Below are 115,343 nucleotides of genomic sequence, written 5' to 3'. Positions count from 1 at the left end.
GTCATATTGTGGGACTGCGGGGTGATGGTGGCCGCGCATTTGCCGAGGCGCTGGATGTGGATCCGGTCCGCCACGTCGAACACGTGGGGCATGTTGTGGCTGATCAGGATGACGGGCAGGCCGCGGTCCCGGAGGTCCCGGACCAGCTGCAGGACCTGGTTGGATTCGCGCACGCCCAGCGCCGCCGTCGGCTCATCCAGCACAACAACCTTGGAACCGAACGCCGCGGCACGGGCCACGGCAACGGCCTGGCGCTGGCCGCCGGAGAGGTTCTCGACCGGGACGGTGACGTCCTGGAGGGTGGAGATGCCGAGCCGGGTGAGCTCATCCTTGGCTTTGCGGCGCATTCCCTTTGTGTCCAGGACGCGGAAGAGCTTGCCCAGCGGGCCGGGGACCCGCTCTTCCCGCCCGAGGAACAGGTTCGATGCGACATCGAGTGCCGGCGACACTGCAAGATTCTGGTACACGGTTTCGATTCCGTGGGCCCGGGCGTCCTGGGGCCGCTTGAAATGTACCGGCTGTCCTGAGACGAAGAGTTCGCCGGAATCCGGGACTTCTGCTCCGGTGAGGCATTTGATCAGGGTTGATTTGCCGGCGCCGTTGTCGCCGATGACTGCCAGGACTTCGCCCGGGTAGAGGTCGAGGCTGACGCCGTCCAGGCCAACAACGCGGCCGAAGGTCTTGACGAGGTTCCTGGCTGACAGGATGGGCTCGCGGGTGGCGGTGTGGGATGCTGCTGCTTCTGTCATGGTCATGACTTGACCTTTCGGATCCACTGGTCGATGGACACAGCGAGGATGATCAGGACGCCGACCGCGAGGGTCTGGTACAGAACGTCCAGGCCTGCGAGGGAGAGTCCGTTGCGGAAGACGCCGACGATCAGGGCGCCGAGGAGTGTTCCCCAGACGGAGCCGCGGCCGCCGAAGAGGCTGGTTCCGCCGATGACGACGGCGGTGATGGAGTCGAGGTTCAAGTCCACGCCGGCGTTGGGGCTGGCTGCGTTGGTGCGGCCGATCTGGATCCAGGCACCGATGGCCAGGACGGCGCCGGCGGCCAGGTAGACGCTCATGAGGACTTTGTTCACGGCGATGCCGGCCAGGCGGGCGGCTTCCTTGTCATCGCCCACGGCGTAGACGTGCCGGCCCCAGGCTGTCTTGCCGAGGATGAAGGCGATGGCGATGTAGAGCAGGAGCATCACGACGACGCCTGTGGAGATCCTGACGGCGCCCACCGGGAAGGTGGTTCCGGTCCAGGTCAGCAGGCCCGGCATTGCCGAGCCACGCACTGTTGCTCCGTTGGAGTAAAGCAGCGTCAGGGCGATGAAGATGTTCAGGGTGCCGAGGGTGACGATGAACGGAGGGAGCCGGAACCTGGTGACCAGGAATCCGTTCACGGCTCCGGCGGCGAGTCCCACGACCAGGCCTGCGAGCAGGGCAACGGGCGCGGGTAGTCCGTTGTTGACGGCGAGCTGGGCCACCACCATGGAGGACAGGATCATCACGGCTCCGACGGAGAGGTCAATCCCGGCCGTGAGGATGATGAGTGTCTGGGCGATGGCCAGGGTGCCGACGACGGAAACCTGCTGGGTAATCAGCGAAAGGTTTTCAACCCGCAGGAACCTGTCATTGAGCAGGCCGAACACAACCACCGCGATGAGGAGTACGAGGGCCGGACTGAGGGCTGGGTAGCGGTGGAGGATGTTGCGTATCCGGCTGAGCGGGGTTTGGCGGTCAAGGAATTCCTCCGCCAGGTCTGCATGCCCGGCGCTGGGCGGGCCGGCGGTCTGTTGCTGGGTCACGATAGGTCCTGATCTTCGATGATGGTTTGCTGGCGCGTAGCGAACGCGGAAGTGGTGCTCCGGGGAGGCCGCGCGGTGCGAGGCCTCCCCGGGCGCATGGCTGTGGGGTTCTACTTACCCCAGCAGATCTCGGAAGCTTCGGTGGTGGTGATGCTCTTGATGCCGTCGGCCGGCTTGTCAGTGACGAGTTCGACGCCGGTGTTGTAGAAGTCCAGGCCCGGCGAGTTGGCAGGCTTGTTACCGGTCTTGGCCAGATCCACGATGGCCTTCACGCCAAGTTCGGCCATCTTGACCGGGTACTGCTGGGCGGTGGCGCCGATAACGCCGGACTTGACGTTGTTCACGCCGGTGCAGCCGCCGTCGACCGAAACCACGAGTACGTCCTTCTCCTTGCCCGCGGACTTCAGTGCCTCGAAGGCGCCGGCAGCGGCGGGTTCGTTGATGGTGTAGACGACGTTGACGTTCGGGTTCTTGGCGAGGAGGGTTTCCATCGCCGTGCGTCCGCCGTCCTCGGCGCCCTGGGAGGCCTGGCTGCCGACGATTTCGTACTCCCCGCCCTTGCCGCCGGTGTACTTGCCGGTCTTGGCCTCATCACCGTTCTTCTTCTTGTCAGCCGTGTCGATGCCCATCCCGGTAAGGAAGCCCTGGTCACGGTTGTAGTCCACCGAGACCACCTTGTCGTCGAAGAGGTCCAGCAGGGCGATGGTGGCCTTCTTGCCGTCCAGCTGCGCGGCGGTCCACTTACCGATCAGCTCGCCGGCGGCGAAGTTGTCGGTCGCGAACGTGATGTCGGCGGCATCGGCGGGGTCCGGCGGAGTGTCCAGGGCGATGACGAACAGGCCTGCGTCCTTCGCCTTCTTCAGGGCGTCAACCACGGAGGGGCCGTTGGGCGTAATCAGGATTCCCTTGTCCCCCTTGGAGATGGCGTTTTCGATCGCCTGGATCTGCGTTTCCTCATCGCCGTCGGCCTTGCCGGCAGCCAGCTTCAGGTCAACCCCGTCAGTTTCGGCGGCCTTCTTTGCACCCTCCTGCATGGAAACAAAGAACGGGTTGGTGGTGGTCTTCACGATCAGGGAGACGCCCACCTTCTCGTCAGCGGAGCCTCCGCTGGCTGAGGGACCACTGGAACTGCCGCCGCAGGCAGAAAGACTGACCGCTCCCAACGTCAGGACCGCTCCTGCCGCGAACAGGCGGGTGGCCACTGAACGGGATGCTTTGGAACTCAACATTGAATCTCCTGGTGTTTGAGGCCTTTACTGGCCTCGACAACGATGTCATAGACGAGGTAAGCAGGATCACACGCTAGAGTCAATAGGAAGAGAACGAGAAGGAGCGACTTTCTTGACAACGATGTCTGATCGTTACCAGCCACCCCTGTCCCCCACCCGGCCCACCATGCGCCACGTGGCGGCGCTTGCGGGTGTCGGAATCAAAACCGTTTCACGAGTGATCAACGACGAGGCCGGGGTATCCGAGGCCACCCGGCAAAAGGTGCTCGATGCCATCGCGCAGCTCAACTACCAGCTGGACGTCACTGCCGGCAGCCTCCGCCGGGCGGGCAGGAGGACCCTCTCGGTCGGCCTCCTGCTGCCCAGCGTCTCCAACCCGTTCAGCGGTGAAATACACCGGGCCATGGAGGATGCGCTCGGCGCACGGGGAATAGCCGTTTTCGCCGCCAGCCTCGACGACGACCCCAAACGGGAGCAGGCCATCATCGCCGCTTTCCTGGGCAGGCGGGTGGACGGCCTTGTCCTGACGCCGATCGCAAAAAACCAGGCCTACATGATCCCGGAGCACTCCAGGAACCTGCCAATGGTCTTTATTGACCGGGAGCCGGTAGGGGTGGAGGCCGATGCCGTGGTCACTGACAACGCAGTGGGCGCAGGTAAAGCGGCCGCACATCTGCTGATGCACGGACACACCAAACTGGCCTACCTCGGCGACCGCACAGACATCCAAACCGCGCGGGAGCGCCGGCGGGGCTTCCTCGAGGAGGTCGCCCGGGCAGGACTTCCCACCTCCGCACTGCCCGTCGTCGACGAGCTTCATGATGAGGAAGCAGCGAGGCGGGCGGCCCTTGAACTGTTGAATTCCGAGGATCCTCCGACGGCAATCTTCTCCAGCCAGAACCTCGTCACCTTCGGAACGATGCGCGCGCTGAAGGAGCTCGGCGCACACAAGCGGGTGGCACTCGTCGGCTTTGACGACTTCACGCTCGCCGACATGATGGACCCCGGGGTTACTGTCATCGCTCAACATCCGGAGCGGATTGGCGTCAAGTCAGCCGAACGGCTTCTGGCCCGAATCGACGGCGACGATCAAACTCCGCGGACCTACGTTGTCCCCTCCGAGCTCATTCCAAGAGGCTCCGGCGAAATCCGCCCGCCGGCATAACCCCTTCCCCAAACGGACTACACCTCTGCCAAACAACCCGAAGAGAGAGATCATGACCAAAACCCTGTATGCCGAATTCACCGTCAAAGCCGGCAGTGAGGCCCGCGTTGCCGAAATGATGGTCGAATTGACCCGGCACGTCCGGAACGAACCAGGCAACGAACTGTTTCTTCCCTATACCCGCGAAGAGAATCCCCGCGAATACTTCGTCTTCGAGGTCTACCGGGATGAAGCCGCGTTCCAGGAGCACATCACCGCCGACTACGGAGCCAGGTTCAACGAGGAGCTGGCCCGCCACATCGAAGGTGACGCCTCGGAGCTGACCTGGCTGAACCCGGTCCTCTAGCCCCGCTGCACACAGCGGCCAGAGGGTAGGAGTCCCCCAGGACTTTGCCCTCAAGGGCCGCCCCTTCGCACAGCTCAGCCCCCCTCCTGCGGACGCGGGGCCCGTCGTCGTGCCCTCGCCCGGCAACGTACTTCAGGTGCAAAAATCGGCCACAAAATGACCGTTGACTTGTCCGATAGACATCTTTTAGAGTCCATCGCACCGACTGACAACGTTGTCTACTGGCTAGACACGCGCAATGAAGGGCGACACAAGCAACATGAAACAATCCACACTGCGGGGCGCGCGCTGCGTCTCCGCACTGACACTGGCCAGCCTTTCGCTCGCCACTGCACTGGCTGGTGCCATGCCCGCGTCCGCCGTCGAACTCGGGGATGAGCTGCACCGGCCGGCCATCCATTACACGCCGGAAAAGAACTGGATGAACGATCCCAACGGGCTCGTATTCCACAAGGGCGTCTACCACCTGTACTACCAGCACAACCCCTCCGGGAACACCTGGGGGAACATGTCCTGGGGCCACGCCACGTCCAAGGACCTCGTCCACTGGGAAGAGCAGCCGCTGGCCATCTCCACCGACGCCCAGGAGGATGTCTTCTCCGGCAGCATCGTCGTCGACAAAAACAACACGTCCGGACTGGGCACCGCGGAAGACCCGCCCCTGATCGCGATCTACACCAGTGCCTACAAGGAAGCGTCCCCGCACCGCGGCCTGCAGGCACAGTCCCTGGCTTACAGCCTGGACGACGGCCAGACGTGGACCAAGTACGACGGCAATCCCGTCCTGAACCGGAACTCAGCCAACTTCCGCGACCCAAAGGTGTTCTGGTACGACAACCCGGCCGGCGGCGGCTACTGGGTCATGACCGCCGTGGAATCGCAGGAGCACAAGGTTGTCCTCTACAAGTCCGACAACCTTAAGGACTGGACCGCCCTGAGCGACTTCGGGCCCGCCAACGCCACCGGCGGGCAGTGGGAGTGCCCCGACCTGTTTCCATTGGCTGTTGACGGCGACCCGAACAACGTCAAATGGGTCATGATCGTCAGCATCAACCCCGGCGGCGTCGCCGGAGGCTCTGCCGTGCAGTACTTCGTGGGCAACTTCGACGGCACCACGTTCACCTCCGAAACCACCAAACCAGCCGCTGCCGCCCCGGCCGGAACAGTGCTGGCCGGGTTCAACGACGGAACCTACAGCGGCTGGACGGTGAACAACGAACCGGGCAACTGGAAGAATGGTCCCTTCGCTGACGCCCCGGCCACCGGTTCCCTGCCCGGTCAGAGCCCGGTAACCGGATTCGGCGGCAGCGGACTGATCAACTCCTTCAACGACGGCGACTGGCCCCTCGGTTCCATGCAGTCACCCACCTTCACCGTCACCGACGACTACTTGAACTTCCTCATAGGCGGAGGCAAGCACCCCCACGTCTCGGACAAGCTGGACAATAACCCGCCTGAGGGCGAGCTCAAGTTTGACGGCTTCGAAGTCCCCGACGGGAAGACGCTGGCCGATTCCGGCTGGACCGGCACAGGAGACCTGACCCCCAATTTCCAGCCGGCCACGAGCGGCGGGGACTATTACATTGGCGCCAAACGGATCAACACGTTCGAAACCGGCACCGTTCCCGGTGATGACCGCCAAGGCACCCTGACATCACCCGAGTTCCCCATCACGAAGGGTTTCATGAGCATGTTGGTGGGAGGCGGCAACCGCTCCGCCGACTCCGGACAGACCCTCGCCGTCCAGCTGCTCATCAATGGCAACGTGGTCCGCTCCCTGGCCGGCGAGAACGGCGGGTTGCTGAACTGGAAAGGCTGGGACGTCTCCGAATTCGCCGGGCAAACCGCCCAGCTGCGGATCGTTGACCAGGCCACCGGCGGGTGGGGGCACCTGACCCTTGACCACGTCATGCTTACTGACACTGCTGCTGTTCCCAGGTCGGATGAAGAAACGGTGAACCTGGTGGTCAACGGCAAGGTGGTCCGTACGGCCACCGGCAACGACAGTGAAAGCCTGGACTGGGCGTCCTGGGATGTCAAGGAATTTGTTGGCCAGCAGGCACAGATTAAGGTTGTCGACAACAACCGGTTCGGCTGGGGGCACATACTCGCGGACGAATTTACCGCAAGCCCCGCGCCGGCGGCGTCCCGGCTGGAGTCCTATGACTGGCTGGATTACGGGCGGGACTACTACGCCGCTGTATCCTTCGGCAACATGCCCGAGGACAAGCGGATCATGTTGGGCTGGATGAGTAACTGGGATTACGCCAACAACATCCCAACCAACCCCTGGCGCAGTGCCATGGCCCTCCCCCGCGAAGTGAAACTCACCCAAACCCCTGACGGCCCCCGCCTTACCCAAAGCGCCGTGCAGCAAGTGGACGCACTGGGAGGGAAAGTCTCCTACCAAAACAAGAAGGGCGGCCCGATTTTCGAAGGCACACACCCGTTGCCTTCACAGTCTTCGGGCCAGGTAGAGCGGGTGGACCTCAGCTTCGCCCCCGGTACCGCAACAAAATCCGGTATCACTGTCCTTGGCGACGGAGAGTCGTCCACCGTCATCGGCTACGATGCCACGACCGGCAAGATGTTCGTTGACCGCACCAAATCCGGCAACACCACATTCCACCCGGCCTTTGCATCCATCGAGGACGCCGCCGTCACGCTGGACAAGAACGGCAACGTGACCATGCGGATCTACGTGGACCGCTCCTCAGTGGAGGTGTTCGCCCAGAACGGCCTGAAGACCATCACCGACCAGGTATTCCCGAACCCGGGAGCCGACAAGATGGCCCTCTTCGCCGAAGGCGGTACCGCCCAGCTCAAATCACTCACCGTGACACCGCTGGAACAGGCAATGTTCCTTCCCGAAAAGAAATAACACCTACGCTTCGACCAGCTCACCTGCGAGCTGGAGCTGAAGGGACTGGGTTCGGTAATACACGGGCCCGGTCCCTTCAGCTTTAACGTTCAAAATGAGAAGTGAGGTTTGGCCGGCCGCAGCCCGGATATTTAGGCGTCGATCGGCCGGATTTGCATCATCAGCCCGAAGAGGTCTGGGAGTCCGTGCTCTTCACTGATTTGACCGTTTGTGAACCGATAGATGTTCATTGCCTGCGTTTGGATCTGTTTGCCTGTTGCAGGGACGCCGAGGAAGTCCCCTTGGTGTGTGCCGCGAAGGATGAATCGAGCGGCTACTGTGTTTCCTTCAATAACGGTTTCTTCCAGCGACCACTGGACGTCTGGAAACGCCTGCCGCATGATCCCGATGATTTTGAGGTAGCCGCCTGGACCCTGCACCGGCTCTGGCAGGAAGGGCACATGGAACGTTGCCGACGGTGAGATGATCTCATCACCAATCCTTCCGTCGGCCGAATTGATGAATTCGACGAAACGGTCCATGCGTTCCCGCAGTTCTTCAGTCATTTGCTTGCTTCCTTCACGTTTTGGTGGGCGATACACCGCTGGCTAGCGGCGGGTAGACGATGACCTCGGGTTCCTGCAAGCGTGTCAGTCCGGTCTCCCTGCCGCCGCCAAGCGACTGGCATTTCGCAGCACGCCCAGCAGTTCCATGAGGTCATCTGTTTGCTGCCGGCTAAGTACCGGATTCAGCCGGAGGTCCAGCTCGGCGTCAACGGTCTTCCTGGCCCGTTCCAGCAGCATTCGACCGTCGGCCGTTAGCTCGATGAGGGAGGACCTGCGATCGAGCGGGTTATTTCTGCGGCGGCAGTGTCCGGCTTTTTCAATCCGGTCAATGAGCTTGCTTGTGCCTCCGACGGTAATCGCAAGAGCCGTGGCCACATCGAAAACCCGGCACGCACCCAGGCGATCTACGACGGCCATCGGTTCAAACCTGCTCATCGGGAGGCCATGCTCCTTGCGCAGACGGTTATCGACTGCGTCCCACAGCTCAGTTTCCAATCGAGTGAGTTCGCTGAAAAGAGGGTAGAGGGACGAGGTTTCGAGGCCCTTGCTCATACAAGAGAGCCTAGCGGATTGTTTCCATGGAATCTAATTCTAAGGAATGTAAAGGGTGGGCCAATTGCGAAAAGGACTGTTAGGAGCCCCGGATACACCATCCATTCATTCCGCATGGTTATCTTCAAAATCTTGCGCTTTTATTGCAGCTCCTGTGACCCTAGTCTCATCAATACAAGCTCTTTGACCATCAGAGTCATGCTTGTCCGATCCAGCGCCGGGCAGGCAGCGTTGGGATGCTGTTCCACTGGGCACGGCATCCCACTGACGGCCTTCGCCCTGCGAAGGAAGAGCTGTCCCGTGCCTGTGAAGGGTGCTTCGGTGGCCTGAAACCTGGGGAGGTATCCTCATCGAAGCATCCTTCACGGGCCCTGGGGCAACGCCTGCAACTTTGCCGGACCAGTGCCAGGCCATCCGAAAGGAAGGCCTGGCACCAAATACTTACACAAAGGAGTGTCCATGTCAGGAAACAAAGCCGTCGCATACAAAGAACCCGGTGTCGTCGAAATCATCAACACCGACTACCCGACGTTCGAACTCAAGGATGGGCCCGGCGTCAATCCAGCCAACGTGGGCCGGAAAGTACCGCACGGCGCGATCCTGCGCACGGTAACCACCAATATCTGCGGCTCGGACCAGCATATGGTCAGGGGCCGGACCACGGCCCCTAAGGACCTCGTCCTTGGCCATGAAATCACCGGCGAGGTGGTGGAGGTCGGTCCGGACGTGGAGTTCATCAAGGTGGGAGACATTGTCTCTGTACCTTTCAACATCTCCTGCGGCCGTTGCCGGAACTGCAAGGAGCGCAAGACGGGCATCTGCCTGAACGTCAACCCTGACCGCCCGGGCAGCGCCTATGGTTACGTCGATATGGGCGGCTGGGTGGGCGGCCAGGCCGAATACGTGCTGGTCCCCTATGCTGACTGGAACCTGCTCAGGTTCCCGGACCGCGACCAGGCCCTGGAAAAGATCATGGACCTGACCATGCTTTCCGACATCTTCCCCACAGGCTTTCACGGCGCCGTCACGGCCGGAGTGGGCGTCGGATCCACCGTCTACATTGCCGGCGCCGGCCCGGTGGGCCTCGCAGCCGCCGTCGGCGCACAGCTGCTCGGTGCCGCCGTCGTGATTGTCGGTGACATGAACGAAGACCGCCTGGCCCAGGCCCGCTCCTTCGGCTGCGAAACGGTGAACGTCACCAAGGGCGATCCGAAGGACCAGATCGAGCAAATCCTGGGCGTCCCCGAGGTGGATTGCGGCGTCGACGCGGTAGGGTTCGAAGCCCGCGGTCACGGCAAGGACGCCTCCCACGAGGCTCCCGCCACCGTGCTGAACTCGCTCATGGACATCACCGCTGCAGGCGGGGCCCTTGGCATTCCCGGCCTGTACGTCACCGGCGACCCTGGTGGAATTGACGAGGCGGCAAAGCACGGCTCCCTGTCGCTGTCCTTGGGAACCGGATGGGCAAAGTCCTTGTCGTTTACCACCGGACAGTGCCCCGTCATGTCGTACAACCGCCAGCTGATGATGGCGATCCTGCACGACAAGGTCCAGATTGCCAAGGCAGTAAACGCCACGGCAATCCCGCTTGAGGATGCACCGCGCGGTTACGCCGAATTCGACGCCGGTTCGGCAACGAAATTCGTGCTGAATCCGAACGGATACGTCAAGGCGTAGAACCGCAGCTCGTGGGGTCACACCCGGGCATGTAGATCCGGCACTAGCTAGCCGCTCACCGCATCTAGCAATCCGCCCCGGCGGCACGGGCCTTCCTGGCCCATGCCGCCGGGGCGCTCCACTCTCCCTGCAACAGCAAAAGGTAATTCCATGACCCATCTCACCGACCAAGAATCAATTCTCCGCCTTAGCAGCAACGGGAAGGAGCATATTGACATCCGGCTCGAAGCATCGAGTCCGGTGATCGTTCGGCTGCAGCTGGATGGAGGCTGCAATTGCCAGCATGGCAAGGAAAACCGCCCGGGTTCGTATATTGACAGCGACCTCGGCGTCCGCTGACAGTGGCTGCACCGGCCATCCGGCATCAGCTCTAAGGCCGGGACAGCCCCGGAGCGGGTCGCCGCTTACGCACGCATTGGGCTCGAAATGATTACGTGGTTTAGGCCCGGGTTCTGCCTTGAATGAAGTGGAAGACCAGGACCACGACGGCAATAACCAGAAGTATGTGTATGAGGCCGCCGCCGATATTGGTGAGCAGGCCTAGAAGCCAGAGAACTGCGATAATGATGGCTATCCAAAGCAACACGAGAATCTCCTTCTTTTGATTTGTAAAGAATGCTTGGTTGAATTCCCGCCCCTGATGCATAGGAAGAAACCCTCCAGGAATGACGGGTCTTCAGAGTGCTAGGTCCGTTGGTGTCCGGATATTGGCATGCCTCCCGCTCTCGTGGCCTCTGCAGTAGCAGTGATGTGGCCGACCCAGACATACACATGCCGGATCGATGCCGAAGCTCACTCCATTTCCGTGTGGTGCCTCTCAACCTACTCCGCGATCCGAGTTGGGGAAATGCCAAAAAGCATTCCAGCCAACACTGGCGGGATGTGCCGGGAGCGGTTCGGGAACTGGAATACGGTCTACAAGAACTTCAACCGGTGGTCCCAGGCTGGTGTCTGGGCGCGGGTGCTTGAGAGGGTTCAGTCTCTCTCAGAGAGCAAACGGGTGATGGCGGACAAAGGTTACCCGTCCAGAGCGAACCGGGCGTGGCTGCGTGAGCGCGGAATCGCCTCAACGATTCCCGAGCGAGATGACCAAGATCGCCCACCGTAGGAAGAAACGGGGCCGACCGATCGACTTCGGTGAGCAGCAGCGCCAGCGTTATCGAGGCCGGAACGTCGTCGAACGGTGCTCCAACAAGCTCAAGCAATCGCGAGGCGTCGCGATGGGATCAGACAAAACCGCACGGAACTACCACGCAGGACTCTGCCTCGCCGCCACCCTTCACTGCTCACCAGCAGGTTTAGCAACACGGCCTAGTCGTCATCTGCTGTACCGATGTAAGCAGCGATCACTGCGGGATCCGAACGGACCTCGGTCGGCGGCCCGTTCGCGATCACTCGGCCAAACTCAAGCACAGTGACTTCGTCAGCAAGGCGCATGACGAAGTCGAGGTGGTGGGCGATGACCACGACCGAGATTTCACCCTTAACCCGCGCTAGAGCCGACTCAATCTCGCCGATCTCACTTTCATCGAGTCCCGCGGTCGGCTCGTCGAGCAGCAACAACTTGGGTTTCGCCACCCAAGCCCGCGCAATGTCGACGGCCTTCCGCAGCCCGAGAGGGAGCGCTCCAACGGGTGTAGACCCTTCCACGGGTATCCGCAGTTCCTCGAGCACCGCGTCGGCCCGCGCTCGAGCCTCCCGTTCGCGGCGAAGCGCGCGCGGAAGCCCGAGCGCCTCTTCGAAGCTGCTGGACTTCGTCTGCGTGTAAAGCCCGACCTGAATGTTCTCTCGCACGGTGAGGGCGTCTATCAGGGCGGGGTTTTGGAAGGTTCGAACCACACCGAGCCGCGCCCGCTGACGTGCGCGGAGCTTATTCAGTGGAGCGCCATCGAACAGAACCTCCCCGCCGGAGAGCGGCACCAGTCCGCTTATCGCGTTCAGCAACGTTGTCTTGCCCGCCCCATTCGGGCCGATGATCGCGTGCGTGCTCCCGGCTCCAACCGCAAGATTGACTTCGTCAACAGCCACCACGCCGCCGAAATGTACACTCGCCTGGCGAACATCCAGGATGGATCCAGTCACGACGCCACCTTGCTTGAGTTGTCAGAGGATAGGGAAGGCGTCTGCGTTCCAAAGCCGCCCGGACCGTCTCCCTTTCGCGCGAGTATTCGACGGACCCACGAGGGAAAGGATGTGACTAATCCGACTACACCGTTGGGCGCGAGGATCAGCGTCACGACAAAGACAGCGGCAAAAACTAGGGCTGAGTAGTCTTGCAAGCCCTGAAAAATCTCGGGGAGAAGAACAAAGATCGTGATCCCGACGAGGGGGCCCAGTGAGCGACCCAAGCCCCCTACCGTCACTGCCGCCACGAGAATAGTGGATTGTTCCAAGCTGAATGTTGGAGCACTGATGGCCCCCAATGCTTGCGAGAGGACGACGCCACCGACACCGGCAATACCCGCCGAGAGCGCGAACACGCCAATCTTCATCCCCGCGACGTTCACCCCCAGTGCAACGGCAACCGCCTCACTCTCTTTCATCGTGCGGAAGGCGCGTCCCGTGCGCGAGTAGATCAGCGTTGTGCACACGAGCATTGTCGCAAGCAATAAGACAAGAGCCACGTAGAAGAGGGTGTGCGGATTGAACAGATTGAGGCCGAACAACTTGCCGGGAGGCACGGACAGACCGCTCTCGCCGCCTGCAATGCTGATGAGCTGCGAACCGGCAGCCAGCCCTGTGACAACTGCACTGAAGGCAAACGTCACGAGGGCGAAACTGAAGCCGGAGAGCCTGCTCGCCGGGATCGCCAACAGGAAACCTGCGATAGCCGCGCTCGCGATACCAACGAGTGCCGCGAAAATAAACTCCCAACCGTTCCGCATCAAAATGACGGAAACGTACGCGCCTATCGCCATGAAGGCCGCGTGACTGAAGGACAGCATGTTAGCCCTGGAAATGATGAGGTCGAGCCCCACCGCGGCGATTGCCAGAGCAACCAAATGAACGAGTACCCCCACTGCATACCCCGAGAAAAAAGGCGCAATGATGGCGAGCACCAGGCACGCCACGGTGGCAGGAATTTGACGACGTAGCATCACAGCGGTTACACCCTAACCGTATTGGCCTGTCCGAAGATTCCGGACGGACGGATAAGAAGGACTCCGAGCAGGAGGATGAAGCTTGCGACATCGCGCCACTCAGGACCGAGGAACACGGCAACCTCCGCATCCATCACCCCGACAATGAGCCCGGCAACGATCGCGCCCCGGAAGCTCGAGAGCCCACCCAGAAGCGCCGCAGCGAATCCCTTGAGAAGGAAAGGCTCCATCAAGTCCGAGGAGAGCGAATACAGCGGAGTAAACAACAGCGCGATGGCAGCGCCGATAGCCCCCACGATGAGCCACGCAATCATGATCACAAAGCGGACTCGGACACCCAGGATGGTGGAGACCTCTCGGTCTGATGCGACGGCACGCATCGTCAATCCGATTCGCGGTGTTCGCAGGAACGCCGCGAAGGCGAAGGTCAGAACGAGCGCAATCACCAGGGTGAGCAACTGAAGCCACTGCACCCGGAATCCCAGCACGTCAACGCTTCCCGATCCGATCAAGCTGGGGAACGGGTACGGTTCGCCGGATCCCCAAGAGCGCTGGACGAAGGCGACGATAAATAGCGAAAGTCCCATCGTTCTGAACAGTTCGTTGTAGTGATCGCCGGTCGAGCGAGGAAGCAAAACGACGGTGTAGATAACTGCACCAAGAACCGCCCCAATGAGCAACGACAAGAGGAACATGACCCACAGCGGTAAACCCAGCGGTATGAGCAAGAAATAGGCGATGAACGCGCTCAGCGTCGCCATGCTTCCCTGCGCGAAGTTCACTAAACCAGCCGTGCGCCACAGCACAACGACTGTGAGTGCGAACAAGCCGTAAAGCGCACCCAGTGTGAGGCCTGAAACAGCAGCCTGGACAGCCACGTTCATTCAGTGGTTCCTTCCGCGATGTAGGAATCGAGTGAGGTGATACCGGCGGTCCGGTCCACGGGAACCAACTGGCCGTGGCTTAGCGCCCAGAGGTCATCGACATATTTGTTGAGCAGACGTACGCTCTGGTCAACCAGGAGCAGCGTAAGGCCAGTGGTGCGTGCAAGGGTCCTCAACGCTTCGAAGAGTTCGACGGTTATCTTTGGCGCCAGTCCGAGAGAGAGTTCATCGATGAGCAAGAGCTCCGGTTTCGACATCAGGCCGCGGCCCACCGCCACCATTTGCTGCTCACCGCCGCTCAGCTGTCCGGCCTTGCGATTCAGCAACCGCTCCACGGCTGGGAACATCTCGATGACCTTGTCAACCCCGTGCTTCGGTGACAGGCCCGCAGCGACAGCACCCAGGTGAAGGTTATCGATCACCTCGAGTTCGGCGATCAGACGGCGACCTTCCGGCACGTGGGCGATTCCTTTCCTCACAGCTGAATGCGGAGAGAACCGTCCCAGATCTTCGCCCTTCCAGAGGATCCGCCCTTGCGAGGGGCGCAACAGTCCGGACATCACCCGCAAAAGCGTAGTTTTGCCCACACCATTCGGCCCGACAACCCCGACAATGCTGCCAGGCGCTATCGACAGGTTGATCTCCCTCAGCGCCAAGGCCGAGCCGTAACGGACCCCGATATGATCGAGCTGGATAAGAGGCACTGCTGTAGGGGTTTTCGACTCGGAGTTCACCATTCCTACTTATCTCGCATGTCGGTCGGTCGACGCGGAAAGTTGAACGCGAATTCCGTGGCTGCAACTTCTTTCATGTCATGTTCTCCTCGTTCATTGGTACGCGGCTCGTCCACCTGGGCCGTCAGCCATCGGTCGCGAAGTTACGGGTTTACCAGCCGACTACGGCTCAAATGCACCTACCCACGGCGGGCGAGTTGATCATTCTTTCGATCGAACCGCGAATCCTCCCCGGCATAGACCTTGGCAAGATCTTGATGAACGCCACTCTCGGCGGTTCCCTTCTCCCTGGAGGTTCGGGAAACAACTCTTATCGTTAGGGCCCGCGCGAGTGTGGATTCCATCGCGAGCGAGGCCTCCGGGAGACTTACGGGTACAAAACCCGAGTCGGTACCCGGAAGCCCTCGCTCCTCTAGCTCACGCGACGCCCTCAGTGGATTCCGCGGGCATCACCACTACTTGACTCCCCAGTTGCTGTCATCAGGAATTTCTACTGGTTTGTCGGAATCGAGGGCCAGAGTCCCGTCGGGAAGCACCTTGAGCATCCACATGGCATTGGCCAACTGGCGGCTGCCTCCTTCGTTGCCGACTCCGGGCAGCTCAGGCAAGCCAGCGCCATCGAAACCCTTCACAGCCTCGAGAATCGATTCAGAACTCAGACCTTTGTCGGAGGCCTCAGCCTTCTTCAGAATTTCGAGCGCCGCCTTCATAAAGGCACAACCCAGAACTGTAAACCCACCCTGCTCCACGTCGGCGGGGAGCGTCTCGTTGCACTCTTTCGCCTTTGGATCTGTGTTCATCACTGTAGCGAAAGTGGTGATGGTACCCGTGGCGGCCGCACCTGCGTTCTTACTGTAGATCGTGTCGGCACCCTGATACGCGGCGATAATACCCTTAGGAGGCTTGAGACCCTGGCGGTCCATCTCCGCCACGAGATAGCCGGTGGCAGGTGTCGCGTGTGCAATCGCCACGTAATCGGGATTGGCTTCCTTGAGCTTGATGACCGTCGGACCCCAGTCGGTGGTCGCACCCGGCACGCCGAGTTCTGCGACCATAGTTCCACCGGATTTTTTGACTGCCCATTCTGCGGCAGGCACGATGTTCGGGCTTAAACCGTCTATATAGACGAGCGCAACCTTGCCGGGGCCATTCTTGTCCATCGCGTACGGAAGGACCGTTGCCAATTGCTGGTCAAACGGTGGGAGCAGGGTGAACAATGTCGGCGCACCTGGGTGCACGATCGCGTCACTCGCACTGTTGGGAAACAGGTTGGGGATGCCGGCTGCATCGATCACAGGGATAGCCGCGACCGTGCCGGGACTCCCGCAGTTGTCAACGAACGCGGCAACGCCATCGCCAATCAAGCGGCGAGCATTGCTGACGCCACGCTGTGGGTCGCCCTCATCATCCAGAACAGTGAACTCGATTTGACGTCCATTGATCCCACCTTCCGCGTTGACCTTGTCGATCCATCCCCGGGCCCCCCCGATCGTTTTGAGACATCCTGGGCTGAGGGCTCCGCTCAGAGGTGCGGTCGCCCCAATCTTGATGGGTTCTTTACCGCCCGAAGAGCCACCGCTATTGCTGCCTCCAGCACAGCCCGCTAGCAGCAGAGCCACCGTTGCTGCAAGTGCAATGCCTGGCATCACGCGGCCGCTCCGAAGCCCGAACCTTGGCTGATCGGATCTGATTTTCATACTTCTCCTCTTTGAGAATGCGCTAAGACGCGAGAAGCGCCTCTTAGATAGCGCGCGATGGGTTTCGCAAGCGGACAGCGTCAACACAGGGTCAACGCAACGACCTACGCCGCCAGTAGTGGGAAGGCTTCTACCATTCGGGGAGCCCGGCCTCGAATCGTCATGCTTTCTTTCCCCCTTGCCGCGTCCAATCCGTGAACGCATTCCGCGCCACCGGGGCTTCGCTCCGTGGCGAAAGAATGGCCGCATCCACAGGCTTGAGCGTCAGCTCCGACTTCATCAGACCTACTCTGCTTCTCATCAGTTCTTCCATCCCCATTGACTAGAACATGCATCCGGCCTTGTGAATCCGAATGGCTCGAAGCGGTCCACAGTGAGCCGGCTCAACGCTATCGAGCGTTGAATTCGATGTCAATACATTCCTAGATAGGTATTCAAGATGACAGAAGCTCTGTACTGCATTGAACAGCGCAGGTTAGGCAGAGGTCTTTCCGTCGGCTGCCTTATTGTGTGTGCCACGGGGTTGTGAGAGCCGATGGCCACGTCGAGGGACGTTGAAGCGTTGTTGGCTCGCGCGTACGGGCCGGGACAGCAAGGTCTGAGTGCGGACGATGAAGAACGTCTGGCATCGCTGAACGCACCCTCACAACATGGTGTTAGCCATCCGCGTGAACCCGTCGACTTATGACGCTCCTTCAGCCGAATGTCCTGTGCGTGGTCGCTTTCTGACTGCTGTCTTTGCGATTGATATGTGTCGCGTGATGTGATTTCCCGCCGGTTGGCCGACGGGTTGTGGTCGGGGCGACGGCCTGGCGTTTTCGCACGGGTGCCCCGTGGCGGGAGATGCCCGAACGGTTCGAAAACTTGAACACCATCTATAAGAACTTCAACCGATGGTCAAAAACTGGCGTCTGGGCGCGGGTGCTCGAGAAAATTCAATCCCTCAGCCAGTAGGCTGGTGACCTGGATTGCGTCGGGTCGATCGATTCAACGATCGTGCACGTGCATCAGCACGGCGCGACCCTTCCCCGCACCACAGGGGGCTCAACAGTATTACAAGAAATTCGGGGTAGAGCCGCCTGATCACGCGATCGGCCGTTCGCGCGGCGGGTTGGCGACAAAGAATCACTTGGTCTGCGATGGGAAAGGTCGTGCGCTGGCCTTCGTCCTCACCCCCGGGCAGACGTCCGACACGATCATGCTCCAAGCCACGCTTGCACAAATCCGTGTACCCGAGGCTGTTGGCCGCCCATGCACCAAACCCGAGCGGGTAATGGCAGACAAAGGCTACCCGTCGAGGGCGAACCGGACCTGGCTACGTGAGCGCGGGACTGCCTCAACTATTCCCGAGCGTGATGACCAGATCGCCCACCGCCGTAAGAAGCGCGGCCGACCGATCGACTTCGGTGAGCAGCAGCGCCAACGTTAACGGGGCCGGAACGTCGTCGAACGGCCTTCAAGCTCAAGCAATGGCGAGGCATCGTGATGCGATCACACAAAACCGCACGGAACTACGACGCGGACTCTGCCTCGCCGCCACCCTCCACTGGCTCACCAGCGGGTTTAGCAACACGGCCTAAGGGGTCGAACTTGGGCTTATTTGCATCAGCGTTGTAGCCGCGTCGTGTTCCAGCACGCCGGACGCAAGCCGATCGGCGGTCTTGCCGCCAACAGGGTGTGCGCAGGTTTTTGAGTTTTGCATGCGAAGACAACAGGGGCCGAAGCGGATGGCCCCGGCCCCTGTTGCATTCTTGTCGCCAGGAAGTCTGGCGACAGGTTTACGGTGTCAGGGTGTGTTCTCGACGCAATCGAAGCTGGCGGCATCATTCGTGTCGCCTACGCCTGAGTACCGCGGGTATGTGGGGTACTCGCACAGCGGCCGGGTGAAGAGGGCGCCGCCAGTCGCCGGATCGAGCTTGCTCGCGATAACCGTTCCAGGCGCGAGGTCCCCTTCAACCCAATCGATCATCGCGGGCAGGAGATCGAAGTTGTCCGCCCCTTCGCCTCCACGGCAGTGGGCGACGCCAGGTGCCAGGTAGAGGCGTGAGTTGTCGTCAGCGACGGAGTCTCCGGCGGCCTCTCGAACTTCGTACCACTCGCGCACGGTGTCGTTCTCCGAGAGTAGAGGGTCCGCGGTCCCGTGCCAGACCATCACCTTCTTTCCCTCATCCATGAAATCGGCAAGTCCCTGCGCTGACGCGTTGGATCCCAGAGTCCCGATGGCCTCCTGGATCGTTGGCAAGTATGTCTGGATATCGAACGTCGACGGATCCCATGTTGGATCGTTGAGGACGAGATTCCGCATGTGGCCGACACCAAGCCCGTAGCGGTCACCTGCACCGGGGACGCTGTAGCGCGAATAGATGGTTTCCCCGAATGCGACGACATCGCTCATCACGGCTGCCACGGCTTCCGTCTCGGCGGCCGTGAGGCCGATCTCGCCGGGGATATCGGTGGACGGGTCGAAATCGACAGCCTCCATGTTTGACACGATGCCGTCCTTCAGGCCATCGAGCGCGTCGTACTTGGCCACGATCACGGCCTCGATCGCAGCGACCTCCTCGGCCGAAGGAAGCGCAAGTTTTGCCATCCGGGTCCACGCGGCGATCTGACCGTCGAGATTCTGCGTGGGTGCGCCGGCGATAACTCCGTCGAACTCGTCAGAGTACTTTGCCGCAGCGTTCAGTGCTCCGCGGCCGCCGTTGGAGCATCCCACGTAGTAGGAGTATGACGGCTCGGCGGTCCGGGCATTGAAGGGTGCTGCGCCGCGCCCCTGGTTGACGGTGCCGTTCGCGTGCCCGAACGCGTGCCCGTAGGCGCGCGCTTTGACCGGCACGGCCCCGTAGTACCGTGCGGCGAGTTCCTTGCTGAAGCGCGCAGTCGTCTCGATCGCGGTGTGGGCGTACCGGGCTTGCGCTTCGGGATTGCCGAGGAGGGCAGCCCCTGACGGGTCGCGGTGGCCGCCATTATTCGCAGCGGCCACGGCGCCCAGACTCAGCTGTGAATCCGGGATACTCGGGATTCTGCCGTCGAATCCGCCGCCCCCGTTCTGAACATATCGATTCAGCCACTCGTCCGGAAGCCTGACCTCAAGGTCGTGCTCGGTTCCCACTTCGGTGCCAAGGATCCGGCAGTAGCCCGGCACGCTGGCGGTCGCCGCAACCTCTGTGGCTGCAGTAACCTGAACGTCGGCGAGAGTGAGTGCACCAAGTGCGGCACAGTCTGCGGCCGGAGTGAGTGCTGCGCCTGCCGCGCGGACGCCGGACTCGGCCGCCGTTGCCAAGGCGGCTCCACCCGCCACCATTACCGTGGCGAGTGAGACAGCGGTGACTGTCCTCGTTAGCGCCCTCGGCCGGCGCGTTTTTCTGGTTGATATTTTCATTGCCTGATCCTCTCTGATCTCTGCAACTTGCAAGGCTAGGTGTCTGACGAAATGCCGCCAGCGAGCCGACCCGTAGGAGCTCCGCTTCCGTTGAACACCCAGCGTTATTAGTGGGTCCGCAGGGCCTCATTAGCGGTGGCGGGGGTACGTTTGTCAAAGACTAACGCACCGATTTCCTGTTCGGCCTGGTTGTGGATGGAAAGGTCGATGCCGGAGCGGTCCTTCACGAGTGAGACGGCCACAAGCGAGACGAGCGTCATCCCTACGAGATACCAGGAAACGGCGTCGGTTCCACCGGTTGCCTGTACCAGGGCCGTGGCGATGGTGGGGGCAAAGGCGCCGCCGAGGATCGCACCCAGGGCGTAGGAGATGGAGACGCCGGAGAAGCGTACGGAGGCTGGGAACATTTCTGAGTACAGGGCTGCCTGCTGGCCGTATGACAGTCCCAGACCTACCGTGAAGATGGTCATGGCCAGGTAGAGCATCGGCAGTGACCCTGTGTTGATCAGCCAGAAGAGCGGGAAGCAGGCCAGGAGCTGGGCGCCGAAGCCTATGAGGTAGGTGTTTTTGCGGCCGATCTTGTCCGCGAGGTACCCGGCGAGGTAGGTGAAGACAAGCCAGATGACGGCCCCGTAGGTGACGGCGAGGAGCACGTCGGTGCGTTCGTGGCCGACAGCGGGGCCGGAGGCGTAGCTGGGGATGAAGCCGCCGGTTGCCATGTAGCCTGCGGCGTTGTTGCCCGCGAAGATCAAAGCGGCGACGATCACGAGCAATCCGTGACGGCGGAACAGTTCCACGATCGGTGTTTTGGGCTGCTTTTTTGCTGCGGCGATCTCCTGGAAGACGGGGGATTCGTCCACCGCGCGGCGTACGAAGTAGCCGACGACGATGAGGACGATGCTCAGCAGGAAGGGTACGCGCCATCCCCATTCGAGGAAGGCTGCGCCCGGGGAGATGACACCGGTCATGAGCGCTGTGACGCCGGTGGCCAGCAGCAGTCCCAGCGGGACGCCGATTTGGGGGAAGGCCCCTGCCCGTCCGCGGCGGTCATTGGGGGCGTGCTCAACTGCCATCAGGACTGCCCCTCCCCACTCACCGCCGGCAGAGATGCCCTGCAGAATCCTCAGGAGCAGGAGCATGACTGGGGCAATAACACCTGCGGTCGCGTACGTTGGAAGGAATCCGATCAGCGTGGTTGCGGCGCCCATGAGCACCAGGGTCAGTACGAGCATGGCGCGGCGGCCGATTTTATCGCCGTAGTGACCGGCGAGGAAGGCACCGAGAGGGCGGAAGAGGAAGCTGATGCCGACGGAGGCGAACGACAGCAGCAGGCCGATGGATTCGCCGGCTGGTTGGAAGAACAGCTGGGCGAACACCAGGCCGGCGGCTGTGGCATAGATGAAGAAGTCGTACCATTCAACGGTCGTGCCGATGACGGTAGCGAAGGCGACACGACGTTGGTTCGCCTTCGAACTGTGGGTGGACATGCTCATGATTCTCCAGTGATGTAAGCGATATAGCCCCAAGGGGAACCTTGGGGATCGAGTCTTGAGTTCGTAAGGCCTTGTGAGGCTGCGACCGGGATGATGAGTCCGTAGGCCTTGTGAGCCTGGGACGGGATGATGGGCTGGTAGCGGTGTGCCGGTGTTCGCCGGCACACCCGCGTTTCGGGGCTCAGTTCAAAGTCAGTTGTGTGCGATCTCTACCGGGACTGATGATGCGGCGGCTGAATGCGCGGTGGCTGGGTCCGACAGCGCCGGGGTGGGCTCCGGCCGCAGCGGCTGCAGGAGGGGTGCGAAGAACCCGCCCAGCTCGGCCGTCGCGGTGAGCGGCAGGACGTTTGCCACGTATTGGTCCGGGCGGACCACCACCACCACGCCGCCGCGGTCCAGGCCGCGCTGGTCAAAAATGTCCGCGGTGGGATCGGTGGCGTAGACCTTCTCGTAGTCGGTCAGCTTGAACGGGCCCACCTGCGGCTTGAAGACGGCGGGAACCTTCCCGATGTCCACGGCCGTGTGCGGCTGCTGGTAAATCACCTTCACGTCGAACCAGGCGTCAGGATCAGCGCCCGACGGCGTAGCGGTTAGCGGCGAGTCCGGCGAGTTCGCGATCCACTCGGCGAAGTCCGCCACCCCTGAGTGCGCTCCTGCGGTCGCGGCGTCGGCGAAGACGTAGATGCGCCAGCGCCCGTCGGCCGTGGCGTGGTGGCCGAGGTGGATCGGGTTGGTGTCGCCCACACGCACCACGGGTGCCGATTTGAAGCGCTTGCCCACCGGGAAGCCCGTGGCCAGGGCCTGGTGCTTGGCGGGGGCCACCAGCATGGATGGCGCGTATTCGGTCATGAATCCGGCCGGGAACTCGGCGGTGCGCACGTAGAAATCCTCAAGGTCCGAGGGGTTTTCGAACTCCTCGGGCTTCTTGGCCATCATGGTGGACCATTCCTTGTCGAAGTCGATGAGGTTCTTCGCCACCACCTGCCGCTCGGCGGAGTAGGTGGACAGCAGGCTCTCCGGGCTGCGGCCCTCAAGGACATGCCCGAGTTTCCAGGCGATGTTGAACCCGTCCTGCATGGAGACGTTCATGCCTTGGCCGGCTTTGGCGCTGTGCGTGTGGCAGGCGTCGCCGGTGATGAACACCCGCGGAGTGCGCGTGCCGCGCTCATCCGGCAGGACGTCGTCGAACCGGTCCGTGAGCCGGTGCCCCACCTCGTAAACGCTGTGCCACGCCACGTTCCGCACGTCCAGAGTGTAGGGGTGGAGGATCTCGTTGGCCTTCTCAATGATCTGCTCGATGCTGGTGTTCCGCACCGCTCCCTTGTCATCGGGATCCACTTCACCCAGATCGACGTACATGCGGAACAGGTGGCCGCCTTCACGCGGAATCAGCAGGATGCTGCCGCCAGAACCTGACTGGATGGCGCACTTGGTGCGGATGTCGGGGAAGTCGGTAACAGCGAGAGCATCCATGACGCCCCACGCATGGTTGGCGGCATCGCCGGAGAGTTTGCAGCCAATTGCCTGGCGCACCTTGCTGCGTGCACCGTCAGCACCCACCACATACTTGGCCCGGACAATCTTCTCCTGTCCGTCATTAGGGCCCGACGTATGGATCAACGTCACGGTGACGGGGTACTCCTCGCCCTGGACAACCTCCAACCCCTGGAACTCGTAGCCGTAGTCCGGAGCCATGCGTGCCGGTGAGTTGGCCATAAATTCAGCAAAGTAGTCCAGCACCCGGGCCTGATTGACGATCAGGTGCGGGAACTCGCTGATACCGGCGGGATCATCCGGAGTCCGGGCAGTGCGGACGATGCGCGTCGAATCGTTGATATCGGGCTTCCAGAACGCCATTTCGGTGATCGCGTAAGCCTCGGCAACGATCCGGTCGGCGAAGCCGAAGGCCTGGAAAGTTTCGACGCTGCGCGCCTGGATACCGTCGGCCTGGCCGATCGCGAGCCGTCCGGGGCGGCGTTCGACGATCCGGGTGGTGACGCCAGGGAACTGGGACAGTTGCGCCGCTGCGAGCATGCCGGCGGGGCCGGTGCCGACGATCAGGACGTCAACCTCGTCCGGAAGTTCATCGGGCCGGTTCATGCCGACGCCGGCGGCAGGCTGGAGCCGGGGATCCCCGGATACGTAACCGTGGTGGTGAAACTGCACGGGCTTTCCTCACTTCACTGTGGGCCTTGGCAAAGCGTGTTCGATAATCGAATTCATGCTTCTATATGCGAAACCTTGGATTTAGGTGGAAACTGTACGCGACGGTGATGTCGATAACAAGGGGTCAATTTGTGGCGCCAAGGGTGGGTTGACGAAATCAGCCAACATCCCCCATGATTTCATATACGATTTCGTACCTGATGAGGAGATTGGTTTTGGAGCAGGTCAACGGGGACACCCTCGCCGCGGCACGCAAGGTGGTCGCGGTGCACATCAACTACCCCAGCCGTGCTGCCCAGCGGGGACGCACGCCAGCGCAGCCTTCCTACTTCCTCAAGCCGTCGTCGTCGCTTTCCCTGTCCGGGAACGCGGTGGAGCGTCCCGCGGGCTGTGAACTGCTGGGCTACGAGGGCGAGATCGCGCTCATCATCGGCAAGGCCGCCCGCCGTATCGGGATCGATGACGCGTGGAGCCATGTCGCCGCAGTTACGGCCAGCAACGACCTGGGCGTATACGACCTGCGCTGGGCGGACAAGGGCTCCAACCTCCGCTCCAAGGGCGGCGACGGCTTCACCCCGGTGGGGCCGGCACTGATCCCGGCAGACGCCGTCGACCCCGCCCGCCTGCGCATCCGCACCTGGCACAACGGCCAACTGGTCCAGGACGACACCACCGAAGACCTGCTCTTCCCGTTCGCCCGCCTGGTGGCCGACCTGTCCCAGCTGCTGACGCTCGAAGAGGGGGACATCATCCTCACCGGCACCCCCGCCGGCGCCTCCGTCGCCAAACCCGGCGACGTCCTCGAGGTGGAGGTCTCCGCCGGCGGGCTCACCACCGGCCGGCTGGTCACCCGGGTGGAGGAAGGCACAACGCCGTTCGCGGACTTTGGTGCCGGACCGAAGGTTGATGACCTGCAACGGGAGGAAGCGTACGGTTCACGCGAAGCCGCCGGGCTGCCCGCCCTCCAAGAGACTGAGTCAGGCGCCGCCGTCGCGCCTTCCCTCTCCCCCGGGCTGAAGACCAAGCTGGAGTCCGTGGCCACGGCAACCCTCTCCTCCCAGCTGCGCAAGCGCGGCCTGAATAACGTCAGCATCGACGGGCTGCAGTCCACCCGCCCGGACCGCCGCGTGGTGGGCCTGGCCCGGACCCTGCGCTATGTTCCCAACCGCGAAGACCTGTTCAAGACCCACGGCGGCGGGTTCAACGCCCAAAAACGCGCCATCGACTCCGTGAACGAGGGCGAAATCCTGGTCATGGAAGCCCGCGGCGAAAAGGGCACCGGCACCGTGGGCGACATCCTGGCCCTGCGCGCCCAGGTCCGCGGCGCCGCGGCCATCATCACCGACGGCGGCGTCCGCGACTACACCGCCGTCGCCGGCCTGGACATGCCCACCTACTTCGCCAACCCCCACCCCGCGGTGCTGGGCCGCCGCCACATCCCCTGGGACACGGACATCACCATCGCCTGCGGCGGCGCCACCGTCCAGCCCGGCGACATCATCGTGGCCGACTCCGACGGCATCCTGGTGATCCCGCCGGCCATCGCCGAAGAACTCGTGGAGGACTGCATCACCCAGGAGCAGGAAGAAACCTTCATCTTCGAAATGGTCAAGCAGGGCAACAGCGTGGACGGCCTCTACCCCATGAACGCTGAATGGCAGGCCCGGTACAAGGCATGGGAAGCAGGCCAGGCCAATGATTGAAACAGCGGTTACCGACCTGCCAGGTTCAACCGTCACCGGCAGCAAGTCAGAGCAGGCCTACCAGGCCGTGAAAGCGCGGATCATCGAGGGCACCTACACTCCCGGGTACCGGCTGGTCCTGGGCAGCATCGCCAAGGACCTCGGCTTCAGCGTGGTCCCGGTCCGGGAAGCCATCCGCAGGCTTGAGGCCGAAGGCCTGGTGACGTTCGAACGCAACGTCGGCGCCACCGTGGCCGGGATCGACCCCACCGAATACCTCTACACCATGCAGACCCTCAGCATCGTCGAAGGCGCCGCCACCGCGCTGTCCGCTCCGCTGATTGATGCGGTGGCCATTGCCCGCGCGCGCGCCGTGAACGAGGAGATGCGCGAATGCCTGCAGCACTTTGACCCGGTCCGCTTCACGCAGCTCAACCAGGACTTCCACAGCGTCCTCTTCGAGCACTGCCCCAACCCCCACATCCTGGACCTCGTGCACCGCGGCTGGAACCGGCTGGCAGCACTGCGGTCCTCCACCTTCCGCTTCGTCCCCGGACGCGCCCGCGATTCCGTGGACGAACACGAAGCACTGCTCCAGCTCATCGAAACGGGAGCAGACGCCGACTCGATCGAAAAAGCAGCCCGCCTGCACCGTTCCGCCACCCTCGACGCGTACCTCGCCCAAAGCAACTAGCACCAAATCACAGTTAGGACCTCAACGATGACGACCTCAGTCGAAACCACGAAGCACCACATCCCGGAAAATCTGCCCACACATCTCCAGCACTTTATCGATGGCAAGTTTGTTGACTCCGTAGGTGGCAAGACCTTTGACGTGCAGGAGCCGGTCTTCAACGAGAACTACGCCACTGTCGCCTCAGCCCAGCCGGAAGACGTCGACCTCGCCGTCGCCGCCGCTAAGCGCGCCTTTAAGGAAGGCCCGTGGCCGAAGATGCTGCCCCGCGAACGCTCGCGTGTGCTGCACAAGATCGCCGACATCGTCGAATCGCGCGACGACGAACTCGCCCTTCTGGAGAGTTACGACTCCGGCCTTCCCATCACCCAGGCCAAGGGCCAGGCGCGCCGAGCCGCGGAGAACTTCCGGTTCTTCGCCGACCTCATCGTCGGGCAGGAGGACAACGCATTCAAGGTCCCCGGCCGCCAGATCAACTACGTGAACCGCAAACCGATCGGCGTTGCCGCGCTCATCACGCCGTGGAACGTCCCCTTTATGCAGGAATCGTGGAAGCTCGCCCCGGCCATCGCAACGGGCAACACCGTGGTTATGAAGCCGGCCAGCTACACCCCTCTCTCCGCCGTGCTGTGGCCTGAAATCTTCCGCGAGGCCGGCCTGCCGGACGGTGTCTTCAACCTGATCTTCGGCTCCGGCGGCGTGGCCGGCGACTACCTCGTGAAGCACCCCGACGTGCCGATCGTCTCCTTCACCGGCGACAGCTCCACCGGTGCCACCATTTCAACCGCAGCCGCCCCCCAGTTCAAGAGCCTCTCGCTCGAGCTCGGCGGCAAGAGCCCCGCCGTCGTTTTCGCCGACGCCGACATCGAGGCCGCCCTCGACGCCACAGTCTTCGGCGTCTTCAGCCTCAACGGCGAACGTTGCACCGCCGGGTCCCGGGTGCTCGTGCAGCGCGACATCTACGACGACTTCGTAGCCCGGTTCGCCGAGCGTGCGAAGAACATCAAGGTGGGCCTGCCGAGCGATCCCGCCACCGAGGTCGGCTCGCTCGTGCACCCGAACCACTTCGACAAGGTCATGAGCTACATCGAAATCGGCAAGACCGAGGGCCGGCTCCTGGCCGGCGGCGGCCGCGCCGAAGGCTTCCCCACGGGCAACTACGTTGCACCCACGGTGTTCGCCGACGTCGCCCCCGATGCCCGGATCTTCCAGGAGGAAATCTTCGGACCCGTCGTGGCCATCACCCCGTTCGATACCGACGAAGAGGCCCTCGAGCTCGCGAACAACACCAAGTACGGCCTCGCCGCCTACGTCTGGACCACTAATCTGAAGCGCGCGCACAACTTCGCACACGCCATCGAATCCGGCATGGTGTGGCTGAACTCAAACAACGTCCGCGACCTGCGCACCCCGTTCGGCGGCGTGAAGGCCTCCGGCCTCGGACGCGAGGGCGGCTACCGCTCAGTCGACTTCTACACCACCCAGCAGTCGGTGCAGATCACCCTCAACGAGGCCCACTCACCCAAGTTCGGCAACGTCGAAGACGCTGCCGCAACCAGCGACAGCTAACCCTCCCCCTTACCTGCTCAAAGAAGAGAGACCATCATGACCAACTTCGTCCCCACCCCCACCGTCCCGGCACCGGACATCGTCCGCTGCGCCTACATGGACATCGTGGTCACCGACCTCGCCAAATCCCGCGCGTTCTACGTGGACGTCCTGGGCCTGCACGTCACCGAGGAAGACGAAAACGCGATCTACCTGCGTTCGCTGGAGGAGTTCATCCACCACAACCTGGTGCTCCGCAAGGGACCCATCGCCGCCGTCGCAGCGTTCGCCTACCGGGTGAAGTCCCCCGCCGAGGTGGACGCCGCCGAGGCCTACTACCGCGAGCTCGGCTGCCGGGTGGAGCGCCGCAAGGACGGCTTCACCAAGGGCATCGGCGACTCCGTCCGCGTCGAGGACCCGCTGGGCTTCCCGTACGAGTTCTTCTACGACGTGGAGCACGTGGAGCGCCTCACCCAGCGCTACGACCTCTACTCCGCCGGGGAACTGGTCCGGCTGGACCACTTCAACCAGGTCACCCCCGACGTCCCCCGCGGCCGCGCCTACCTCGAAGACCTCGGCTTCCGCGTCTCCGAAGACATCAAGGACTCCGACGGCGTCACCTACGCCGCCTGGATGCACCGCAAACAGACCGTCCACGACACCGCCCTGACCGGCGGCAACGGACCGCGCATGCACCACGTCGCGTTCGCCACCCACGAGAAGCACAACATCATCCAGATCTGCGACAAAATGGGCGCCCTGCGCATCAGCGACCGGATCGAACGCGGCCCCGGCCGGCACGGCGTATCCAACGCGTTCTACCTCTACATCCTGGACCCGGACGGCCACCGCATCGAGATCTACACCCAGGACTACTACACCGGCGACCCCGACAACCCCACCATCACCTGGGACGTCCACGACAACCAGCGCCGCGACTGGTGGGGCAACCCCGTGGTCCCGTCCTGGTACACCGAAGCCTCCCTCGTCCTGGACCTCGACGGCAACCCCCAGCCCGTCATCGAACGCGAGGAAAAGTCCGAAATGGCCGTCACCGTCGGCGCCGACGGCTTCTCCTACACCCGCAAGGAAGGCTCCCCCGAAGGTGACCGGACCGGTTTCAAACTCGGCGTCCAGGTCTAACAAGACCGGGCGGCCGGTTCCGTAGCGCAACGCCGGGGCCGGCCGCCCTTCCAAAAACTGACGTATCCCACCATTGAGGAGCCCATGCATGCTGGATGCCAAGACGATCGAAGCCATCGCGGACGAACTTCTGGAGGCGGGGCGTTCCAGAACGCCGGTGCCGCGGCTGACTGCGCGCTACCCGCACATGACGGTGGAGGATTCCTACGCGGTGCAGCAGTTGTGGCGGCGCCGGAATGAGGAATCCGGGCGGACCCTGGTGGGGCGCAAGATCGGCCTCACGTCCAAGGCCATGCAGGACGCCACCGGCATCACCGAACCGGACTACGGCGCCATCTTTGATGACATGGTCCTCGAGACCGGCTGCTCGGTCGAGTGGGACCGCTACACCCATCCGCGGGTGGAAGTGGAACTGGCGTTTGTCTTGAAGGACGGGCTCAAGGGACCCGGCGTCACCATCTTCGACGTCCTCAAAGCCACCGACTACGTGGTCCCGGCCCTCGAAATCCTCGATTCCAGGATCGAGATGGAGGGCCGGACCATCGTGGACACCATCTCCGACAACGCCGCCATGGGCGCCATGGTGATCGGCGGCCGCCCCGTGAAGCCCGACGCCGTGGACCTCCGCTGGGTTTCGGCGATCCTGTACAAGAACCAGACCGTGGAGGAAACCGGCGTGGCCGCCGGCGTCCTGGACCACCCCGCCAACGGCGTCCACTGGCTGGCCAACAAAATCGCCGCCCACGGCGACTCGCTCAAGGCCGGCGACATCATCCTCGCCGGATCCTTCACCCGCCCGCTCTGGGTCTACAAGGGCGATACCGTCCACGCCGACTACGGACCCCTCGGGAGTGTCACATGCCGATTCCACTAGAAAACACCTTCCGGTCCGCCCTCGCTTCGGCGAACCAGCCGCTGGCCGGGATGTGGGTCTGCTCCGGCAGCCCGCTGATCGCCGAGCTCTGCGCCGGATCCGGCCTTGACTGGCTCCTGATCGACGCCGAACACAGCCCCAACGGCCTCGAATCCATCCTCGCCCAACTCCAGGCCACCCACGGCTACCCCGTCCAGGTGATGGTCAGGCCGCCGGTCAACGACACCGTGCTCATCAAGCAATACCTGGACCTGGGCGTGCAGAACCTGCTCATCCCCATGGTCAACTCCGTATCCGAAGCCGAAGCCGCCGTGGCGGCCACCCGCTACCCGCCCCAAGGTGTCCGCGGTGTCGGGTCGGCCCTGGCCCGTGCCGCCCGGTGGAACCGGGTCCCGGACTACCTCGCCGGGGCATCGGAGACGATCAGCGTCACCGTCCAGATTGAGTCGACGGCGGCCGTGGACTCCGCGGCGGACATCCTGAAGGTCGACGGCGTGGACGCCATCTTCATCGGCCCCTCCGACCTCGCCGCATCCATGGGCCTGCTCGGACAGCAGGAACACCCCGAGGTGCGCACCGCCGTCGAACACTGCCTCGCAGCCGCCAAAGCAGCCGCAAAACCAGCCGGCGTCAACGCCTTCAACCCTGACACGGCTAAGCATTACCTGGCCAACGGCGCCAGCTTCATCCTCGTCGGCGCCGACGTCGCCCTCCTCGCCAGAGGCTCCGAAGCCCTCGCCAACCAGTACATCCATCCCGCTGACGGCGACTCGCCCGCCAGCTACTGATTTCGCCTTAGTTAGGACTTTTTATGACTGCTACATCTGCGGCGATGACTGCTGCCGTCTCCCCTAAGCGCGAGGCGTCCCTGCTCGCTTCCGTGCCGACCGGCCTGCTCATCAACGGTGAGTGGCGGGAGGCATCCGACGGTGGCACGTTCGACGTCCACGACCCCGCCACCGGGGAGGTCCTCGCTACCCTCGCCTCCGCGACCAGCGAGGACGCTGTTGCCGCCCTGGATGCGGCCGACGGCGCGCAGGCGTCCTGGGCGCGGACAGCGCCCCGCGTTCGCGCCGAGATCCTTCGCCGGGCCTTTGACCTGGTCACCGAACGCGCCGAGGACTTCGCCCTGTTGATGACCCTGGAAATGGGCAAGCCGCTGGCCGAGGCCCGCGGTGAGGTCGCCTACGGGGCCGAGTTCCTGCGCTGGTTCTCCGAAGAAACAGTCCGCGACTACGGCCGCTACCTGACTTCTCCGGAAGGCAAAAACAAGATCCTGGTCCAGCACAAACCTGTGGGACCCTGCCTGCTGATCACGCCGTGGAACTTTCCCCTGGCGATGGCCACCCGCAAAGTAGCCCCCGCTGTGGCCGCAGGGTGCACCATGGTCCTCAAACCCGCCAAACTCACCCCCCTCACGGCCCAGTACTTCGCCCAGACCATGCTCGACGCCGGCCTGCCCGCAGGCGTCCTGAACGTCGTCGCCTCCTCCTCCGCCTCCGGGATTTCCGGCCCGCTCCTGAAGGACTCCCGGCTCCGGAAGGTTAGCTTCACCGGCTCCACCCCGGTCGGCAAGCGCCTGATGGCCGACGCCGCCCAGAACGTCCTCCGGACCTCCATGGAGCTCGGCGGCAACGCCCCGTTCATCGTCTTTGAGGACGCAGACCTGGACAAAGCTGTCGAAGGGGCCATGGCGGCGAAGATGCGGAACATGGGCGAAGCCTGCACGGCCGCCAACCGCTTCCTCGTCCACGAATCCGTAGCCGAGGAGTTCACCCGGAAGTTCGCCGCCGCCATGTCCGCCCTAACCACCGGCCGCGGCACCGACCCCGCCACCCAGGTAGGCCCGCTCATCGACGCTGGAGCCCGTGACGACGTCCACGCCCTGGTCAGCGCCGCCGTCGACGCCGGCGCAGTGGCCGTCACCGGCGGCGCACCCGTGGACGGGCCCGGCTACTTCTACCAGCCCACAGTCCTCGGCAACGTCCCCAACAACGCGGCAATCCTGGGCCAGGAAATCTTCGGACCCGTCGCCCCCGTCACCACCTTCAGCACCGAAGAGGACGCCATCAAACTGGCCAACGCCTCCGAATACGGGCTCGCCTCCTACCTCTACAGCCGCGACTTCAACCGCCTCCTGCGCGTGGCGGAACAGATCGAGTTCGGCATGGTCGGGTTCAACGCCGGCGTCATCTCCAACGCAGCCGCACCCTTCGGCGGAGTCAAGCAATCAGGCCTCGGCCGCGAAGGCGGTACCGAAGGCATCGCCGAATACACCACCACCCAATACATCGGCATCAGCGACCCCTACACGAGCTAGACCGAGACCTGCCTGCCCAACCCGAGATCGAGACGAAAGCTCGGTAGTCGCCGGAATGCCTTATAAGACACCACATGGAGGAAACATGGCGCGAGGCCGGCCCCTGCTGCGCGCAGGCCGCAAACCAGAGAGTCATGGTGGAACGTTCTTGCCCCCCAGTAATGCTGAGTACATTCGGGACTGGACAATACTGGCCCCAGGAGAACAGGTTCTACTCGTTAAGGACAACGCGACTGAACTAACTGGCCGAGTTGATACCGTGACCGAAGACGGTTCAATCCTCTGGCTTCACCTTGATGGGGTGGGACGCCGACTATTTATCCATACGGACTCTGTACCAATCTGGCGGGTTTAGCAGGCCGATTGGACTACGAGCAGGATGCCCGTTTACTGGTCCGCGCCCGGCTTCTGTAATTGCCATCGTTCTTCTCAGTTGCCTAGGGCATCGGAGGCGGGAATGACTCCAGCTTGACATTGCCATTAGTGTTAATGTTCCAGAATGGATGCATGACGCACATGTCTTCGCAGACCCTTACACCGGTGACGATGAGGCGCACCCTCGCAGGATTTGCGACGGGCCTTTCTGTCGTCGCCGCCGAAGTCGACGGCCGTATCGTCGGGATGCCAGCCAATTCGCTCAGCTCGCTCTCCCTGGATCCGCCGCTTGTGTCCCTTGCGTTCGCGCGGACATCGACGACGTGGCCCGCGCTCCGCAACGCCCCGCGCTGGGGCATCAGCGTCCTCACTGAGAAGCAGGCAGCGCTCCTTAGCGCCCTTCGTCGCCCTGCCGGTGAACGCTTTCAGGGGATTGATGTGAGCATCGATGACGGCGCGGTGCACGTCCGGGATGCTCTCGCGACGCTGACCGTCAGGCCTCATACCGTTCTTGAAGCGGGAGACCACGACCTCGCGCTCCTGGAGGTGACCGATCTGTTCAGACACGCGGCCCGACGGCCGCTCGTCTTCTTCGACAGCACGACACACCAGCTGTCCCATTGAAAGGAAACGCCCACGTGGCAGACAAGAAAATGATCCTCGGAATGACGCTGAACTCCGGTTATGGAAATATCTCGGGTGCGTGGCGGGCGCCCCAAGTCGACGAAGACAATTACACGAACATCGAATCGAATATCCGCTACGCGCAGGCCGCCGAGCGAGGAGGATTCGCGTTCCTGTTCACCCCGGACTTCGCCGCGGTCGGCGGGGGCGTCGAGTTCTCGGGCATCCAGAACATCATGGAACCGATGCTGGCCCTGGCCGCCATCTCACAGGCCACCAGCCGCATCGGCCTCATCGCGACAGGGTCGACGACCTTCCAGGAGCCGTTCAACACTGCGCGCCAGTTCAAAGCTCTCGACGTGATGAGTCATGGTCGCGCCGGTTGGAACGCAGTCACCACCAGCGACCCGATGGTCTCTGCCAACTACGGCCGGCCTGTTGCCGACCGCAGCGAACGTTACCAGCGTGCCGACGAGGCGATTCAGATCGTGCAGGCACTGTGGGGCAGTTGGGAGAAGGACGCCTGGATCAAAGACCAGACATCCGGCCGCTTCCTGGACGCATCGAAAGTTCGACCAATCAATCTCCAAGGCGAACACGTCGCCTCGCGCGGACCTCTACCCATCCCACCGTCAGAGCAAGGCCAGCCCGTCATCTTCGCCTCCGGAGGCCCGAGCCCGCACCTTCTCGCACTCGCCGGCCGCTACGCCAGCGGGTTCATCGCTGAAGTGTGGACGATCGAGGAAGCCCGTGCCCAGCGTCAGATGGTGCGGGATGCCGCCGAACGAGCAGGGCGCAACCCGGACGAAATCAAGTACATCGCGGGACTCATGACCACGGTCGCCCCCACGATACGCGCGGGCCTTGACCGCCGGCTCGCGCTCTCAGGCGACGTCATCGAAGCCCGTCTGCCCCATGTCGGCGCGCTGCTGGGACTGCAGATCGACCCGAGTCGTTACGATGAGCCCCTCACACAAACCCAGCTGGCGGCAGCACACGCTTCCCCAATGGACCCGCGGTCCGGGATTGTTCTAAAAGTTGCGCGCGAAGGTTGGTCTCCGCGAGACATCCTCGCCCATGGCGTGATCGACTTTCATCCGACCACGGTCGGCCCTGCAGAAGTACACGCAGATCACTTGCAGGAATGGCTCGAAGCGGGAGCCGCCGACGGGTTCTGGGTTTCCCCGGACATCTACGAGGACGGTGTTGACGCGTTCGTCGATGAGGTCGTTCCAGAACTGCGCAGACGCGGGATCTTCCCCGAAGAGTACGCAGGCTCGACCCTGCGAGAGAATCTCGGTGTGCCCGCACAGTACGGCCTCGACACCCGTGTCGCAGGCGGCACGTCCTGATCAGGCTCAGCTCCGATGCGAGGACGCCTCAACAGGCGCCCTCTGCGCAACCCGGACCTCAAACGCGGGCCTTTCCTCAACGGTGCTTCCAACACTCAGTCGGCATTCCCTTGCACGGGCGTCGACAGTGCACTGGACAACGTCATCGCAAGTCCCCCTCGTCATCGCAACTCCCCCCTCCATTACACAAATGCGCTCTCACGAAAGGTCTTCCATGCACATCGGAATCATCGGAGCAGGACCGTTCGGCCTGACCTTGGCCCAGCGACTGAGTCGAGCTGGCAACCAAGTCAAGATCGCCAATTCGAGGGCCCCCGAGACCATCAATCCGCGCACCCTCCACACGGGCACCAGGCCGGTGTGGGCAGCCGAGGTCGCAACAGATACCGATGTCATCATCGTGGCAGTCAACTTCGGAAGAATTCCCTCAGTGGTCGATTTCGTTCGTCAAGCTCCAGCAGAAGCTGTGCTCATCGATGTAACGAACTACTTCCCGACAATCGATGGCGTCATCAACGGGCTGGGCAGCGGTCAGACCGAGAGCCTCTGGGCGCAGACTCAATACCGGCGCCCGCTCGTCAAGGCATGGAGCACCATCATGGCAGAGTCGCTTGCAGACAAGGCCAGTGAAGCGGGGACCATCGGACGCATCGCGCTCCCGGTGGCCGCCGACGATGACGGACACCGGATGATCGCCATGACCCTGGTCGAGCAGACAGGGTTTGACGCGATCGATGCAGGGAAGTTGGCCGACTCCTGGCGTCTGCAAGCAGGCACTCCGGCGTATTCGACCGACCTCACCGCGAACCAACTGCCAGCCGCTCTCCGCAACGCCGACGCACGTCGCGCGTCCTTGCGCCGAGACCTCATGCTCGCCGTCATCGACGAACGAACTGAAGCAACTGGAAATCGGCCCGACGCCGATTTCATAGTCGCACTCACTCGTCTGCTCTTCCAATAACCCGAGCTCAAACCGACGTATCCTCAAAGAAGACCCCACTCGGCCGGACATGTCACCAAGTCATATCTGAGATAGAGAAGTTCCTTCCTTCTACGAGGGTCACGGCACCACCAACGGACACAGCTGCTGTCTCAGTGTTCGACCCAACCATCGCTAGTTTCTTTCCCGAGTACCGGGTCGCCGCTCAGCCGAGCTGGGACGCCAAGATCACGAAGTCCTAGGTTGGGCGGCCAGATTCGTCAACGGCCGCGGAGGCCACTTCGATATCTGCTATCCCGCCCCACTTGTTCGGCTCGCGCTGATGATTGAAGTGGGCCTCCGCACGTGGTCACTGTTATGGGTGCTCGTCAGTCGCGGAGTCCGGCTCTGCGCATCAACGGGAAGATCCGTTCGTTCATGCGGTCAAGGCCCTCATCGTAGTCAACGAGTCCGACGCAGGTTCCGCTGATTCCCGTGTCTTGCAGTTTCTGAAGCCCATCGACGATCGTCTCGGTCGTGCCCACCAGGGGAACGAGGCTGGCGCGGAAGAAGGTCTTGATGGATTTGTCCTGCTTGTAGTCGTCGGACTGATTGTAATCATCCCAGTCGAAGCTGCGGCTACCTCCGTCCCGGATAATGTGCTGGTATCGAAGGGCGCTCTCCCAGTCGCCCTTCGCCTCGATGTACTTGACGTAGTCGTTTGCTACTTTTCGGTGTCCTTGCAGATGATGTGTACACCCGACCAGAGGGCGAGATCGCGCCTGCCTGCCCCGTCGGCGTTTCTGCGCAATTTCGACACTGCCTCTGCGCTGCGCTCAACATTGATCGCAGCGAAGAGAATATTTGCGTGGTCGAAAGCAAACTTCTGGCCAGCGGGGCTTGCATCCACACTCATAACCATCGGGCCAGGCGACTGCACGGGATTGGGATATGACTGAACGCCCTCGAGGTGGAAGAACTCACCCACGAAGTCAAACGCGTAGTTCTCGCCTTCGTCAGCCCAGAGCCGCGCGACGCTAGTCATCCACTCATGGGCGAGATCGAACGCCGACCGTGTTCAGCGATCTCCATGCCAAACATATTGAATTCTGGTTTGAAATAGCCTGCTGTAGCGTTGAGCTCCATCCGGCCTCCGCTGATGTGGTCGACCGTTGCAACCATCTTCGCTGCCATCACGGGGTGGATAAATGGGATGAGGCACGTCGCGAAAATCTGGATACTCTGTGTTGCTGCTGCCAAGCCCGGGTGAAGGTCTCGTACTGCCGCCCCCAAGGGCGATCCGGGCCCGAAAGGCTCTGCCAGCGGGCATTTGGGATAACCCCTCAACGCCATACCGATCTGCCTCGTCGCCGATCACACGGTGGAACGCGATCAACTCGGCCTATGATCGCCAACCCCACCAATTTCAAGGTGGCGCTCTTCGGGGCGAACGTGACAAGAGGACAGGGACCTGAGGGAAGGGGACGAACCGTAGAGGCATCCCTAAGGTTGAGAGTGTTCACAATTTCTCCTTTGAAATCTTCGTGTCAGCTTGTCCTGCCGGCTCTCGTACAGAATTGAGTTATGAGTGGGCCACGGTCGACCGGCAGGGGAATACACGGAAGTACGTCTTAGTAGACCCCCTAGCCTTTGGCTGACAGTATCTGCTGGCCGTTTGGCGTACTTTGCTACTGACGACCCGACGAGGACTTTGAACCGAATCCAGCTTCTTCGATGAAGGAGAGGAAGAGAGAGGCCATTAAGGAATGTTGCGCCAAGATGCCGAGCTCATTTGGATCGGTCATCTGCCACTCCCAACTGGTGTGCGGGCAATTTCCCAGGGTTCCTATAGGCGAGTGAAAGATTCGCAATGATTGATGGCGAAAGTAGGCTGCGGTGAAATTAACGTCGTACCAAAACTTGCGGGTACCGAACTTCAGCGTTCACGCATTGCGCGGGCTGCTCGAGGACGCAGGCCTCGACTGGCGCGGTGCACTCGCGGAAGCGGACATTGACATCGATGCTGTGAACCGTCCCGGAGGGACCATTCCTGCAAGGAAGGAACTTGCCTTCCAACTCCAATTCGTTGCCCGCACGAGAGACCGGGTAGATCTCTGGATCCAAGCCGCACGAGCTTACACGCTGTCTTCAATGGGTGATCGCGGAATGGCCCTACTAACGGCACCGACCGTTGAGGCATGGGTAATGCTCGTGTGCACAACAGACGTAGGCTATGGCCTTCACGACATTGAGCCTCTCCGGACGCCGGAGGGCACGCTAACGGGGATTGAGCTCAGCTACCGCAGTGTGCCGGCGGAATTGGTGCCGTGGGCCGTCTACCGCGACTTCTGTTGGATCGTCCGAACCCTTTCGTGGCAGTACGGCGAGCCTTTTCCGTGCACGCGGGCAGAATTCCCTCTGGCAGAAATCTCTGCTGAAATTTCGACATACCTGCCCTCCAGCGTCAGCTGCGGCTCCGAGAATTTGCGTATTTGGTGGGACCCTGCAGCATCAACACGCGAGCTTCCCTTCGGAAACGCCTTTCAGCATGAAACATGGATCAAATCGGAGAGCCGGATTATTGACGCTCTCAGAGCAAGCGGGGATTGGTCCGCCACCGTCGCGAAGGCTATAAGGGACGCGCCCCAGTACAACCGCAATCTGGAAAATGTCGCGGCAGCGCTACACACCTCCCCTAGAACTCTCCAACGCAAGCTCGCACTCATAGGCAGTAACTTCGCCCAGATAAGGGACCAGAGCCTGACCGACCTCGCCTCGGAGATGCTCTCGAAGACAGGGCACTCTGTAGGTCAAATATCCCGCGAGCTGGGATACACAGACCCAGCTAGTTTCACCATCGCCTTCAAGCGGTGGAAGGGGGTGCCGCCGAAGGCGTACAGAGAGGCTGCCCAGTACAAAAAAGCCCACACTCCAGATGAATACTTCCCCAAGCGTCCAGCTTGATCCTGTTGCCGGGTTGCTTACCTCGACTGGTGAGCGTCTGGGTCTGGAAGGCCTTCCGCAGCGCCGGTGCCAGCTCCTCATGGTTAGGTTCGATGACTATGCGGTAAAAGACCCAAGGCCGTGAGTTTTTTCCGAGGGATCTGCCGTCCCAGCTGATTCTCACGGTTCTACTCGACGACGTCGATAAACCGGTGGGTGTCCTCCGTGGGACGGAGCAGTGGACCAGTCCTTTCCGGAGGTATGGTCCCGAGGAGCCCGGTGCCAAGGGGCAGTGGAGCTGGTGGAAGTGCAGCATGTCCCCGCAGGGAGAAGGTCCCCGGGCCAGGGCGCCAGAAGCCCGCCTCCGGCGTGAAACCCGGCACGGCAGGACGGACTTTTCCAAGAACTGCTTGGTGCGCTCCACCACGCCTTGCCCTCCTGATCCCAAGGTTGGCCTTGTACGATTTGGTTTGCAAGTACTCTGGCAGCCAGCGCTGCGGTGGGCAGTTGTTCCGTCGGCCTATGCCGGTAGTCGCCGAAGCCTGCGCCGACGGTCCATGGCACCCTGGGTTCGTTCGGCGATGACCGCCCATGCGCAGTGGTGGCCGGTTCCTTCTGCGCTGATCCGACTGCAGCGAGCATCTCTGCTCGGATGAGGTCCGTGCAGCACACAGGCGTCCTCGGTTTCAGCCGCCAGGACTCGGCAAGGAGACCCGCGGCGAATGCGTCGAACCCGGTGGATGGAACCAGCTTCATAACCACAGCGCAAAGATGGTACTTATCGGCCGCTACAGGGGTGGCATAAGGTCCATGGTGCCTGGCGCCGTCATCAGTTCGTCAGCACCTGAGGCTGCGTCACCGGAAGATGGGGAGAAGCAGTGGTCGGCGTCTCATGGCAGGTTGTTTGCGCTCATGAGCGGCCAGCGGGGAATCGGAATGCTCATGTGCGTCACCGACGATGTGGCGTACTTAGTTCACAGGGAGTACGCACGTCTCGCCGACGCCGCTGGAGGGCCAGCGGCGTCGGCGCGAAAGCAGATGTCACTGTTTGAGATGTTGTGGTCTCATGTCTGTGGCGGAGCAAGACTCCCATCTCGGGAGAAACTGGCTCGAGCCCCGGACAGCGACCCCTGCCCGATTAGTAATTTCTGGGATCAAGCTGTGAACCCGCCGTCCACTGGGAGGGTCACGCCCGTAATCATCCGCGCCTGGTCAGAGCAAAGCCATACGGCGGCGTTGGCCTGGTCCTCGGGCTCCAGTAAATCGCGCATCGGGAGAGACGCATACATGGCCTCCTTCACCTCCGGCGGTTGGTGTTCAAGTGCGCCTGTGAGCATGGTGGTCGCCGTGGGACCCGGGGCAAGGGCATTCACACGGACACCCTTTTGCCCGTAGTCGATCGCGCCGTTCCTGGTTAGGCCTATGACGCCGAACTTCGAAGCGTTGTACGGGGGGTTGCGGGGGATGCCGATCAGACCGTTACTCGAGGATGTGTTGACGATCGCGCCGCCACCGTTGGCCTCCATCGCGAGGACCTCATACTTCATGCAATAGAAGACGCCGTACAGGTTGATCTTCATAACGCGATCGAAGACTGCGCTATCCATCTCACCGACAGGGGCGAAGCAACCCCCGTCAATGCCTGCGTTATTAAAGGCGAAGTCCAGCGTGCCGTATGCACCTACTGCGAAATCGACTAGCGCCTTTACCTGCTCCTCTTCGCTCACGTCGCACCTGAAGAATTCGGCTTGCCCACCGGCCTCCTTAATGAGGGCAACAGTCTCCTTGCCAGAATCTTCGTTGTAGTCCGAAACAATCACCTTGCCACCGTGATTCGCGAAGGCGATCGCACCTGCGCGCCCAATACCAGAACCCGCGCCGGTCACGAGACCGGCCTTTTTCTCCATCAATTGCATGTTGTAGCCCTGCTCTCATTCGTCTTTTGGGTTGAGCACGCGGACCGACCACGCGTGAGTGTGCACGTTGGTTACAAGCCCGGTTCCACTGCTGGGATGTCGGTTCCCGGTCAGCCACCGCGGCGTACTCCGCGAGTGACCTCTTCCGGCATTACGGCGCCCGGATCCATAGAGATCGTGCGGCTCTGGAGGTACTCATCCACACTCGGAGATGTTCGGCGCCAGTTCGTGCGAACGCTTCTCGCTTCCTGTCGCGATGCGACTGAGTATTCCGCCCGTTCGGCAGGGCTCAGCCGGGGCCAAGGGCCCTCGTCGAAAGCCTTGCGGGCAGCGGCGACCGGGCCGTCGATGTCTTCCCGCGATGCGACGGGGAAACATCCAGCCCGCTCTTCCGACCGTGGGGAGATCACGTCATAGGATCGGTCGGACTCGGCGGCTCGCCAGGTACCGTCGATGAAGAAGGAGTCGCGCTCAATCGTCTGCATCAGTAGCCCTTCTTGACGGTGTTGCCGGCATCGACCGGCAGGGAGATGCCTGTGATGAACTTGGCGTGATCGGAAGACAGCCAAAGGACCGCCTCGGAGACGTCGCTCGATTCGATCCAGGGCAGGTCCGGCAGCGCGTTAAGGGAGGCGAACGCACCCCGTACGTCGTCGACCCCGGGATTCTCGATGTGCGGAGCGAACATGTCAAACAGGGCTTGGTTCCTGATCATGCGTGTGTTGACGTTGGTCGGGCACACGGCGTTCACCCGGATGTTGTGCGGGCCAAGGTCCTGCGCGAGCACCTTCATGAGCCCGATCACGCCGTGCTTCGACGCCGAATAAGCGGCGGTGTTCGGGTAGGCGATGATACCGGCCGTGGAGCTGGTCATGATGATAGATCCGCCTTGACCCCGCTCAATCATCGACGGCAACGTCGCCCGCGTGGTGTTGAAGACGCCCGTGAGGTTGATATCAATTACCTCGCGCCAGTTCTCCTCGGTCACCTCCCAGGAGACCGCCCCAGAGCCGACTCCAGCGTTCGCACACACGATGTCGATGTGACCGAATGCCTCGAGGCCCTCGTCCACGACCTTCTGCACCTGGGCGAGCTCGCGCACGTCGCCTACTCCGGCCACGATCCGGCCGCCGAGGCCTTCGACGAGCCGCACCGTCTCGTCGAGGTCGGCCCGGGTCGCCAGGTCGTACTTGATTGTTGTGACATCTTGTGAACAGATGTCAAGGGCAATGATGTCGGCCCCCTCTTTAGCCAGGCGGATGGCGTGCGAGCGGCCCTGGCCGCGAGCAGCCCCCGTTATGAAGGCAACCTTGTTCTCGAGCAATCCCATGTCTCTCCTTTGTGAACTTCCTAGGACCATCGATCTACTGCCACTACAGGACAACGTCATCGGCGGTAATCCGCTGAGGATCGGTCTCGGTGTCGATCGCGTGCAGGTCCGTGATGCGTCGCGGTGCGAAGACCAGCCACAGCACGATGAAGACAAGGATGGAGGCGCCCATTCCCAGATATACCGCCACGAACGTCTCCTGCGGAATGAATCCCTGGGGTCCAGCATTTAGCACGTTCAGGATGACCGCCAAAACGATCATCGAGCTCACGAACTGCACGATGGTCTGCATCCCAACGGTGACGGCCATGTTGTCCTGGCGACCGGACGCGGCGACGAGCGTGTAGCCGACAGTCAGGAAGCTCAGCACGGTGAGCCCATAGAAGAACACCCACATGTAAAAGATCCATGACGGGGTCTGCACAAAGGCGAATCCGAGGTAGAGGACGAAACCTGCGATGCCGGAGATGACCAGCACCCACTTCGGGCCAAGACGATGGAGGCCCCAACGGGTCCAAACATAACCTAGGCATGACCCGGGGAGCATTGCGAGCAGGACATAGGCGGACTCGAGGGCGGACATGCCGTGCCCGAAGCCAGACTCGGGCGGCGTCTGCAGCAGCAGCGGAAGCACGACGAAAAGCCCTTGGGCCGGGATGGTAGCCGCGAGGAGGGTCATATACCCGACTACTGCTTGGCGCACATCCATGTCGCGGAACGACATGATTGGCGCCTTCGCATTCCGCTGTTGGAAGACCCAGGCGACGAGTACCAAACCGCCTACGATGAATCCACCCAGAACGATCGGCGATGACCATCCGCGGGTTGGACCCTCGCTGATGCCGATCAACAGCGCGGTGACCCAGAGACCGAGCCCGATTGCCCCGAACCAGTCGACGGCCGAGCCCGCCAGCGCGGCTTCGGACGTCTCGGGTGCAGCGAGTGCGAGGAGCAACAGCGTGGCGTAAGCCGCGAAGATCACCCAAAAGACGCTCTGCCAAGGCAGCCCGAGGCTGTGAAAGAACCCGCCGATGACGATTGCGAGAGGCGTGAAGATCGCCATGACGAGTGATAAAGCTAGCGCGGAGAGTCTAATCCGGTCGGCAGTAGCCCGCGGGCGCAGCAACCCCCAACTCAGGGGTATGGACGCCGCTGTACCTCCCAAGAAGCGACCGATGACCAGCGGCCAGAAGCCTACGACGGTAGCTGCCAGGAGTGACCCCAGCATCGCCAGGATAGTGACAGCAATGAGTACTTTGCGGTGCCCATACGTGTCCCCGAGACGGGTTGTCAGGCCGATGGAGACGGCGGTGCCTAGCATCATGCCGTTCAGGACCCAGCCGATCTCAGATGCGGTCAACTGCGATTCTGCCGCGATAGTGCCCACCAGCGGGTAGAGGATTCCGTACTGGACGTCAAGGGCGATACCGCTCAGCATAAGCAGCGCGACAACGGTGGGAACCCCCCGTGAACGGGCCTTGGCCGGTGAGACCGATGTATTGGTTGAAGTGGGGGACATGTGATCGCTTTCTCGTTGCTTTCCAGGGCCGTCAACGGCGACGGCAAAACACTTGTCAGCGGTGTCACACTTCAACGGCATCGTTGAGTGTGATGGGCTTCACCTTTTTGTATCAACGAATCCCAGTAAGCATTCATAGGAAGAGGCGCCAACGCTCTTAGATAAGGCGCCAATGCGGCACGGGCTGTCCTCGCCGCCGCCCGGGTCTTCGGCGGCAGGCTGACGGGTGGGTTCTGAACAACAACTTGCCATAGCTGCTGCCGACGCGCGTGTCTGACGGATTGGTTTGCACTTCAAACCCTGAGCGTGAAGCGCCGGGAATGGGCCACCGACGGCAGGTTCCCCGGACGGTGGGACGACTTGCACGGAAACTTCGGACTGTGTACGCCGGCAGCATGAGGGCGGGCCTACTCGAGGTACTGGCCGATTTCCGCCTCGATGTCAGGATCGCGGTGATGGACAATATCGTCGAGGACAACGAAGATGCTGTGCTGCATCCGGGCAGGTGCTCCGGGAATGGCTTGATGCCCGTGCGGCGACGTCTGCCGAATTGACTGGCAACTACTGCGCCGTGACGGACTCCCGGTCCATCGCAGTCCTTCATCCGCACTTTATCGGCATGCCCCTCAGCCTCGGACTCTTAGACCTGGACGCCGCAGCCCTACCGCTAACTCGCGTGCTAGCTGCGGGGTCCTGATCACGAAAGCCGTATGGAGTTCATAAAGAAAGAACCCCATTAGGGAGACAACCGTCAGCCTGGCTACACCTCAACCTGACAAACTTCCATGCTCGTCTTGACTTCTTATTGAGACAGGCCTAGAACTCAACCTGACGGGCGCAGGGTTGGAGGCAATAAGTGGCCGGACAGCGGATCGGGTACGTGCGGGTCAGCACGCTGGACCAGAACGAGAAACGCCAGCTTGAAGGCCAGGTTTTGGACCGGGTCTTCAAGGACAAGGCTTCGGGCAGGGACACTTCCAGGCCGGAACTGACCGAGCTGTTGCGGTTCGCCCGCGACGGGGACACCGTAGTGGTGCACAGCATGGACCGGCTCGCGCGCAACCTCGATGACTTGCGCGCCATCGTCCAGGGCTTCACCCGGAAGGGAGTGCGGGTGGAGTTCGTCAAGGAGAGCCTGGTCTTCACAGGTGAGGACTCCCCCATGGCCAACCTGATGCTCTCAGTCATGGGCGCATTTGCCGAATTCGAACGTTCCCTCATCCGGGAACGCCAGCGGGAAGGTATCGCCCTGGCCAAGCAGCGCGGCGCGTACAAAGGGCGAAAAAAGACCCTCACACCGGAACTGGCAGACGAGCTGGTCCAGCGCGCTGTCAGTGGCATTCCAAAAGTTGTTCTTGCCCGCGATTACGGCATCAGCAGGGAGACGGTCTACCAGTACCTGCGCCATGCCAGCCCAGCGGGAACCCACTCCCCCGCCGAGCCACCCTTGCTGTAGCTTACGGAATCTCCACTATCCGGCGACGCGTGTCAGTCACGCTGGAGATATGCCAGCATCTCTGGAGTAGTGAGCAGGACGCGTGGCGAGGAAGCCTTGCTCTGGATAATGATGCCGTCCAGCTTCTGGCTGGCATCCAGTAGCTTTGCGACCCACGGGGCCCGTTGCTTGTTCACGTAGCCGATCTTCTTGGCAGGGCGACCGGCGTGGATGGCGACGGCGTTGTTGTCGTGTTCATTGGCTGGTTCGCGGACGGCTTGGACGCGCTGGCCGTTCCGGAATTTGAACGGCTTCTCCGGGTCTTCATAAAAGCCCATGCCAACCACGCGGAACGCGAAAATTTTGAAGTGCCGCAGGGCAAGAATGTTGTAATCAATCAAATCCCCGTTGGGCAGAGCCAAGTCGAGGCCGTTGTTGGAGGGTACCAAGCTCAGCGGCGGCATACCGTCGGGACCGGCCACCAGCTGGTTCTTCGCGGCTGCCCGCGGAACGTAGCCCGCACGAAGGCTCTTGACGCTCTGGCCTCCGGCCGCGGCTCTGGCCTTCTCCGCATCATAGTTGCGCCCTGCCGGCGGCCGCCCGGGCTGCGCCACTGGACCTGGCGTCACAGCAACGGTCTGTCCATGTGCAGGTTCCGGCGGAGCCGCCGACAGCTGCGGCCCCGGGCCCGTCGCTAATTTTGACTGCCTGCTGAAAGCTGCCTCTACTCTCTCCCACATCCCCATGTGCTGAATGTATCGACGCTGGAAAACAAGAGAGTGTCCGAACCGCTGGACGCAGTTCGGTTCTTGGAAATGAGCTGTCCACCAGCTTTACAGAACGTCGGTTATCGGCTCTTTAAATTGGGTGGGGGAGGGGCCGAAAATGGGGCGCTCGTGGCCTCAAGCCGGGTCGTTTCTTTGCCCCAAGTGCCGGGATCAAACCGGGCAGCCTAGGCGCCGCCAAAACCATCACCCGGTACGGGCGGGTGGACCTGCTCTGCATCGACGAGCTCGGCTATATGGAACTCGACCGGCGCGGCGCCGAACTCCTCTTCCAGGTCCTCACCGAACGCGAAGAGAAGAACTCCATCACGATCGCCAGTAACGAGTCCTTCTCTGGGTGGACGAAAACCTTCACCGACCCCCGCCTCTGCGCAGCGATCGTCGACCGGCTCACCTTCAACGGGGCCATCATCGAAACAGGCACCGACTCCTACCGCCTCGCTCATACTCTTGCTCAGCCAGGACTCGGCTATAGACCAGCGCCGCGACAAATGCGTGGTGGCTATCTGCCTCTGCGCGGTGCTGCCGCTTGGTAGACGATGGCGGCGGCAACGTCCTTCAGCTTGACGTTGTTGTTGCTGGACATCACCTGCAGTCGGTTAAAGGCCTCTTCGCTGGTGCAACGGTGCTGAGCCATGAGAATGCCCTTGGCCTGCTCGATGCCGGCCCGGGACCTCATGGCTTCCTGCAGTTGCTCCACCTCTTTGCGCGCGGAGTGATAAAGGCTCGATGTCACCATGGTCGCTGCCGAGTACTCGGTGAAGCGCTGTTTCAGGTCGGCGTCAGACACATCTGGATCAGCACTGAGGTAAGCCAGGAGGCGGACGAGATCCTCGCGGTGCTCGGTCACGTCGCGTATCTCTTGCAGGAAAGCGACCACATGACCCTCCTCATCCAAAACAGGATTATTGACCGGGCTCCAGTGCCGCTCCAGGAACGCGCCGGGGCGCCCAGGATCAGGGATGTCGAACCGATGAAGGAACATGCTGTCCCTCTTCCCGGTTCTCTTCACACGCTCAAGCGACTCGCGCATCACCCTGGCCGGTTCCTGCTCTGCCTGGGACGGGTTCTCGCCGAACACCTCGAAAGCCTGGTGCCCAACAAGATCAATGGAGGGGATTCCCACGAGGTCGACGAACGCGGGATTCACGGCGAGGATCACGTACTCGGGATCCATCAGGAGTACGCGGAGGACGTTGCCTCAAAGAGGCCTCGAGCATAATCGTTGATCCGATCAACTGATTTCCCCGACCCGCCCACGCCTGCACTGTTGTACTGTTCCATGGTCGCCGTCCTCTCCCTACCCGGTACCTCAGCATCCTTCGTCCGGCTTGGAAACGGAAGCGTGATCATCATGTCAACGGTGGGGTCCGAATTGACCTCTTATCGACGGTGTCAAAAGGATCGGGTTGCCGCGGGGAACCTCACGCCCACAATCCTCTCATTGAGACAGATCTTTTTCGGCTTACCATGAGGATCAGAAGCTACCCTGATGGTAAGCAGTGTCTGCTGGGGCTATTCCGTTCCCCAGGGGTGTTCTCGTAGGGACATGGGCATTAACCATTCCCCGGTTATAGACGCCTAGGCAGGCCGTCTCATGGATCAAGAGACCCAGCAACGAAGCTCTTGGCACGCAGCCCGCGATGCGGAACTGACCACGTACGACGTGTGGTTGCAGTACTTCAGCATCGGAGGGAACATCAAATTCTTCGAAGTCGACGCGTACCTGCACGGCCTCTATCCGTTGCCCCCAGCCGAACGAGACCTGATGGCCATGGCCCTCAACGAGCTTATCGATGACCTTCCGCAGCGCCCGAGAGCCGGCACGTCCTATGACACCGCGACCTAAAGCCGTCGCCGACGAAGGCAACTAGATATCGGGTTTCTCCAGCGTCGGTCCCGGCCGCCTCGGTCGTTGGCAATCACTACGAGGCTCGGGAACTTCCCTCAGGACCCATGCCTTCAGTCGAAGTGGGTGTGCGCTGGCCCGCCCAACGGTAGCTGAACTCGGAAGCCAATCCACTCCCTAGTGGTCCTGAATCAAGCCGTCCTAGTGGTCCTAAATGAAGTTGACACACTCAATCGCCCGATTGGGCACGCCCCAAAGCTGACACAGGCTGCTTGCCTGGTCCTCGGAACAGATCGGCATTTGAACGAGAAGTCAGGTCCGCCCGCCCACAGCCGGGGACAATTCTCATAGGTTATCCACCGCTACTGCTGCCAGGTAGCTACCCCAGCGGCTCCCAATTCCCAGCCGTGGATAACCTGAATTGACCCCAGCCATGGACGGACTAGAGTCGCCACCAGTTCCGGCCGTGTGATCAGCAAGCACGGGTCTGCCCGGCCGAGGCAGGTTGACGGAATATAAGCTATCGGCTCTTTAAAGCCGATAGCGGAAGGGGTTTATGGAAGCTCGAGTTTTCAAGGGAAATCCGGGGTTTTTCCGCCGGAATCTGTGCGTATCTGACCTTTGGCCGGTCCGCCTGGCCCTCAGTCCGCAGGCTCTCATCGCCCGGGATCTGAAGCAGGCTGGCGAGAAGGTCAAGGACGCTTTCAAGAAAGACTGACGACACCACAGAGAAGGACGCGTCCAGCGAACGGGGCGCGTCCTTTTGCTTGCTTCGGTTCTTGCAAGAGGAAGATCCAGGCTACAGCTTGGTGATGGAGGTCCTCAGGTAGTGGTTTTGGAGTTGGAGCTGTTCCTCCAATGAACCGACGTTCCTGAGGCGAGCTCTGGTCAGTTCTATGAGGACCAGGCCGAGGAATACGGACATCGCAGCGTTCATTAGGAAGTATCCGTAGCTCCCGGGCAGCACCGCAGCCGCGTAAACAGTGCTCCCAAAGGAAACCAGGATGGTCGCTGGAAGCGCCCGGAGTACTCTTTCCAGGCCCCGCCGACACTCAGCCAGTTCCGTTGTCCAGTCCCTGAAGAGGCTGGCAAGGGGAAGAATCCCTGTCCTGACGGCGTACTGGAAACAGCGCATTTGGTCTTCCGGCAGTGCAGAGGCAGGCTTCAGAATCGGCGAGGGAATCAGAACGAAAAGGAACAGTCCGCAGGAGACTGGCAGGTTCCCCCGGAGTAGGTCCCAGTACGCAGTTCCGGGCCGCGCATCTGCCTGCCACGCCGGTCCCAGGGGAATCAGGAAGACGATGAGGAAGACGAGAGCCGGCAACAACCGGCGTCGGGACTCCAGCCGCATACCGGCTGTCAATCGTCACCAGCATGGTCTTGCGGCGCTGAACTAAGGCACACGCCTTCCCAGTCGCCGTACATTCTGCGACCGTGCCCGGCATACGAGCGTAACCAGACAATTCTTGAGTCGGGCGACTTAGCGTCAATTTTTGCTTTTTCGACGTGCCCGTCGGGGTACTGGACCTCCACGTCGTCTCCGACGCGAAATTCCAACCAATTTTGGGTGGCATACTGCGTCTGAAGATGGGACTGACTGCTTCTCGTGTGGCTCATTGCGCCCACTTCCTCGTCGGCCGGCAGGAACGCTTGGTGTCTTCCGGTCAGGGCTGGGAGGTAAGAGATTCAAGCGTGGCCCGTGCCCCGCCCTCGTGGAGTTTGTTCAGCGCTTCGGTGTAGGCCTGGACGAACAGCTCGTTGTCGATCAGGTCTCCGAAGATTTGTCGGTTGGAGATGAAGGCCAAGGGTTCCTCGCGCTGGCGGGCAGCGGCTGCCATCAGCGGTTGTTTGAGCCGGTCGACGACTTCGATGATGTTTCCCTGCTCATCAACGCCTTCGGCGTAGCGTGCCCAGCTGGCCACGATCGCGGCCGAGCGGTGTATCTCTCCGCCCCGTTCCAGGTTGGCGTTGATGACAGGCAGCAGCCATTTGGGGATGCGGTCGGAACTTTCGGCGCACAGACGGGCGAGGGTGTCCCGAATGTGTTCGTTGGAGAAACGGTCAATCAGCGTTTGCTTGTAGCTGTCGAGGTCTATTCCCGGCACCGGTTCCAGGGTTGGGGTTGCTTCCTTGTCCATATAGTCCAGCAGGAACCGGGAAAACAAGGGATCCTGGGCGGCTTCGTGGGCGTAGGTGTAGCCGGCGAGGTGGCCGAAGTAGCACATGCCTTGATGGCTGGCGTTGAGCAGGCGGAGTTTCATGAGCTCGTAGGGTTCTACGTCGGCGACGAGTTGGACGCCGGCGTCCTCCAACGGGGGTCGGCCGAGGCTGAAATGGTCCTCGAGGACCCATTGCTCGAATGGTTCGCAGACGACGGGCCAGGCGTCCTCGACACCGTATTCCCTAACGGCGGTCAAGCGGTCCTCGTCGGTGGTGGCGGGGGTGATGCGGTCGACCATGCTGTTGGGGAAAGGGACGTTTTGCCGTACCCACCCGCCAAGTTCCGGGTCTTTGAGGGCAGCAAAGGCGGTAAACATCTCGCGGGCAACGTTGCCGTTGCCCTGGATGTTGTCGCAGGACATTACGGTGAAGGGGGCAAGTCCGCGCTGCCTTCGGCGGGCAAGAGCTGCTGTGATCAGACCGAAGGTCGTCCGAGGCACGGCTCCTGGTTGAAGGTCATGGACCACGTCGGGGTTGTCCGCGTCGAGTTCTCCGGTGACGTGGTGGAAGTTGTAGCCGCCTTCGGTCACGGTCAGCGAAACGATGCGGATGGCGGGCGAGGCCATCTTCTCAATCACTGCTTCCGGTTCGTCCGGGGCGAAGAGGTAGTTGATGATGGAACCAATGATCACGCCATGTCTGATGCCGTCGGAGTGCTTCACGGTGAGGGTGTAAAGGCAGTCCTGGCTGTCCATGACCTTCTTCATGTGAACATCGCCGGGAAGGACCCCTACTCCACAGATAGCCCAGTCCAGAGCTTTTCCGGCATTCATGAGCCGGTCCAGGTACATGGCCTGATGCGCGCGGTGGAAACCGCCGACTCCGAAGTGGACAATGCCCTCGGTCAGTTGTGACCTGCTGTATGCAGGTTGGCTGACCGGACCGGGAACATCGGGCAGGGTGTAGTTATTCAGGGGTTGCATGTGTGCGCCTACGCTTCGAGGAAGTACGACGGGATTGCCAGCGGCCCCAGCTCGGCCGGTCCCGGCGGGTTGGCGCCCGCCCGGGAGCAGGTGATGCCGGCTGCTTTGTTCGCGTAGCGGGCCAGGGCCTGGAGTTCGTCCTGGCTAATCCTCTGCAGTCGCTCCCGGCCTGCTGCGCCGAGTGCGCCCAGCTGCGCCAGCCCGGAGATCAGTGCGGCCATGAAGGAGTCTCCTGCTCCGACGGTGTCTGCTACCGTGACCGTTTCGCCAGGGATATCCACCCTCCCGGACCGGCTGAGGAGGACGGGTCCGTTGGCGCCGCGGGTCAATGCCACCAGGGCCGGCCCCAGGGCCAGCCATGCGTTCATTGATTCCTCCAGGGTTCTGTCGGGATAAAGCCAGAGCAGGTCCTCGTCGCTGGCCTTGACGATGTCGCTGGCGGCAACAAAGTCCTCTGCCTGTTTCCTGGCTGCTGCTTTGTCCGGGCTGATAGCCGGCCTGCAGTTGGGGTCGAAGCTGATGGTGGCGTGATGGCGGGCACCGTCGAGCAGGCCCATCACTGATTTGCTGCCCGGAGACAGAACCGTGGAGATGGATCCGGTGTGGACGTGCAGGGAGCTTTCCGCCGCTGCCAGGGCCGGGATGGAGGCCCCGTTGATATCCCAGCTGATGGCGAAGGTGTACCGGGCGGCTCCAGCGTCATCTAAAGTCGCCACAGCTGTTGAGGTGGGTTGGGATCCCCCGACGATGGTCTCGACACCGTTGTTCTCGAGGTGCTTCGCGATCAACTGACCGTACGGATCCTCAGCGAAGTGGGTGACGAGTTTGGTGTAAAGGCCCAGCCGGGCGCAGCCGACGGCCACATTCAGGGGGCTGCCGCCCGGATGCGTCTCCGGTGCTGTGCTCCCCCGTCGGGGGTCTTCTATGATGTCGACGAGTGCTTCCCCGATGACAGTGACCAGGGCTTTGCCCTCGGAGAGATTCGGTTCCGTGCCGGTCCCTTGTGATGACATGGCTGCTTCCTCGCAGGTCGGTGCTTGATGTGGCTGGGTACTATTTTGGGGCTGCCGTATCAGCGACCCGGATAAACGACGGCTTTCAGCTGGCCGGGCTGCTTGCCGGCCTTCAGTGCCTCCTCGGACTCGGACAGGCTGAACTTGCCGGTGACCAGGATGTCCAGGTCAACTTTTCCGTCGGCGATGAGCTGGATGGCCAGCGGCCAGGTGTTGGTGTAGCGGAAGACGCCGGAGAGCCAGATCTCCCGGTTCTGGATGTAGGAGACGGGCAGTTCGACGTCGTCGGCACCGAGTCCCACGAGGATCACGCGCCCGGCAGGGGCTACGGCCTTGATGCCCGCGCGGACGGCCTGGGGTGCGCCGGATGCATCGATGAAAGCGTCGACGTCGAGCCCTTCCACGCTGTCGGTTTTGGCGTTGAGCGCGTGGGTGGCGCCGTGTTTGAGGGCGAACGCGAGCCGGTCTTCGGCGATGTCGGAGATGTAGATTTCGGTGGCGCCGAAGGCGCGGGCGGCTTGGGCGGCGATGATGCCGATGGGGCCGGCGCCGGCGATCAGGACCCTGCTGCCGGGTTTGATTTCGGCGCGTTCGCAGGCCCAGAGGCCTACGGAGAGCGGTTCGATGAGGGCGGCGGCTTCGTCGCTGACGCTGTCCGGGATGTCGTAGGCGAAGTCGGACTGGATGGTCACGTATTCGGCGAAGGCGCCGTCGATGGGCGGGGTGGCGTAGAACTCGATGTCGGGGCAGAGGTTGTAGCGTCCGGCTTTGCACTGCTTGCATTTGCGGCAGGGGCGTTGGGGTTCGACGGCGACGCGCTGGCCGACCCGTGAGGGGTCGACGGCGCTTCCGACGGCGGCGATGCGGCCGGAGAGTTCGTGGCCCAGGATGAGCGGGTGGTCCACGACGTAGGGGCCGATCCGGCCGTGTTCGTAGTAGTGGACGTCGCTGCCGCAGACGCCGACGGCGGCGACCTGGACCAGGACCTGGTCGGCGTCGAGCTGCGGGAGGGGCAGGGTTTCCATGGCCATGTCGCCCTGGCTTTTGAGGATGTTGGCGCGCATGGTGGCGGGCAGTCCCGAGCCGGTGGCCTGCGCCTGGGTGGTGGTTGTTGTCATCGAAGTAGTCCTTGAAATAAGTCTGGTGGGACGTCGGCGCGCTATTTGACGGCGCCGAGGGAGAGGCCCTGGACGAGCTTGTCCTGGGCGGCGAAGCCTGCGAACAGTACCGGGAGTGAGATCACGACGGCGGCTGCGCAGACTTTGGCGAGGAAGAGGCCCTGGCCGGAGACGAAGCCGGTCAGGAAGACCGGGGCGGTGCCTGCCACGACGCCGGTGAGGACCCGGGCCAGGAGCAGTTCGTTCCAGCTGAAGATGAAGCAGATCAGCGCGGTGGCGGCGATGCCGGGCATGGCGACGGGGGCGATGACCTTGCGCAGGATGAGCAGGAGGTTCGCACCGTCGATCTGTGCCGCTTCCAGCATTTCCTCCGGCACCTCAGCCAGGAACGAGCGCATCATCCAGACGGCGATGGGCAGGTTCATGGAGGTGTACATCAGGATCAGGAACCAGATGTTGTCCAAGGCCCCCACTGTTCGGGCGAAGAGGTAGAGCGGCAGGATCGCGGCCACGACGGGCATCATTTTGGTGGAGAGGAAGAAGAACATCACGTCCGTCCACTTCTTCACCGGCCGGATGGACAGTGCGTAGGCCGCCGGGAAGGCCAGGAGCAGCACGAGGACCGTGGACAGGATCGAAGCGGTGGCGGAGTTGATCAGTGACGGCCAGGGGCTGACGCCGGAGGTTTCCCCGAAGAACTCCCGGTAGGCGTCCAGGGTGAGGTTCGCGGCGACCGACGGCGGGTTCGTTGCCGCGTCGGTCTCGGAGTGGAACGAGGTAAGGACCATCCACAGGACCGGGACTGCGAAGAGCAGCGCGAGCAGCCAGGCGGCGATGCCGGCGGCGGTGTTGTTGCGGGTGGGGTCCATCCGCGCTTTGCCGCGTTTGCGGCTGCCGGTGTTCAGGGCTGTGGGGCCGGCAGGTGTGTTCTGCGGTGCGGCGGGGGTGAGGGTGCTCATCGTGCTGCCTCCTTCTTGAAGAGTGAAAAGACGGTGCGGAGTGCGAAGGTGGCCACGATGATGGTGCCGATGACCACCACGACACCGGCGGCGGATGCCAGGCCGTATTCGTTGGCGAAGTAGAACGTCTGGTAGATCGCGTAGGGCAGGTTGGCGGTGCCCAGGCCGCCGGCGGTGAGGGTGAAGACGGCGTCGAAGTTCTGCACGATGTAGATCGCGCCGAGCAATCCGCCGAGCTCCAGGTACTGGCGCAGGTGCGGCAGGGTCAGGTGGCGGAAGATTGCCCACGGGGTGGCGCCGTCCATCTGGGCGGCTTCCACGGTGTCCATGGGGCGGGACTGCAGTCCTGCGAGCAGGATGAGCATCATGAACGGGGTCCACTGCCACACGAGGGAGAGGATCACGGCCATCATGGGTGCCTGTGAGAGCAGGTCCAGTTGCGGTGCTGCTGCGTTGCCGAACAGCGACCACACCCAGGTCAGGACGCCGTTGATCAGCCCGTAGGTGGGGTTGAGCAGGGCGTGCTTCCAGATCAGGGCTGCGGCGACGGGAACCACCAGGAACGGTGCGATCAGCAGGGTCCGGGCGAGTCCCCGGCCGATGAACTTTTTGTCCAGCAGCAGTGCCAGTCCCAGTCCGATGAGCAGGCTGATCAGCACCACGGAGACGGTGAGGAGGATGGTGGTGAAGATGGCCTGGCGCAGGTCGGGGTCGGTGAGGACGGTGACGTAGTTTTCCAGGCCGGCGAAAGCTGTTTTGTCCGGGCTGAGGCTGTTCCAGTTCAGGAACGAGATGATCAGGGTCACCACGAACGGGAGTTGGGTGACGATGATGAGGAAGATCAGGGCCGGGAGCAGTGGTGCGCGCCGGACCCAGGCCAGGGCGCGTTCGCGCGATTTGGCGTCTCGTGAAGGTTTGGCTGCGGTGTGTCCCGGGCGGGAGATGCGCGCCGTTGCGGTAGTCATGATGTTCTCCTGCGGTTCGGTTAGGGCTGCTTGTACTTGTCGCCGACCTTTTGGGCGGCTTGTTGGCCCTTGGCCAGCGCGTCGGCCACAGACCCTTGGCCTGCGATGGCGGAGCTGATGCCTTGGGAGACGTTGGTGCCCAAGGCTGCGAATTCGGGGATGCCGACAAACTGGATGCCGACGGCGGGGCGTTCCTGGGCGCCGGGGTTCTTCGGGTCGGCGTTCTCGATGGCGAAGCGTTCGGCTTCGAAGAACGGGGCGGCCTTCTGGAACTCGGTGTTCTCGTAGGTGGAGATGCGTTTGCCGGATGGCACCTTGGCCCAGCCGAGCTCGGAGGCTACGAGTTCCTCGTAGTCCTTGGAGCTGGCCCAGGCGATGAATTTCTCCGCGGCGTCCTGCTTTTTGGAGGCGGCCTGCATGGCCCAGGACCAGGTCCACAGCCAGCCGGAGGACGTGGTTTCCTTGACCGGCGCCTGGGCGTATCCGATCTTGCCCTTGACCGGGGAGTCTTCGGCTTCCAGGGCCCCGGCGGCGGAGGTTGCGTCGTACCACATTGCGGTTTTGCTCTGGCTCATGTTGTTCAAGCACTCGGTGAACCCTGCCTGCGCGGCGCCTGCTTCACCATGCTCGCGGACCAGGTTGGTGTAAAACTCCACCGCTTCGGCGAACTTCGGAGAGTTGACCTGCGCGTTCCAGTCCTTGTCGAACCAGGTCCCGCCGAAGGTGTTTACTACGGTGGTCAGCGGTGCGAAGACCTGGCCCCAGCCGGGCTGGCCGCGGAGGCAGATGCCCTTCATGCCCGGAGTTGCGCCGTCCACTTTCGCCGCGATGTCGGCAACTTCGTCCCAGGTGGGTTTGGCCGGCATGGTCAGGCCCTTGGCTTCCAGGATGTCCTTGCGGTACATCAGGAAGGAGGACTCCCCGTAGAAGGGTTCGCCGTAGAGCTTGCCGTCTTCGCCGGTGAGTGATGCGGTGTAGGCGGGCAGGATGTCGTCCTGGGCAAACTCCGGATCCGCAGCAACGTCATCCAGCGGTGCGAGCCAGCCGTTGGCGGAATAGAACGGGATTTCGTAGTTGGACAGGGAGGCGACGTCGTACTGGCCGGCCTGGCTGGAGAACTCCTGGCTAATCTTGGCCCGGACATCGTTCTCCGGCAGGATCGTATAGTTCACCCTGATTCCGGTTTCTTTGGTGAAGTTCTCTGCGGTGAGCCGCTGCAGATCCTCCATCTGGGGGTTGTTCACCATCAGGACACTGATGCTGTTCGGGTCACCGGCGGAATTGCCACCGCCGGCACCTGCACAGGCCGAGGCGCTCAGCGCGACACACAAAGCGCCGGCGGCCAGGGTCGCAGCACGCATTTTTGGGCGCATTAAGGACTCCTTTGTTCTTCAGGGATGCACAGTCACCGCATCTCGACTGCCATGTCGGGATACTGGACCAGGGCGAGGACTATGACCGGAAACTCCGAGACACCGCTCGCTGATGTACCTCAAGATTAAGCGCGAGGTACAGGTCACAACTAGCGCCCTGCTTGCCACTTTCTGATACTTATTTTCCTGATCAGCCCCCTGCAGGAGGCGTTAGTCTGGGATCGGAGCGCTGAAATTCTGTCCAGAGTTCATAAACGTCGACCAATTGGAGTACTACGATGGCTGCCGCGGACAATGCTGACGGGGCAACGGCGAGGCTGGCTGAACGGCTGCTGGGAATGCGGGCCAACCGGGAAGTTATCCCGCCTGATCCCAACCACTCCGTGCGCTGGCACCAGCACAGTTATCCCAGCCCGGTGGCACGATGGAACTATCACCCCGAGTACGAGATCCACCTCATTCGCAAGGGCACCGGAAAGTTCATCGTCGGAGACCACATCGGCACCTTTGAAGCCGGCCACGTCTCGCTAGTGGGGTCAGGCCTGCCCCACGACTGGGTCAGCGACCTCGAGCCCGGCGAAGTGCTGGAAAACCGGGATGCCGTCATCCAGTTCGATGGAAAGTGGGTTGAGCAGGCGGCTGCTCTGGTTCCCGAGTTGGCCGAGGTCAAGCCGCTGCTCGAACAGTCGCAGCGGGGAATCGAGTTTCTGGGACGATCAGCCAAGGAAGCGGCAGCAGCCATCGAGGCGATGGGAACTACCTCGGGGCTGGCGCGCCTCCAGCACCTGTTTGCACTGTTCCGGGTCCTGGTCGAAGCGCCCCCGGCAGACCGCAGCTATCTGGCCGAGGAATGGTTCCGTCCACAACTGGACGGCCAGGCCGCCGCAGTCGTCGACCTTGTCCTCGAGTACGTTTTCAGCAATCACGCCGGCACCGTCAAGCTGTCCGAGGCGGCTGAATTGGTCGGAATGCAGGAAGCTTCCTTCTCGAAATACTTCAAGCGCGCTACCGGCCAAAACTTCAGCGACCTCGTGCGCAAACTGCGCCTGGCCCACGCCCGGCGCCTACTGGAACGCACCGACAAGCCCATCTCCGACATCTGCTACGAAGTCGGCTTCACCAACCTCTCCAACTTCAACCGGCACTTCCTCAACGATCTGGGAGAAACCCCCCGGCATTACCGTCAACGCGTCCAAAAGTGAGAGCCAGGTTTGCTGTACCTCGGCCCTCTCGGACTCAATCTGAACCCTGCCCGCGCCCGCCCAGGGACAAGACTGTGAGTACATGATTACCGCAGGTTCCGGTCCGATGAAGTATCCGGTACGGCAACGAGTTTTCTGCCAATGCCGTCGCACCAAACCCAGAAGGCGGATCCGTCGGGCATCCCTATTTCCACTGTTCCTCCGACGAATTTCCCCTCATACCTAATCCTGATTCGATGACCTGGTTTCGGGAGCTCCGATACTTCCATCTCAGGGCCGGTAGGACGCAACTGAGCGGAGCGCTGTGCTTCCCGGCGCTGTTGTCTTGGACCTCGGCGCTGAGGCCGATTTGAAATCGAACTCGACGCGTACCGGACGTCCCCGTCTTGTATCGGCAAGCCAACCTCCTCCCGTTCTTGTAGGGCGCCGGATCCAGCTGACCTGCCCAGGCGCAGTAAGGCAGCGTGTTCATTTCGTTCGTACCCCAACGCTTCAATGGCATCTAAAACACGCACTCGAGTCCGGGGTGCAACGAATTGAGGACGGTTCAGGACGTTGGAGACCGTCGCTGTGGAAACACCCGCCGCCTCTGCCACATCCTGCATGGATGTTCGCGTCGCCATGCAAATCCTTTCAATCTGAGCAAGCACCCCTGCTGCGGATTCCTCTGCGCAGCTCCAAAACTTTTCTTATCGATAACATAAGATATCGATAAGACTTCCGTCAAGGCCTTGTCCGAAAGGCCTTCCCGCCGCGGGACGAATAGAGGGTAATGCGAGCCATGCGGTTGTAGGGGCCGGAGGGTAGTTCTCGCATTGCTGTTGAAGAGAAAGGGAAGGCACGCGCGGCCTAGGCTGCGCCTCTCATGCTGACTCCCGGACCACCAGCTCCGTGGGGATGGTGATGGCCGCGGGCCGTTTGCCGGCGATGACGTCCAGGAGCAGGCGGACCATTTCCTCGCTGATCCGCTCGAACGGCTGGCGAACGGTGGTCAGCGCCGGCGTGGCAGCCGAGGACGCGCTGATGTCATCGAAGCCCACGACGGCGACGTCCTCGGGGGTGCGCCGTCCGGCCTCATGGAGAACCTCCATGGCGCCGAGGGCCATGAGGTCGTTGGCGGCGAAGACGGCGTCGATGCCGGGTGCACGGTTGAGGAGTTCGCGCATGCCCTTGGCTCCGCTTTCCTTGCTGTAGTCGCCGTGGACGATCAGGGCTTCATCAAGCTCCGCGCCCTGGTGGTCGCGGTAGGCCTCAAGCCGGCGGATGCCGCCGGAGGTGTCCTGTGGCCCGGTGATGGTGGCGATCCGCTGCCGGCCGGCGTCCTGGAGGTAGCGCAGGACGTCCTGGGCACCTTCGTAGTCGTCGGCAGCAACGTAGCCCATCTTCTTTTCGAACCCGAGGGGGATTCCGCAGGAGATGGCGGGAATGCCCGCGGAAATGATGTTCGAGATGATCCCCTTGCGGGTGGCGTGGGAAGAGACCAGCAGTACGCCGTCCACATGGCCCGAGGTGAGGAATTCCGTGGCCCGGCGCTGTTCGTCATCGGTACCCGCCAGGATGAGGACCAGCGGGATGTCGTGGACTGCCAGCGCATCGGCGGCCCCGCGCACGAGGACGGCGAAGTTGGGGTCTTCGAACAGGCGGTCATGCGTTTCGGTCAGCAGGAATGCCACGGAGTTGGCACGGTTGGTGGCCAGGTTCCGGGCATGCGGGTTGACCCGGTAGCCAGTCTTTTTGATGGCGGCGTTGACGGCCTCCAGGGCGGACGGGCTGACCCAGTGTCCGCCGTTCAGCACGCGGGAAACCGTGCCGCGTGAGACTCCGGCTTCTCTGGCCACGTCGTCAATCTTTGGCCTCGGCCGGGGAGCTGACTGGGTCATTGTCGAGGGATGCAGACTGCGCTCATCCGCGGTGCGGGCCTGCAAGTAAGGGGCAGGGGCGAGGTACAGATCATTTTCAAGTGTCTTTTAGGCGCAGGCCGGGGCGGGTGTAAGTCAATGTACGGATTTTTCGTGGGTCTCGCCAAAGGGTACGGACCTGTCCAGACTGAGGGTGTAGCGGTGGAAGTCATGGCGAGTGACGAGAATTCCCGAGGCTCCAGTCTCATTGGCCAAGCACCGCAGCGTAGCCTCAGCATCTGAAAGGCGTTCAGGTAGCTGTTTTGCATGGTCAACTGTCAGCTCGATGGATCCTGCGGTTTCGTGCATTGCTTGTCCTTCCTGCTGTGGCGATGGGGGTGGCCGTGGGCGGCGACACGGGTTTCCTGCGCCTCCTGGCTAATGTGTATGCCGTGCGTGGAACGGATGGCCCGGAGCACTGGTCCCTGGGCCATCCGTTGTTTATGAGCAGGCCAGGGTTCTCAGTTCGAGAGCTGCCATGGGCCGTTGGGGTCGCCGGGGGTTTGATTGCGGGTCCACCATTTAGCGGTGTAGTTGTGCCCGTTGTACGTGGCTACGTCCCCTTTCACGAAGATCCTTGAAGGTGTCCATGCCGCTGTTCCGTTGACTTGGCGAATTTCCTGCCAGGGTCCCGTCGGGTCCCCGGGGACTTGTCCTTTGGTCCACCAGGATGCGAGCCAAACTGATCCGTTGTAGGCGACCTTGTCTCCGGCCTTGTATGTGGAGGCAGCCTGCCAGGCAGGGTGAACCGAGATGGGGAGGCTGGTGCTCACGGTGGGAACGCCGGTGGCGGCAAGGTCAGCATTCAGCGAGATCGTGACGTTCAGCTCTGCCGCTTGAGCGGAGGAGAACCCTGAGACCGAATACTGGGAGGGCGTGAGGGGCAGTGAGGTTCCATCAGCTCGTGAGGCGGTGACCGTCAGTGTCGTGGTGTCGAGCGGCTCACCGACCGGGTACACATCCTTTGTCGTGGTCGCGGCAATAGCGGTGACTGCGGAGGCAAGACCGGCTTGCGCGGAGGTCAGAGCCGATGTTGCAGCATCAATTTGGGCTTGGGTGGAGGTCGCGGATGCCAATACGTTCTCGGCTGTGCCAAGGGCTGTGGAGAATGGCTGCCAGGATGCCGAGCTGTAGTCGGATGATGTCAGTGTGCGGCCGGCGGAGGTTGCTTCGCTCAGGTGTGTTTTGTTCACTGCCGTAAGCGTGAAGTCATCGGCACGCAGCAGTTGCTCGGCTTTTCCGTTAACACTCATCCCTATGGTCGCAGAGCCGCCGACGACGTTCACCGGCAGAGACACTTTTACCCAGCCATCACCAGTGGCCGGCATCGTGGAGAGGCTGGTTTCAAACGTTTGCCCGCCTGAGATCGCGAACAGCTTGGCGTCCTCAATGGCTGCGGGCTTTCGCACCTGGGCCGAGAGCGTGTAGGCGCCGTCGGGCATCGGAAAGTTCACCGGGTCGATTGTCTGCTCAATTTTCGCCGAGTACGCCGACGCTGACCAGAAGGTGAGATTGAAATTGCCGACGCGACCGCTCTTGTCGGCATCATTCCAGACCGCGGCCGGATTTGTGCGCCTCCATCCCGCGATTTCCGGGATGGGTTTGCCTTCCTTGTCGGTGTAGGGAGCCTTCACGCGGTCGGCCTCGAAACCACCGTTGAGCACATAGTCGTTGCCGTCAGCGACGGACCATGCACCTGTTGTCGCATTGAGATTCCATTGGCTCATGGAGTTGAAGTAGGGGGTGCCGTCGGCAGAGAAGCTCAAGGGCACCCATTGGTTGTAGCCCAGGCCGTTCCCTGCAAAGTCTGCCCAGCGGTCCCCTGCATAGATAACGGTGTCCTGCTGGGTCCCCTTGACGGTGTAGTAGAAGCCCGTCTGCGTCACGTGTCCGAAGTCAGCTTCTGCCCCCGGAATCTTTTGCATGTCATTGGTCGGCGTGTAGGGTCCGTTGATGTTGTCGGCGACCAGGTAATAGGCTCGCGAGGCATTCCAGCCGAAGAGATCTGAAGCGCTCATGTAGTAGCGGCCGTTGTATTTGAAGAGGCAGTTTCCTTCACGGCCGGCTCCGTCGTAGACCTTGACCGTATCGAGGAGGTCGACCTTGCCGTCCTTCACACCGATCCTTGAGATGAAGATTTTGTTTCGACCGCCGCTCTTGGAGTACACGAGGTAGGAGGTGCCGTCATCATCGGTGAAAACTGTTTGGTCTCCGGTGCTGACCGTCATCTCGGCGCTGTAGTCCGTCATTTTGAGCCGGCGATCGGCGACGAAGGGTCCCGTGGGCGAGTCGGACAGGGCTACGAATTCGGCGCCGTCCGAGTTGGTCTGTCCTTCGATTTTGATGCCGTGCTGGCTGAATAAGGCGTACTTGTTGAGGTCCTTGACGTAGGCGACGCCCATCCGGCCGACCCAGGTTGCTTTGCCCGTGCCGATATTGGTGAAGCTGTCGACCTGCGCGCGTGAAAGGACGTCACCTTCGTACTTCCAGTTCACCAGGTCCTTGGAGCTGTATGCGCTGACCGCAACGAAAGTATCGCCGCCGGTCGTGATGGGTTGGGTGGGTTTGTTGTAGTAGTCGATGGCTCCTGTGTAACGCGGTCCGTACCAGTAGTGCAGCACCTCCCCGGTTTCCGGGTCCTTGAAGTCAAAGATTCCACCGCCCTGGGAAAAGATCGGGTTACCGGCCGTGTCTTTCCAGAAAGTGTCGTTGGTTATGGTGCTGCTGCTGTTCGCGTCAGTCGCGCTGTCGGGGGCTGCGCCGGCCGGTGCGATCACGGCACCTTGCATGGACAGTGCGGCTGCGGCGAAGAGTGCCGTGGCGAGTGTTCCCAACCGCTTTCCCCGGGTACCTAGTGGTGTGGATGTCAAGGACAGGTCCTACTTCCTCGTAGTTGTTGCGTTTGGTGGTGCTACAGATCGCCCCTGAGTGGGCGGTGGGATGGGCAAAAGGACTGCCCTGCCGGACGGTGAAAAGGGGTTCGTCCGCCCGGTCGTCTGATGGTGGATTCCGTGGTTTTGCCGTTGGGTCAGGCGTCCTGGCCATCGGGGTCTGAGGTCCGGAGCATGCGCCAGGCAAATGGTTCCATCTTCATGCCGTTGACCGTGGTGCCGGTGAGGATGTCTGTTCCCTGAACGTCGATGCTTTGCTTCTGGTTGCCGTGGTTGATCAGGGTGAGCACGTCTCCGCGCCGGGCGGTTTCAATCCAGGGCGAGAGCCCGGGGAGTTCAGCCTGGACCCCGGCTTCCTGCAGCGCCCAGCCGAGGACAGCTTTCATCCCCGCGTCGTCCGGGATTGTGGCGAGGTAGACACCGGCGCCCCGGCCGTGGGGGTTGCGGGTGAGCGCGGGATGCCCGGCGAGACGTCCGTCGGTGAAGGTCCCTATCACCTCTGCACCGCGGGGATGGATCTCTTCGGCGAGGTATTCTCCCCGGAGATCTCCGAAGGGGCCGCTGACGGTGCTGTACGTCTGGCCAGGTCCTGTTCCACCGGCTGCCGCTGAACCCGGGTCTCCGGCAGAGTGCCCTCCGGACCCGGCCGATGGCGGAACGAGGGCCCCGAACTCTTCGACCGTGATGCCGAGGGTATCCCTAAGGCCTACGAGGAACCCGTTGTCACGGAACGCGTCGTCGTGATCGACAACATCGGTGAAAGCCGAAACAAGGAGGTGTCCGCCGTTGGCGGTATATCCGGCCAGGTTGCGGGCTCCGGCGTCTGTAAGAAGGTAGAGCTGCGGCACGACTACAAGCGAGTATGCCGAGAGATCGGTTGTTGGCTGTACGAAGTCGATGGAGACGTGCTGGGCGTGCAGTGCGGCGTACCAGCGCTGTACAAGGTGGCCGTAGTCAAGGACGACCGGGTGATCCGGGTTCGACAGTGCCCACCAGTTCTCCCAATCGAAGACAACAGCAACGCGGGCGCCGCTCTCCGGGGCCATGGCCGGAAGGTCCGCGAGGGTTGCTCCAAGCTCGGTTACCTCGCGCCAGATCCGGGTGTCGGTCCCGGCTTGGGGCAGCATGGCGGAATGGAATTTCTCGCTGCCGCGCCGAGCCTGCCGCCACTGGAAGAACATGATGCCGTCTGCGCCGTGACCCACCGCCTGCGCGGACAAGGCGGCCATCTGTCCGGGCGCTTTCGGAGCGTTGGTCGGACGCCAGTTCAGGGCGCCGGTGGATTGCTCCATCAGCAGCCAGGGGGTGCCGGGTTTCAGGGAGCGCATCAGGTCGCGGGCGAAGGCGGAGGCACGGAACGATTCGGGATCGTTTGGGTCCGGGTAGTTGTCGTCCGTGATGACGTCGATTTCCTGGGCCCAGCGCCAGTAGTCCAGTGGTGGAAATGCGCCCATGAAATTGGTCGAGACTGGTTGGGTTGCTCCTGCTGCCCTGATGATGTCCCGTTCCATGACGTACAGCTCAAGGAGCGCGTCGGAAGTGAAGCGTTTGAAATCGAGGGCTCCGCCGGGGTTGAGGCTGGTTGGTGCTTTCCGTGGCGGCAGGACCTGATCGAACGAGGTGTAAATCTGTGACCAGAAAGCGGTCCCCCACGCAGCATTGAGTGCGTCGATGGTGCCGTATTTTTTCTGTAGCCAGCGCTGGAATGCGTCGCGTGCATTGTCGGAGTAGTCGTAGTTGACGTGGCAGCCGTACTCGTTATTTACGTGCCACATAACGACCGCTGGATGATTGGCGTAGCGGGCAGCGAGTTTGTGGACGAGTTCGGCGGCGAGACGCCGGTAAATCGGGGAGCTGGGAGCATAGTGCTGGCGGCTGCCGGGCCCGTACACAACACCGTTTTCGTCGCACGGCAGCATTTCCGGGTACTTCTGGCTTGCCCACGGCGGCGGAGACGCCGTCGCAGTGGCGAGGTTTACCTGAATGCCCCCGCCGTGGAGCAGCTCAAGGATGCGGTCCAGCCAGCCCCATTCGAACTCACCCTCCGCCGGCTGTATTTTTGCCCAGGAAAAAATACCGAGGCTGACGAAGTTGACCCCCGCTTCCTGCATCAGCCGGACGTCTTCCGGCCAGATCTCCTCCGGCCACTGCTCAGGGTTGTAGTCGCCGCCGTAGTACATCGAATGGGTCTCCTATGGAGTCGGTGGGAGGGGGGAAGCGTTCCGAAGTGCCAAGCGCACATGACAATGCCTTCGCTGCCATGTTGCGGGGACGGTCGGAGGCGTCCCGGTAAAGAAAAGTGCGATTCCGAAACGCCTCCGAAAAGAGGGTTCTTATCGATAACTGCCGCACGGTATGGTCTACAGTAGATATCGATAAGGCAATGGTCAACCCCCGATCTGTCACGTTTATGGGCGGAGTTTTCGGGTCAGCCCTATCGAACGCGAGGAGGCGGGTATCAGAGACATGCAGCAGCAGCGACGTCCAACCATCTATGACATCGCAAAGACGGCAGGGGTTTCACACATGACTGTCTCGCGCTATCTGCGCTTCAATGGAGAGCGCACCCGCGAGGACCCCCGCGAACGCATCAAGGCAGCCATCGCCGAACTCGATTACCGCCCCAACCTCGCTGCCAGAGCGCTGCGAACGACCCGCACCGGCCGGCTCGCAATCCTTTTTCCATCAGGTTCGGCCGCCAGTTCCGTGCACATGCTTACCGGAGCCACCGAGGCGGCCCGTGAAGCTGGCTACCAGGTGGATGCCATCACGCTCGCCGGTTCCGCCGCTGAGCGTTCGGAACGCATGCTTGAACTGGCTGAGGCAGGACTCTTTGAAGGTCTGCTGGCGCTCACTCCGCTCGAGTCGGAGCGTCAAGCGCAGATCGCCTCACGGGTCCCCGTGGTGGTCGGCGCTGAATACGACGACGAGATGCGCGGCATCGGCGATCTCGCGGACGCCTCCCCCGTTGCCGAGATCATCGAGACTCTCGCCGGCTATGGGCACCGGACGTTCCTCCATATCGCTGGAGACCGCAGTTACACCACTGTTCGAAGCCGCGAACAGACGTTTCTCGAAACCGTCGAACGCCTCGGCCTGGATTCTGCCGGTTCCGTGGGGGGCAGCTGGCTTGGAGAAACCGGCCAGCAGGCGGTCCTCGACCTCCCGGACGACACCCGCGTCACTGCCATTATCGCCTCCAACGATGATCTCGCCGCCGCCGCCATCCACGCCGCCATCCACCGGGGGTGGCGCGTGCCGGAGGACGTGAGTGTGGCAGGTTGGGACAACAACGCTCTCGGGGCGTGGCTCCCGCCCACCCTGACCAGTGTCAAGGTCGACTATGAAGAGCTTGGCCGCAGAGCCATGGCCAAACTCTTGGCCGCGATGCGGGATGAAGCAGAACCTTCCTACTCAGAACCTGTCGCAGCTGTCGTCTGGCGTGACAGCACAGGACCTGTCAATCCCGCGCGGGGTTAACTGGACCGCAAACCCCAAAGGAGTGGCTTCGGCGACTCTGTCGCCAACAGCGCGGACGGCGGCCAGTCCTCTGAGTGGCCGTTCCGCGCGTGTATCAGGCTGCACTCCTTCACCATTCAGCCAAGGAGCCGTCGGCATGCCGCCATACGGGGTTCCGCCAGCGGTGGCTCTGGGCGGAGCGTTCGATTACGTACTCTTCGTTCACGTCGATACCAAGACCTGGACCGTCGGGAATTCGGACCATCCCGGATTCGTAGTGAAAGACGGTGGGGTCGTGGATGTAGTCGAGCAGGTCATTTGATGTGTTGTAGTGGATCCCCAGGCTTTGCTCCTGGATAAAGGCGTTGTAGCAGGAGGCATCCAGTTGCAGGCAGGTGGCCAGCGCAAGGGGGCCCAGGGGGCAGTGAAGCGCAAGGGCGACGTCGTACGCCTCGGCCATGTGGGCGATCTTGCGCGTCTCGGTGATGCCACCGGAGTGTGAGGGGTCTGGCTGGATGATGTCCACAGCTCCGCTGGCGATGATGTCTTTGAAGTCCCATCGGGAGTACAGCCGTTCCCCGAGGGCGATGGGCGTCGGGGTATTGCGCAGGACGTCCAGTAGAGAGCTGGTGTGTTCGGAGAGGACTGGCTCTTCGATAAACATCAGTTTGTAGGGCTCGAGTTCCTTGATCAGGACTTTGGCCATGGGTTTGTGTACGCGACCGTGGAAGTCCACGCCGATTCCCACATTGGGACCGACTGCCTCCCGGACTGCCTGGACGTTATCGAGGCAGCGCTGGACCTTGTCCCAGGTGTCGACGTATTGCATTTCTTCCGTGCAGTTCATCTTGACGGCACTGAAGCCTTGCTCGGCGGCGGAAACAGCGGCCGCCGCCGTTTCGGCCGGGCGGTCTCCGCCTATCCATGAGTAAACCCGGATGCTGTCGCGTACTTTTCCGCCGAGCAGTTCATGTACGGGCATCCCCAGCGCTTTACCTTTGATGTCCCACAACGCCTGGTCGATGCCCGCAATGGCGCTCATCGTGATCGGTCCGCCGCGGTAGAAGCCGGCCCGGTACATCACCGTCCACAAGTCCTCGATATTCCGGGGGTCTTTTCCGATGATGTAGTCGGAGAGTTCGTCGATTGCAGCGGCCACGGTGGCGGCTCGTCCCTCGACCACGGGTTCGCCCCAGCCGGTGATTCCCTCGTCCGTTTCGATCTTCAAAAATTGCCAGCGCGGAGGGACGGAATACGTCGTCAATGAGGTGATTTTCATGGATTCTCCTGTGTGTACGTCTCCGTTGTGACGGGCTGCGCGCTGGCCATTGTGGTCGCGGAGGTCCACGCTGCGATGAGCTCGGCAGCGCGTGCGCCGACGTCGGCGGCGTTGCGGCCTGGCTTGTAGAGTGTTGTTCCGATCCCGGCGCCGCCGGCGCCGGCTGCCGCCCAGCGAGCGAGATTGGCCGCATCGATGCCGCCGACAGGCACCATCTCGACCTCTGGCGGCAGAACGGCCCGCCATGCCCTCATCCCCGTAATGCCGATGGATTCGGCAGGAAAGAGCTTGAGGCTGGTGGCGCCGGCGTCTATTGCGGTGAACGCTTCGGTGGGGGTTGCGACCCCGGGGTAGCTGCGCATCCCGGCTGCCACGGCGGCCCGGATCACTTTCGGATTCGTGTTCGGTGAAACGATCATGGTCGAACCGGCCTGATGGGCCAGTTGGACCTCCGCGGTTCGCAGGACGGTACCGGCACCAACGGTGCAGTCGTCAGGCAGGCTTGAACGTAACCGCCGAATGGTTCGATAGGGGTCCGGTGAATTGACCGGGACCTCGATGGAACGGAAGCCGCCAGCGTATAGGGCCGCACCGATTGCCTCGGATTCGGGCGGGGTCAGGCCCCGAAGGATCGCCACCAAGCCGGTCGGTGTGCCCGTCATGTTGATTCCCTTTCAATAAGCCCGGCCCTTACGCCGATGCGCCACAGCCCTCTCGCTGCCGCATTTTCCACCGCCAGAGTCGCCTTGATGTCCACTTGCAAAAGTGCGGTGGCGTAACGGGAAGCTAAGGCGTCGTTGGCACAGATTGTTACTGTCGGCCGGTCTTTCCTGGAGTTCAACCAGTGACCGGCGAATCCAGCGACCTCGGTCCCAATCATCAACCCCGATATGTAGTCCGGAATGCTGGATGGCCGGATCTGGCCGGTCATGGCAAGGGTTCGGGCGGAGAAGAGCGTGGAGAGTATGTCGGTGCCACCCCCAGCTGGCCCTGTTCCGTCGCGGAAGACGACGTCAAGGCCCTGCTGGAAGGCGTTTTCATCGGGGGCAGCTGGGTTCTCCACCAAGCGTCCGAGAATGCTGTGCTGCAGGAGGAGTGCGTAGATTTCTCCGGTCATGGACGTGCCGAAGTTCGTCACGGTGCTCCCCCGTAGCCGCACCCACTTGGTGTGTGTTCCCGGGAGGATGATCACGGACAGGTCGTCGCCGGGGATGTCGGGAAGGGCGCCCAGAATCTGGGTCTCTTCCCCCCGCATCACGTCCGGTAGCCCTTTGACGTGTGGTTTCTTAGTGCCGTTGGTGAGCAGGCCGGGAACGATGTGCAGCGGACCGGAACTCGTGGACACTTCGGTAAGTGGAAGCAGCGACTTACTCATAAGATCGGCCGGGGTTTCCTTGTAGGGCGCCACGGCCCAGCCTTGGTCGCTGCCCACCATCCCGCAAGCCAGCAGTGGGAGCCCGGGTCTGGTCCGCAGCCACTTCCCCACCAGTAGCTCCAGCTGGCTGTCGAACGCTGCCTCCTTCTCAGGGGCCGCCATTGACAGGGCAAGAACGCCGAGGCCGCCGATGTTGGAGTCGAGTATGCGGCCGCCTTCCCCGATGAGGTAAGCGCGGCATGCCGTGGATCCCCAGTCCAGTCCGATGAGCCGTGGAAAGTGACCAGGACCGTCGGCTGAAGGGGCGGGGTAACTCGGGAAGTCAGGCATCAGGCTATCGCCGTGAACAGGAGCCGCATCTCGGTCTTTTCTGCCCATAATTGGTGCTCCGGGCGCACGCCCGGGCCACAGGATCCTGATCCAATGCCGTTCTGGGCGTAGTCGAGGTTCAGCCACACGTTGTCACCTTCTTTGAGGTCGGTCGTGTGTTGTGCAGCCTCGAGTTCTTCGCTGGTCCATTTGCGTGCCGTGAAGGAGAAGTGGTCGCCGCCGGTTACCCGTAGTCCCCGACCGTGCGTGTCTGTGATCGTTAGCATCCTGGTTCCGAGCCGGCTGCCGTTTTCCTGGGGGAAGACGTAGGGAGTCTGCAGGGCATCAACTGTTGAACGGAAGCTCCCGACCCTGGCCGCTTTGTGGCTGTCGGCATAGGCTTCGTTGGGGCCAAGCCCGTACCAGCTGATTTGGTCAAGATGTGCCGGCAGTGCCATCCGCAGCCCCAACCGCGGCAGGGGCAGCGTCCACTCCCCCTCGGGCGCCACGGTCAGGGTCAGTTCCAGGCCTTCGGTATGCTGCCGCCAGTGGTACGTCGTGGCCAGGCCCAGCTCTGTGCCGGCAGGGGCCACCCGGGTCTGGACGATGAACCCGTCGTCGGTGCACTTCACGGACTTCACCCGGTGCTGGACCCTGTCGAGTCCGAGCGTTTTCCACTGCGGCACCAGCGGATCCCAGGAGAATGCCCGGTCGTTGTCGATGGGTGCCCGCCAGACATCCAAGCGAGGGGCGGTGACTGCCAGCGGGCCCAGGCTCCTGAGTCCACCTGTGCGCAGGTCAAAGGCGGCATCACCCAGTCGGAAGCCATCGCTCTCGACCAACATAGGGACTGCCTGCGTGCGGGACCGGGGGGCATCCGGGGCGGCCTTGATTTGGCTTTGGCTCCAGGCAATTTCATGTCCGGCTGGTGCCCACGCCGTTTCGTTCCGTAAGCGGGCGTGGACCGTGAGCCACGTTTCCCCCTTCGTGGAGGGCATCTCGGGCAACGGCACGGTGACTGTTGCTCCGGCTGGAAGGCCGGGGTGCTCCAGGTCCCCTGAGGCTGTGGTTGTTCCTTCCTGCTGCAATTCCCAATCGAATGCGAGGTGGGCGGCGTCGGTGAGATCGTACAGGTTCTGGATGGTGACCGATCCTGTGTTGATTGTGATGCGGATTGGCTCAATCACTTTTTTGAATTCGCCCAGGCCGGGTGAGGGTGACCTGTCGGGGAAGATCAGGCCGTCGGCAACGAAGTTTCCGTCGTGGAGTTCCTCTCCGAAGTCGCCCCCGTAGGCGTAGTAGCTGTTGCCTTGGGCTGTTGTGGCGGTGAGGCCGTGGTCTATCCACTCCCAGATGAACCCGCCTTGGCATCGGGGATATTTTTCGAACAGGTCCTGGTATTCGGATAGCCCCCCTGGGCCGTTTCCCATGGCGTGGCCGTATTCGCACAGAATGAAGGGCATCGCCTGGCGACGGGCGTCGAGGGCGGCATCGGCCAGGGGGGCTTCTTCGCCCCGGCCGATCGCCTCGACTTCTTCATGGCTGGCGTACATGCGGCTGTAGAGGTCGACGAATTGGCAGCTCCAGTCGCGCTCGTAGTGCAGGACACGGCTTGGGTCACGGTTGCGGGCCCACTCGGCCATGGCTCCCAGATTCTCTCCTGGTCCGCATTCGTTTCCTAAGGACCAGATGATGACGCTGGGGCGGTTTTTGTCCCGCTCCACCATGCGCGCCATCCTGTCCACGAGGGCTTCACGCCAGCGGGGATCATCGGTGGGGTTTTCCGAGATGGGTACCCATTTGAAGGGAAAGAACCCGTGCGTTTCGAAGTCGCATTCGTCCATGACCCAGAGCCCATATTCATCGCACAGTTCCAGGAAGCGGGGGTGGGGTGGGTAGTGGCTGGTCCGCACGGCATTGATGTTGTTCTGTTTCATCAGGACGATGTCCCGGCGCATCAGTTCTTCATCCACGGTCCGGCCGCTGTCCGGGTCGAATTCGTGCCTGTTCACACCTTTAAAGAGCACACGTTTTCCGTTGACGGTGAGTACCCCGTTGATGATTTTTACGGTCCGGAATCCGATCCTGAGCGGCACGGATTCGGTGGCAGTGAACAAGGTGCCATCGTAAAGCCGGGGCCGTTCAGCCGACCACGGATCCACGTCCGCGATGACGATGGCTTCTCCTGCGGGTGCGTCGACTCCGAGTTCGGGTACTTGGATTCTGGCGTCGGCGGAGGTGTCGATGCGGAGGATGCCGGCTGATGTTTCATGGTCGTAGGCGGCTGTAACGGAGAAGTCGTCGATGCCTCCGGCCGGCCGAGACAGTAGCGTCACGTCGCGGAAGATTCCGGAGAGCCACCACATGTCCTGATCTTCAAGGTATGTCCCGGAGGACCATTGGTGCACGCGCACTGCAACCACATTCGTGCCGTCCCTTTTGATGACATCGGACACGTCGAACTCGGCCGGGAGCCGGCTGCCGGCGATGACGCCGAGTTCTGTGCCGTTGAGCCAGACCTTGGCGCAGGAATCAATGCCATCAAACCGCAGGACAATGCCGTCGCTGGTGTTCCATTCGGAAGGGACCCGGAAGGAGCGGCGGTAGTCCCCTGTCGGGTTGTCGTCGGGGACATGCGGCGGGTCGACCGGGAACGGGTACCTTGTGTTGGTGTAAATGGGGTGCCCGTACCCGTGGAGTTGCCAATGGCCGGGGACCGTCAGTGTGTCCCATTGTGTGTCGTCGGTGTCTTCCTGGGCCAGGTCGTCTGGAAGGTCCGCGTGGGAGGAGTACCGGAACCGCCAGGCGCCGTTGAGTGAAAGCCGGGGTGCGTCCGAGATGAACCACGCTCTTGGGCTGCGGATTCCGGTAGTGGGGTGGAATTGTTCGTAATACGGCAGCACGGGGGCCTGCTCGTTCATCTCGGGTGTTCTTTCCTTGCTGGAGGCTGGGGAAACGGCTGCTCGGCTGGTGGTTCATGGTCGGCCTCGGGTGGCGCCGCGCGGGCAACGCCGGCGCCGACCTGGGTGCTGGATTCAGGGCAAAGGGCTGGCCCGACTCGAGGGCTGCCGTGGCTTCGGACTTTCATGCCTTGGCCGTTGTGAGATGACCCGGGCTGGTGCGCAATGCCTCAAATATTTCCTGCACCAGCCCGGACCGGATGAGTCCCGGCGCGGGGCCTGTTATCTGCCCTGCGCCGGGTGGGCGGAGAGTATTGACCGTAGATTCGGGACCCAGTGGGCGTCGACCGGCGGCAGCTCGTCCCCGAGGGTGAGGTATGCCCGGTCCACACGTAAACCTGACTTGCGGGCGATGATGGAGAAGGTGTGGTCACCGGAGGTGAGGTCAATATTGGACAGGTGCACCCAGACCCATCTCTGGCGGAGGCCGTAGGCGCACAGGCTCCCTCGGGAGTATTGTTCGCTGGTCTGCTGCGGGACGCCGTCTACGGCAATTACGCAAGAGTCGTCCTGGTTGTCGTCGAACTTGACCAGAAGCCACACACGGTAGGTTCCTGGAGATCCGACGTCGAGGGCGAAGTGCATACCGGGCGCGTGAAGGGGGTCTTCCCATAGCGTGCCACGGGGCTGCACGTGCATGGCGAGGCCGGTGCCGCCGCTCGTCTCTGCCTGGGTGTGTGTCCAGGATGCTGATCTGTTGTGGCCGCCCGGCGTCAACCAGGCGTCTTGGCTGTTGGCGAGAGCATATTCGGCTTCGAAGGCAATGACGCCACCGGCCTCGTGGATGACTCCGGATCCCATCGCCGCAATCACGTCTTTCGTTCCCTGCGGGGTGAGGGTCTCTATCGGTGATCCGTGCTGGGTTTGTGGTATCGAAATGGGGCGGCGGAACGTGGTTGGACCGTCCCAGAACCGGCGGTCCGCGTAGATCTGATCTGGCTTCGCTACTGCCTGCGGATCGATTCCGTACATATTCCTGGCAGCGCGTTCGACCGTTTCAGGGCTGATGGCCGCAGGGTTTGGATCTTCCAGGCGGGTGCCTGGCCGATGGGCGTGGGTGCTGAAATCGGGTCCGAGGTTGCTGGCAGCTGGCACTGTCGTATAAATGACTGCCTTCGAAATAGCGACAAACTTGTCGATTGCATGAAGGCGCAGTGTGTGGGGCCCTTGGGTCAGCCAAGGCAAGTGAATTTGGAGTTTTTCGATGTTGTCCTGGACAGTCATCGACCACGATCCCCGATGCTCGTCGGTGGTGGCGCTCTCAAGGACCACGACTGGATAGTCATCAACGCTCACTCCGACCCGGATGCGGCCGGTCGAGTTCAGTGTGGGCAGGCGGTGGAGCTCCAAGAGGTGTGCACCGGGAGTTTCAAGGTGTACCCCGAATTCAAGTATTGCTTCCAGGTCGCAGGATGTAGTTACCGCCGGCAGCTCAGTCTGGATGGCGGCGTTGCCATAGCGGCCGAGGTGCTGCACCACAGCCCAGTTGCTGTGTTGTGCGAGGGTGGTTTGGTCGTGCTGGGACGGGTCGATGCTCACGTATCCGTCGGCTTCCAACGCTCCGCTGAAGTCATGGGGTACGGGCTTTGTTGCCATCACGCGCACCGAGATAAGGGCTGTCTCTCCGGTGTCGACAGATCTCACCTGCACAGTTCCTGTGCGGCCTGCGTGAAGGTCCGGGTTGGCGACGCGGACAGGGATCCGTGTTTCGGTGGCGACGGCGTCAGGATGTGCGCCGATCTCGATCCACGGTTCGGCGGTAACGGTGAACCTGATGTGTCCGGCACCGGTGTTGTAGACCTCGATCCACTTGGCGTCGGTGCCGGTTGGCCAGAAGACAATTTCCGGTGCTGAGTCCGGGTCCGTTGCTCCCCAAACCGTGACCCCAAGTCCAGGCTCCCTCAGCGAAAGTGCAGGCGTGGCCGCTGGATGCAGTGGCATCACCGGGGGCGGGAATTCGTGGGGGGTGAACATGCCATCCCACCGGCCGCCGGACATCTGCTTGTTGTAATGATGGATGAGGGCCCGGATGTTCCCGGCAAACGCGCGGGAGACGTCGAGGTAGCGGTCCGCGGCGGCTCCTTTACCGGTCCGGTAGGCCAGGGAACTCCTGTCTGCGTGGTAGAACTCCGCGTTTGTCATGTAGCACATGTGGATTTTGATTGCGAAGAGCTGGAAGAACGCATCACGTTCATCCTGGGGAAGAGCCGTCAGGATCGCGTTGGTCTCCTCGTAAAGTTTCTGGATTGCCCCCAGCCGCCGACTCGCTTCATCGCCGTACCCGACCTGTGGAAAAACATCAGTGGTAAGGTGCTCGATTTTGCGCTGGTTGTTCAGCTGGTAGTAGGCGGCATAGATGGCGCCTGCCTGCGGGCCGTGACCGCCACTGAATTTGGCGTCAATCCATTGAGCGGTGAAGGCGGAAATGTCGGCGGTGGTTTCTTCCTTGCCGGCTTCCCATGCGCTGCGCAGGAAGAACTCCATCTCCAGTTCGAGTGGTTTGAGGCCGCCGATGTTGTTCACCCACAGCTGGCGTATGCCCTCGTCCCATGCTTTGCGCAGCTCTGACTTCATCAAGGCAAGAGGCGTTGATGAGGTGGCGAGGTAGCTGGTGGTGTAGTTGGACCAGTAGGAGGAGTGGTAGTAGAGTCCGTGCCCGCCGGCGCGTTGGCGCTCGGCCGGATCGGGGAAGCGGCGGATGTGGCCGAAGCTGTCATTTGCCCACACCACGGTGACGTCGTCGGGGACTTCGAGGCCGGCGTCGTAGAGCGGAAGCACCTCTTTGTAGGGGATGAACAGCTGCGGTGCGGCTTCGGGGGGAAGGGATAGTCCTTCCGAGAGGAGGGACCTCTGATCCCGCATCACATGTTCCAGAAGGTTTACTCGTGCGCGCAGCTTGTCTGCCTCGGTCAGAGATGCGTCCTCGTCGATGGCGATGGTCTCGAAACCCGAGTCGTGCACCCCGCGCATGCCCACGGTCCAGGTGACTTCGTATCCGCGGTTTTGTTCAACGCTCCCCCGCCAGTATTCCTTCAGAAGGTCCCTGTTGCGGCCGGTTAGTGAGTAGTCGTATTCAACGTGTTCTCCCCGTTGCTCCACCCACGGACCGAACTCATGCTCGTTGCTGCGCAGCAGCATGTCGCAGTGGCTGGTGCCGATGACAACACCCATCTCGTGGGCGAGGCGGCCGTTTTCAGGGTCGTGGTTGAAGGCCCCTACGTGCATGGCGGGCCACAGGTAGTTGCCTTTGAGCCGGAGAATCAGCTCGTAGACCCTCGCGTAGGTTTCCGGGCCGATGGTGTCATCTGCGGTGTGCGCGCGGGCCCAGTGGCACAGTTCCTCTTCGTCGTTGAGGAAGATTCCCCGGTAGCGTACCGACGGCCAGTCAACGATGTGGGTGCCGGGCTTGAGGGTGAGGTGGTCTCGGGTCCGGACGGGGACGTCGCCCCACCAGTACCAGGGAGAGACGCCGGCTGCTTCGGCAAAATCGTATATGGCGTAAATGGTCCCGCGGCGGTCCGTACCGACCAGGTAGAGGACATCGTCAACCACCGATACCAGGAACCCCTCCCAGCGCAGTCGTCCTGCCTCATCCTTGAGCGCGGAGACGTCCAGCTTGCCCGAACGGATGGCGGCATCGATCGCTGCGGATTGCCCAATCGTTCCGATGACGATCCTTGCATTCCGGGCGTCTTCGAAAGTGATGTCCAGGGGGCCGCAGACGTGGCCAAGGTCGCGCCCCAGGTCTTCAGCGGCGCGGCGGACGGCACTGTCCTCGGTGTCCGCGATGCTGATGCCAAGACTTCCGCCGGCGACCGCGATTGTTAGGCCCGCATCGGGGTCAACGCTCAGATATGAGGACGCCTTCGGGGATGGTGCCGGGGCGGCTGCAGGGGCTGTGGAGGTGGTGGAGGATGTCAGCATAGCTCGCTCTCTACGGTGTAGCGGCCGCCGGCCTGTATGTCGAATGAAATGGTTGCCGCGCCGTTCGTCGAGGCTTGGGTCAGGTCAAGGTGCTCGCCGCCGTTTGTCACTCCGCGCAGGCGCGCAACGGCACCGGGCACGGTGATCGCGCCTGAGGTGGAACCGGGCGTCACGACATCGAGGTTCAAAGCTGATCCTTCCCGTTTCCAGCTCACTTCCAGCGGGCCATCGGGAGTCGGAACCTGACCGCGCGCCCAGGTGAGCGGACCGGTCTGGGGTGCGATGCTCCAGGTGCGGAAGGCTGTGGACCGGGGGGTTATGCCGAGCACATACGAGGACAACGCGACGGTCGGGGCGCAGGCCCAGCCGTGGGCGAGGCTAGTGGTGACACCGAAGCCCGGCGTGCCGTCTGTCTCCAGCAACTCCCAGACGGTGCCGCTGGCGTACGGGCCGGGGGCGGCCATGTGACCCCAGAGATCGCGCAGAAGCTTTATCGCCCGATCCGTGAGGCCAGCTTCGAAAAGCGCGCCCAAGTGGAACCCGGACGTGTAGGGACTCACGTTCTGCTGGAATCCGGCGGCAGCATCGAACACCTCCGGGCCGAACGGCGTCTGGGGCAGTGCCTGGTCGAGGGCGGCGAGGATGTCTGCTGCGTCCTCGGGCCGGGCGATACCGTGCACGACAGCGAGGGCGTTCGCGTCCTGAGCTACCGCGTCCTTGTGGAGGTCGGAGAGGACGTAAAGCCGGCGCTGTGCATCGTAAAGGTGCTCGTTGATCGCTGAGCGTGAGTTTTCTGCGCGGGCGGCCAGATCGGCGGCAGTGGTGGTTTCGCCGAGCGCTGCGGCGAGCACGGATGCTTGGCGAAGAACATGGCAGTAGACGATGTTGTAGGCGCTGACGGCGCCGGTTTTGGGGCCGTCGTACCAGTCCCAGTCGAGGCCGTTATCCTCGTTTGTCACGTACAGCCCGCGCCCGTCTACGAGCGAGTGGTCGTATTCGAGTTGGTGCAGGACTGCAGGCCATTGGGTCCGCACGAAGTCCAGGTCGCCGGTGTAGAGGTGGTGCAGGGCAAGGTTCGTTACCTGGTGCATCGAGTACACCGCGGAATAGACCTGGCCGTGCTGTGGTGGAACCGCAGGAGGGAACAGGGGCGGTATGCGGGCTGGCAGGCGCCCATCGGGCTCCTGGAAGCTATTGAGGAGTTCTATCGAACCGCGGACATAATCCGCTGCCGCGGTCGTGTAGAAGACGTTGGGGATCTGAACGATGAGGTCACCGCTCCACACTGAGCGGTCACGGCGGGCGCCGTCGAGGATGACCGGGAGCGGATCGGGAGAGACGACACCGTCACCGATGAACTGGCCGAGTACTTCGGCGTCGTTGAGGTCGTGGCTGAACACTTCGCTGCCGTCGGCTGCTGTCACAACCAGGTTGCGGAAGTGCGCGTGCTCTCCTGGTACTTTGCTCGTGTCCCATGCCTCGTGGAAGCCAAATGATCCCTTCTCCACGAGGGGGATTTCTGCCAGTTCGCGCAGGTCAACACGGACGGGCGTGGTCTGGTCGATTTCGACCGTCAGGAGTGGACCCTCGACGGAGGTGCGGACGCGGTGCCAATCGGCGGGATCGAGGTCCTTTTCGAGTTCGACCGAGCCCAGTTCCGTGTAGCGGCGTACAGTGTCCTGCGGCCGGTCCTCGTAACCGTCGTCAAAGTAGGACCAGTGCAGGGTGCAGGGCCGGCCCTCCTCCGGTGTACGCAGTGTCAACAGGTAGCCGCGGGCGCCCTCATCGGCGGCACGGACTACCCAGCCCGCTGCCCGGTCGACGATGCGTGTCTCGAACGTGGCGGTGACGTCTGTCCAGTGCTCAGCGTCCCGGAGTACCGCAAGTGTGCCGCCCTTGGCGCGCAGACCGCTGTCATCGACCGTCCAGGGGATGGGCAGGGTGTCGGCGGGAAGTTGGTTCAACTGCGTGGTGTAGGCACTCTCGTACCAGATCCGGGTGAGCTCGTCGGAACTGCAGACAAACCAGCCCTGATACTGCTCGGGTGTTGCCCGGAAGGCCGTGAAGTGGATGCCGACGGAGGCCAGCGAGACGGTACCGGGGGTTTCCAGGGCAAGGCGTTGGAAGCGTTGCCCGCCTTGAATGAGTTCCCTGTCGATCCGTCCCGGACCGTTGATCGCCAACACTTCGACCCGGCCCCGGTTGGCGCTGGCGTTGTGTCCTCCGCGGATGTCCCCCTCTGGTCCGGCCCAGTGAGCGCTCTCGCTGTACGAGACCCGCACGGCGGTCCCCGCATCTGCCCGGGAGACATCGAACCACGGCCGGCCGGCTACGTTCGTGCCGTAGTCCAGGACAACGCTGGGCACCGGTCCGCCGTCACGGTAGGTCAGTACAAGGTCACCTGTGCCCTCGAGGAACTCTGCGAGGCCGGCCACGTCACCTTCGACTTTGATGGCCGCGACAGGCCGGGCGTCGGGTTGAGCCGGGGCGGGGACGTAGGTCTGCCAGTCGGTGTTCGGAGGGAGATCGTCTAGGTCAGGTGCGAGTTCGACCTGGTCGGGCGAGGAGGCCACAACATTCCTTCTTGGTTGAGATAGGAGATAGTTCGGGGGTCACGCCTACCGCGTGACCCCCGAACCGGATCAGCTTGCTTTGAACGCGGAGTCCATCTTGCCGAGGACGTCCTGGACTGTGCTGCTGCCGATGAACAGCGCCTGGACGCCGTCGAATACCTTCGGCTGGATGGTGGCGTTGGGCCACAGGCGGTCCGGCCAGGTGGTGGCATGGTCCTTATCGATGTACTGCTTCGCGAGTTGACCGACCTCGCTGGAAAGCTTTTCGTCACCCGGCATGGCCGGTGCATCACCGAAGGCCGTGGCATAGGCGACCTGGGCGGCCGGTTCTGCGAGGAAGTCGATAAAGGTTGCGGCCGCGCCGTTGCTGGAGCTCTTGGCGTTCAGCGCGAAGCCTGAGGTGGAAAGGGGGAGGTACTGGTCCTCAGGGTTGTCCGTCGCGGGGAATGCCGTGTACGTGAGCTTGAGGTTGGCCGGGCCGCCCTTGGCGATGTTGGCGTTCTCGTTCGCGACCGATACGGTGCCCAGCGTGCTGCCGGCACGGATTGCCTCCTGAACGCTGGCGTACGGGGTGCCGACCGGGCTGGGGTTGAAACAGCCGGCCTTGTCCATTTCAAGGTACTTGTCGAACGAGTCTTTCCATGCGGAGTCGGCAAAGGACTTCTTACCCGCGAGCTGTTCTTCGAGGAACTTCGGGTCCTTACCGTAGACGAGGGTGGACGTCAGGGCGTAGGGGATCAGCTGGGTCGTCCAGGCGTCGGATAGTCCGAGCCCGTAGGCCACGCGACCCTTGGCCTTGGCGTCGGCGCAGAAATCGAGTACGTCACTCCAGGTTTTCGGAGCGGTGAGGCCGACTTCATCGAGCGCACCCTGGTTGTAGATGGCACCGATGGATGACACCACCATCGGCACGGCGACCAGCTTGTCCTTGTCATTCTTGAGCTGCTGCTCCGCGATTTCCGGGATGTCCCCCGCCCATGAAGTTCCTGACAGGTCAGCATAGAAGCCGCGTCCGCCGGCAACCTTGGCGCTGATCGGGTTTCCCCCGCCACCGGGGATCTCCATGACGTCCGGCGCGTTGTTACCGGCGAGCTGGGACCCGAGGACCTCACGGTAGGACTGCGCCATGTCCTTGACCTCGACGTTGATCTCCGGGTACTTTTCCTTGAACTTTTCGACGATGGCGTTCACGGCCGGGCTATGGTTCGTGCCAATTGTGAATGAGCCCGTTGTGGCCTTGCTGGCCGTAGGGCTGGACGGGGCCTGGCTGGCGCAAGCGGCGAGCGAGACGCCGAGGACCGCTGCGACCGCCGCGGCGGTTATCCGCTTTGATGTCTTCACTGACATTTGATGCCTTTCATTATTTTCTGTAGGTGCTGACAAGGTTGAAGCGAGCCGTACGGCTAGCCTTTGAGCCCGGAAGCGAACCCCTGCATGATGAAGCGCTGCATCAGGAAGTAGGCGACAAGGATGGGGATAACCGACGTGATGAGGGCGGAGAAGACCAGCGGCCAGTTCGCGCTGTACTCGCCCACGAAGGAGTAGACGGACAATGGGGCCGTCTTGCTGCTGCTGCCGCTGAGGTACAGCAATGGGGTGAAGAAGTCATTCCAGATGCCCAGTGCGGCGAGGATTCCGACGGTGCCGGTGACCGGGCGGACGAGCGGGAACACGACGGTCAGGAAGGTCCTGAGTGGTTTGGCACCATCGATGGCCGCCGCCTCCTCGTAGTCCCTGGGCAGGTCCCGCAGGAAGGCGGAGTAGAGGAAGATCGTGAAGGGCATGTGCCCCCCGACCGCGATCAGGATGACCGCGAGCGGGTTGCCAACGAGTCCTATGGAGGAGAAGCCAAGGTAGAGCGGCAGCATCGCGAGCTGGCCAGGGAAAAGGAAGCCGAGCAGGAACAGGTAGAACAAACCGCGGGACCAGTGCTGAGTGTTCCGGGTGAGCGCGTACGCTGCGATGGATGCGATAACGATGATGAGTGCAACGGATACGACCGTGATCAAAAGACTGTTCAGGAGTCCGGCACCCATGTTCGACTCAACCCATGCAGTAGCGATGTTGTCGAATTTCAGTGGCCACGTGAATCCCAGGAAACCGGCCTGGGCTTCAGGGTCGCGGAGCGCGACGGATACGAGCACGTAGAGAGGGATCAGGAAGACGAGGGCACCGGCAATGAGCATGATCTCGATTGCCAGGGTGCGGCCTGTATAGCGGTTCATGCGAGGGCCTTCCGCTGAGTGATGCGGTACTGCAGGAAGCCGATGACGCCGACGACGATGGTGAGCACGACACCCTGCGCAAGCGCACTTGGGTACTGGAGATAAAGGAATGCCGTCTTGTAGACGACCGTTGCCATCGTTTCGGTTGATCCCGCGGGACCACCGTTGGTCATGGCGAACACCGAGTCGAACTGTTTGAGGTTGCCCAGCACTGCCAGCAGAAGATTCACAACAATGGCACCGTTGATCAGTGGCAGGACGATGGAAATCGTGCTGCGAATGGGCCCGGCGCCATCGATGGCCGCGGCTTCGAGAAGCTCAGGCGGCACAGCCTGCAGGCCGGCGAGATAGATGACCATCGAGAATCCGGAACCGGACCAGATGATCGACGCGCAGACGGAGAAGAGCGCGAGGTTGGGGTTGCCGAGCCAGTCCTGCTGAAGGTTCTCCAGCCCCACGGCAGCGAGAACTTGATTGACCGTTCCTTCGGGGGTGAGGAGGTACTTCCATAGGTACCCGACGACAATCGGTGTGAGGACGACGGGGAGAAAGAAAATAAGGCGCAGAACCATGCGCGTCTTGACCTTCGTGTGCAGTCCGAGCGCGAGCAGCAGCCCAAGCAGGTTCTGACCCAGCGACACAACAATGGTGAGAAGGAAGGTGTTGCCGATGGCCCGGACTGCGTTGTCGTCTTCAAGGACGCGGGTGAAGTTGGCGAAACCTACGAAGTCGATTGCGGTCGTGTAGCCGTCCCAGTTGGTGAACGACAGCACAGCGCCGCCAATGTTGGGAACCAGAACGACGGCGGCGTAACCCAGCACCGCGGGGAGCACGAACCAGAAGGGCACACGCACGCCGCCCACGCCAGGTGTACGTCGGCGACGAGGGGCTTTCCGGTTTGTCACCTGGGCCGGGATCGCGGCGGGGTCGCTTACCACTGGTGGCGCCGTCATCGGCCTTCTCCTGGTCGGCGCTCGGTGGATATCAAAGCACTCATCTCCTTCGATGCGGTTCTTGTTCAAGAAGTGTTAGGGCCCTCAGACGGGCAACTGTGTCGATTTTGCCTTCAGAGTGAAAGCGATATCGATAACGTGAACTCTTAGTGACCACTGTAGATATCGATAACACTATGGGTCAAGACCTAATTCGTATCGATATCCTTTTGTGGACTTCTGGTCTAGAGTAGATATCGATAACACTATGGTCAAGCTTCGGTCAGCTCCGGTGAGGACAGCTGACGCGGGTATCTCCGGCCAAACCCTCTTCGATACGCAAGGAGGCCGTCGTGATCGATAAGGAACAGCGACGTTCAACGATCTATGACATCGCGAAATCTGCTGGCGTCTCCCATATGACGGTTTCGCGTTACCTGCGCTTCAACGGAGAGCGCACGCGAAAGGATCCGGGCGAACGCATCAAAGCCGCCATCGCAGATCTTGACTACCGGCCCAACCTTGCAGCCCGGGCACTGCGTACTAACCGCACGGGCCGGTTGGCGATTCTCTTTCCCGCCGGCACGGCTGTCAGCTCGGTACATATGCTCACCGGCGCAACCGAAGCGGCTCGTGAAGCGGGCTACCAAGTTGATGCCATCACACTGACCGGCTCCTCAACAGAGCGGTCTGACCGCGTGCTCGAGCTGGCAGAGGCCGGCCTTTTCGAAGGGATTCTGGCCTTGACCCCCTTGGAAGCGGTGCGTCAAGCACAGATTGCCTCACGGGTACCGGTAGTGGTCGGCGCGGAATATGACGACGAAATGCGCGGCATTGGCGACCTCACCGATGCATCGCCTGTCGCAGAGATCATCGAGGCCCTCGCCCACCAGGGACATCGGACTTTCATGCACATTGCCGGCGACCGCACCCACCCCACCGTACGCAGCAGGGAACAGGCCTATCTGGAAACCATCGATAGCCTGGGCCTCGAATCCGCCGGGGTGGCAGGAGGCGACTGGCTGGCAGAAACCAGCCGACGTGCGGTCCTCGAGCTACCGGAGGACACAAGAGTCACCGCTGTCATCGCTGCCAACGATGTCCTCGCTGCTGCCGCGATCCACGCCGCGACTGAGCGGGGCTGGCGCGTTCCGGAGGACTTGAGCGTGGCCGGTTGGGACAACAGCCCCGTGGGGGAATGGCTCGCGCCAACCCTGACGACTGTGAAGGTCGATTACGAAGAACTTGGCCGCCGATCCGTTGCCAAACTCCTGGCAACCATGCGGAACGAAGCCGAGCCGACATACACTGACCCGGTCGCGGCCGTGGTCTGGCGCAAGAGCACAGGTACGTCCAAGCCTGCGCGGCGTTAGCGCATGAAGAGCGCGAAAACCGCAAGCGGCAGGGCAACGATTTACGATGTTGCGAAGCTGGTGGGCGTCAATCCTTCCACCGTCTCCCGTGCCCTGGGCCAACCGGAACGGGTCAGTCTCAAGACGCGCAAGCTCGTCCAGGACGCTGTCGCAGAGCTCAATTTCAACGTCAATCCTTTGGCTCGGGCGCTCCCGACCGGCCGTACCGGGCTGGTGGGTCTGATCGTCTCGGACATCACTAACCCCAGCTATTTCGACATCATCCGCGGCGCTCAATCGGCAGCAGCGGTCCACGGCACAACTTTGATGCTGGCCGAATCGACCGAATCCGCCCAAACGGAGGCCATTGCCGCCCAACGAATGCAGCCATCAACCGATGGCATCATTCTGGCCGGGCCCCGTATGAGCGATCCGGACATCATTGCCCTCAGCGAACAGAAGCCCATCGCAGTTATAAACCGGCACGTCGACGGAGTTGACTCCGTCGTACCCGACATCGAGCCCGGCATCAATGCAGCGGTCCGTCACCTGGCCGCTCAAGGCCACCACAAGATCGCCTTTCTATCGGGACCTGATCAATCGTGGATTTCCGCACGGCGCTGGGAATGCCTCGTCGCGTGCTGTGAATGGATGAAACGCGAGACGCAACTCATCCCCACCACCGCGCCCACAACTGAGGGGGGAAGAATCGCGGCCCGCAACGTGCGTGCATCAGGCGCCACCGCTGCCATTTGCTACAACGACCTGCTGGCCATAGGCCTTATGCAAGAACTGCAGGCCGCAGCGGTCAAAGTACCGGACGACTTCAGTGTCGTAGGCATAGACGACATCTTCGGTTCGGACTTCACCACACCAGCACTAACAACCATCGCTTCTCCCCTCAGCGAGTGCGGCGCGGCGGCACTGGACCTGGTCCTGTCCGCCCTTCCGGGCTCGGACGGAAACCCGAGGGTGGCAACGCAGCGAGGTCTACACGAGCTGCGGGCCACGCTGCTCGTGCGCGGGTCAAGTGGCAAACTCGTGGCTCCGACCCAATAGATGCTCCTCCACTTCCGCAGATAACGTCGATCCATAGAGTGCGTGATGGTGTTTATGAGGGCAAGGCGTCCGGGAAGGACACAGCTCGACGCGACAAGGGGCCGCCGGATTCGCTAACTCGGCAGGGCTCGCGAAATGCGACTTTCCCTTCTTTGCATGGCTGTCGAGATGCTGAAAAGCCCCAGGGGTGACCTCTGGGGCTTTTCAGTGCGATTTTCAGCGTTCGGCGGTTCAGTTGCCGGGGACGGGTACTAGCCGGCGGTGACCAGCGCTTCGCTGCGTGCGAATTCCATGGCGCGGGTCCAGAGAATCAGCTGGTCCAGCATCGGAGCGAGGGCCGCGGCCGACTGTTCGGTGGGCTTGAAGGTGTTGAAGTTCTCGACGTCGGAGAAGATCGAGAACATGACCTGGTTGCGGACATGTGCCAGTTGGAGTTCGGAGGCGATGCCGCGCAGGTGCTCCACCGCGCGCACCCCACCCTTGGAACCGTATGAAACGAAGCCGGCGGCCTTGTTGTTGAACTCGACATTCAGGTAATCAAGGGCATTCTTCAAAGCACCGGAGATGGAGTGGTTGTACTCCGCGACGATGAAGATGTATCCGTCGAATTCGGCGATCTTGGCGGAGAACGCCTTCGTGTGGTCATTCTGGTAGTTCTGGTAGGCGGCCGGGTAAGCCTCGTCCAGAACCGGAAGGTTGAAGTCGGCGATGTCGACGATTTCAAACTCGGCGTCGGTGCGGTCCGCAGTCTGCTCGAGGACCCACTGGGCGACCTGGTGGTTGATGCGGCCCGGGCGGGTGCTGCCGGTGATGATGGCGATCCTGGTCATTGCGACTCCTAACTAGATGCATATGCATGTACTTGCTGTATCCATCATGCCCGTTGTCTTGTTGAAGGATCAAGCTTTTTCGACGTGAGGTGTGTCACGAGGAACGATGGCTGGTCTTGCGGCCAGTCCGGCTGGATGACATTCACAGGGCTGCCGATCCTGTGTACGCGCGGTGGAGGAGCTTCTCGAGTGCTTCAGTGGTGACTTCGCCTGGGTTTGATGCCGGGATGGCCGGCAGGATCAGCTGCGCGGCTTCGGGGATATTTTTTTCGGCCAGGCCGTAGTCCTTCAGGGCTGTGGGGGCGTCCAGGGTGTCCCGGAGGGCGTTGAGCCCGTCCAGTGCCCGGGTTGTTCCGAAGGCCGCGGCGATCCGGGCCTGGGCTTCGGGGGCGTACGGGGTGTTGAAGGCCAGGACGTGGGGCAGGATGATGGCGTGGGTTTGGGCGTGCGGAAGGTTGTAGGCACCGCCCAGCACGTGGCAGATTTTGTGGTGCATTCCGGATCCGGCTGAGGCGAACACTACTGCGGCCAGGTAGGCGCCGTAGAGGGCGTGTTCACGTCCGGAGGGTTCCAGCGGGTCGGCTTTGATGGCGGGCAGTGCCGTATTGAGTGCCCGGATTCCTTCGGCCGCGAGGGCGGCGTTGATCGGGTCGGCCCGGGGTGCCCACATCGAGTCGATGCAGTGGGCCATAGCGTTGAGCCCGGAAGCTGCGGACAGTTCCACCGGCAGGCCCAGGGTGAGCGCGGCGTCATAGATCACCGTTACCGGCAGGACAGCATCGTCAACACCCGTCGTCTTCCTGCACGCTTCGGTCAGGCCCCACACGTTGGTCGCTTCTGAGCCGGCATAGGTGGTGGGGATGGCGATAATCGGCAGCCCCAGCGTCAACGCGACCGCTTTGGCCAGGCCTGTGGTTGATCCACCCCCGGCGCAGACGAGCAGGTCAATGTTGTTTTCGGCAGCCGCAGCTCTTGCCTTTTCCGCCTTCTCCAGCGGCACATGCGGGGCCACATCGTGGTGATGGAGGGCGACCTTGATGGCGTCTGTGACGGACGCCAAGCGCTTGGCCTCAGAGGGTGAAGCGATGACCATGACCCTGTCCGCACCCAACCTGGCCACCTCGGCAGCCAGGTTCGCCCCGGCCAAACCAGTGCCGAACAACACCCGCTGACCCAAGGTGACGTGCTCAAACTTCAAACCCATGACCGGAACTCCCCTACTGGTGGCAATGACACGGCCGAGTATAGGCCCGGGGCGGACAGACCAGCCGGTCCCGGGAACGTGCTACGGGACACAGTTGACTTTTCAACTAACCTCGGTCAAAGTAGATGCAAATGCATGTATCGGCGGGAACCTCCCGCCGCAACCCAGGAGGAAATAATGTCTGTAGCTCTCACCCCCGGCACGTGGAACCTTGACCTCGCTCACACCGAAATCGGCTTTGTGGTCCGCCATGCCGGCATCAGCAAGGTCCGCGGCCAGTTCACCGAAGCCGACGCGACCCTGGTCATCGGCAGCGGCCTTGACTCCTCTGCAGTCAGGGCCACGATCAACACCGCGTCCTTCGACTCCAACGACAACAACCGCGACGCCCACGTGAAGGGCCAGGATTTCTTTAATGTGGAGCAGTTCCCCAAAATGACCTTCCGCTCCTCCGGAGCCGAGGGCTCGGCCGAGCAGTTCAAGCTCGCCGGCGAACTCACGATCAAAGACACCACCCTGCCCGTGGAATTCGACGTCGAATTCGGCGGCGCCGCAGTGGATCCCTTCGGCGCAACCCGCGCCGGGTTCTCCGCCACCACCGTGATCTCCCGCAAGCAGTTCGGCATCACTTGGAACGCGGCACTGGAAGCCGGCGGCGTCCTGGTCGGCGACAAGGTCACCATCAATGTCGATGCCGCTTTCGTGCTGTCCGCCAACTAAGCGCTAAATTCTGCCCACCCTCCGCTGGTCCAAGCGACGGGGGCAGTGCGGGAATATCCCGCAAAGTAAATGCATTTGCATGTATACCGGCCGCCGGAAGGGTCGACCGGGACACCACCAGAACCCGGAGGAAAATATCATGACCGCACCCACTTCCGGTCTGCACCACGTCACCGCCATCGCCGGTGACCCGCAGGCCAACATCGACTTCTACATCAAGGGCCTCGGGCTCCGCCTGGTGAAGAAGACCGTGAACTTCGATGCCCCTTCGGCTTACCACCTGTACTACGGGGATGAGGCGGGCCGGCCCGGTTCGCTGATGACATTCTTCCCATGGGGCAAGGTAGCGCCGGGCCGGATCGGCTCCGGACAGTCCACCACCACGGCCTTCTCGGTCCCCGCCGGAACCCTGGGCTGGTGGCAGAACCACTTCAACGCCCTCGGCGTGAACTCCAGCATTTCCCGCGTTTCCCCGGACGAGGAGCGCCTGTCGCTCCGCGACCCGGACGGCCTGCAGCTTGACCTGGTCGCGTCCTCCACCACCGACCCCCGCGACCCGTGGGACTCCGCGTCGGTCCCTGCCGACTACGCCGTCCGCGGCCAGCACTCCTCAGTCCTTACCGTCAGGAACCCCGAGCGCACGCTGCGGGTGCTGACCGAGGATCTGGGCCTGCGCATCACCGGCGAAACCGCCGATCGGACCCGTCTGGAAGCGGGGGCGGGCGGTGCAGGCAACATCGTCGACGTTGTCGCCGACCCGAAGGGACCCTCAGGCCTGGTCGCCGGCGGCACCGTGCACCACATCGCCTTCCGGGTGCCGGACACCGCAACCCAGGAGCTGTGGCGCCAAGACCTGGCCGACCGCGGCTACGCCGTGACCGAAATCCTTGACCGCCAGTACTTCACCTCGATCTACTTCCGCGAACCGGGCGGGGTGCTGTTCGAAATCGCCACCGACACCCCCGGCTTCGACATCGACGAGCCGCTGCTGGAGCTGGGCCGGTCCCTGAAGCTTCCGCCGTGGATGGAACCCTCCCGCGAAGCCATCGAGGGCTCCATGGCCCGCATCCAGCTTCCAGGCGAAAACAACCCCGCACTGGCCGGACGCTAGGACCCGGGACATGACCACAAGCAACGCCGAGGTCACTGCCTGGCCCCACCTCTACGCTCCAGGGCGCGGGGATGGTCCCGTGCTGCTTATGCTGCACGGGACCGGCAGCAACGAACACGACATCGCCTCCCTTGCCGGAGCTCTGGACCCGGACGCCGCGATCCTGGCTCCCAGAGGCAGGGTGCAGGAGCACGGCATGCTGCGCTGGTTCCGCCGGCACGGCGAGGGGGTATTTGACGTTGACGACGTCATCGACCGCTCCCGGGAACTGACTGGCTTCATCCGCGCGGCCCGGGACCACTACGGCCTCGGCGACCGCAGGATCATCGCCGTCGGGTTCTCCAACGGCGCCAACATTGCCCTCGCCACCGCGATCCTCCATCCCGAAGCCCTGGACAGGGTCATCGCGTTCTCGGGAATGTACCCCCTCGGTGAGCGCACCGCCCCGACCACCCTTGCCGGCAGCCAGATCCTTGCCCTCAACGGCGACGCCGATCCCATGGCCCCACTGGCCAGCGTGAGGACTCTCATCTCCCAACTCACACTCCAAGGGGCAGCAGTGAAGCAGGTACTGCGCCCTGGCGGCCACGGGATTCAACCCAGCGACGTCGAGGCCGCAAAGGCCTGGCTCGGCCACAACCCATAGGGCAAGACATTGCTTCGAAGCTTTGACATTGCAAGGATCATGAGGGCCGCACCAGTCAGCTAATCAGCGGCTGCGGGACCAGGACCGGACGCCGACCAGCGCGTCCTGTCCTACTAAAAGGAGTTGTTATGGCCGGTTCGTTTTTTCTGGACAAATCCGATCCCGGGAGCTGGCGGGCGCTGAACGGCCTGGCGCTGAAGGTCTCCGCGGCGGCCGAAGCCGCCGGCCTGACCCGGGCGGTGGTGGAGCTTCTCAGCGTCAGGGTTTCCCAGCTCAACGGCTGCGCGTACTGCCTGGACCTGCATGACCGTCTGGCCCGCGAAGCTGGAGTCAGTGCCCAGCAGCTGGCTGTATTACCCGCTTGGCGTGAAGCGGGGATCTTCACGGCCGTTGAACGCGCCGCCCTCACCATCGGGGAAGCCGCAACTGCCCTGCACGATGACGGAAACTTCCTTTCCGAACTCGCCGCGGCCCGCGCCGATCTTACCGACGCGCAATTCTCGGCGTTGCAGTGGTGCGCGATCACCATGAACGCCTTCAACAGGGTGTCCGTCCTAAGCGGCCATCCCGTCCGTCCCCGGACTGCGGCCAGCCCCAGCAGCAACCAGCGGACAACCGCATCCCAAGAAGCCCAGAGGGTCCTGTCATGAGCAACCTCGAAACAGCTCCCGAAGAAATTATTTGCGCCGAAATGGCAGGCACGAAGGAGATGGAGCTTCTGGCTCCGCGGGAAGTTCCCCTCGGCGGCCCGCGCGCCATGCCGGTCCGTCGCACCCTCCCCCAAAAGCAACGCAGCCTGATCGGCGCCTGGTGCTTCCTGGACCACTACGGCCCTGACCTCGTACCGGAATCGGGAGGCATGCGCGTCCCCCGGCACCCCCACACCGGCCTGGCCACCGTGAGCTGGCTCTTCACTGGCAAAATCGCCCACCGCGACTCCGCCGGCTACGAGGCAATCGTCCGGCCAGGGGAAGTCAACCTCATGATCGCCGGGCGGGGAATCTCCCACCAGGAATTCTCCACCCCGGACACCGGCATCCTGCACGGCGCCCAACTCTGGTACGCCCTGCCCGACGCGACCAGGAACATGCCTCCGACCTTCGAACACTACGCCCCGGAACCAGTCTCCGGCGACGGCACGGAGCTGCGGGTCTTCATCGGCTCCCTGGCCGGGTCCTCCTCCCCCGTAGCCACCTACACCCCGCCCCTGCTCGGCGCCGAGGCCGTGCTCAAGGCAGGTTCAAGCCTGGAACTAAACCTTGACCCTTCCTTTGAACATGGGATCCTGGTCGACACCGGAGAAATCAGCCTGGACGCCACACCCATGTCCGTGGACCACCTCCACTACCTGGCCCCCGGCCGGACCAGCATCACCCTCCAAGCCGGTAAAACCCCAGCCCGGGTGCTGATCCTCGGAGGCGAACCACTGGGCGAGCACATAGTGATGTGGTGGAACTTCGTCGGGCGTACCCACGACGAAGTCGTCAGCTACCGCGCAGCATGGCAGGCCGAAATCGCCGCCGAACCAGCCGAGCCTCCTGCCGGCCACACCTACCCAGACGGGGCCCCATACCCCCGGTTCGGGCCATACCCCGAAGGCTACCCCGACCCGCTGCCCGCCCCGGAACTGCCCAACGTCCAGCTACGCCCCCGCGGCTGAAGCACGATCTCAAGGAAGGCCTTCTCTTTGGAAAACAACGCAACCTTCACGGTCCGGAACGCCCCGGAACGCCGCCGCTACGAACTCCTCGAGGGGGATGCGGTCATCGGCAAAGCCCACTACCTCCCCCACAACAGCACAAAGGGACCGGAGCGGATTTTCTACCACACCACAGTCAGCGAAGACTACGCCGGGCAAGGCCTCGCCGCCCGCCTCGTGCAGGAGGCCCTTGACGACACCCTCGCAGCCGGAATCGCCGTCGTCCCCGTCTGCCCCTACGTCAAAACCTGGCTGCGCAAGCACAATGACTATCAGCCCCGTATGACCCCGGTCCACCCCGAACACCTCGCCGCTGTCCAACACGCCGGCAACCAATGACCTCAGCCGACAGGATGGATATGCCGATGCCTCTGTCTAACGGGGACTAGCAACAAAGATGAGTGAACACGGAACACGGCATCGGATTACGGAAAGAAAGTGCGGAGGCCCGAAGTCGTTTTAGGGCACACCCCAACCTGACGTCAGGCAGTCACTCAAAAACTGTCAGGGTGGAGTCCGTGACGGTTTTCCGCACACTCCTAGCGAACAGGCCTAGATTCTAAACTGACACTTGGCAGCAGAACGGCCGCCCCGGCATTTGGCTCCACGAGCCTTTCGGGCTCGAATCCTGTCTGATGCGCAGGTAGAGCCGCACCCCGGGAGACGCGGCAGGTGTACCGGCCGCGCCCGGGAGGAGCACCCCAGGCCAACAAGACTCACACCTTGAAGTACTTCGCCTCCGGGTGGTGGAACACAAACGCGTCGGTGGACTGCTCGGGGTGCAGCATCAGCTCATCGCTCAAAACAACGCCCATCCGCTCGGGCTTCAACAGTTCAGTCACCTTGCGGCGGTCCTCCATGTCCGGGCACGCGGGGTAGCCGAGCGAGAACCGCGCACCGCGGTAGTCGAGCTTGAAATACCCGGCAGTGTCTTTCGGCTCCTCGGCCGCGAAGCCGAGCTCCTTGCGGATGCGCGCGTGCCAAAACTCGGCCAGCGCCTCGGTGAGCTGCATGACCAGGCCGTTGAGCTCGTAGTAGTCGCGGTACTGGTTGGCGGCGAACATCTTGGACGTGAACTCTTCGATCTTCGAACCGGCCGTAACCAGCTGCACCGGCAGCACGTCAACCTGCCCCGACTCGCGCGAGCGCACGAAGTCGGCCAGGCACAGGTGCCGGTCGCGGCGCTGGCGCGGGAAGTCGAAGCGAAGACGGTCGGTGCCGATCGGGCCGCCTGAACCACCATCGGGGGCGAGCAGGCCCGCGGTGCCGAGGACGCCGTCGGAATCCTCGCCGTGGTGCAGCACCACCACCTGCTCCCCCTCGGAAACCACCGGGAAGTAGCCGTACGCGACGGAGGCATCGAGCATGCCCTCACCAAGGATGCGGTCCAGCCAGTACCGCAGCCGCGGCCGGCCCTCGCGTTCCACCAGCTCCTCGTAGGAGGCGCCGTCCTCGCCGCGGCCGGGCTTGAGCCCCCACTGCCCCATAAACGTGGCCCGCTCGTCGAGGAACGCAGCGTAGTCGTGGAGCGAGACGCCGCGGACTATGCGGGTACCCCAGAACGGCGGCGACGGAACCGGGTTGTCGGAGACGACGTCGGACCGGCCGGGCATTGCCTCGGGCTCGGTCACCGTGAACTTGGCACCGCCCTTGTGGATGCGCTTCTTCAGCGGCGGCAGGCCGACGTCGTCCGGCGACTCGCCGCGGGCCACGCGCACCAGCGGCTCCATGAGGGCCAGGCCCTCGAAGGCGTCCTTGGCGTACCGGACGACGCCGTCAAACTGCTCCGCCAGGTCCTGCTCCACGTAGGCGCGGGTCAGGGCTGCGCCGCCGAGGATCACCGGCCACTTCTTCGCCAGGCCGCGGGACTGCAGCTCCGCGAGGTTCTCCTTCATCACCACGGTGGACTTCACCAGCAGCCCGGACATGCCGATCACGTCGGCGTTGTGCTCCTCCGCCGCGGCCATGATCTCGGCGATGCCCTGCTTGATGCCGATGTTGATGACCTTGTAGCCGTTGTTGGTGAGGATGATGTCCACCAGGTTCTTGCCGATGTCGTGCACGTCGCCGCGCACGGTGGCGATCACCATGGTGCCCTTGCCCGAGGAATCGGACTTCTCCATGTGCGGCTCGAGCAGGGCGACGGCGTTCTTCATCACCTCGGCGGATTGCAGCACGAACGGCAGCTGCATCTCGCCGGCGCCGAAGCGCTCGCCCACCACCTTCATGCCCTCGAGCAGGTGGTCGTTGATGATGCCGAGCGGGGTCATGCCCTCGCTGCGCGCCAGGTCCAGGTCGTCTTCGAGGCCCTTGCCTTCGCCGTCGATGATGCGCCGTTCCAGGCGCGCGCCGGTGGGGAGCGCCGCAAGTTCAGCGGCGCGCTGGTCCTTGAGCGCTGCGGTGTCGACGCCGGCGAACATGTCCAGCATGATGGCCAGGGGGTCGTAGGTGGTGTTGCCGTCGGCGTCGTATTCGCGGCGGTCATAGACGAGGTCCAGGGCCACCTTGCGCTGCTCTTCGGGCAGTGAGGCGAGCGGCACGATCTTGGCGGCATCGATGATGCCGCTGGTGAGGCCCGCCTGGACGGCCTCGTGCAGGAACACGGAGTTCAGGACGACGCGCGCTGCGGGGTTGAGGCCGAAGGACACGTTGGAGACGCCGAGCGTGGTGTTGATGCCGGGGTACTTGGTGGTGATTTGGCGGATGGCCTCGATGGTTTCGATGCCGTCGCGCCGGGTTTCTTCCTGGCCGGTGGCGACGGGGAAGGTGAGGCAGTCGACGATGATGTCCTCGACGCGCATCCCCCATTCGCCCACCAGGGCGTCGACGAGGCGGGAGGCGATGGCCACCTTGCCGTCGGTGGTGCGGGCCTGGCCCTGTTCGTCGATGGTCAGGGCGATCACGGCGGTGCCATGTTCCTTCACGAGCGGCATGATGCGCGCGAAGCGGCTGTCCGGGCCGTCGCCGTCCTCGTAGTTGACGGAGTTGACCACCGGGCGGCCGCCGATGAGTTCGAGGCCGGCCTGCAGCACGGGCGGTTCGGTGGAGTCGATGACGAGCGGGAGGGTGGAGGCCGACGCGAAACGTGAGACGACCTCCTTGATGTCCGCGACGCCGTCGCGCCCCACGTAGTCGATGCAGACGTCCAGGAGGTGGGCACCGACGCGGATCTGCTCGCGGGCGATGTCCACGCAGTCGTCCCAGCGCTCTTCGAGCATCGCCTGGCGGAACGCCTTGGACCCGTTGGCGTTGGTTCGCTCACCGATGGCGAGGTAGGAGGCGTCCTGGTCAAAGTTGACGTGCTGGTAGAGGGACGCGACGCCGGCTTCGCGTTCGGTGGGGACGCGGGCCGGGGTGTTGCTGTCGGCGTCCGTCTTGCGGGTGCGGAAGGGGGCAAGGCGTTCGACGACGGCGGCCATGTGCTCCGGCGTCGTACCGCAGCAGCCGCCCACCAGGCCCAGGCCGAATTCGCGCACGAACTGCTCGTGCGCGGTGGCGAGTTCGGCGGGTGAGAGCGGGTAGTGCGCGCCGTTGGCGCCAAGGACCGGCAGGCCGGCGTTGGGCATGCAGGCGATGGCCACGGAAGACTGCTTGGAGAGGTGGCGCAGGTGCTCGCTCATCTCGTCCGGGCCGGTGGCGCAGTTCAGGCCGATGGCGTCGACGCCGAGCGGTTCCAGGGCGGTCAGCGCGGCACCGATCTCGGAGCCCATCAGCATGGTTCCGGTGGTTTCGACCGTCACCTCCACGAAGATGGGGAGCCGGACGCCGCGGGAGACGATGGCCTGTTTGCAGCCGTTGACGGCGGCTTTGGTCTGCAGGAGGTCCTGGCTGGTTTCGATGAGGAAGGCGTCCGCGCCGCCGTCGATGAGGCCCTCGGCCTGCAGGGCGAAGGTCTGCTTGAGGTAGTCGTAACTGGTGTGGCCGAGGCTGGGGAGCTTGGTGCCGGGGCCCATGGAGCCGAGGACCCAGCGCATGCGGCCGTCTGTTTCTTCCGCTGCCTCGGCGCGTTCGCGGGCGATCTTGGCGCCCTTGAGGGCGAGCTCTGAGATCCGGTCGTCGATGCCGTAGTCGGAGAGGTTGGACCAGTTGGCGCCGAAGGTGTTGGTTTCCACGGCGTCGATGCCCGTGGCGAAGTAGGCGTCGTGGATCTCCGCTATGACGTCCGGGCGCGTGTCGTTCAGGATCTCGTTGCAGCCCTCGAGGTTCTGGAAGTCTGTGTCCAGCTGCAGGTCCCGGCCCTGCAGCATGGTGCCCATGGCGCCGTCGGCAATGACGACGCGGTGGTTCACTGCGTCCAGGAGCTCCTGCGCACGGACAGGGCGGGGCACGGACTCAATATCAAGCGCAAAACGAGGCATCTAAACAGGTTACGGGCGACACACCGAAACATTGCTTCGTATGTCAGTGTGCTACGACGGGGGGTGGTGTCGTTCTGCCTCGACTTCTGTCACTGCCGCCGCATCCCCCTTAAACTATGGGATCGGGCAACAATGAAATGCGCTGAAGAAGCTGGGCAGACAGCAGCAGGAGTTGGTCAGCTTCCTGATGTATCTGCTGAGGCTCAAAGACGGAGCAAACTGTGGTCCTACGATTTCTAATCAATCGAAACGGAAACCGAAGAGACCTCCGTCTTCGTACGCGTCAGTGAGTCTCGGCGAAATAACATAGTCACGCATGGATGAGCCATGGCGCTCTACTTTTTCCAATTCGTCGGAATTCATGGTGATGATGTATTGGAAGCCCTCGTCCTGGCAGACAGCGAGCGCCAAATTGAGCGCCTTCGCGACTTGTCGCTCATCGACACCATCAAACAAGTGACTGTCATGCACTAGGAAGTCGGGTCCTCGCCCTGCCCTGTGGGCTAAGACCGCGACGGTGAGGTCGAAGCAGAAGATGACCATGCGTCCGATCCCCTGGCTGTCCTCCCCCCCGATGTGCGGGGAAATGTGGAGGTTGGCTTCATGGGCTGCTATGTCAACGTATGCTTCACGAGATGAACCATACAACGCTGAGGCGAAGGCCTGGAATTGTAGGTTTATCTGCTCTATCAGAGTTTCACGCTCGAGCAAGTCCCTGGTTATCGATTGCTGAAGCCTACCGCGTTCGTACTTTATTTCGGCCTGAGTGGTCTCAAGTTTCTTGGCAGTATCGAAACGTAAGTCGAGCGACTTATGTTCCGCCTTCGCCACGGCAAGCTGTTCCTGGAGCGCAGTTAGGGCTCCAAGTGCACCGCCGTCGTGAAGGCTCTTCAAAAGCCGGGAGTGCTGCTCTCCCATCTGATCGCGTGCTGCCTGTCGCTCCTCTAGTCTGGCGCGAGTGAGGGCCATCTCCTCCGCGAGGTAGGCCCTACGATTCGCAACTACTGAGCTGTGGAAAGCATGGACCTCCTCATATTGCCTCAGGATCGTATCGGGCAGAGTGATACCGAGTTCCCTGTATGCACGTTGCAGATAGGCTGCATCAGGCTCCTGCTCGGTTCTTACAGCCGTCTCGAGATCCATAAGATTTCTACGATCAGCAGCATCTTGGGCACGAGTCTTTCTAATCTCGGCATCCAAGGAATCGGCTTCTGCCTGAAGCCGTTCATATTCGGGGACGACTGTGAAGGAGCTCACCTGTGCTTCTAGATCACGAACACGCTTGGCAGCAGCTGTAACTGATCCACGCAGCTCGGAGACGGATCCAACTACGAGACTGAACGTCGGGTCCTTTATCGCTTCCTTCAATTTTCGTCGCAGGGACTCCCGGCCCGCTAGCGCCTGATACTCAGATGCCAGTCGCCAATCTAAACCGAGCAGGTATGCAACATGGGCCGTTGCTTCGCCCTTTGACTGCCGCGGATAGGTGACCACGGGATCATCCAGACCGTGTTGACTGACGCGGCGCATATATAGGGAAAGCAAAGCTCTTGCGCTTATACCCTTGTGTTCAGGGGGCATGGAAAACAAGTCCCGGCCGAGCACTTCTACCCATTCAGGGACACTTACGCTGCCAGCAGCACCCGAGAGCTGAGCTGAGACGAGGACGTTCGGTGCCAGATCGACGCGTGATCTTTGCCTGGCTACTAATGAGCGCCCAACAGATACCCTCTCCTTGCGCTGTGGCCAGTCCATGCGCAATCCAAACGAATGAGATTTCAGAGCGGCGTTACTTAGAACGGACCCCGTTAAGGACCTCATGCCCAATAAGTAATGGAGTATCTCGACGAATGACGACTTTCCTGCACCATTTCTACTGTCCGTATCGGCAGAATGAACCAACTTGTCCGCCAACAGTATGTTCATGCCTCGTCGGAGAACGACGGTCTTAAAACGGTCGTCGTCCGAGTAAATCTCGTGAAGCACCTAGCTCCTCACCACCTTGTAAATAAGCCCGCTCTCGAGCCTCAGTGCGCCAAGAGCGTAGAGCATGTCCAGCCCCAAGATGAACCACGAGTACGAAAGAGCCGAGTCATTCGCATTTTTAGTGCGCCAGGACTTCAAAGCGGCCCACGTCTGAGTCACAGTCATCGGTTCAACTAGAACTAGTGAAATTTGAGCAGAAACGGACAGCAACGCCCGCTGTGGCGCGATTCCTTTTGTCGGGGTGATCACAGCGTGTTCACCTCGTACTCATGGTCTTGCCAATCCTGAGGCGGGTTCCTGAAGATGTCGCAAGTCTGAAAGAAGAAAGCGAGGATAGCAGTCTGTGCGCGATACTTGGCCGCGCGGGCCGCACTCGACCCTGCCAGAAACTTCCTCAATCGGAATAGAACTTCCTCTGGGTCATCTGGCATCTCTTGTGCCGCATCCAGATATTCAGCATGGAATCGTGCTGCGACCTCGTCTCGCTCGATTACATCAATACGAGCCTCGTAATAGTCCTCGATTACGGCACTGTGCTTCATCGCATCCCGAAGCTCAGTTTGAGTCTCTTGACTAAGTTGACTGTAACGAAGCTTCTTACCTGATACGGCCCCGGCGGGCACTACATCAGGACCCCCCACTCGCTGCGTGGCTAGATACCCCAACAGGTCCTCCATCTCGGGTAGGCCCATGGTGACATCATGCTGGAGAGGCAATTGAAGTCTCAGGAGCGATTCCACGTCCGGACGATCCAGGCGCCCGAGTCCATCCCGCAGGTGTCGCATGCCCATCAGCTCAAACTGCAAGGAGGAGTGGTCATTACGCGCTTCGGCAAGAGCCTGAGAAATTTCCGGATGCGTTCCGCGGACGTCGTTATGCACGAAGACGAAAGTCTCGAACTGCCCGTGGCGCTTCTGCAACGCCCCCGCTACATCACCCTTGAACTTCCGGATCGCTGCATCAGCATTTGGTGATTCTGGCGCATAGCAGGCATAGAGCTTTTTCTCATGCAGGCTTAGGCCATCACTTGAGAGGTCACCAATGTTGCCATGTGTTCGAACGTCTACGAACCCCGGTGTAGTCAGGCACATGTAGTCGTGGAAAAACTGCTCGAATGCGTTTCCAGTAAGTTCGTGAAGTTGTGCCCAGAAGAGGGGGCGTAGCGCCAACCGCTCATAAAACTCCAATTGATTCCCTCTACCATAAGTCGTATTTCGCACCACCCTACGGGACAATCAACGAGCAAGGGACCTCCGGGTTTGGCCGAGCCTTGATTCTCTAGGATTAGGCCGGACTTGATCCTCGATAATGCAGCATGCCCAGTCCCAGTCCGCTTGTTGTTCACCAATCAGCGCTCCCGGCAAATCACTCGACCACGAACTTGGTCTCATCAGCGCACATGGCCCGCTGTAAGCCTTGACAGTCGTCATTGCTTTGTTCCTGTGCGACTTCGGCGAAGCCCGAATGTCATCTCCGCAGACCGACCGACGTAGCAACTGCCACTGACCCACCTCACTGGCAATCCTGTTCGTAACCAGGGCTGTCCCACTGATACGTTGCAGCAAAACCCGAAAGAAGGATAAAGGGAGGCCCGCGCGTCAGCATCCTTCATAGCTTCGCCCAGTGTACTTTTGTTGAGCATGTCACGATCGGCGCGGGGGAAGCATGACCAAGAAGATTACATCAGTTACAATCAGCAATTTCCGAGGGATAAGCGAACAAATGTCCATGTCCTTCACTAAAGGCAACGATAATCGCGGTCGGTCAATTTTACTCTATGGTGAGAACGGCACGGGAAAGTCTTCTATCGTTGATGCAATTGAGTTCGCTACACGCAGTGTGGTGTCCAGGCGCACCATCGGCGGAAAGAAGGACAGGCGGGAGTTGCAGAATCTCATTGAGTCCACGGCCGGTCCCCGCGTGGACATCGCTTTCGGTAATGGTGAATCCTACTCACGAGGAGCGGGAAAAGTTTCACCTGACGTTAAGAAACTTGTTCGACTCAATCCCGTTCCTGGGTTTGAAATTTGCCCGCTGGTCATTCGCCGTCGTGACATTGACGGTTTTTGGACGATGCCCGAAGAAGTTCGGCAAAGCTTGTTTTTTGACTACTTCCGTGACTTGGGCGGCGCATTCCTCGACGAAGAAGCGCGGCAGTTAGCGGTAAAAACCTACCAAGACGCTGTTAGTCTCCACGAAAAAGCGCTGGCAGAAATTGTCCCGTACCTTGATCGATGGGAAGGCGAATATCCGGAACATACAAGTGCGCTGAGCGGCCTTCGAAGCCATCTTATGTACGAGCACGGCTCGGGTCACCCGCGGGCACTCCCTGTCGTCGTAGAACAGCTTTTCAAAAACTTCTCCGCATCGCTAAAGGGTCGTAACCTCGCGGCGGCAGCAGGAAAACAAGCCCTGACTCAGGGTGTAAATGACCGAAGCCGGGTTCAGAACATTCTGACCCGCGTCTCCAAGCGTGCTGCAGCCGACTTCCGAACTGTTACCGGCGCGGAATGGGTAACAGATTTCATCTTCACGCTGACAGGCGAGACCGGGATAAAAATCAAGCTTTTGACACGCGGCAAGACTATAGATCCGACGCAAATTCTAAGCGAAGCTATGCTTGACCTTCTCGCATTATTGATCTTCATTGAAATGCATATCGAGTGCGCCATTGCTGGCCAAGAAAAGATAATCATACTCGATGATGTTTTTCAATCAGTGGATCGCTCACTGCGAATGCGAACCTTGGAACATCTTGGAAAAAGACTCGAGGGGTGGCAGATACTTCTCACCCTGCATGATCGACTCTGGCTTGAAATGGCCAATAGAGCTCTGAACGCGGCAGGGAATGACCATCTAATCCTGGAATTGCGACGAACGACGGCCCATAAGCAACCGTTTCTACTCACACCCGCAACCGGCCCTCTTCGGGACCTTCAGCACTGTATCGGCACCCAAGCACCAGCAACACTAACGGCAGGCGCCGCTGGCAGAGCCTTGGAAGCTATCCTCGAGGAAGCAACTCAGGTACTGCAAGTGACCATCCGCCGCAAAGTAGACGATAAGTACACTATCAATGATCTTTGGGAGCCGCTGCGCGCAGACTTATTGAAAAGTGAACCGGCGAATATGTCTTCCATAGTCAAACGAATAGAAGACTCGCGGTTTCTTCGCAATAGCGTCGGAGCTCACTTCAACGCTGCAGCAGAGGGAATTTCGAGCCTCGAAATATCCGACTTTGCCGATGCGGTTATGGCTCTGCGTGGTGCCCTAACGTGTCATTGCGGCTCGCATTTTAAACGAGGAGGAACTGCTGGGGGTAAGTGGAAATTGGCACCTTCGTGTAAGCACAGAATAGCGGTTGCGTCGGCGCAGCCGTGAGGCTAGGACTCTCTGAAGTCGGGAGAAATGAGCCGCAGAGGAGCCACGGAGATTTAGTCTTCTTCCGGATGGCCCGAACGCAAACATGAGCGGACGCCTGGACCTCGGCCCTCACCCGATCAATGGCACGCCTTTTACACTTGACTACGCCTCGCCTCGCAGGAAGTTTAGGGCGCGAGCGGCTCTAGCCGCCGTCACCACCTCTTAAACCTCCGCCGCCGGAGCCGCGAACTGCGCCTCGTACAGCCGGGCGTAAGCCCCGCCCGCAGCCAGCAGCGAAGCGTGCGTCCCCTGCTCCACGATCTGGCCAGCCTCCATCACCAGGATGAGGTCGGCGTCGCGGATCGTGGATAGGCGGTGCGCGATGACAAAGGAAGTACGGTCGGACCGCAAAGCACTCATGGCCTTCTGCACCAGCACTTCCGTCCGCGTATCCACGGAAGACGTCGCCTCATCCAGGATCAACACCGAAGGCCGGGCCAGGAACGCCCGGGCAATCGTCAGCAACTGCTTCTCCCCCGCGGACACGTTCCCACCCTCGTCCTCGAGCACGGTGTCGTACCCCTCAGGCAGCGACCGCACGAACCGGTCCACATACGTCGTGCGCGCAGCCTCAAGGACCTCCTCCGAAGTAGCCGAGGGCCGCCCGTAGGCGATATTGTCCCAGATGGTTCCGCCGAACAGCCACGTATCCTGCAGCACCATCCCCAGCCGCGAGCGCAGCTCGCGCCGCGGCACCGAGGTGACATCCACGCCGTCGAGCGTTATCCGCCCCGCATCCAGCTCGTAGAACCGCATCATTAGGTTCACCAAGGTGGTCTTGCCAGCGCCCGTCGGCCCCACAATCGCCACCGTCTGCCCCGGCTCCGCCACCAGCGACAACCCGGAAATCAGCGGCTTGTCCGGCGAGTAGGAGAAGGACACATCCTCGAACACCAGCCGCCCCCGCCCAAAAACAGGCTCAGCAGAAGCGGGAGGCTCCACAGATTCCTCGTCCTCATCCAGCAGCGAGAACACCCGCTCGGCCGATGCCACCCCGGACTGCAGCAGGTTCGCCATGGACCCCAGCTGCGCCAGCGGCATGGTGAACTGCCGCGAGTACTGGATGAACGCCTGCACGTCCCCCAGCTGCATCGCCCCGGACGCCACCTGCAGGCCGCCCACCACCGCGATCCCCACGTACACCAGGTTCCCGATGAACGTCATGGCCGGCATGATCAGCCCGGAAATGAACTGCGCCCCGAAACTCGCGTCATACAGCTCCGCGTTCTTCTGCCGGAACCGCTCCTCCACCTCGCGCTGCCGGCCGAACACCTTCACCAGCGCATGCCCGGTGTACGTCTCCTCGATCTGCCCGTTCAGCTCCCCCGTGTTCTTCCACTGCGCCACAAACAGCTTCTGCGAACGCTTGGCAATCAACGCCGTGATCCCCAGCGTCAGCGGAATGGTCACCAGCGCAATCAACGCCAGCGTGGGCGAAAGGATCACCATCATCACCAGCACCCCCACCACGGACAGCACCGACGTCACCGCCTGGCTGATGGTCTGCTGCAGGCTCTGCGAGATGTTGTCCACGTCGTTGGTGACCCGGCTGAGCAGCTCGCCGCGCTGGATCGAATCGAAATATCGCAACGGCAGCCGGTGGATCTTCGCCTCGATCTCCTCGCGCAGCCCGAACACCGTCCGCTGCACCACCCCGTTCAGCACATACGCCTGCACCCACATAAACCCCGACGCCAGCACATACAGCACCAGCGCCCACGTCAGCACACTGCCCAGCGCGGCGAAGTCGATCCCCTGCCCCGGCGTCAGCGCCATGGGCGTCAGCATGTCCGCCTTCTGGTTCTCCCCCGCGGCCCGCAGCTGCGCGATCAGCTGCTCCTTGCCCACCCCGGCGGGCAGCTCCTTGGACACCACCCCGGCGAAAATCAGGTTGGTGCCCTCCCCCAGCAGCCGGGGCCCGATCACCTGCAGCGCCACGCTGATTACCGACGCCGCCAGCACCAGCAGCAGCCACGCCCGCTCCGGCCGCAGCTTCCCCAGCAGCCGCCTGGCCGACGGCCAGAAGTTCATCGCCTTCTCCGCCGGGACGTTCATTCCGGCAAAGGGTCCGCCGCGTCCCGGTCCGCCTGCCGGACGCGGAATGCGTACGACGTCGGCACTTGCAGTTTTGGACGCAGGCCCGGCCTTGGTGCCGGCCTCGCGGGTGGGTTCCGGGCTCATACCGTCTCCTCCGCCGCCAGCTGGGAGTTCACGATTTCGCGGTACGTCTCGGAGGTCTCCAGCAGCTCACTGTGCGTCCCGCGCCCCACGATCCTGCCGTCGTCGAGCACCAAAATCTGGTCCGCATCCACGATGCTGGACACACGCTGGGCGATGATCACCAGCGTGGCGCCGGCGGTACTGCGCTTGAGGGCCTGGCGCAGCCGGGCGTCAGTGCCGGTGTCCAGGGAGGAGAACGAGTCATCGAAGATGTACAGCTCGGGCCGCTTCACCAGGGCCCGCGCGATGGCCAGCCGCTGCCGCTGCCCGCCCGAGACGTTGGTGCCGCCCTGCGAGATGGGCGCATCCAGCCCGCCCTCCATCTCCTCCACGAAGCCCCGGGCCTGGGCGATGTCCAGGGCTTGCCAGCATTCGTCGTCGTTGGCTTCAGGTTTGCCGTACTGCAGGTTGCTGCGGACGGTCCCGGTAAAGAGGTAGGGCCGCTGCGGGACCAGGCCGATGTGCCCCCAGAGCAGGTCCGGGTGCAGCTCGCGGACGTCCACGCCGTCGATCTTCACCGCTCCGGTGGTGGCGTCGAACAGCCGCGGCATGAGGTTCACCAGGGTGGTTTTGCCGGCGCCGGTGCTGCCGATGATCGCCGTCGTCTGCCCCGCCCTGGCGGTGAAGCTGATCCCGGAGAGGACGGGCTGGTCGGCACCCGGGTAGGCGAATCCGGCGTCGACCATTTCCAGCTCGCCGCGCCTTACCTTGGTGCTGACGGGCTTCACCGGCGGCCGCACGCTCGACTCCGTGCGCAGCACCGCGCCGATCCGGTCCGCCGAGACGGAGGCGCGCGGGATCATCACGGCCATAAAGGTGGCCATCATGACGGACATCAGGATCTGCATCAGGTAGCTCAGGAACGCGATGAGGGTGCCCACCTGCATGGACCCGTCCTCGATGCGGAACGAGCCGAACCAGATCACGGCCACGCTGGACACGTTCATCACCAGCATCACCACGGGGAAGGCGAGCGCCATCAGCCGGCCGGCCCGGAGCGCGGTGTCCGTGACGTCCTCGTTGGCCTGGGCGAAGCGTGCGCTCTCGATGTCCTCCCGGACGAAGGCGCGGACCACGCGGATGCCGGTGAGCTGCTCGCGCAGGACCCGGTTCACGGTGTCGATCCGCTTCTGCATCTTCCGGAACAGCGGCACCATCCGGAAGATGATGAGCCCCACGCCGGCCAGCAGCACCGGCACGGCGACGGCGATCAGCCAGGACAGCTGCACATCCTGCCGGACCGCCATGATGACACCGCCGATTGCGAGCATGGGCGCGGCCACCATCATGGTGGCGCCCATCAGGACAAGCTGCTGGACCTGCTGGACGTCGTTGGTGAAGCGGGTGATCAGGCTGGGCGCGCCGAACTTGGTGACCTCCTGCTCGGAGAACTCCCCCACCCGGGAGAAGATGGCACCGCGCAGGTCCCGGCCCGTGCCCATGGCCGCCTTCGCCCCGAAGTACACGGCGATCACGGCGCAGGCGATCTGCAGCAGCGTGATACCGAGCATGAGCCCGCCTAGGTTGAGGATGACGCCGGTGTTCCCCTTGGCCACGCCCTCATCGATGATGTCGGCGTTGAGCGTGGGCAGGTACAGCGACGCGATGGACTGCGCCAGCTGGAAGATGACGACGGCGATCAGCAGTTGCCGGTGCGGCCGCAGGTATTCAACGAGTAACTTCCAGAGCATGCGCAGCTCCAACCTGACACAGTGTCCACAAGAGGTGGTGCGAAGGTCAGTTTACGTCCGGGGGAAGCTGTTGATCCTTGGAGCTGTCTGGGAAATACAGGGGTTCTCTCACGGCGTAGAGACGCGTCGCTTTAGCAGTTCAACGCCGCGCACAGACCCCCCGGTTACTCTGCCCCTTCGTCACAACTGGCCCGCTTTTAGAGCACCGGGTGTGGTGAAAACCCTGGACATACGCGGTTTCCACCACTAAAACCGGGCTGGTGTGGGATAAAAGCGTGCTGTACGTGACGTCGGCCGCTAAATTCCCCCCGGGCCGCCGTCAGGAAATGCCGCGCTTATCCCGCTCAATCGCCCAGGCAAGGCGGTGGAGCGCACTTGCCCTCCGGCCGCGCAGGACGGACCAGCGTGACAGGCCCGGCTTGCGTGCGCGGATCCTTTTAGGTGCCTGCGGGAGTGCGCTGGTGGCTGTGTCGTCATTCCTGGCGAGGAAGAGCGCGATGACGCTTGATCCGTCCATAAGACCTGTCCTGATGATTCGAAAGTTTCCACGCTGGGAAGGAGGGGTTGATAGCTGGCAGTGGAGCGCGGGCGTCGTAACGACGGCGGTGGGTACCGACGCAAAGACGCCGTTGCCCGTACAGGCGGGCAACGGCGTCGTACGTTCCGGTCAGGCCTTCTGCGTCTCGAGGTCCTCGAGCGACTTGCCCTTGGTGTCGGAGGACAGGAAGGTGGCTACTGCTGCGGCAGCACAAATGCCGAAGGTGATCATGCCGATGACCATCGGAACGTTGGTGGAGCCCGGGGGCGCCACTGCCGTGAAGATGCTCGGGAAGAACGAGGCGATCATCAGGCCGATGTTCTGGGACACCGCAAAGCCCGTGACCCGGATCCGCATAGGGAACTGTTCCTGGAAGAAGGTGGCGAACGTGGCATTCCACATCTGGAAGAAGATGCCCTGCACGATCAGGACGCATACAAAGACGAGGAACAGGCTCCGCTGGTCGATGGCCCACAGGTAGCCCCACGTAAGGAGGCCGCCGCCGAGGCCGCCGGCAATCATGAGGGTTTTGCGGCCGATCTTGTCGGACAAGGCGCCGAAGACCGGGATGGTGATGACGGCGGCGATGTTGGCCACGAGCGTCACCCAGAGGAACTCGCTGCTGGAGAATCCGATGCCGTAGCCCTTCTGGGTTGCATAGGAGACACCGAAGACCAGGGTGGCCATGCCCACCACGTTGGTGAAGGTCATGATGATGCAGCGGATCAGGACCCGGGGGTGGGAGCGCATGAGGTCGACCAACGGGAAACGGCGCTTCTCCTTGCCCGCCTCAGACTGAGCCAGGTAGGCCGGCGGCTCCTGCACGCGGCGGCGGATGATGTAGCCGGCCAGGATCACAAAAGCACTGAGCAGGAACGGGATGCGCCAGCCCCATGTCTCGAACTGGTCCTTGGGGAGAAGCGCGGACAGCGGAAGCAGCACAGCCGTGGCCAGGATGGAACCCACCTGCGTCCCCTGAAGGCTGAAGCTGGCGAAGAAACCGCGCCGGGCGTCCGGGGAATGCTCAACGATCATTGCGCTGGCACCGCCCAGTTCACCGGCGACGGCGAAGCCCTGGACCAGGCGAAGGATCACCAGCAGGGCGGGCGCGAGAATGCCCACCTGGCCGTAGGTCGGCAGGAGCCCCACTGCGAAGGTGGCGAAACCCATCAGCAGCATCGCGAAGACGAGGACGTTTTTGCGGCCGTGCCTGTCGCCCATTGCGCCCAGGACGATTGCGCCCAGGGGACGGGAAACATACCCGACGGCGTAGGTCGCCAGCGAGGCGATGATCGCCACGGTGGGGTTCCCGGAGGGGAAGAAGATGGCCGGGAAGATGAGCGTCGCGGCCAGTGAGTACAGGGCGAAGTCGTAATATTCGAGCGCGCCTCCGATCCAGCCGCTCATCGCGGCCTTCTTCGGATCCCTGCCCGGGTGGGCTGCATCAATCTGGCGGGGGGTGTCCGCGGCGGGAATGGTGGTCATGCGCTGGTTTCCTTCGGCGTCTTTGGCAAGGAGCCGGAACTCTTCCATTCCGGCCTGGTTTTCAGCATGGGTGCTGGCGGGGCGGCAAGGGACCGGGCAAACCGGTCTGCACCGCCGTTTCTTGAATCGTTTCATAAATTCTAGCGAGTGATGGGTGACACGTCAAAGCCGACTGTTTGGCGGGTGCCACCACAACAGGAAGGGCTCTTTCACCGTTCACGCAAGGAGAAAATCCGGCCGTTCTCAAATGGCGTAAGGGGCTCACCACGGCACGCCCCCTCATGGTCAAATGGGAAGGTTGAACCGGCTGCCCGAGTCCGACCACGGCCTCGGCCATAGGGAAGGAAGCACATGACCGATCGACAGGACCACCCTCCGGTCCCCACCCCGGGAAGCGCCCAAGGCCTGGACAGCAAGGTCGAGGGCGGATGCCCGGTGGATCACGGCAGCGTCACCTCGCACGGCAGCGAGAGCGAAAACCCGGCCATTGACTCCCCGCAGCCCAAGGGGCACCGGCCGCGGACCGTCGCGGACTGGTGGCCCAACCAGCTTGACCTCTCCGTGCTGCACACCAACCACCCGGCGGGCAACCCGCTGGGCCCCTCGTTCAATTACCGCGAGGAATTCCAAAAGCTCGACGTCGAGGCCCTCAAGCAGGACATCACCGAGGTCCTCACCACCTCCCAGGACTGGTGGCCCGCGGACTTCGGCCACTACGGCGGCCTGATGATCCGGCTGAGCTGGCACGCTGCAGGCACCTACCGCGTCCACGATGGCCGTGGTGGTGCAGGCGACGGCAGCCAGCGCTTTGCCCCGCTGAACAGCTGGCCGGACAACGCAAACCTGGACAAGGCCCGGCGGCTGCTGTGGCCGGTCAAGCAGAAATACGGCCAGAAGCTCTCCTGGGCCGACCTTCTGGTCCTTGCGGGCAACGTGGCCCTGGAGTCCATGGGTTTCAAGACATTTGGCTTCGCCTTCGGCCGCGAGGACGTCTGGGAGCCCGAAGAGATTTTCTGGGGGCCTGAGGACACCTGGCTCGGCGACGAACGCTACATCGGCGAAGGCCAGATGGCTGAAGAAGTGGGCTCCACCGAGATGGGCCTGATCTACGTCAACCCCGAGGGACCCATGGGCAACCCGGATCCCAAACTGGCGGCAGCGTTCATCCGCGAAACCTTCAAGCGGATGGCGATGAACGACGAAGAGACCTTCGCCCTGATCGCCGGCGGGCACACCTTCGGCAAGACCCACGGTGCCGGTGACGCCGACGCCCACGTCGGACCCGAACCGGAAGGCGCAGACCTCGAAGCCCAGGGGCTGGGCTGGCTCAGCACCTACGGCAGCGGCAAGGGCGGCGACACCATCACCTCCGGCCTCGAAGTCACGTGGACGGACCGGCCCACCCAGTGGAGCAACCGTTTCCTGGAGATCCTGTTCGAATACGAGTGGGAGCTGGTCAAGAGCCCGGCCGGCGCGCACCAGTGGGTCGCCAAGGATGCCCCGGAGATCATCCCGGACGCGCACGACCCCGCGAAAAAGCACCGGCCCACCATGTTGACCACGGACCTGTCGCTGCGCTTCGACCCGGCCTACGAGGAGATTGGCCGGCGCTTCCTGGAGAACCCGGATGAGTTCCAGCTCGCCTTTGCCAAAGCCTGGTACAAGCTGCTGCATCGCGATATGGGACCGGTGGGCCCGCACATGCTCGGGCCCTGGGTTCCCGAAGCCCAGCTGTGGCAGGATCCCATCCCGGCCGTGAACCACGAGCTGATCGGCGAGCAGGACATCGCCTCGCTCAAGGCAAAGCTCCTGGATTCGGGCCTGTCCGTCTCCCAACTGGCCAGCACTGCCTGGGCCGCTGCCTCTACTTACCGCAAAACCGACAAGCGCGGCGGCGCAAATGGTGCCCGCATCCGCCTGGAGCCCCAGAGCGGGTGGGAGGTGAACGAGCCCGAGCAGCTTTCGACGGCGTTGCAGGCCATCGAGAGAGTGCAGCAGGAGTTCAACTCCGCCCAAGGCAACGGGCAGGTTTCGCTCGCGGACTTGATCGTCCTGGGCGGGTGCGCAGCGGTGGAGAAAGCTGCGAGCGACGCCGGGTTCCCCGTCACTGTGCCGTTCCGTCCAGGCCGCACCGATGCCGCCCAGGACCAGACCGACGTCGAGCAGTTCCAGTACCTGAAGCCGCGCGCGGACGGATTCCGGAACTACGTGCGCCCCGGCGAGAAGCTCCAGCCGGAGACCCTCCTGCTGGACAAGGCGTACCTGCTGGACCTATCGGCGCCAGAAATGACGGCCCTCATCGGTGGCATGCGTGCCTTGGGCACCAACGCCGGAGGCTCCAACCACGGCGTCCTCACTGACAGGCCGCAGGTCCTGACGAACGACTTCTTCGTCAACCTCCTGTCCCCCGGCACCAAGTGGAAGGCATCGGAGTCGGAGGAGAACGTCTACGAGATCACTGATGTTGCCACCGGTGAACTGAAGTGGACGGCAACGCCGGTGGACCTGGTCTTCGGTTCCAACTCGCAGCTCCGGGCACTGTCCGAGGTTTATGCCAGCGACGACGCCGGGGAAAAGTTCGTCAACGACTTCGTGGCGGCCTGGGTAAAGGTCATGGAGCTTGACCGCTTCGACCTGAAGTAAGCCTGGTTTAGCGAGGACACGTCCGGGCCGGCTGCACTGTGCAGCCGGCCCGGACGTGTCCTTTGTGCCTGAGCCCTAGTCCGCCGCAGCCAGCTGCCCGCAGGCCCCGTCGATCTCTTTGCCGCGCGTATCGCGCAGGGTGCAGGGCACCCCCGCAGCACGGAGCCGTTCAATAAACTCCTGCGCAACCGCCTTGTCCGAGGCGGTCCAGATGGAGCCCGGGGTGGGGTTGAGAGGGATCGGGTTCACGTGTACCCAGCCGCGGCCGCGCTGGTTCAGCTTCTTAGCCAGCAGATCCGCGCGCCAGGGGTGGTCGTTCATGTCCTTGATCAGCGCGTACTCGATGCTGACCCGGCGGCCCGTCTGGCGGTAGTAGTGGTAGGCCGCGTCGAGCGCCTCGTCCACCTTCCACCGGTTGTTGACCGGGATCAGCTCGTCGCGGAGCTCGTCGTCGGGAGCGTGCAGGGACAGCGCGAAGGTGACCGGCAGGTCCTCATCCGCAAGTTTGCGGATGGCCGGGACGAGGCCCACGGTGGAGACCGTGATGTTGCGGGCGGACATTCCCAAACCTTCGGGCGAAGGGTCCACGAAGCGGTGGAGGGCGGCCATCACGCGCTTGTAGTTGGCCAGCGGCTCACCCATGCCCATAAAGACAATGTTGGTGACCCGCTCGCCGTCGTGCTCGTTCTCGCCCAGCTCGCCCGCTGCTATTGCGCGGTTCGCAGCGACCACCTGGTCAACGATTTCCGCGGTGGACATGTTGCGGGTCAGCCCGGCCTGGCCGGTGGCGCAGAAGGGGCAGTTCATGCCGCAGCCGGCCTGGGAGGAGACGCAGAGAGTGATGCGGCCGGGGTACCGCATCAGCACGGACTCAACCAGCGCCCCGTCGAACAGCCGCCAGAGGAACTTGATGGTGTCCCCGTTGTCGGTGCGGAGGCGGCGTACCTCGGTGAGCAGCGGCGGAAACATCTGGGCGACCAGTTCTTCGCGGCCGGCCTTGGGCAGGTCGCTCATGACTGCCGGGTCGGTGGTCCAGTGCTGGAAGTAGTGCGTGGACAGCTGCTTTGCCCTGAAAGCAGGGACGCCAAGCTCCTTCAGCTTCTCGGCGCGCTCCGCCAGGGTCAGGTCGGCCAGGTGCGTCGGCGGCTGCTTCACGCGTGGGGACGCGAATTGGAGCAGCGGCCGGCCCTCGAGAGTACGCGCCTGCTCCCAGCCCTCTGCCGTGGGGCGGACCTGGGGGCGGGTACTGTCAGCGGCCCCGTCACCGTCTGGGCGGGCACGGACGGGAGTCTTTGAAGAGGAATTGGGGGAAGTCATCCTTTCCATTGTCCCATGCCGGTAAAAGAGCTCTTATGAGACCGGCCAAAGCCGCTGTCGGCGGCACGCCCCGGCACCGGGCGGCCGGGAATCGGGAAGCCAGGCGCCTCCATCCGTTGACACCGCCAACCTGCGATTTTAGGCTCCTGCCATCGTGGCCCAAGGGATATGGAACCAAAGGAGCAGAGCTGTGAACCAGGACAACGGGCAGTTGCCGGACCGGCTTGGCCGCCTTGGCTTCGGCGGCACCGGCGTGGGCAACCTGTACCGCGCCATCTCCGACGAGCAGGCTTCAGCGACCCTGGCGGCGGCCTGGGATGCCGGCATCCGCTACTTCGATACAGCACCGCACTATGGGCTGGGCCTGTCCGAGCGGCGGATCGGCGAGGCCCTGGCCAAGAAACCCCGGGACGAACTTGTCCTGTCCACCAAGGTGGGCAGGGTCCTGGTGCCATCGCCTGCCACCGAAGATGCAAAGGACCCGGAGGGCTTCGACGTGCCCGCCGTTCTTAGGCGCGAGTGGGATCCCTCCGAGGCCGGCGTGCGGCGCAGCATCGAGGATTCACTGGAACGGCTGGGCCTCGACTACATCGACATCGCCTACCTGCACGACCCCGACGTGTACAGCATGGAAGATGCAGTGAAATCCGCCCTGCCGGCGCTGGAGAAGGTCCGCGCTGAAGGCCTGGTCCGGGCCATCGGCGTCGGCACCAACACCGCCGGCGCTGCCCTCCAGTGCGTGGAAGCGGCAGACCTGGACTTCCTCATGCTGGCTGGCAGGTTCACCATGCTGGAGCAGCCCGGCTCGGACGGCCGTCCAGGCGCGGGGCTGCTGGACCGCTGCCTGGAACTCGGCACCGGCGTGGTGAGCGTGGGCGTCTACAACTCCGGCATCCTCGCCAAGCCCGAACTGCCTTCCGATGCGCACTACAACTACTCCCAAGCCAGCGACGAGATCCTGGAACGCGCCAGACAGCTGGCCGGGATCTGCAACAAACACGGTGTGGAGCTTCCCACCGCCGCCATCCAGTTCCCCTTCCGCCACCCCGCGGTTGTCAATGTCACCGTCGGGGCCAGCAAACCGGAACAGATCAGCCAGAGCGCCGAGCGCATGGCCGCAAAGGTTCCCGAGGACTTGTGGCAGTACCTGCAGGAACACGGACTGATCCCGGCCTGACCAGCACCGACACCAGCCGGCCGCACGCCTGAACAAGAAAAATCTTGTTGAATCCCTCCAAAATGGGGCCGCCAACGGAGAACTAGCGTCTGCTGTGAGGAACTTCCACGGCAAGCAAAGGACCCCAATGACGATCCCGGCGAACGCACCCACCGGCCCGAACTCCGCGAGCGCCGGCGCAGTTCACCAAAACAAGGTCTACCAGATCCTGGATGTCGCCCGCCGGCAGGTTCTCGAGGACGGCATCGGGCTCACCCAGGCCCAGCTCGAAGAGGTCCTCCGCCTTCCGGACGAGGCGCTTCCCGCCGCGCTGGAGCTGGCACACCAGGTCCGGCTCCGGCACTGCGGCGAGGACGTGGAGGTGGAAGGCATCATCTCCATCAAGACCGGCGGCTGCCCCGAGGACTGCCACTTCTGCAGCCAGTCCGGCCTGTTCGACTCCCCCGTCCGCGGCGTCTGGCTGGACATCCCGGAACTGGTCAAAGCCGCCAAGGAAACCGCCGCCACCGGAGCCACCGAGTTCTGCATCGTCGCTGCCGTCCGCGGGCCAGACATCAAACTCATGAACCAGATCAAGTTCGCCATCGACCGCATCAACGAGGAAGTGGACATCAACATCGCCTGCTCCCTGGGCATGCTTACCCAGCGCCAGGTGGACCAGCTCAAGGACTGGGGCGTCCACCGCTACAACCACAACCTCGAAACAGCACGCAGCTACTTCCCCGAAGTGGTCACCACCCACACCTACGAGGAACGGCTGGAGACCTGCGCCATGGTCAAAGACGCCGGCATGGAGCTGTGCTGCGGCGCCCTGATCGGGATGGGCGAAAGCCTGGAGCAGCGGGCCGAACTCGCCGCCCAGCTCGCAGCACTCGAACCGCACGAAGTCCCGCTGAACTTCCTCAACCCCCGCCCCGGAACTCCCTTGGAAAACCAGGGCATCATGGACGGCAAGGACGCCCTCCGCGCCATCGCCGCCTTCCGCCTGGCCATGCCCCGCACGGTCCTCCGGTACGCCGGCGGACGCGAACTCACCCTGGGCGACCTCGGCACCCGCGACGGCCTGCTCGGCGGCATCAACGCCGTTATCGTCGGCAACTACCTCACCACCCTGGGCCGCCCCGCCACCGCAGATCTGAACCTGCTGGTGGACCTCAACATGCCCATCAAGGAACTCCAGAAGACGCTGTGATCCCCAACCGCACCCTAACCTCGCAGGCTCGGCCAGGGAACCCTGCGGTCGTGGCCCCAGTTTCGACAAGCTCAACCACCGGGAAGACAACCGGGGACTTTTGCGGGCACTGCGGCGAGGCGTACGACGCCGGCGACGGCCCGCCCTCGGACGCCCACCAAGGCTGCCGCGAGCGTCTGGCGATGGAGCCTCCACGGTACTGCTCCTCATGCAGGCGGCGCCTGAAAGTCCAGGTGACCCCGCTGGGCTGGACGGCAGAGTGCTCCCGCCATGGAATGCTTGCCTCGTAGGGTGCGGCCGGAAACGTAGGATCTTGTGATGGCCCAACTTATCGCTCCGCACGTTGAATTCCACTCGTCCTGGCTCGAAGCAGCCGCAGAGTTCGCCGGGAGCCGGCAGGACGGAGCGGGCGTAGACGGCTGGTCCCCGGAGGACCTCAAGTACACCGGGACTTTCGGCCGCTTCGTTGACGCCCTTCTCGGCGATGCATTGCCCGAAAGCCCCAGGAAGCCCGGCATGGTGCCCTGCACTTACCTGTGGATCGTGGACGGCGGCACGTTCCTTGGTTCGCTGGCCATAAGGCATGAGCTGACCGAGTACCTCCTTAACGAGGGCGGGCACATCGGCTACAGCGTCAGGCCATCGGCGAGGCGGCGCGGGCACGCCGCACAGGCTTTGGCTGACGCGCTGCCAATATCCCGGAATTTGGGGATCCCGCGGGTACTGCTGACGTGCGATGAGGACAACGCCGGTTCCCGGGCCACCATCGAGAAGAACGGCGGAACCTACGAGGACAGCCGCAACGGCAAACGCCGCTACTGGATCAACACCGCTCCGCACAGCGCCCACAACCCATCAGCCTGAGCCTTTCCAGAAGGCGTCCTGCCTTGGCCCTCCTACCCCGTCCTCATGACGAAAGCCCCCGCGCGAGTCGGGCTCCAGCGCGGGGGCTTTCTGTGCTTCCAGGTTGGGGAACTAACGCGGAAACAGAGAGAAATCTACCGGCTGGTAACCGCGCCGATGGCCGATTTCCGCCTGGCTGCGCAATTCTTGATGGAACCTTGAGCCAAGGCCGGGGCGGGGCACTGGGCCGCTGCCGCCGGCCGAGGGAGTGAGGGCTCAGTCTGTTTCAGGCGCGTCGGTTGAGTCCGGATCCTCTTCGGGTTCAAAGGTGTTCGCTTCCCCGTCGGCACCAATTCCCACGCCGTCCGCACCGCCCGGGATACTGCCGTCGCTCTTGCCTTGGGAGCCTTCACTGCCGCCCTGCAGCTCGTCATCGGGCAGGGAATCGGGTGAGTTGATTGTCATCGTTCCTCCTTCAATGGCCGGGCCTCCACGCTAACAGCATGCGGACGGAAAGGCGCCGGCACACGCCAAGAAATTGTGCCTGCACGGACCGCGCGCAGACTACATTCACGAACAAAAGAGAACACAAACCTACCAAAATCTCTTGACTTCGAAAGTCGGAGTGCGTTACAAATTTTGTAACGCAGGTATCGATCCCTAATACCCGCACTCCCCCTCCAATCGCAGGGGACCTTTCCGCCCACCTTTTGAATCGATACAAGAGACACGACGTTGTGGCCTGACTTCCACGCGTCATCACAGGAGATGAACGTGACCGCACCCGCTACGCCCCACCCCTCCACCAAACCGATCCGGAAGGTCCTCGCCGGCTGCCTTGCGACCGCCGCCCTGGCCACCGGGGCAGGGCTGACCCTCAGCGCATCCGCTGCCTACGCTGAGCCAAGCAACTACAGGTTCGATTTTGGCAGCGGACCGGTGGAGGACGGCTATACCGGCGTCAGCGCCACAGACGCCTACACCCCCGAGGCCCGCTACGGCTTCAACACCCCCGAGCACATGGCGAACGTACCGGCGAAGGGCACCGGTGCCGGCAGCGACGCCGTCCGCTTCCTTGAGTTCGGCACCAAAAGCGCGAACACGTTCAACGTGGACCTCAAGGAGGGCCTCTACAAGGTGACCGTCGCCCTGGGTGACACCTCGCGCGCCAGCATCGCCGCGGAAGGCGTGTTCCAGGAGATGAACCTGATGGGTAACGGGGCCACGGCGTCGTTTGAGATTCCAGTGACAGATGGCCAGCTGAACCTGCTGGTTACCGAGGGCAAGGTTGGCACGGCTTTTACCCTGAGCGCACTGGAGATCGAGAAGGTGTCCCGCCAGCCTGAGATGGACCCGACCATTTGGGTGGGCGGCGACTCCACCGTGGCGAGCTACTACCCCCTGGAAGCGAGCGTGCAGGGCGGCTGGGGCCAGATGCTGCCGCAGTTTGTGGATCCGGAAGCTTTCGATGTCCGGAACATGGCCACCGGCGGACAGATCGCCCGCGGATTCCGCAACGACGGCCAGCTTGAGGCGATCCTGCAATACATCAAGCCCGGCGACCTGTTCCTGCTGGAAATGGGCATCAACGATACCGCCGCCAAGAACGCCACCACCGAGGCGGAGTTCAAGGAGATCATGCGGGATATGGTCCGGCAGGTTGCTGCCACCGGCGCCACTCCCGTGCTGGTCACGCCGCAGGGCCGTGCCACCGATTTCGTTGACGGCGTCCACTCTTCAGTGGACCGCTGGTACCGCCACTCCACGGTGGCCCTGGCCCAGGAGGAGGGCGTGCACCTGGTGGACCTGAACGTCCTGGCCTCGCAGTACTTCACGGAGATCGGTCCGGAGGCAACGCTGGCCTTGTTCATGACCGGCGACACGCTGCACCCCAACCGCGCCGGCGCCACCGAACTCGCGCGCCTGGTGGTTGAGGACCTGTCCCGGCAAGGCCTCTAAACCCCAGCGATGACGACGGCGGGACTCGGCACTGTGCCGCGTCCCGCCGTCGCGCTTTATCCTCCGATGTGGTGCATGGTGAAGGCGGGGCGAGAACCCCACCACCGGGGGGCCACAGCTCGCCGCCCTGCACAGCCTCGCCCAGTACAGGCATTCGACCTCTGCCTGCAGCCTCCCCGGGGAGAGGACTGCCGCAACATTGCCGCCGCTTCATTGACACACCCTGTGACTGATGCCATGCTCTTTACATGAACCTGTTGGACAGCTGGACAGCTAGACAAGAACCGGTGGTACGCGTTGGTGCGGCCGAAGCGGTTTTTGCCTCCCTCCGCGGCGCCATCGAAGCCGGCAAAATCCCTGTGGGCACCCGCCTGGACTCAGAAGCATCCTTGGCCAAGCAGTACGGCGTCAGCCGCACCATGGTCCGTGAAGCCCTTCGGTCCTGCACTGCCCTGGGTCTGACCGCCACTTACACCGGCAAGGGCACCTTTGTTATTGCCGACAAAGTGGCACAGGACCTCAAGCTCGGAAAATACTCGGCCAGCGCACTTGTGGAGGCCCGCCCCCACGTGGAAGTTCCGGCGGCGGGCCTTGCTGCCCAGCGCCGCACCGGCGAGGACCTGGAAGCTCTCCGGGAAATTCTCCGCGAAATGTCCGAGGCGAAAGACCTGCAGCAATGGGTCCAGTTGAATACCGAATTCCACGTCACCATTGCCCGCTCCAGCGGCAACGGCGTCTTCGAAACCTTCCTCTCGGACATCTGTGAGGCCATGGCCAACCAGTCCAACACCCTGAACCTCGTGGCCGACCGGCGCAAGGAATCCGGCGAAGAGCATGCCCGCATCTTCGAGGCCATCGAACGGGGTTCAGCGGAGGACGCGTCCGAAGCCATGACCAGGCATCTGCACGGGGTGGAGTGTGCCCTGGGCACCGTCATCCCGAGCAGCGGGAAACCCCTGGCAGGCCATACCGGCTAGCCGCGCTCCCGCCCCAGTTTTCCACCTCAGCTTCTTCGATACCAACCGATACCGGCGACTGCTTCGGCGTGCCGTCATCCGCGCATGCTCCCGCGCGCCCTTTTCCGTACTACTTCCATGCCTCCGGCCTGCCCCCACAAAACTTAAGGACACCATGACCACCGCGCATTCCCCCGCCCCCATTACCGGTGTACCTACCCGGTCTGAGCATGATCTGTTGGGGGACCGGGATGTTCCGGCCGGGGCGTACTGGGGGGTGCACACGCTCCGGGCGGTGGAGAACTTCCCGATCACCGGGCAGAAACTGTCCTCGAACATGCACCTGGTCCGCGGCCTGGCAGCGGTCAAGCTCGCCGC

Annotated in this window: 92 protein-coding genes and 2 pseudogenes (1 of these 94 running past the window's edge); 40 read left to right on the top strand and 54 right to left on the bottom strand. The window is 62.5% G+C overall.

The genetic code is table 11. From position 1 onward, the window contains the following. The 3 genes from ARTSIC4J27_RS02150 to ARTSIC4J27_RS02140 form a co-directional block, all read right to left on the bottom strand. Positions 1-755, bottom strand: the 5' portion of a protein-coding gene (locus tag ARTSIC4J27_RS02150) for an ATP-binding cassette domain-containing protein (protein WP_050053570.1). The gene continues 40 nt to the left of window position 1, outside the view; 755 of the gene's 795 nt are visible here — the first part of the coding sequence; it begins with the start codon at positions 753-755; the stop codon falls past the left edge of the window. Continuing rightward, a complete protein-coding gene (locus ARTSIC4J27_RS02145) occupies positions 752-1,798 on the bottom strand; it encodes an ABC transporter permease (protein WP_050053569.1) in 1,047 nt (348 codons plus the stop codon). Before ARTSIC4J27_RS02145 ends, ARTSIC4J27_RS02150 begins: the two co-directional genes overlap by 4 nt. A 110-nt stretch (positions 1,799-1,908) precedes the next feature. Next, positions 1,909-3,027: a substrate-binding domain-containing protein gene (locus ARTSIC4J27_RS02140; protein WP_050053568.1), complete on the bottom strand. Its 1,119-nt coding sequence runs from the start codon at positions 3,025-3,027 to the stop codon at positions 1,909-1,911. A gap of 166 nt (positions 3,028-3,193) precedes the next feature. Here ARTSIC4J27_RS02140 and ARTSIC4J27_RS02135 point away from each other — a divergent pair, with 166 nt between their 5' ends. From ARTSIC4J27_RS02135 to ARTSIC4J27_RS02125, 3 genes are all read left to right on the top strand, one after another. After that, positions 3,194-4,192 (top strand): LacI family DNA-binding transcriptional regulator, encoded by a 999-nt coding sequence (locus ARTSIC4J27_RS02135; protein ID WP_050053631.1) that lies wholly within the window; start codon positions 3,194-3,196, stop codon positions 4,190-4,192. A gap of 52 nt (positions 4,193-4,244) precedes the next feature. Continuing rightward, complete coding sequence (locus tag ARTSIC4J27_RS02130) at positions 4,245-4,538, top strand: putative quinol monooxygenase (protein ID WP_050053567.1); 294 nt, start codon at positions 4,245-4,247, stop codon at positions 4,536-4,538. Between the two features lie 259 nt (positions 4,539-4,797). After that, positions 4,798-7,419: a GH32 C-terminal domain-containing protein gene (locus ARTSIC4J27_RS02125; RefSeq protein ID WP_083435281.1), complete on the top strand. Its 2,622-nt coding sequence runs from the start codon at positions 4,798-4,800 to the stop codon at positions 7,417-7,419. A 131-nt stretch (positions 7,420-7,550) separates the two neighbouring features. On the opposite strand, the gene ARTSIC4J27_RS02120 is transcribed toward ARTSIC4J27_RS02125, so the two are convergent. Together ARTSIC4J27_RS02120 and ARTSIC4J27_RS02115 are read right to left on the bottom strand one after the other, a co-directional pair. Further along, a complete protein-coding gene (locus ARTSIC4J27_RS02120; protein ID WP_050053565.1) occupies positions 7,551-7,964 on the bottom strand; it encodes an ester cyclase in 414 nt (137 codons plus the stop codon). An 84-nt stretch (positions 7,965-8,048) separates the two neighbouring features. After that, positions 8,049-8,516 (bottom strand): MarR family winged helix-turn-helix transcriptional regulator, encoded by a 468-nt coding sequence (locus tag ARTSIC4J27_RS02115; protein WP_152683750.1) that lies wholly within the window; start codon positions 8,514-8,516, stop codon positions 8,049-8,051. Positions 8,517-8,975: 459 nt separating this feature from the next. On the opposite strand from ARTSIC4J27_RS02115, the gene fdhA reads away from it, so the two are divergent. Then, a complete protein-coding gene (gene fdhA / locus ARTSIC4J27_RS02110) occupies positions 8,976-10,193 on the top strand; it encodes a formaldehyde dehydrogenase, glutathione-independent (RefSeq protein WP_050053564.1) in 1,218 nt (405 codons plus the stop codon). Between the two features lie 150 nt (positions 10,194-10,343). Further along, on the top strand, positions 10,344-10,532 hold the full coding sequence (locus tag ARTSIC4J27_RS02105) for a hypothetical protein (protein WP_050053563.1): 189 nt from the start codon (positions 10,344-10,346) through the stop codon (positions 10,530-10,532). Between the two features lie 100 nt (positions 10,533-10,632). Here the strand turns inward: ARTSIC4J27_RS02105 and ARTSIC4J27_RS02100 are convergent, their stop codons facing one another. The 6 genes from ARTSIC4J27_RS02100 to ARTSIC4J27_RS02070 all read right to left on the bottom strand — a co-directional run bounded on the left by ARTSIC4J27_RS02100 (position 10,633) and on the right by ARTSIC4J27_RS02070 (position 16,609). Next, on the bottom strand, positions 10,633-10,779 hold the full coding sequence (locus tag ARTSIC4J27_RS02100) for a lmo0937 family membrane protein (protein ID WP_139205044.1): 147 nt from the start codon (positions 10,777-10,779) through the stop codon (positions 10,633-10,635). A 725-nt stretch (positions 10,780-11,504) separates the two neighbouring features. Further along, a complete protein-coding gene (locus ARTSIC4J27_RS02095) occupies positions 11,505-12,275 on the bottom strand; it encodes an ABC transporter ATP-binding protein (protein ID WP_050053561.1) in 771 nt (256 codons plus the stop codon). Next, positions 12,272-13,252, bottom strand: coding sequence for a branched-chain amino acid ABC transporter permease (locus ARTSIC4J27_RS02090; RefSeq protein ID WP_050053560.1), 981 nt, complete (start codon positions 13,250-13,252; stop codon positions 12,272-12,274). The genes ARTSIC4J27_RS02095 and ARTSIC4J27_RS02090 overlap by 4 nt, the downstream gene beginning before the upstream one ends. A gap of 47 nt (positions 13,253-13,299) precedes the next feature. Next, positions 13,300-14,178 carry a branched-chain amino acid ABC transporter permease gene (locus tag ARTSIC4J27_RS02085; protein ID WP_050053559.1) on the bottom strand — a complete coding sequence of 293 codons (879 nt, stop codon included), beginning with the start codon at positions 14,176-14,178 and terminating at the stop codon, positions 13,300-13,302. Further along, a complete protein-coding gene (locus tag ARTSIC4J27_RS02080; RefSeq protein ID WP_235436486.1) occupies positions 14,175-14,912 on the bottom strand; it encodes an ABC transporter ATP-binding protein in 738 nt (245 codons plus the stop codon). Before ARTSIC4J27_RS02080 ends, ARTSIC4J27_RS02085 begins: the two co-directional genes overlap by 4 nt. A 455-nt stretch (positions 14,913-15,367) precedes the next feature. Beyond that, on the bottom strand, positions 15,368-16,609 hold the full coding sequence (locus ARTSIC4J27_RS02070; protein ID WP_050053556.1) for an ABC transporter substrate-binding protein: 1,242 nt from the start codon (positions 16,607-16,609) through the stop codon (positions 15,368-15,370). Between the two features lie 792 nt (positions 16,610-17,401). On the opposite strand from ARTSIC4J27_RS02070, the gene ARTSIC4J27_RS23515 reads away from it, so the two are divergent. Together ARTSIC4J27_RS23515 and ARTSIC4J27_RS23510 are read left to right on the top strand one after the other, a co-directional pair. Next, positions 17,402-17,563, top strand: coding sequence for a transposase (locus ARTSIC4J27_RS23515; protein ID WP_083435269.1), 162 nt, complete (start codon positions 17,402-17,404; stop codon positions 17,561-17,563). 4 nt (positions 17,564-17,567) lie between these two features. After that, positions 17,568-18,038 (top strand): transposase, encoded by a 471-nt coding sequence (locus ARTSIC4J27_RS23510; protein WP_161799526.1) that lies wholly within the window; start codon positions 17,568-17,570, stop codon positions 18,036-18,038. Between the two features lie 357 nt (positions 18,039-18,395). On the opposite strand, the gene ARTSIC4J27_RS02060 is transcribed toward ARTSIC4J27_RS23510, so the two are convergent. The 3 genes from ARTSIC4J27_RS02060 to ARTSIC4J27_RS02050 all read right to left on the bottom strand — a co-directional run bounded on the left by ARTSIC4J27_RS02060 (position 18,396) and on the right by ARTSIC4J27_RS02050 (position 23,650). After that, positions 18,396-19,991 (bottom strand): tannase/feruloyl esterase family alpha/beta hydrolase, encoded by a 1,596-nt coding sequence (locus ARTSIC4J27_RS02060; protein WP_083435267.1) that lies wholly within the window; start codon positions 19,989-19,991, stop codon positions 18,396-18,398. 107 nt (positions 19,992-20,098) lie between these two features. Continuing rightward, positions 20,099-21,478, bottom strand: coding sequence for an MFS transporter (locus tag ARTSIC4J27_RS02055; RefSeq protein ID WP_200900737.1), 1,380 nt, complete (start codon positions 21,476-21,478; stop codon positions 20,099-20,101). Positions 21,479-21,676: 198 nt separating this feature from the next. Further along, entirely contained in the window at positions 21,677-23,650 is a 1,974-nt protein-coding gene (locus ARTSIC4J27_RS02050; protein WP_050053553.1) for an FAD-binding monooxygenase, read from the bottom strand. 215 nt (positions 23,651-23,865) lie between these two features. Here ARTSIC4J27_RS02050 and ARTSIC4J27_RS02045 point away from each other — a divergent pair, with 215 nt between their 5' ends. The 10 genes from ARTSIC4J27_RS02045 (at position 23,866) to ARTSIC4J27_RS02000 (ending at position 35,223) form a co-directional block, all read left to right on the top strand. Continuing rightward, positions 23,866-25,353: a fumarylacetoacetate hydrolase family protein gene (locus tag ARTSIC4J27_RS02045; RefSeq protein WP_050053552.1), complete on the top strand. Its 1,488-nt coding sequence runs from the start codon at positions 23,866-23,868 to the stop codon at positions 25,351-25,353. Next, positions 25,346-26,026, top strand: coding sequence for a GntR family transcriptional regulator (locus ARTSIC4J27_RS02040; RefSeq protein ID WP_050053551.1), 681 nt, complete (start codon positions 25,346-25,348; stop codon positions 26,024-26,026). The genes ARTSIC4J27_RS02045 and ARTSIC4J27_RS02040 overlap by 8 nt, the downstream gene beginning before the upstream one ends. A gap of 27 nt (positions 26,027-26,053) precedes the next feature. Then, positions 26,054-27,595, top strand: coding sequence for a 5-carboxymethyl-2-hydroxymuconate semialdehyde dehydrogenase (hpaE, locus tag ARTSIC4J27_RS02035; RefSeq protein WP_050053550.1), 1,542 nt, complete (start codon positions 26,054-26,056; stop codon positions 27,593-27,595). 36 nt (positions 27,596-27,631) lie between these two features. Next, the gene (hpaD, locus tag ARTSIC4J27_RS02030; protein WP_050053549.1) at positions 27,632-28,717 is read left to right on the top strand and encodes a 3,4-dihydroxyphenylacetate 2,3-dioxygenase; all 1,086 of its coding nucleotides are present in this window, start codon (positions 27,632-27,634) and stop codon (positions 28,715-28,717) included. A gap of 88 nt (positions 28,718-28,805) precedes the next feature. After that, positions 28,806-29,591 carry a 2-oxo-hept-4-ene-1,7-dioate hydratase gene (gene hpaH / locus ARTSIC4J27_RS02025; protein ID WP_050053548.1) on the top strand — a complete coding sequence of 262 codons (786 nt, stop codon included), beginning with the start codon at positions 28,806-28,808 and terminating at the stop codon, positions 29,589-29,591. Continuing rightward, complete coding sequence (locus ARTSIC4J27_RS02020) at positions 29,576-30,379, top strand: HpcH/HpaI aldolase family protein (protein WP_200900736.1); 804 nt, start codon at positions 29,576-29,578, stop codon at positions 30,377-30,379. The genes hpaH and ARTSIC4J27_RS02020 overlap by 16 nt, the downstream gene beginning before the upstream one ends. Positions 30,380-30,402: 23 nt before the next feature. Then, positions 30,403-31,911, top strand: coding sequence for an NAD-dependent succinate-semialdehyde dehydrogenase (locus tag ARTSIC4J27_RS02015; protein WP_050053547.1), 1,509 nt, complete (start codon positions 30,403-30,405; stop codon positions 31,909-31,911). A gap of 507 nt (positions 31,912-32,418) precedes the next feature. Further along, positions 32,419-32,910, top strand: coding sequence for a flavin reductase family protein (locus ARTSIC4J27_RS02010; protein ID WP_050053546.1), 492 nt, complete (start codon positions 32,419-32,421; stop codon positions 32,908-32,910). 14 nt (positions 32,911-32,924) lie between these two features. After that, a complete protein-coding gene (locus ARTSIC4J27_RS02005; RefSeq protein ID WP_200900735.1) occupies positions 32,925-34,262 on the top strand; it encodes an NtaA/DmoA family FMN-dependent monooxygenase in 1,338 nt (445 codons plus the stop codon). A gap of 214 nt (positions 34,263-34,476) precedes the next feature. After that, complete coding sequence (locus ARTSIC4J27_RS02000; RefSeq protein WP_050053545.1) at positions 34,477-35,223, top strand: NADPH-dependent F420 reductase; 747 nt, start codon at positions 34,477-34,479, stop codon at positions 35,221-35,223. A 682-nt stretch (positions 35,224-35,905) separates the two neighbouring features. On the opposite strand, the gene ARTSIC4J27_RS23370 is transcribed toward ARTSIC4J27_RS02000, so the two are convergent. Together ARTSIC4J27_RS23370 and ARTSIC4J27_RS23365 are read right to left on the bottom strand one after the other, a co-directional pair. Next, entirely contained in the window at positions 35,906-36,226 is a 321-nt protein-coding gene (locus tag ARTSIC4J27_RS23370; RefSeq protein ID WP_050053544.1) for an LLM class flavin-dependent oxidoreductase, read from the bottom strand. Then, complete coding sequence (locus tag ARTSIC4J27_RS23365) at positions 36,223-36,534, bottom strand: LLM class flavin-dependent oxidoreductase (protein WP_083435265.1); 312 nt, start codon at positions 36,532-36,534, stop codon at positions 36,223-36,225. Before ARTSIC4J27_RS23365 ends, ARTSIC4J27_RS23370 begins: the two co-directional genes overlap by 4 nt. A 597-nt stretch (positions 36,535-37,131) precedes the next feature. Here ARTSIC4J27_RS23365 and ARTSIC4J27_RS01985 point away from each other — a divergent pair. After that, entirely contained in the window at positions 37,132-38,145 is a 1,014-nt protein-coding gene (locus ARTSIC4J27_RS01985; RefSeq protein ID WP_161799524.1) for an AraC family transcriptional regulator, read from the top strand. A gap of 1,133 nt (positions 38,146-39,278) precedes the next feature. Here ARTSIC4J27_RS01985 and ARTSIC4J27_RS01980 read toward each other — a convergent pair. The 4 genes from ARTSIC4J27_RS01980 to ARTSIC4J27_RS01965 form a co-directional block, all read right to left on the bottom strand. After that, a complete protein-coding gene (locus ARTSIC4J27_RS01980) occupies positions 39,279-40,031 on the bottom strand; it encodes an SDR family NAD(P)-dependent oxidoreductase (RefSeq protein WP_235436484.1) in 753 nt (250 codons plus the stop codon). Between the two features lie 119 nt (positions 40,032-40,150). Then, a complete protein-coding gene (locus tag ARTSIC4J27_RS23455; RefSeq protein ID WP_050053540.1) occupies positions 40,151-40,525 on the bottom strand; it encodes an aldehyde dehydrogenase family protein in 375 nt (124 codons plus the stop codon). Next, positions 40,525-41,370 (bottom strand): mycofactocin-coupled SDR family oxidoreductase, encoded by an 846-nt coding sequence (locus ARTSIC4J27_RS01970; protein ID WP_050053539.1) that lies wholly within the window; start codon positions 41,368-41,370, stop codon positions 40,525-40,527. The genes ARTSIC4J27_RS23455 and ARTSIC4J27_RS01970 overlap by 1 nt, the downstream gene beginning before the upstream one ends. A gap of 43 nt (positions 41,371-41,413) precedes the next feature. After that, positions 41,414-42,889: an MFS transporter gene (locus tag ARTSIC4J27_RS01965; RefSeq protein WP_050053538.1), complete on the bottom strand. Its 1,476-nt coding sequence runs from the start codon at positions 42,887-42,889 to the stop codon at positions 41,414-41,416. Positions 42,890-43,745: 856 nt separating this feature from the next. Between ARTSIC4J27_RS01965 and ARTSIC4J27_RS01960 the strand changes: the two genes are divergently transcribed. After that, positions 43,746-44,345 carry a recombinase family protein gene (locus ARTSIC4J27_RS01960; RefSeq protein ID WP_050053537.1) on the top strand — a complete coding sequence of 200 codons (600 nt, stop codon included), beginning with the start codon at positions 43,746-43,748 and terminating at the stop codon, positions 44,343-44,345. A 32-nt stretch (positions 44,346-44,377) separates the two neighbouring features. Here ARTSIC4J27_RS01960 and ARTSIC4J27_RS22690 read toward each other — a convergent pair whose 3' ends face one another. Beyond that, positions 44,378-44,806, bottom strand: a complete 429-nt coding sequence (locus ARTSIC4J27_RS22690; protein WP_161799523.1) for an HIRAN domain-containing protein — start codon at positions 44,804-44,806, stop codon at positions 44,378-44,380. Positions 44,807-45,285: 479 nt separating this feature from the next. Here ARTSIC4J27_RS22690 and ARTSIC4J27_RS01950 point away from each other — a divergent pair. Further along, positions 45,286-45,645 (top strand): annotated as a pseudogene (locus tag ARTSIC4J27_RS01950) (ATP-binding protein); the annotation flags it as partial. Here the strand turns inward: ARTSIC4J27_RS01950 and ARTSIC4J27_RS01945 are convergent. After that, on the bottom strand, positions 45,612-46,286 hold the full coding sequence (locus ARTSIC4J27_RS01945) for an ANTAR domain-containing protein (protein WP_050053535.1): 675 nt from the start codon (positions 46,284-46,286) through the stop codon (positions 45,612-45,614). The pseudogene ARTSIC4J27_RS01950 and the gene ARTSIC4J27_RS01945 overlap by 34 nt on opposite strands. Before the next feature lie 420 nt (positions 46,287-46,706). Between ARTSIC4J27_RS01945 and ARTSIC4J27_RS01940 the strand changes: the two genes are divergently transcribed. Then, positions 46,707-46,958, top strand: coding sequence for a hypothetical protein (locus tag ARTSIC4J27_RS01940; RefSeq protein ID WP_050053534.1), 252 nt, complete (start codon positions 46,707-46,709; stop codon positions 46,956-46,958). A gap of 799 nt (positions 46,959-47,757) precedes the next feature. On the opposite strand, the gene ARTSIC4J27_RS01935 is transcribed toward ARTSIC4J27_RS01940, so the two are convergent. The 7 genes from ARTSIC4J27_RS01935 to ARTSIC4J27_RS01900 all read right to left on the bottom strand — a co-directional run bounded on the left by ARTSIC4J27_RS01935 (position 47,758) and on the right by ARTSIC4J27_RS01900 (position 55,529). Continuing rightward, positions 47,758-48,309, bottom strand: coding sequence for a hypothetical protein (locus tag ARTSIC4J27_RS01935; RefSeq protein WP_050053533.1), 552 nt, complete (start codon positions 48,307-48,309; stop codon positions 47,758-47,760). A 313-nt stretch (positions 48,310-48,622) separates the two neighbouring features. Then, the gene (locus ARTSIC4J27_RS01925) at positions 48,623-50,101 is read right to left on the bottom strand and encodes a mannitol dehydrogenase family protein (protein WP_050053531.1); all 1,479 of its coding nucleotides are present in this window, start codon (positions 50,099-50,101) and stop codon (positions 48,623-48,625) included. 8 nt (positions 50,102-50,109) lie between these two features. Further along, a complete protein-coding gene (locus ARTSIC4J27_RS01920) occupies positions 50,110-51,114 on the bottom strand; it encodes a carbohydrate kinase family protein (protein WP_050053530.1) in 1,005 nt (334 codons plus the stop codon). 59 nt (positions 51,115-51,173) lie between these two features. Beyond that, the gene (locus tag ARTSIC4J27_RS01915; RefSeq protein WP_050053529.1) at positions 51,174-52,232 is read right to left on the bottom strand and encodes an NAD(P)-dependent alcohol dehydrogenase; all 1,059 of its coding nucleotides are present in this window, start codon (positions 52,230-52,232) and stop codon (positions 51,174-51,176) included. A gap of 41 nt (positions 52,233-52,273) precedes the next feature. Next, positions 52,274-53,191, bottom strand: a complete 918-nt coding sequence (locus ARTSIC4J27_RS01910) for a carbohydrate ABC transporter permease (protein WP_050053528.1) — start codon at positions 53,189-53,191, stop codon at positions 52,274-52,276. Continuing rightward, positions 53,188-54,156, bottom strand: a complete 969-nt coding sequence (locus ARTSIC4J27_RS01905; RefSeq protein ID WP_050053527.1) for a carbohydrate ABC transporter permease — start codon at positions 54,154-54,156, stop codon at positions 53,188-53,190. The genes ARTSIC4J27_RS01910 and ARTSIC4J27_RS01905 overlap by 4 nt, the downstream gene beginning before the upstream one ends. Positions 54,157-54,176: 20 nt before the next feature. Continuing rightward, positions 54,177-55,529 (bottom strand): ABC transporter substrate-binding protein, encoded by a 1,353-nt coding sequence (locus ARTSIC4J27_RS01900; protein ID WP_050053526.1) that lies wholly within the window; start codon positions 55,527-55,529, stop codon positions 54,177-54,179. Between the two features lie 278 nt (positions 55,530-55,807). Between ARTSIC4J27_RS01900 and ARTSIC4J27_RS01895 the strand changes: the two genes are divergently transcribed. Then, positions 55,808-56,731 carry an AraC family transcriptional regulator gene (locus ARTSIC4J27_RS01895; RefSeq protein WP_050053525.1) on the top strand — a complete coding sequence of 308 codons (924 nt, stop codon included), beginning with the start codon at positions 55,808-55,810 and terminating at the stop codon, positions 56,729-56,731. An 86-nt stretch (positions 56,732-56,817) separates the two neighbouring features. Here the strand turns inward: ARTSIC4J27_RS01895 and ARTSIC4J27_RS23450 are convergent, their stop codons facing one another. From ARTSIC4J27_RS23450 to ARTSIC4J27_RS01880, 4 genes are all read right to left on the bottom strand, one after another. Beyond that, entirely contained in the window at positions 56,818-57,336 is a 519-nt protein-coding gene (locus ARTSIC4J27_RS23450; RefSeq protein ID WP_327077633.1) for a LacI family DNA-binding transcriptional regulator, read from the bottom strand. Between the two features lie 258 nt (positions 57,337-57,594). Continuing rightward, positions 57,595-58,611, bottom strand: a complete 1,017-nt coding sequence (locus ARTSIC4J27_RS01890) for a LacI family DNA-binding transcriptional regulator (protein WP_050053524.1) — start codon at positions 58,609-58,611, stop codon at positions 57,595-57,597. A 479-nt stretch (positions 58,612-59,090) separates the two neighbouring features. Next, the gene (locus ARTSIC4J27_RS01885) at positions 59,091-61,463 is read right to left on the bottom strand and encodes a family 43 glycosylhydrolase (protein WP_050053523.1); all 2,373 of its coding nucleotides are present in this window, start codon (positions 61,461-61,463) and stop codon (positions 59,091-59,093) included. 194 nt (positions 61,464-61,657) lie between these two features. Further along, positions 61,658-63,700 (bottom strand): beta-galactosidase, encoded by a 2,043-nt coding sequence (locus ARTSIC4J27_RS01880; protein ID WP_050053522.1) that lies wholly within the window; start codon positions 63,698-63,700, stop codon positions 61,658-61,660. Between the two features lie 286 nt (positions 63,701-63,986). Here ARTSIC4J27_RS01880 and ARTSIC4J27_RS01875 point away from each other — a divergent pair, with 286 nt between their 5' ends. Continuing rightward, a complete protein-coding gene (locus tag ARTSIC4J27_RS01875) occupies positions 63,987-65,000 on the top strand; it encodes a LacI family DNA-binding transcriptional regulator (protein WP_050053521.1) in 1,014 nt (337 codons plus the stop codon). A 109-nt stretch (positions 65,001-65,109) separates the two neighbouring features. Here ARTSIC4J27_RS01875 and dgoD read toward each other — a convergent pair whose 3' ends face one another. The 9 genes from dgoD to ARTSIC4J27_RS01830 form a co-directional block, all read right to left on the bottom strand. Beyond that, positions 65,110-66,258 carry a galactonate dehydratase gene (gene dgoD, locus ARTSIC4J27_RS01870; RefSeq protein ID WP_050053520.1) on the bottom strand — a complete coding sequence of 383 codons (1,149 nt, stop codon included), beginning with the start codon at positions 66,256-66,258 and terminating at the stop codon, positions 65,110-65,112. Next, the gene (locus tag ARTSIC4J27_RS01865; RefSeq protein ID WP_050053519.1) at positions 66,255-66,920 is read right to left on the bottom strand and encodes a 2-dehydro-3-deoxy-6-phosphogalactonate aldolase; all 666 of its coding nucleotides are present in this window, start codon (positions 66,918-66,920) and stop codon (positions 66,255-66,257) included. The genes dgoD and ARTSIC4J27_RS01865 overlap by 4 nt, the downstream gene beginning before the upstream one ends. Then, complete coding sequence (locus tag ARTSIC4J27_RS01860; RefSeq protein ID WP_050053518.1) at positions 66,917-67,963, bottom strand: 2-dehydro-3-deoxygalactonokinase; 1,047 nt, start codon at positions 67,961-67,963, stop codon at positions 66,917-66,919. The genes ARTSIC4J27_RS01865 and ARTSIC4J27_RS01860 overlap by 4 nt, the downstream gene beginning before the upstream one ends. Beyond that, positions 67,963-70,863 (bottom strand): glycoside hydrolase family 2 TIM barrel-domain containing protein, encoded by a 2,901-nt coding sequence (locus ARTSIC4J27_RS01855; RefSeq protein WP_083435260.1) that lies wholly within the window; start codon positions 70,861-70,863, stop codon positions 67,963-67,965. Before ARTSIC4J27_RS01855 ends, ARTSIC4J27_RS01860 begins: the two co-directional genes overlap by 1 nt. Before the next feature lie 261 nt (positions 70,864-71,124). Next, on the bottom strand, positions 71,125-74,826 hold the full coding sequence (locus ARTSIC4J27_RS01850; RefSeq protein ID WP_050053517.1) for a glycosyl hydrolase 115 family protein: 3,702 nt from the start codon (positions 74,824-74,826) through the stop codon (positions 71,125-71,127). Further along, on the bottom strand, positions 74,820-77,399 hold the full coding sequence (locus ARTSIC4J27_RS01845) for an alpha-L-rhamnosidase-related protein (RefSeq protein ID WP_050053516.1): 2,580 nt from the start codon (positions 77,397-77,399) through the stop codon (positions 74,820-74,822). The genes ARTSIC4J27_RS01850 and ARTSIC4J27_RS01845 overlap by 7 nt, the downstream gene beginning before the upstream one ends. Before the next feature lie 69 nt (positions 77,400-77,468). Continuing rightward, the gene (locus ARTSIC4J27_RS01840; protein ID WP_083435259.1) at positions 77,469-78,746 is read right to left on the bottom strand and encodes an ABC transporter substrate-binding protein; all 1,278 of its coding nucleotides are present in this window, start codon (positions 78,744-78,746) and stop codon (positions 77,469-77,471) included. Between the two features lie 56 nt (positions 78,747-78,802). Then, complete coding sequence (locus ARTSIC4J27_RS01835; protein ID WP_050053514.1) at positions 78,803-79,624, bottom strand: carbohydrate ABC transporter permease; 822 nt, start codon at positions 79,622-79,624, stop codon at positions 78,803-78,805. Then, positions 79,621-80,646: a carbohydrate ABC transporter permease gene (locus tag ARTSIC4J27_RS01830; protein ID WP_200900734.1), complete on the bottom strand. Its 1,026-nt coding sequence runs from the start codon at positions 80,644-80,646 to the stop codon at positions 79,621-79,623. The genes ARTSIC4J27_RS01835 and ARTSIC4J27_RS01830 overlap by 4 nt, the downstream gene beginning before the upstream one ends. Positions 80,647-80,909: 263 nt before the next feature. Here ARTSIC4J27_RS01830 and ARTSIC4J27_RS01825 point away from each other — a divergent pair, with 263 nt between their 5' ends. Beyond that, a complete protein-coding gene (locus tag ARTSIC4J27_RS01825) occupies positions 80,910-81,929 on the top strand; it encodes a LacI family DNA-binding transcriptional regulator (protein ID WP_050053512.1) in 1,020 nt (339 codons plus the stop codon). A gap of 3 nt (positions 81,930-81,932) precedes the next feature. Next, positions 81,933-82,967, top strand: coding sequence for a LacI family DNA-binding transcriptional regulator (locus ARTSIC4J27_RS01820; protein WP_050053511.1), 1,035 nt, complete (start codon positions 81,933-81,935; stop codon positions 82,965-82,967). Positions 82,968-83,218: 251 nt separating this feature from the next. Here ARTSIC4J27_RS01820 and ARTSIC4J27_RS01815 read toward each other — a convergent pair whose 3' ends face one another. Both ARTSIC4J27_RS01815 and ARTSIC4J27_RS01810 read right to left on the bottom strand, forming a co-directional pair. Further along, complete coding sequence (locus ARTSIC4J27_RS01815) at positions 83,219-83,797, bottom strand: NADPH-dependent FMN reductase (protein ID WP_050053510.1); 579 nt, start codon at positions 83,795-83,797, stop codon at positions 83,219-83,221. Between the two features lie 142 nt (positions 83,798-83,939). Next, positions 83,940-85,001 (bottom strand): maleylacetate reductase, encoded by a 1,062-nt coding sequence (locus ARTSIC4J27_RS01810; RefSeq protein WP_050053509.1) that lies wholly within the window; start codon positions 84,999-85,001, stop codon positions 83,940-83,942. Positions 85,002-85,178: 177 nt separating this feature from the next. On the opposite strand from ARTSIC4J27_RS01810, the gene ARTSIC4J27_RS01805 reads away from it, so the two are divergent. The 6 genes from ARTSIC4J27_RS01805 (at position 85,179) to ARTSIC4J27_RS01780 (ending at position 89,516) form a co-directional block, all read left to right on the top strand. Further along, positions 85,179-85,721 (top strand): YceI family protein, encoded by a 543-nt coding sequence (locus ARTSIC4J27_RS01805; protein ID WP_050053508.1) that lies wholly within the window; start codon positions 85,179-85,181, stop codon positions 85,719-85,721. A gap of 139 nt (positions 85,722-85,860) precedes the next feature. Beyond that, positions 85,861-86,832 carry a ring-cleaving dioxygenase gene (locus ARTSIC4J27_RS01800; protein WP_050053507.1) on the top strand — a complete coding sequence of 324 codons (972 nt, stop codon included), beginning with the start codon at positions 85,861-85,863 and terminating at the stop codon, positions 86,830-86,832. Between the two features lie 10 nt (positions 86,833-86,842). Continuing rightward, positions 86,843-87,478: an alpha/beta hydrolase gene (locus ARTSIC4J27_RS01795; protein ID WP_050053506.1), complete on the top strand. Its 636-nt coding sequence runs from the start codon at positions 86,843-86,845 to the stop codon at positions 87,476-87,478. A 128-nt stretch (positions 87,479-87,606) separates the two neighbouring features. Then, complete coding sequence (locus tag ARTSIC4J27_RS01790; protein ID WP_083435257.1) at positions 87,607-88,128, top strand: carboxymuconolactone decarboxylase family protein; 522 nt, start codon at positions 87,607-87,609, stop codon at positions 88,126-88,128. Next, the gene (locus ARTSIC4J27_RS01785; protein WP_050053505.1) at positions 88,125-89,138 is read left to right on the top strand and encodes a pirin family protein; all 1,014 of its coding nucleotides are present in this window, start codon (positions 88,125-88,127) and stop codon (positions 89,136-89,138) included. The genes ARTSIC4J27_RS01790 and ARTSIC4J27_RS01785 overlap by 4 nt, the downstream gene beginning before the upstream one ends. Positions 89,139-89,165: 27 nt before the next feature. Then, positions 89,166-89,516 (top strand): GNAT family N-acetyltransferase, encoded by a 351-nt coding sequence (locus tag ARTSIC4J27_RS01780; protein WP_050053504.1) that lies wholly within the window; start codon positions 89,166-89,168, stop codon positions 89,514-89,516. A gap of 377 nt (positions 89,517-89,893) precedes the next feature. Here ARTSIC4J27_RS01780 and metH read toward each other — a convergent pair whose 3' ends face one another. From metH to ARTSIC4J27_RS01760, 4 genes are all read right to left on the bottom strand, one after another. Beyond that, entirely contained in the window at positions 89,894-93,535 is a 3,642-nt protein-coding gene (metH, locus tag ARTSIC4J27_RS01775; protein WP_050053503.1) for a methionine synthase, read from the bottom strand. Between the two features lie 240 nt (positions 93,536-93,775). Further along, positions 93,776-95,521, bottom strand: a complete 1,746-nt coding sequence (locus tag ARTSIC4J27_RS01770) for an ABC-three component system protein (protein WP_050053502.1) — start codon at positions 95,519-95,521, stop codon at positions 93,776-93,778. Further along, on the bottom strand, positions 95,522-95,770 hold the full coding sequence (locus ARTSIC4J27_RS23445; RefSeq protein WP_050053501.1) for an ABC-three component system middle component 6: 249 nt from the start codon (positions 95,768-95,770) through the stop codon (positions 95,522-95,524). After that, positions 95,767-96,708, bottom strand: a complete 942-nt coding sequence (locus ARTSIC4J27_RS01760; RefSeq protein WP_050053500.1) for an ABC-three component system protein — start codon at positions 96,706-96,708, stop codon at positions 95,767-95,769. The genes ARTSIC4J27_RS23445 and ARTSIC4J27_RS01760 overlap by 4 nt, the downstream gene beginning before the upstream one ends. Before the next feature lie 478 nt (positions 96,709-97,186). Between ARTSIC4J27_RS01760 and ARTSIC4J27_RS21985 the strand changes: the two genes are divergently transcribed. Beyond that, the gene (locus ARTSIC4J27_RS21985; RefSeq protein ID WP_083435256.1) at positions 97,187-98,902 is read left to right on the top strand and encodes an AAA family ATPase; all 1,716 of its coding nucleotides are present in this window, start codon (positions 97,187-97,189) and stop codon (positions 98,900-98,902) included. Between the two features lie 204 nt (positions 98,903-99,106). Here the strand turns inward: ARTSIC4J27_RS21985 and ARTSIC4J27_RS01755 are convergent, their stop codons facing one another. From ARTSIC4J27_RS01755 to ARTSIC4J27_RS01740, 4 genes are all read right to left on the bottom strand, one after another. Then, positions 99,107-101,125 (bottom strand): ABC transporter ATP-binding protein, encoded by a 2,019-nt coding sequence (locus tag ARTSIC4J27_RS01755; RefSeq protein WP_050053499.1) that lies wholly within the window; start codon positions 101,123-101,125, stop codon positions 99,107-99,109. Next, positions 101,122-102,855 (bottom strand): ABC transporter ATP-binding protein, encoded by a 1,734-nt coding sequence (locus ARTSIC4J27_RS01750; protein ID WP_050053498.1) that lies wholly within the window; start codon positions 102,853-102,855, stop codon positions 101,122-101,124. The genes ARTSIC4J27_RS01755 and ARTSIC4J27_RS01750 overlap by 4 nt, the downstream gene beginning before the upstream one ends. Before the next feature lie 319 nt (positions 102,856-103,174). Further along, entirely contained in the window at positions 103,175-103,372 is a 198-nt protein-coding gene (locus ARTSIC4J27_RS01745; RefSeq protein WP_050053497.1) for a hypothetical protein, read from the bottom strand. A 150-nt stretch (positions 103,373-103,522) separates the two neighbouring features. Continuing rightward, positions 103,523-104,878: an MFS transporter gene (locus tag ARTSIC4J27_RS01740; RefSeq protein ID WP_050053627.1), complete on the bottom strand. Its 1,356-nt coding sequence runs from the start codon at positions 104,876-104,878 to the stop codon at positions 103,523-103,525. Between the two features lie 351 nt (positions 104,879-105,229). On the opposite strand from ARTSIC4J27_RS01740, the gene katG reads away from it, so the two are divergent. Further along, positions 105,230-107,521: a catalase/peroxidase HPI gene (gene katG, locus ARTSIC4J27_RS01735; protein ID WP_050053496.1), complete on the top strand. Its 2,292-nt coding sequence runs from the start codon at positions 105,230-105,232 to the stop codon at positions 107,519-107,521. Between the two features lie 75 nt (positions 107,522-107,596). Here the strand turns inward: katG and rlmN are convergent, their stop codons facing one another. Continuing rightward, positions 107,597-108,838 (bottom strand): 23S rRNA (adenine(2503)-C(2))-methyltransferase RlmN, encoded by a 1,242-nt coding sequence (gene rlmN / locus ARTSIC4J27_RS01730; protein WP_152683746.1) that lies wholly within the window; start codon positions 108,836-108,838, stop codon positions 107,597-107,599. Between the two features lie 190 nt (positions 108,839-109,028). On the opposite strand from rlmN, the gene ARTSIC4J27_RS01725 reads away from it, so the two are divergent. From ARTSIC4J27_RS01725 to ARTSIC4J27_RS01715, 4 genes are all read left to right on the top strand, one after another. Beyond that, positions 109,029-110,015, top strand: a complete 987-nt coding sequence (locus tag ARTSIC4J27_RS01725) for an aldo/keto reductase (protein ID WP_050053494.1) — start codon at positions 109,029-109,031, stop codon at positions 110,013-110,015. 127 nt (positions 110,016-110,142) lie between these two features. Further along, positions 110,143-111,207 (top strand): biotin synthase BioB, encoded by a 1,065-nt coding sequence (bioB, locus tag ARTSIC4J27_RS01720; RefSeq protein ID WP_050053493.1) that lies wholly within the window; start codon positions 110,143-110,145, stop codon positions 111,205-111,207. Beyond that, positions 111,204-111,497, top strand: coding sequence for a biotin synthase auxiliary protein BsaP (gene bsaP / locus ARTSIC4J27_RS23645; RefSeq protein ID WP_456107065.1), 294 nt, complete (start codon positions 111,204-111,206; stop codon positions 111,495-111,497). The genes bioB and bsaP overlap by 4 nt, the downstream gene beginning before the upstream one ends. A gap of 28 nt (positions 111,498-111,525) precedes the next feature. Beyond that, positions 111,526-112,071: a GNAT family N-acetyltransferase gene (locus tag ARTSIC4J27_RS01715; RefSeq protein WP_050053492.1), complete on the top strand. Its 546-nt coding sequence runs from the start codon at positions 111,526-111,528 to the stop codon at positions 112,069-112,071. A 255-nt stretch (positions 112,072-112,326) separates the two neighbouring features. Here ARTSIC4J27_RS01715 and ARTSIC4J27_RS22880 read toward each other — a convergent pair whose 3' ends face one another. Continuing rightward, positions 112,327-112,515, bottom strand: coding sequence for a hypothetical protein (locus ARTSIC4J27_RS22880; RefSeq protein ID WP_050053491.1), 189 nt, complete (start codon positions 112,513-112,515; stop codon positions 112,327-112,329). Positions 112,516-112,818: 303 nt separating this feature from the next. On the opposite strand from ARTSIC4J27_RS22880, the gene ARTSIC4J27_RS01705 reads away from it, so the two are divergent. The 3 genes and pseudogenes from ARTSIC4J27_RS01705 to aspA all read left to right on the top strand — a co-directional run. Further along, positions 112,819-114,009, top strand: a complete 1,191-nt coding sequence (locus ARTSIC4J27_RS01705) for a rhamnogalacturonan acetylesterase (RefSeq protein ID WP_050053490.1) — start codon at positions 112,819-112,821, stop codon at positions 114,007-114,009. A 248-nt stretch (positions 114,010-114,257) separates the two neighbouring features. Continuing rightward, positions 114,258-114,986 carry a FadR/GntR family transcriptional regulator gene (locus ARTSIC4J27_RS01700; protein WP_050053489.1) on the top strand — a complete coding sequence of 243 codons (729 nt, stop codon included), beginning with the start codon at positions 114,258-114,260 and terminating at the stop codon, positions 114,984-114,986. Between the two features lie 154 nt (positions 114,987-115,140). Beyond that, positions 115,141-115,343, top strand: a pseudogene (aspA, locus tag ARTSIC4J27_RS22425) (aspartate ammonia-lyase); the annotation flags it as partial.

This window comes from Pseudarthrobacter siccitolerans (assembly GCF_001046895.1).
Classification (GTDB): domain Bacteria; phylum Actinomycetota; class Actinomycetes; order Actinomycetales; family Micrococcaceae; genus Arthrobacter; species Arthrobacter siccitolerans.
Note: the sequence above shows the minus strand (reverse complement) of the source record. Positions and strands in the feature narration are given on the sequence as shown.

Coding starts and splice junctions, on each gene's coding strand:
- ARTSIC4J27_RS02140 (WP_050053568.1), bottom strand. CDS start 3,027: ATGTTGAGTTCCAAAGCATCCCGTTCAGTGGCCACCCGCCTGTTCGCG.
- ARTSIC4J27_RS02135 (WP_050053631.1), top strand. CDS start 3,194: ATGCGCCACGTGGCGGCGCTTGCGGGTGTCGGAATCAAAACCGTTTCA.
- ARTSIC4J27_RS02130 (WP_050053567.1), top strand. CDS start 4,245: ATGACCAAAACCCTGTATGCCGAATTCACCGTCAAAGCCGGCAGTGAG.
- ARTSIC4J27_RS02125 (WP_083435281.1), top strand. CDS start 4,798: ATGAAACAATCCACACTGCGGGGCGCGCGCTGCGTCTCCGCACTGACA.
- ARTSIC4J27_RS02120 (WP_050053565.1), bottom strand. CDS start 7,964: ATGACTGAAGAACTGCGGGAACGCATGGACCGTTTCGTCGAATTCATC.
- ARTSIC4J27_RS02115 (WP_152683750.1), bottom strand. CDS start 8,516: ATGAGCAAGGGCCTCGAAACCTCGTCCCTCTACCCTCTTTTCAGCGAA.
- fdhA (WP_050053564.1), top strand. CDS start 8,976: ATGTCAGGAAACAAAGCCGTCGCATACAAAGAACCCGGTGTCGTCGAA.
- ARTSIC4J27_RS02105 (WP_050053563.1), top strand. CDS start 10,344: ATGACCCATCTCACCGACCAAGAATCAATTCTCCGCCTTAGCAGCAAC.
- ARTSIC4J27_RS02085 (WP_050053559.1), bottom strand. CDS start 14,178: ATGAACGTGGCTGTCCAGGCTGCTGTTTCAGGCCTCACACTGGGTGCG.
- ARTSIC4J27_RS02070 (WP_050053556.1), bottom strand. CDS start 16,609: ATGAAAATCAGATCCGATCAGCCAAGGTTCGGGCTTCGGAGCGGCCGC.
- ARTSIC4J27_RS02060 (WP_083435267.1), bottom strand. CDS start 19,991: ATGAAAATATCAACCAGAAAAACGCGCCGGCCGAGGGCGCTAACGAGG.
- ARTSIC4J27_RS02055 (WP_200900737.1), bottom strand. CDS start 21,478: ATGTCCACCCACAGTTCGAAGGCGAACCAACGTCGTGTCGCCTTCGCT.
- ARTSIC4J27_RS02040 (WP_050053551.1), top strand. CDS start 25,346: ATGATTGAAACAGCGGTTACCGACCTGCCAGGTTCAACCGTCACCGGC.
- hpaE (WP_050053550.1), top strand. CDS start 26,054: ATGACGACCTCAGTCGAAACCACGAAGCACCACATCCCGGAAAATCTG.
- hpaD (WP_050053549.1), top strand. CDS start 27,632: ATGACCAACTTCGTCCCCACCCCCACCGTCCCGGCACCGGACATCGTC.
- hpaH (WP_050053548.1), top strand. CDS start 28,806: ATGCTGGATGCCAAGACGATCGAAGCCATCGCGGACGAACTTCTGGAG.
- ARTSIC4J27_RS02020 (WP_200900736.1), top strand. CDS start 29,576: ATGCCGATTCCACTAGAAAACACCTTCCGGTCCGCCCTCGCTTCGGCG.
- ARTSIC4J27_RS02015 (WP_050053547.1), top strand. CDS start 30,403: ATGACTGCTACATCTGCGGCGATGACTGCTGCCGTCTCCCCTAAGCGC.
- ARTSIC4J27_RS02010 (WP_050053546.1), top strand. CDS start 32,419: ATGACGCACATGTCTTCGCAGACCCTTACACCGGTGACGATGAGGCGC.
- ARTSIC4J27_RS02000 (WP_050053545.1), top strand. CDS start 34,477: ATGCACATCGGAATCATCGGAGCAGGACCGTTCGGCCTGACCTTGGCC.
- ARTSIC4J27_RS23370 (WP_050053544.1), bottom strand. CDS start 36,226: ATGACTAGCGTCGCGCGGCTCTGGGCTGACGAAGGCGAGAACTACGCG.
- ARTSIC4J27_RS23365 (WP_083435265.1), bottom strand. CDS start 36,534: ATGGCGTTGAGGGGTTATCCCAAATGCCCGCTGGCAGAGCCTTTCGGG.
- ARTSIC4J27_RS01980 (WP_235436484.1), bottom strand. CDS start 40,031: ATGGAGAAAAAGGCCGGTCTCGTGACCGGCGCGGGTTCTGGTATTGGG.
- ARTSIC4J27_RS23455 (WP_050053540.1), bottom strand. CDS start 40,525: ATGCAGACGATTGAGCGCGACTCCTTCTTCATCGACGGTACCTGGCGA.
- ARTSIC4J27_RS01970 (WP_050053539.1), bottom strand. CDS start 41,370: ATGGGATTGCTCGAGAACAAGGTTGCCTTCATAACGGGGGCTGCTCGC.
- ARTSIC4J27_RS01965 (WP_050053538.1), bottom strand. CDS start 42,889: ATGTCCCCCACTTCAACCAATACATCGGTCTCACCGGCCAAGGCCCGT.
- ARTSIC4J27_RS01945 (WP_050053535.1), bottom strand. CDS start 46,286: ATGGATCCCGAGTACGTGATCCTCGCCGTGAATCCCGCGTTCGTCGAC.
- ARTSIC4J27_RS01940 (WP_050053534.1), top strand. CDS start 46,707: ATGGATCAAGAGACCCAGCAACGAAGCTCTTGGCACGCAGCCCGCGAT.
- ARTSIC4J27_RS01935 (WP_050053533.1), bottom strand. CDS start 48,309: ATGCGGCTGGAGTCCCGACGCCGGTTGTTGCCGGCTCTCGTCTTCCTC.
- ARTSIC4J27_RS01925 (WP_050053531.1), bottom strand. CDS start 50,101: ATGCAACCCCTGAATAACTACACCCTGCCCGATGTTCCCGGTCCGGTC.
- ARTSIC4J27_RS01920 (WP_050053530.1), bottom strand. CDS start 51,114: ATGTCATCACAAGGGACCGGCACGGAACCGAATCTCTCCGAGGGCAAA.
- ARTSIC4J27_RS01915 (WP_050053529.1), bottom strand. CDS start 52,232: ATGACAACAACCACCACCCAGGCGCAGGCCACCGGCTCGGGACTGCCC.
- ARTSIC4J27_RS01910 (WP_050053528.1), bottom strand. CDS start 53,191: ATGAGCACCCTCACCCCCGCCGCACCGCAGAACACACCTGCCGGCCCC.
- ARTSIC4J27_RS01905 (WP_050053527.1), bottom strand. CDS start 54,156: ATGACTACCGCAACGGCGCGCATCTCCCGCCCGGGACACACCGCAGCC.
- ARTSIC4J27_RS01900 (WP_050053526.1), bottom strand. CDS start 55,529: ATGCGCCCAAAAATGCGTGCTGCGACCCTGGCCGCCGGCGCTTTGTGT.
- ARTSIC4J27_RS01895 (WP_050053525.1), top strand. CDS start 55,808: ATGGCTGCCGCGGACAATGCTGACGGGGCAACGGCGAGGCTGGCTGAA.
- ARTSIC4J27_RS23450 (WP_327077633.1), bottom strand. CDS start 57,336: ATGCAGGATGTGGCAGAGGCGGCGGGTGTTTCCACAGCGACGGTCTCC.
- ARTSIC4J27_RS01890 (WP_050053524.1), bottom strand. CDS start 58,611: ATGACCCAGTCAGCTCCCCGGCCGAGGCCAAAGATTGACGACGTGGCC.
- ARTSIC4J27_RS01880 (WP_050053522.1), bottom strand. CDS start 63,700: ATGTACTACGGCGGCGACTACAACCCTGAGCAGTGGCCGGAGGAGATC.
- ARTSIC4J27_RS01875 (WP_050053521.1), top strand. CDS start 63,987: ATGCAGCAGCAGCGACGTCCAACCATCTATGACATCGCAAAGACGGCA.
- dgoD (WP_050053520.1), bottom strand. CDS start 66,258: ATGAAAATCACCTCATTGACGACGTATTCCGTCCCTCCGCGCTGGCAA.
- ARTSIC4J27_RS01865 (WP_050053519.1), bottom strand. CDS start 66,920: ATGACGGGCACACCGACCGGCTTGGTGGCGATCCTTCGGGGCCTGACC.
- ARTSIC4J27_RS01860 (WP_050053518.1), bottom strand. CDS start 67,963: ATGCCTGACTTCCCGAGTTACCCCGCCCCTTCAGCCGACGGTCCTGGT.
- ARTSIC4J27_RS01855 (WP_083435260.1), bottom strand. CDS start 70,863: ATGAACGAGCAGGCCCCCGTGCTGCCGTATTACGAACAATTCCACCCC.
- ARTSIC4J27_RS01850 (WP_050053517.1), bottom strand. CDS start 74,826: ATGCTGACATCCTCCACCACCTCCACAGCCCCTGCAGCCGCCCCGGCA.
- ARTSIC4J27_RS01840 (WP_083435259.1), bottom strand. CDS start 78,746: ATGTCAGTGAAGACATCAAAGCGGATAACCGCCGCGGCGGTCGCAGCG.
- ARTSIC4J27_RS01835 (WP_050053514.1), bottom strand. CDS start 79,624: ATGAACCGCTATACAGGCCGCACCCTGGCAATCGAGATCATGCTCATT.
- ARTSIC4J27_RS01820 (WP_050053511.1), top strand. CDS start 81,933: ATGAAGAGCGCGAAAACCGCAAGCGGCAGGGCAACGATTTACGATGTT.
- ARTSIC4J27_RS01815 (WP_050053510.1), bottom strand. CDS start 83,797: ATGACCAGGATCGCCATCATCACCGGCAGCACCCGCCCGGGCCGCATC.
- ARTSIC4J27_RS01810 (WP_050053509.1), bottom strand. CDS start 85,001: ATGGGTTTGAAGTTTGAGCACGTCACCTTGGGTCAGCGGGTGTTGTTC.
- ARTSIC4J27_RS01805 (WP_050053508.1), top strand. CDS start 85,179: ATGTCTGTAGCTCTCACCCCCGGCACGTGGAACCTTGACCTCGCTCAC.
- ARTSIC4J27_RS01800 (WP_050053507.1), top strand. CDS start 85,861: ATGACCGCACCCACTTCCGGTCTGCACCACGTCACCGCCATCGCCGGT.
- ARTSIC4J27_RS01795 (WP_050053506.1), top strand. CDS start 86,843: ATGACCACAAGCAACGCCGAGGTCACTGCCTGGCCCCACCTCTACGCT.
- ARTSIC4J27_RS01790 (WP_083435257.1), top strand. CDS start 87,607: ATGGCCGGTTCGTTTTTTCTGGACAAATCCGATCCCGGGAGCTGGCGG.
- ARTSIC4J27_RS01785 (WP_050053505.1), top strand. CDS start 88,125: ATGAGCAACCTCGAAACAGCTCCCGAAGAAATTATTTGCGCCGAAATG.
- metH (WP_050053503.1), bottom strand. CDS start 93,535: ATGCCTCGTTTTGCGCTTGATATTGAGTCCGTGCCCCGCCCTGTCCGT.
- ARTSIC4J27_RS21985 (WP_083435256.1), top strand. CDS start 97,187: ATGACCAAGAAGATTACATCAGTTACAATCAGCAATTTCCGAGGGATA.
- ARTSIC4J27_RS01755 (WP_050053499.1), bottom strand. CDS start 101,125: ATGAGCCCGGAACCCACCCGCGAGGCCGGCACCAAGGCCGGGCCTGCG.
- ARTSIC4J27_RS01750 (WP_050053498.1), bottom strand. CDS start 102,855: ATGCTCTGGAAGTTACTCGTTGAATACCTGCGGCCGCACCGGCAACTG.
- ARTSIC4J27_RS01745 (WP_050053497.1), bottom strand. CDS start 103,372: ATGGACGGATCAAGCGTCATCGCGCTCTTCCTCGCCAGGAATGACGAC.
- ARTSIC4J27_RS01740 (WP_050053627.1), bottom strand. CDS start 104,878: ATGACCACCATTCCCGCCGCGGACACCCCCCGCCAGATTGATGCAGCC.
- katG (WP_050053496.1), top strand. CDS start 105,230: ATGACCGATCGACAGGACCACCCTCCGGTCCCCACCCCGGGAAGCGCC.
- rlmN (WP_152683746.1), bottom strand. CDS start 108,838: ATGACTTCCCCCAATTCCTCTTCAAAGACTCCCGTCCGTGCCCGCCCA.
- bioB (WP_050053493.1), top strand. CDS start 110,143: ATGACGATCCCGGCGAACGCACCCACCGGCCCGAACTCCGCGAGCGCC.
- ARTSIC4J27_RS01715 (WP_050053492.1), top strand. CDS start 111,526: ATGGCCCAACTTATCGCTCCGCACGTTGAATTCCACTCGTCCTGGCTC.
- ARTSIC4J27_RS22880 (WP_050053491.1), bottom strand. CDS start 112,515: ATGACAATCAACTCACCCGATTCCCTGCCCGATGACGAGCTGCAGGGC.
- ARTSIC4J27_RS01705 (WP_050053490.1), top strand. CDS start 112,819: ATGAACGTGACCGCACCCGCTACGCCCCACCCCTCCACCAAACCGATC.
- ARTSIC4J27_RS01700 (WP_050053489.1), top strand. CDS start 114,258: ATGAACCTGTTGGACAGCTGGACAGCTAGACAAGAACCGGTGGTACGC.